This is a genomic window from Dysosmobacter welbionis (assembly GCF_005121165.3).
Taxonomy (GTDB): domain Bacteria; phylum Bacillota; class Clostridia; order Oscillospirales; family Oscillospiraceae; genus Oscillibacter; species Oscillibacter welbionis.
In genome coordinates this window covers 569845-683156 of the sequence record NZ_CP034413.3, presented here as the reverse complement: position 1 = coordinate 683156, position 113312 = coordinate 569845, and the positions used below count along the sequence as shown (strand labels likewise).

Below are 113312 nucleotides of genomic sequence, written 5' to 3'. Positions count from 1 at the left end.
GTGGGGCAGCGGGTGAAGCATATTCTGTTCGGCTCCGGTACGGTGCTGGATGTGGACATGGACAAGGGTGCTCATGTGGTACAGTTCGATGAGATGGAGACGCCCCGAAAGATATCCTTCCGGGCGAAGCTGGAACGGATTTGACAAATCCTGGGAGGGATGGACGGGGGCTCCTGCTGCAATGCCGATCATTGGGGGCCCGGGTGGAAGGAGCCCTGCCTCCAAAGCAAACCAGGCTCTCCGGAAAGGGAAACAGCTCCCGCTTTTCAAAGGAATGGCTTGAAAAGCGGGAGCTGTTCTTTTCGCTTCAGCACGGCGGAGTCTGATTTTCCATACTGTCCAAATCGCAGCCGCCCCCCTCTTCCTGGGATCACGAGGCCTTTTCAAACTGGCTGTTGTACAGGTCAGCGTAGAAGCCGCCTTTGGCCAGGAGTTCCTTGTGCGTGCCTTGCTCGATGATATCGCCGTCCTTCAGCACCAGAATCAGGTCGGCGTTTTTGATGGTGGACAGCCGGTGGGCGATGACAAAGCTGGTGCGGTGCTCCGTCAGCCGGTCCATGGCCTGCTGGGTGATGAGCTCTGTGCGGGTATCCACCGAGGAGGTGGCCTCGTCCAGAATCAGCATGGGATTGCCCTGAATCATGGCCCGGGCGATGGTGAGCAGCTGCTTCTGCCCGGAGGAAATGGCAATGCTGTCATCCAGCACGGTATCAAAGCCGTGGGGCAGGGTTTCGATGAAGTGATAGATGCCGCAGGCCCGGCAGGCCTCCTCCAGCTGCTGGTCCGTGACCCCGGTCTTGTTGTAGACCAGATTTTCCCGGACAGTCCCCTCAAACAGCCAGGTGTCCTGGAGTACCATGCTGAACAGGTCGTGGACGCCCTCCCGGGTCATTTCAGAGGTGGGCACGCCGTCGATTTTGATGTTTCCGCTGTTGATCTCAAAGAAGCGCATCAGCAGATTGACCATCGTGGTCTTGCCCGCTCCGGTGGGACCCACAATAGCCACCTTCTGCCCCGGCTGAATATGGGCAGAGAAGTCCTTGATGATGATCTTATCCGGATGATTCGGATAGCTGAATCGGACGTGTTCAAATTCGACTTCGCCCTGCACAGGAGAGAGTTCGCGGCGCTTGCCGGTCTCATCGGGCAGCTCTTTCTCGTGGAGAAAGTCGAAGACGTGGTCGCCGGCGGCTGCCGCCGTCTGCATCTGGGTCATGCCCTGGGCCAGGGTGCTCAGGGGAGAGGTGAACAGCCGCACATAGAGGATGAACGCAACAATGACGCCGAAGGAGATCTCTCCGCTCATGGCCAGGGCGGAACCCAGGACGCAGACCGCCACATAGCCCAGGTTGCCGATGATAGTCATCAGGGGCTGCATGATGCCGGAGAGGAACTGGCTGCGCCACTCTGCGTCGTACAGAACGGCATTCATCCCGCCGAAGGTCTCTTTTACCTGCTCGTTGGCCCGGGAGAGGCGCACCACGTCGTGGCCGGAGTACATCTCCTCAATATAGCCGTTCAGGGTGCTCAGGTTCTCCTGCCGGGCGGTGAAGTACTTCTGGGACCGGAGCATCACCGCAGCCATGATGAGGAAGCCCAGTGCCGTGACGGCAATGGCTGCCAGCGCCATACGCCACTCAGTGCCAAACATCATCACCAGACAGCCGAGGAATTGGGCCACTGCGCTGATCATGGAGGGCAGGCTGTTGGCCAGGGCCTGCTGCAGAGTACTTACGTCGTTGGTGATGCGGCTGAGGATGTCACCATAAGACACCTTGCTGAAGTAGCTCATGGGCACCCGGTTGATTTTTCGGGACAGGTCCTGCCGCATATCCCGGGACAGCTCCAGGGTGACCGTAGCCATGATGAAGTGCTCCACATAGGTAAAGACGGCACTGAAGCCGTAGATCACCAGCAGGATTACGCCGGTGCGGCCGATGGCGGCCAGATCGATCTCCCCGTCCAGGGCGTCGGAGATGAGGTCCGTGATCCGACTGAGCAGGCTGGGGCCGATGATGGTCAGCACTGCGCCGGCCACGGCGAAGCAAAAGGCCGCAACAGAGGGCGCTTTCAATTTGTTGGAATAGGTGAACAGTTCTCTGAGCACACCGCCGATGCCGCGCCTGCTCTTTCCCGGCGCGCACATTCTGTTCTGCATCATCTTTGGCATCTTGGTTTCCTCCTTAAGCCCCCAGCTCTTCCTGGGAGAGCTGGGACCGGGCGATCTCCTGGTAGATCGGGCAGGTTTGCATCAGTTCCTCGTGGGTACCCATCCCCACCATCCTCCCCTCGTCCAGAACGATGATCTTGTCCGCGTTCCGGATGGTGCCGATCCGTTGAGCCACGATCAGTCGAGTGGTATCCTTCAGCTCCCGGTCCAGGCCGGCACGGAGCCTGGTATCCGTCCGGTAGTCCAGGGCGGAGAAGGAGTCGTCGAACACCAGGATCTCCGGGCGCCTCGCCAGGGCCCGTGCGATGGAGAGCCGCTGCTTCTGGCCGCCGGATACGTTGGTGCCTCCCTCGGCGATGGGGGCATGGATGCCTCCGGGCATCCTGTCCACAAACTCGCTGGCCTGGGCCAGCTCCAGAGCCTTTTGAACGTCCGCATCGGAATCCTTGCCCCGGCTGGCGCCGAACAGCACGTTGCCGCGGACGTCTCCGGAGAACAGGATGGCCTTCTGAGTTACATAGCCGATGCGGTCATACAGGGCGTCGAAGGTGTAGTCCCGAACGTCCACCCCGTCCACCAGCACAGTGCCCTCCGTGGCATCATAGAACCGGGCGGCCAGGCTGACCAGAGTGGTCTTGCCGCTGCCGGTGGCGCCGATAAAGGCCACGGTCTCCCCCGCTTGGCCTGGAAGGTGATGTGCTCCAGGACATTCTTGTCCGAGGAGGGATAGTGGAAGGAGACGTCCCGGAACTCCACAGTACCGGTTTCCAGGGCATCGATGCGGGCGCCCTGAGTCAGGCTATTCCGGGTCTCCAACACCTCATTGATCCGCTGGGCGGACACCTGGGCCGCCGGGAGCATCATGATAATCATGACCATCATCATAATGGACATGATGACGTAGGTGGCGTAGGTGCCGAACACCACGATGTCGCTGAAGGCGGCCAGCCGTGCGGCGGTGTCCGCGGCAGGGACGGCGTTCACGATGGAGGCACCCACCCAGTAGATCACCAGAGACAATGCGTTCATGGCCAGGGTGACGCCGGGCATCAGGAAGGCAAAGGCCCGCTGGTTGAACAACTGCGTGCGCATCAGTTCCTCGTTGCCCTTCCAGAACTTGGCGTTCTGGTAGTCCTCAGCGTTGTAGGCGTGGACAACATTGATACCGTTCAAGTTCTCCCGGGCCACCAGGTTGATATGGTCGGTGAGCTTTTGCACCCGGCGGAACCGGGGCACCACCACGCCGATGATGACCGCCATCATCACCAGCAGGGCGGCCACAAATCCGGCGGTGATAGCGGAGAGGGTCCAACTCTTGCCCACGATTTTGATGATGGCCCACACTGCCATGACGGGGGACTTGATTAGGATCTGCAGGCCCATGGCCGTCAGCATCTGCACCTGGGTGATGTCGTTGGTGGTGCGGTTGATGAGGCTGGGGACGGAGAAGGTCATCATCTCCTGTTGGCCGAAGTCTGCGATCTTATGAAACACCGCCTCCCGGATGGAAAAGCTGAACCCGGCAGCCACCTTGGCGGTCAGATAGCCGCAGATGACGCACAGCACCGCGCTGGCCAGGGTGCAGCCCAGCATTTCCAGGCCGGTATGCAGGATGTCCGACAGGGTGCTCCCCGGCGTTTTAATCAGAACGGTCAGGCTGCTCATGTAGTCGGGCAGCGCCAGATCGAAATTAATCTGCCCCAGGATGAGCACTGCGCACACGGCGGCCATGGCCCACTCCTGCCGCCGTAGGTTACGAAGTAATTTCAGCATATAAATCCTCCTTGTGGTATCATCAATTGCTGTTTTGCCGCCAGAACCGGCCGGAGAAGCAGGCGCACAGGATCGAGGCCGCATCCTGAAAGATCAGCAGGCTCCCGCTGAGGATGCTGAGGTGCGGACAGCCCGGAGAGGGGCGCAGACCGGGAAAAATCCGCCCGCTGCCAATAGAAGAACCAAGGCGGTGCACCGGCCCCGGCCTAGTCCCTCCGGCCGCTTCAGATTAAAGGAGCTGACAAGTTTGCTGAAGCCCGGGTACAGCAGCCGCATTCCAAAGAGATAGGGGAGTGCCGCGGCAAAGATCACGTTATCCACCGAACCGGAGATCATGCCGGATCTGCGTGGCGAAGAATCCCAAATAGGACCATATTCAGCAGTTCGCCTGCGGTTTCCAGCATGGCATGGAAATCCTGCGCGGGATGTCCGCCCTGATAACTCACAATCATATTCTGGAAAAGAGACTCGATGGTTTCCAAATAGCGGGTCACCATTTCAGGCTTCAAATCCGGCCGCAGCGGCATTTTGTCTATGAGCCCCTCGATAAATTCCTGATTCAAGCGCCGCATCGGTGCGCGCAGGGCCTGAATTTGCGCGGCCAGATGTTTGGGCGGACGGAGCATGGCGCTTTCAAAAACGAGCTTTTGCTGGGGATGAAGCTGGAAAAAGCGCTCCCGGATCATGAAGAAATCTTTGACTGCGGCTGCCGTATCCTCCCCTGACAGATGGGCCATATCCCGTTCCACATGGGCCCTGAGCTCCTGGAAAGTGCGTTCGACGCACAGTAAAAACAACTCGTCCTTATTGGAGTAGTAGTGGTACATCATGCCCTTGGAGATCCCGTGGTTCCCACAGATCCGCTCCATGTTGACCTTGTCGTAGCCGTAGGTCCCGAACTCCTCTAGGGCGGCCTGATAAATCTCTTTTCTGCTGCGTTCCTGGCGCTCTTTCTGCGTCATGCTGCATATCCTCCTTCTGCCTGATCCAAAACCCCCGGCCCTGCCAAAACCCGGAACCAGGGAGACACCCGGGCGGGCAGCGGAAAAACGTCCGGACGGACAGGCCATTTTGACGTCCGACCAATTCCGCGCCGGTATGGGACCGGACACACGCCGTCAGGTTTGCAACCCGCGGCGGCTACTGCCTGAGGATTTTACAGACGATCTCGTCTATACTTTTGGAAGTATACTACTCCCGGATGGCCTCATCTATGTTTGCCTCGTGAACGGTTCATGAATTTTTTGAAAACGAGCCGGAGAGGCTGAGGCCGGGAGCAGCTGTCTGTCGCGGGCACGGCTCCCGGGCCCTTGACCGGCAGGGAGGCGCTCTGCTCCCGCGCACAAAGAAGCCGTGAGTCTGCGGAGAACCGCTCACAGCAGCGGTGCCAGCAGCCGCAGAAGCCCTTGAAACAGGCGGAACAGCGGTCAGCGACGGCAGATTGCGGCGGCTGTCTCCTGGCAGACGCCTTTTATTCCCCTTGCAGGACTCTGATTGAAAAAACATACGGGAAATTACCCAATTGAGCCCACGGCATTGGATATAACGAGAATGAAGTCAGCCGCTATTTAAAACCCCCAGGGACCGCTGCGCAGCAGTTCCTGGGGTTTTAAATCTTTGCGGCAAGATGCGTGCAAAAGGCGTTCCTGCACACGCTGTCGGCAATGTTTGGAGCCATCGCACCAACAGGGACACACGCCGATGCGGACAAACTGCCCTGTGGGAGGCGGCACGCCGTTTATCCGGAATAGCGCTTGTGCAGGCGGTCAGTCAGATAGCGAATGAAGTGCTTCTCTCTGGGGCGGAGCGTAAATGTCCGGGAATGCAGCAGGGCCACGGCCATGGGAGCGCCGTCCGCGATGGGACAGCAGACGCAGTTCATCCGCCGGGCATCCTCCTCCGGAATGCTGATGCCGATGGCGATGTAATTGCCTTTGCGGACCGCGTCGAAGATCGTGCCGCGGTCGCAGATGTACAGCAGGTCTGTGTGGCTCTGGAGTCCCAGCACGTCCAGCGTATCGTCCGGATCGATGTGCGCGTCGGCGATGAACGGATACCCTGTGAGATCCTTGAGCGAGACACGGGAAGAGTTGGCCAGTGGATGGGACTTGGACATCAGCGCGGTGACGGGAATGGAGCGCTGGAGGACCGTCATCTCCAGATTGTACTGGTCCGCCAGATCCATGTACTTGGGGATGACCTGCTCGAACAGCACCAGGATGCCCAGCCTGCAGTTCTGGGCCACGACGTTTTTCAGATTTTCCCGGAGGCCGGCCTCCAGAAATTTGTCGTGGGTCCTGTTCAGGTTGGGGAAGCAGTTTTTGTAATCAAAGAAACACTGGAGCACAAAGGCGGAGCGGGCGCAAATGATGGAGAGGCTGTCGCTCTCGGACATGGATTGCGGGATCTTCTGGATATTATTGCGCTCGGTGACGATCTTCTCAGCGTGGCTCATGAAAATCAGTCCCTCCGGCGTAGCGGTGATGCCGTTGGCCGTCCTGTGAAACAGGGGATAGCCGATCTCCTGTTCCACGTTCTTGATGATGGTGCTGAGATGGGACTGGGAGATATAGCAGTTTCGGGCGGCTTTGTTGACGGAGCCGCACTTGTACGCCTCCAGGATATAGACGAGGTGTTCTGTGTTCATGTCGCGCTCTCTTTCTCAAAACGGCGGAGGGACCTAATCCCAAATAGCGAAGGCTTAACAAAATCCCCTATAATCCGACAGCCAGGGGAGCATGTTATAATCGTAACAGGCAAAACAAAGGCGCCCGGTCAGAGGGGCGTTCAGATTTTATCAATCATTATAGCGCCAATTTTCAAAGAATACAAGATCCGCACCCGGCGGTGGAATGCGGATCAAAATGAGGGAAAGGAAGAGAGGCATGGAAGAGAAGAAGCGCGAAAAGTCCGTTGACGTGCTGGACCGGCTGTTCTGGACGGTGCAGCCACCTATGGGGCTGGTAAAGGGAGACTATTACCGGGCTGAGAATTGGTTTGCCCCGCATTTCCCGGGGGACAAGGGGTATCACGGCATTCTGGAAGTGGTCCGGCGGGACGGAACCCTGCAGATGGTGGAGTTTAACGAGATTAACAACCCCACCTATTACATCAGACGGTACCAGGGCGTTTCCAAGCGGCTGTCCGACTACGGCTTTCTGCAGGCCACCAAGGAGCGGACCGCCAAGTCCGGCGTGGTGCTGGTAAACGGCCTGACCCATCTGGAAGAGCAGATGGTGGCGGAGAACCGCCTCACAGGCGAGTTTGACCTGCTCACCGGCGCCTCCAACAGCATCAAGCGGTCTATGCTCCCACTGGCAGAGGAGATCGCGGGGCGGCTGGACAAGCCCTCCGGCCAGGTGTATTACGGCCTGTCCCAGGCGGTGGAGCCCGGCGTCACCGGGCGCTTGCAGATCGTGCTGGAGGCGGGAAAGATCATCTCCTGCGCCTACGACGAGATCTTTGCCGACCGGCAGGAGGAGATTGAGGACCCGGAGCTCAAGCCCTATTACCGGCAGTCCAAATATCACTGCCCGGACTACATCTCCACCATCGGGGCCGGGTTCAACAGCATCTTCGACCTGCTCAGCGCCCGGGTGCTGGAGACCCAGAGCCTCACCGACCTGACCGGGCTCCCCTTCACGGAGGAGCCCAAGCGAGCGAAGGAATGGGACAACTATCTGGAGCTGGCGAGGCGGATGGAGGATGCTCTGGCGGCCGACGGCCTGCGCTGAGCACACAATCAGGAATGTGACCGCCGGGGGCGGTTTCAGAAATATATCACCACCACGTCAGGAGGAGTACGATGAAGAAGAGAGTTTTCGCACTGTTCACCGCAATGTTCCTGCTCTGCGGGATGCTGGCCGGCTGTGGCCCCACCGGTTCCAGCTCGACGACCACGGACGGTTCCGACGATGGCGCCAAGGATACCCTGATCGTTGCTATCCCAGAGTCCCCCACCTACATGGATCCCATGGTGCAGGCCTCCATCGGGACCTATCGTGTCACCACCCAGATGTTTGACCGTCTGGTGATGATGGACAACGACATGAACCTAGTGCCGGGCCTGGCGGAGAGCTGGGAGGTTATCGACGATACCACCACCGTGTTCCATCTGCGCCAGGGCGTCAAGTTCCACAACGGGGAGGAGATGACCTCCGAGGATGTCAAGTACAGCCTGGAGCGCTGCATCGCAAACCCCGGCGTGAATTACAACTACCTCATCATCGAGAGCATCACCTGTGATGACGACTACACCGTCACCATCAAGACCTCCGCGCCCTTCAACGCGCTGCTGTACCGCCTGAGCCTGGACGCGGCCTCCATCATCTGCAAGAGCGCGGACACCAGCGCGGAGGAGTTCAACAAGAACCCCGTGGGCACCGGCCCCTTCAAGTTCGTCTCCTGGGAGCTGGGCGGCGACGTGGTCCTGGAGGCCTTTGAGGACTACTGGGGCGGCGCTCCGGCCGTCAAGCGCGTCATCTTCCGCACGATTCCCGAGGCGCTGAACCGCACCATTGGCCTGGAGACCGGCGAGGTGGACCTGGCCTATGACCTGGGCATCACCGACCTGGAGAGCCTGGCGGACAACGCGTCCGTCACCACCCTCACCTCCCCAGCACCACCGTGTGGTATGTGGGCATGAACGTGCAGAAGGCGCCCTTTGACAACGAGAAGGTCCGGCAGGCCGTCGCCTACGCGCTGGACCCCCAGGGCTACATCGACCTGGTGTTCAGCGGCGAGGCCACACCCGCCAACTACACCATGCTGCCCCCCAGTGTGGACGGCTACGTCTCCGACTGCTCCGACTACTCCTGCAACGTGGAGAAGGCCAAGGAGCTGCTGGCCGAGGCCGGCTATCCTGACGGCTTCTCCACCACTCTCTGGTGCTCCGATACCCAGGTGATGCGGGACTCCGCCGTGGTCATTCAGGAGCAGCTGCGCCAGGTGGGGATCAACGCCGAGGTCAAGACCCTGGAGAGCGGACAGTTCCAGTCTGAGACCGGCAACGGCGCCCATGATATGTTCATCATGTCCAAGACCTCCATTGACCCCGACTCCATGCTGCGGTCCATGTACCACACGGAGGCTCTGGGGCCCTCCGGCAACCGCTGCTTCTGGACCACGCCTGAGGTGGACGCCTTGATCGATGAGGCCAGCACCACCACCGACACCGAGCACGCCATGGAGCTGTATGCGGAGATCCAGAGCAAAGTGGCGGAGGCCGCGCCCCTGGTCCCCATGGCGGTGGAGCACCTGAACGCCGGTATGCAGTCCAATGTGAAGGGATTCGGCCTGTATCCGGGCAAGTCCCACTACATCAACGGCACCTATTTTGAATAAGCGCATTCAGGCATTCCAGTGAGCGGGCGGCGGCAAAAGCCGCCGTCCGCTTGCGCGAATTTGCGTTATGGAAAAGGAGAGTGACAGATGTACCGTTTTATTCTCAAACGGCTGCTCATGCTGATTCCGGTGCTGCTGGGTGTCAGCTTCATCGTTTATACGATCCTGAGCTTCACCCCCGGCGACCCGGTGCAGATGATGCTGGGCGACAACTACTCCGAGGAATCCTACGCCGCCATGCAGGAGGAGCTGGGCCTGGATGATCCCTTCCTGGTCCAGTACGGCCGGTTTATCATCAACGCGGTCCACGGTGACTTCGGTACCTCATACAGCACCGGCAACCCGGTGGCGGCGGAGATCGCCGCCCGGCTGCCCAATACCATCCTGCTGTCGGCCTGCGCCATGCTTTTTGCCATTCTGATCGGAATTCCCCTGGGCGTGATCTCCGCCACCCATCAGTATTCGGCGGTGGACAACATTTCCATGGTGGGCGCTCTGTTCGGCGTCTCCATGCCGAACTTCTGGCTGGGGCTGATGCTGATCGTGATCTTCGCAGCGGGGCTGGGGTGGTTCCCATCCTCCAACTTTGAGACCTGGGGCGCTCTGGTGCTGCCGGCCGTCACCCTCAGCGCCAACTCCCTGGCGATGATCACCCGCATGACCCGCTCCTCCATGCTGGAGACGATCCGGCAGGACTACATCCGCACCGCACGGGCAAAGGGCCTGAAAGAGAGCGTCATCACCATCCGCCACGCTCTGCGCAACGCCATGATTCCCATTGTCACCACAGTGGGACTGCAATTCGGCTTCTCTCTGGGCGGCGCAGTGCTGGTGGAGACGGTGTTCTCCTGGCCCGGCATCGGCCGGCTGCTGGTGGACTGCATCGGCCTGAAGGACACGCCCGTGGTGGTGGCCTGCGTATTGGTGCTGGCCACGATGTTCACCATCATCAATCTGTGCATTGATATCCTGTACGCATTCCTGGACCCTAGAATCCGGGCCCAGTACAAAACGGCAAAGAGGTGATGCGGATGACTGGGAAAGTGAAAAACAAGAACAAGAAAAAGTCCCAGGCCGCCGCAGTATGGCGCCGCCTGAAGAAAAACAAGATGGCCGTTCTGGGACTCATCATTCTGGCCGTCATCATCTTCTTCGCCGTCTTTGCCGATGTGTTTTTTGACTACGAGACGCTGGTGATTCAGCAGAACGCATCCCTGAAGCTCCAGCCCCCCTCCGTCGAGCACTGGCTGGGCACCGACGAGGTGGGCCGCGACATCCTGGCCCGGATCGTCCACGGCGCCCGGATCTCCCTGCCGGTGGCCTTTGCCACCATCGCCATTGCCACAGTGGTGGGCGGCCTGCTGGGGGCCATCGCCGGTTACGGCAGCCGCCGGGTAGACGATGTCATCATGCGTGTCATGGACATCTTCCTGGCGATCCCCAGCATCCTGCTGTCCATCGCCCTGGTGTCCGCCATGGGCACCAGCGTCACGAATATGATGCTGGCCATCAGCATCTCCAACATCCCGCCCTTTGCCCGGATCGTCCGCTCCGCCGTTCTGACCATCAAGAACGAGGAGTACATCGAGGCGGCCCGCGCCATCGGCGCCAGCGACAAGCGCATCATCCTCAAGCACATCCTGCCCAACTGCATGGCCCCCATCATTGTGCAGGCCACGCTGTCTATCGCCGGGTCCATCCTGGCTATCGCCAGCCTCAGCTTCATCGGCCTGGGCATCAGCCCGCCCACGCCGGAGTGGGGTTCTATGGTCAGCACCGGCCGGCAGTATTTCCGGGCGGCCTGGTGGGTGTGCGCGTTCCCGGGCTTTGCCATCATGTTGACCATCCTCTCCCTGAACCTGCTGGGAGACGGCCTGCGGGATGCCCTGGACCCCAAGCTGAAGAACTGAGGAGGGAGGACGCCACATGGAAGAGAACAAGCAGCACAAGACCGCTTTGCCAGAGACGGAGCCCATCCCCTCCGCGCAGGCCCCGGAGGCCCTGCTGGATATCCGCGGCCTGCGGGTGGAGTACCACACCGACGAGGACGTGGTCTACGCCGTCAACGGCCTGGACCTGACCATCGGAAAGGGCGAGAGCCTGGGTCTGGTGGGCGAGACCGGCGCCGGCAAGACCACCACGGCCCTGTCGGTCCTGCGGCTCATCGCGGACCCGCCGGGAAAGATCATGGGCGGCGAGATCTGGTTCGAGGGCGAGGATATGCTCCAGGCCAAGCCCGCCCGTCTGCGGGAGATCCGCGGCAGCAAGATCTCGGTGATTTTCCAGGACCCTATGACCAGCCTGAACCCGGTCTACTCCGTGGGCGATCAGATCGCGGAGGTCATCCACCAGCATGAAAAGTGCAGCAAGGAGGAGGGCCGGAGAAAGGCCGGCGATATGCTGGAGATGGTGGGCATCCCCCGGGCCCGCTATGACGAGTATCCCCACCAGTTTTCCGGCGGCATGAAGCAGCGGGTGGTCATCGCCATGAGCATCGCCTGCTCGCCGGAGCTGATTCTGGCGGACGAGCCCACCACCGCCCTGGACGTGACCATCCAGGCCCAGGTGCTGGAACTGATGAACGAGCTGAAGGAAAAGCTCCGTACCTCCCTGCTGCTGATTACCCACGACCTGGGCGTCGTGGCCCAGGTCTGCGACCGGGTGGCTATCATGTATGCCGGTGAGATCGTAGAGAGCGGCACCATCGCGGAGGTGTTTGACCACCCCCATCATCCCTACACCATCGGCCTCTTCGGCTCCATCCCGTCTCTGGATGAGACGGCGGAGAAGCTCAAGCCCATCCAGGGCCAGATGCCGGACCCCACGGAGCTGCCGGAGGGCTGCGCCTTTGCACCCCGGTGCCCCTACGCAACGGGGGCCTGCCGTACCCGCAAGCCGGAGATGACCGGCGTCGGCGGCACCCAGATGGTGCGCTGCCTGGCCCACCAGGGCGTTTTCGAATCCCCCGAACTGATGGAGGAGGTGCGACATGGCAGATAAGGATATCATCCTGGAAGTCCGGGACCTGAAGAAGTATTTCAAAAGCCCCACCGGCACCCTTCATGCGGTGGACGGCGTCAACTTTTCCATTCGGAGAGGCGAGACGCTGGGCCTGGTGGGGGAGTCCGGCTGCGGCAAGTCCACCATCGGACGGCTGATCTTGGGCCTGCACCAGTCCACCAGCGGCGAGATCTTGTTCAACGGACAGGACATCTGCAAGATGAATAAGAAGCAGCTTCACGACCTGCGCAAGGATCTGCAGATCATCTTCCAGGACCCGTTCTCCTCCCTGAACCCCCGGATGTCCATTGGGGAGATCATCGGGGAACCGCTGCGGATTCACGCAAAGGCCCAAAGCCGTGCGGAGCTGGATAAGGAGGTCTCCCGGCTGATGGACGTGGTGGGCCTCTCCGCCCGGCTGTTCAACGCCTATCCCCACGAGCTGGACGGCGGCCGCCGCCAGCGGGTGGGCATCGCCCGGGCGCTGTCCCTGCAGCCCCAGTTCATCGTCTGCGACGAGCCGGTGTCCTCGCTGGACGTGTCCATCCAGGCCCAGGTCCTGAACCTGCTGAAGGATCTGCAGGCGGAGTTCCACCTGACCTATCTCTTTATCACCCATGACTTGTCGGTGGTGAAGTTCTTCTCCGATAAGATCGCGGTGATGTACCTGGGCCAGTTGGTGGAGACAGCGGATTCCGCGGAGCTGTTCCGCCAGCCACTGCATCCCTATTCCCAGGCTCTGCTGTCTGCCATTCCCATCCCCAGCAGCCGGCAGAAAATGCAGCGGGTGAAGCTCATCGGCGAACTTCAAAGCCCTATTGACCCGGAGCCGGGCTGCCGCTTTGCCAAACGCTGCCTGTACGCCCGGGAGGGCTGCACCGGCCGGGACCTGGCGCTGCGGGACTTCGGCAGCGGCCACTTCTGCGCCTGCTGCCGGGCCGGCGCCCTGGAAGAGCAAACCCCGTCCAAGTGACGGACAGAATCATAAGGAGGAATTTGACATGATTGACAAGACGAGATGGCTGGGGCTGGGCCCCTGGCATGAGGACAACGAGAGCGAGCTGATCGACTGGACGGCGCAGCCCCAGTACAAGGGCCTGGTCAAGGGCGATTACTATCACGCCGAGCTGCGGTACAGCGGCCGCTGGGGCGACCCCGGCCACAAGGGCGAGCTGGACGTGGTGTTTGACGACGACGGCAAGATCGCCTTCGCCGAGTTCAACGAGACTACCATGGGCAACTACTATGTCCGCCACTTCCAGAATGTCAGCAAGCGCCGCACGGAGTTCCAGTTCTTCCAGGACTTCCATGACAAGCGCCGCAGCGTGGCCTATGGGCGGGTGCTGGCCAACGGCTTCAAATATGTGGAGGACCAGATCCTGGAAAAGCAGGACCTGGACGCTGACTATGACCTACTGACCGGTGCCTCCTTCTCCATGAAGAACATGATCGGCCTGAAGGACGACGTGTCCGCTCAGCGGAAGGACTCCAACCACAAGAAGCAGCGGTACTACGGCTACACCGAGGATTACGGCTACGGTATCACCGGCTGGCTCCAGGTGGTGGTGGAGGACGGCAAGATCGTTAGGTGCTTCTACGATGAGATCTTCGCCGACCACACCAAAGATATTGTTTACGACGACCTGAAGCAGTTCTACCGTCAGTCCAAGTATTTCTCCACTACCTATGAGGACCCGTTCCCCTCCGGCTGGGACCGCCACGCCTGGCTGGTGTGCTTCAAGGACCAGTCCGATGCCATCAACAAGAAGGTCTGCGAAACACAGGATATGTTCGATATCACCGGACTGCCCTGCGTGGAGGGCCCGGACATGGGCGTGGTGTGGGACAAGCCCCACAAGGACGATGTGGCACTCGTCTCCAACAGCGACGCCACCGCCCGTTCTGTCACCCGGCCCCGCTCTCCCGTGTGGAACAACTATCTGCGCCTGGCCAAGATCGTTCACGACGAGATGGTCAAGGACGGTGCCGTGAAGTAAGGAGGAACGAACATGGATAACGCAGGAAAGAAGCCCGTCTGGTCCGTCCAGCCCCCAAGGGGATGCTGAAGGGTGACTACTATCGGATCGAGGAACGGTTCCCGCCCTACTATCCCGGCGTAGAGGGGGAGTTTCCCGCCGATCCGGGTCACCTGGGCATTGTGGAGGCGGTGAAGGCCGACGGCAAGCTGATCTTTGTGGAGCTCAATGAGATCACGGCTCCCTCCTATTACAACCACCTGTACCAGGGCATCTCCAAGCGCCGCTCCAGCTACAGCTTCTGGCAGTACACGAAGCCCCGGATGCAGAAGGCCGGCTCCGTGCTGACCATGGGTATGCAGTACGTGGAGCAGCAGATGCTGGAGAAACAGAGCCTGAGCGGAGACTTCGATCTGGTGGCCAGCGCCTCCGGCAGCGTGAAGAAGCTGCTGACCTTCGCGGCCAAGCTGGACAAGGAGCTGGACGAGCCCTCCTCCAAGAAGCTGTACAGCTATTCCGAGGACTATGGCTACGGCCTCACCGGCTGGCTGAAGGTGGTGGTGGAGAACGGCAGGATCCGCTCCTGCCGCTTTGACGAGATCTTCGCAGACAACGAGGAGGACATCGTCCACCCCGAGCTGAAAAAGTACTACCGCCAGTCCAAATACGACTGCCCCGCCTATGAGGATCCGTTCCCCTCCGGCTGGGACCGCCACGCCTTCCTGGTGGGCTTCCGCACCCAGATGGACAACCTGAACCTGAAGGTCTGCGCCACCCAGAACATGCTGGATCTGACCGGCCTGCCCCACGCCGCCGGACGGGATATGGGCATGATCTGGGACAATCCCAACCCAGACCATGCGCATCTGGATATGGATCCCAAGAACCGGCCGATGTATCCTGCGTTCATCAACTACCTGCGGATGGCCAAGGTTGTCCTGGAGGAGATGCGCAAGGACGGCGTTTTCCAGTAAAGACAAGAACCGGAAAGGAAAACCGTTATGGAGCATACCCGCGCATTTTTGGCGTACGACACCCTCTGCCGCATCGCGGCGGAAATCCCGGAGGACGGGGAGCAGCTGCTGGAGCAGTGCGAGGAGGAGGCCCACGGGCTGGAGCGCACCCTCAGCATGTTCGATCCCGACTCAGAGCTTTCCAGGCTCTGCCGGGACATCCGGCCCGGCGAGGCTGTGCCGGTCTCTGAGACCCTGTACACCTTCCTGGAGCAGAACCTGGAGATCTGCCGCCTGTCCAGCGGAGCATTCGACCCCACGGTGGGGCCGGTGGTAAAGCTGTGGGATTTTCTGTCCCAGACGCCCCGGATCCCCTCTGCGGAGCGCATCCGGGCGGTGCTGGACCGGGTGGGCTATCAGCACGTCCGCCTGGACCGGAATACGCGGACCGTGACGTTTGATCTTTCTGGAATCGGTTTGGATCCGGGCGCAGCCGGGAAGGGCTTCGCCCTGGGTCTGACCGTGGACCGCCTGCGGCAGGGCGGCGTCCGGCAGGCCGTGCTGGACTACGGCGGGAACCTGTTTGTGATCGGCGCGCACCAGGACGCGCAGGGCGGGACCCGGCCGTGGAAGGTGGCGATCCGGGACCCGGACAACACCGGCTCGGTGTTTGGGACGGTGCAGCTCCAGGACGCGGGCATCGCCACATCCTCCTGGTATGAGCACAGCTTCCAGAAGAATGGGACCGTGTACCACCATCTGCTGGACCCGCGGACCGGGTACCCCATGCCGCTGACACTGAAGAGCGTCTCCATCCTGTCCTCGCGGCCTGTTTACACAGACCTGCTCTCCACTGCCTTTTTCATCCTGGGGGAAGAGGAGGGCGGCGTTCTGGTGGACCGGCTGCGCAGGGACAGCGGCGAGATGATCGAATATGTGGCCGTACGGGAGGATGGGACTGTGGCCGCGTCTCCGGGCGCGGCGTTCGCCCCTGCCTGATCGATCTTGATGCAAAAAGCGATCCCCCTCAGTGCACACACTGAGGGGGATCGCTTCGTCCTGCTTGTGCCCGGCCGCCGGATATGGCGGGCGGCTCAGATCTTTTCAAACTGCGTCACATCGGAGACGAACAGCGTGGCACCGCCTACGGTCACCTCCGTGGGATAGGCCGCAGAGGGCGTGGCCAGCTGCACGTTGGAGGAGATCTTCTCCGTCCGGCGGGAGCAGTTCTGGCGGATGATGGCGATGGCCTGGGGCACCCGGTCCTCCTCTGTGCCGATCAGCAGCGTGGAGTTGCCGCCGGTGAGAAAACCACCGGTGGAGGCCATGCGGGTGAAGTAAAAGCCGGCGTCTGTCAGGGCGGCGCAGACCTCGCTGGTGTCCCGTCTGTTGACGATGGCGGTGATGAGTTTCATGGCAGTCGCTCCTTTGCGTTCGGGTTTCAGGGCCGCGCCCTTGCAGCGGTCCCAGATGTGGATGCGGTGGAGATAGAAGCACAGGCCCAGCGTTCCGGTCACGACTTCCGCAATGGGAAAGGCCAGCCACGTGTAGGCCAGATCGATCCTGGAGAAGAGCCAGAATACGGGAATCAGGCAGAAGATCTGCCTGGTCAGGGAGAGCAGGACGCTGGGCAGCGCCGCCCCGATGGCCTGGAAAAAGACCGGCAGGATCAGGGAGGGCACGGCGGGCAGAAAGCTGATGCCGATGATGTGGAAGGCTTGGACGCCGATCTCCAGGACCGCGGGCTCCGCGGTGAAAATGCGCAGCAGCTGTTCCGGGATCAGCTCGAAGCAGGCGATCCCCACCAGCATGAAGGACATGGCCAGCAGGACGGAGTTCTTCACCACCCGGCGGCAGCGGCCGTAGGCACCCTTGGCGTATGTATAGCTCAGCAGGGGGACGATGCAGGTCTGGAGTCCGGAGAGGGGGATGAAGAAGAAGGACTGCACCTTGTAATACAGGCCCAGGACCGTCACGGCGTCATCGGAAAAGCCGGCCAGGATCATGTTCAGGGCCATGATATAGACCGTGAACAGAAGCTGCATGAAGATGGAGGGAAATCCCAACCGGTAGATCTTGGCCGCATAGGAGCGGAACACCCGGATGGGGGGCGGCTTCCGGAATCCGGAGACAACAATGAGCGCCGCCAGCACCTGGCCTGACACCGTAGCAAAGGCGGCACCGGCCACTCCCAGCGCCGGTGCCGGGCCAAGGCCGAAGATCAGAATCGGGTCCAGCACGATATTGGCCGCGGCGCCGGCGATCTGGGCCAACATGGGCAGGCGCATGTTGCCGCGGGCTTGGTGGACCTTGCTCCAGGTACTCTCCAGAAACACACCCGGACTGCCCACGCAGACGATGGTACCGTATGTCACGGCAAGGTCCGCCACGGAGGAGGACTCCGTGGAGATCGCGGCAAAGGGGCGCATCAGCAGGCCGCTCAATACGGCGAAGATCAGCCAACTGATCAGCGCCAGGACCGTCCCTGTTCCGGCGGTCCGGTCGGCTAGGTGGTGGTTCCCCTGGCCGTCGTACCGGGACATCAGGGTATTGACGCCCACGCCGGTGCCGACAGCGATGGCGGTGACGATCAGTTGAACAGGGTAGACGATGGAGAGGGCGGTGAGGCCGTCACTGGAGAACTGGCCCACAAAATAGCTGTCCACGATGTTGTACATGGCCTGGATCAGCTGGGCCAGCATGACCGGAGGCGCGATCCGCATCAGGATGGCCCAGACACTCTCTGTATCAAAGAGGCTGTATGCAGAGGATGCTCTCATGATATGGCGGTGCTCCTAACAGGTTCGGGATCTTCCAACCTCCCGCAGAGGGGCGGCCGGGACTTGCGGGGAAGATTATAGCCGGGCCGGAACTGTTTGTCAAGACGCGCAGGGGGCCGGAACAGGCAGAGGAGGCGCTTTTGGAAAAACCTCCAAAAGCGCCTCCGCTTTTTCTTGCGAGTCTGTGGGAGTAAGAGAGGGAACAACGGCGCGGCAACCGGGTCTCAGATGTTCTCCGGCGGGCGGTCCGGCAGGCGGCCCAGGGGACGGTACACGGTGAAATACATGGTGAGGCTGCAGGCCAGGCCGCCTACCAGCTGGGAGATGGCCTCGGCTGTGAATACGCCGGTGGTGCCCATCCAGATAGGCAGAACGACCGTCAGCGGCGCATTGATGATGGCTTTGCGCAGCAGAGAGAAGAAAACCGCCTGCTTGGAGCGCCCCAGGCTCACGAACACACCCTGCCCCGCCATTTGGAGGGACATGGGGATAAACAGGCAGAAGTAAATGCGCAGGGCGGGGATGCCGGCAGCCACCACCTCCGGCTCACTGTTGAAGACCCGGATCAAAAGCCCGGGGAACAACATGGCGGCGGCCCAGAAGACAGCGGCGTAACCAACCGTCACCGCCACGCTGAAGCGGATGGAGCTCCGGACGCGGCTGTATCGGCCGGCGCCGTAGTTGTACCCGGTGACCGGCTGGGCGCCGTTGGTGAGCCCCTGCACCGGCATGAAGAACACCTCCCGCAGGGAGTTGATGATGGTCATCACGCCTACGTACAGGTCGCCGCCGTATGCCTGGAGCGTGGCGTTGCACACCACCTGCACCAGACTGTTGGTGAGATTCATGAAGAAGCCGGACAGGCCCAGGGCCACGATGGATTTCACCCGCCCGGCGCCCAGCGCCAGATTCCGCAGGCGGAGCCGCAGGATGGCCTTCCGCCCGGTGAGGAATTTCAGTACCCACACGGCGGAGCAGCCCTGGGCGATTACGGTGGCCAGCGCCGCGCCCCGCACCCCCATGTCCAGGGCGAAGATGAAGACCGGATCCAGCACGATGTTGACCACCGCCCCCAGGCCCACGGTCATCATCCCGGTGCGGCCGAAGCCCTGAGACGTGATGAAGGGATTCATCCCCAGGCCGATCATGACAAAGACGGTCCCCAGCAGATAGATGGTCATGTACGCCTCGGCATAGGGATAGGTGGCGTCACTGGCGCCGAACAGGTAGAGCAGGGGATGCCGGAACAGCAGGAACACCCCTGTGACAGCGGCGCCGAAAATCAGCAGAAGGGTGAAGGCGTTGCCCATGATCCGCTCGGCCTCTTCCTCCTCGCCCTTGCCCCGGTAGATGGAGCACAGGGGGCGCCCCCCGTGCCGCACAGGTTGGCAAAGCCCATCACGATGGAGATGATGGGCAGCGTCAGCCCCAGGCCCGTCAGAGCCAGATGCCCGGGGAGCCGCCCCAGGTAGATGCGGTCCACCACGCTGTACAGCACGTTGATGAGCTGGGCAGCCGTCATGGGCAGCGCCAGCGAAATGATGTTGCGGGGAATGCTGCCGACGGAAAAATCGTGCTCCTTGCTTGCCACGGATTCGTTCTCCTCCTTACAGTTCCGTTTTGCTCACGCCGGTTTCAGGCCCCGGCTGGGGCCGTTCCGCCCGCCGCGCTCCCCCTTTGGATGGCCCGGTAAAACCACAGGGCTGCGGCCAGCGAGATGGCGTCCACGATGGGCTGCACCCACATACAGCCGTACAGGGGAAAGAGCGCGTCCATGAGATAGAGCAGCGGAATGTCCAGTACACCCTTGCGCAGGATCGAGCAGACCAGGGACTCCCTGGCCCTGCCCATGGCCTGGAACTGGATGATCATGGGATAGCACAGGGCCATCATGGGCATTGCCGTCACCATGCACCGCAGGAACACGGCCCCATAGCGGACTGTCGCAGCATCGGCAATGAACAGGGAGACCAGGGGGGTGGCAAACGCCTCATAGCAGACCAGACACAGCACGGCGAAGCCAAAGGACATCAGGCTCCCTATCCGGAAGGCCTGCGCACGCCGATGGTGATTCCCGGCAGCGTGGTTATAGGCCAGCAGCGGCAGAAGTCCGTTGGAGACACCGATGGAGAAATACAGGGGCAGCTGGTCCAGTTTTTTTACGATGCCCAGGGCCGCCACCGCCTCTGTGGGGTATTGGGATACAAAGTCGGCCTGGGCAGCGGTGGCCACCACTGTCAGCGCATACTGCAGGGCGGAGGGGAAGCCGATGGCCAGAATGGGGCGCAGGTACTGGGCGGCATACCGCAGATTCGCCGGCAGCAGGTTCAAATAGGTGGCGCCCCGGCGGCGGACCAGATAGACGGCAAAACAGGCCACCGCCGCCCCGTTGGAGAGGGCCGTGGCCATGCCCGCGCCCACCGCGCCCAGGCCCAGGAACTGGGGCAGGACGAACAGCGGGTCCAGCAGGATATTCAGGACGCCGCCGAAGGAGACCCCGAAGGCGGCGGCTCCGGCGCCGCCCTCCGCCCGGACCAGATTCGCCAGGAGGGTGTTGAGAATGGTGAAGGGGCCGCCCAGTATGACGACCCATTTGGCGTATCCGTAGGCAGCAGCATAGGTAGCCTCGGTGGCGCCGCACAGGTGCAGCACGGGATCGGCCAGCAGTCGGAACACCGCGGAGAAGAGCAGGGCGGACAGCAGGCCGCCGGCCAGAGAGACAGCGGCGATCCGCCGGGCGCCCTCCTCGTCCTGACGGCCCAGGGCCCGGGCGATGGCGCTGGCCCCGCCCACGCCGAAGAGGTTGGAAATGGCGGTCAGCATCAGAAAGGAGGGATAGGCCACAGTGACGGCCGCGGTTTCATGGGGGGCGTTCAACATCCCCACAAAGTAGGTGTCCGCCAGATTGTAGACCAGCGTGACCATCTGACTGGCCACGGCCGGGACTATCTGCAGCAGCACGGCCTTTCGGACGGGTGTCTTCGCAAAGACCTCCAGATTCTGTTTCCTGTTCATATCCACAGCACCTGCGATTCCTGAAATAGACCGCCTGCGAGGGTCAGCGGTCGGCCACAGCCTTGCGCATCCACTTTCCACTCTTGACCCGGAGCAGGGAGACCGCCGCGCCGATCAGCCAGCCGGCGGGGATGGACCACCAGATGGCGTTGGCCCCCAGCGGGGTGAGATACACCAGTGCGTAGGCGATGCCCACCCGGGAGAACAGGTTGGCCATGGAGCTGAAGGTGAAGGCTGCCATGTCACCCGCGCCCCGCAGCATCCCGTTGGGGACGAACAGCAGGCCCATCAGGATATAGAAGAGGGAGACTGTGTGCATATAGGCCAGACCGTAGCCCATGGCGCCCGAGGCGTCCCCCGGGTCCAGGAACAGGGATAGCAGCTGGTTTCCGAAGAGGAAGATGATGACGGTGATCAGCAGAGAGAATACCGCCACCATCAGCAGACAGGCCTTCAGGCCCTCCTTGACCCGCTCGTACTTGCCTGCACCGATGTTTTGGGCCGTGAAGCTGGACATGGCGTTGGAGATGTTCATGTTGGGCAGCATGGCCAGGGAGTCGATCTTCGTGGCAGCAGTGTATCCGGCCACCAGTACTTTGCCGAAGGAGTTGACCAGACCCTGCATCATCATCATGGAGAGGGACACCAGAGACTGCTGGAGCATGGAGGGCAGGCCGATCTGGGCGATACGCTTCACCGCCACCATGTGGAAGAGGGGCAGCTTCACGCCCTGTTTTTCCGGCTCGCAGGGCATCCGCCGCATCCGGCGGAGCAACACCAGCAGGGAGGCCACGGCGCAGAGGCCCTGGGCGATCAGCGTGGCCCACGCCACGCCAGCCACGCCCATGCCGAAGCGGATAACGAACAGCAGGTCCAGCACGATGTTTGTCAGGCTGGAGATCATCAGGAAGATCAGGGGCGTCTTGCTGTCCCCCTGGGCGTTATAGATGCCGTTGAGAGTGTTGTAGAGGAACAGGAAGACCGCGCCGCCGAAATAGATCTGCAGATACGTCCGGGAGTCGGCCATGATATCCGGGTCCGTGCCCAGCAGCTGCAGCAGGGGACCGGCCAGCAGCGTTCCCAGGCCCATGATGAGGAGCCCCAGGACGCCCAGAGAGATGATGGCGGTGGAGATGGTGGTCTTCATCTCATGGATGCGCCCGGCACCGAACAGCTGGGACACCACCACCGTACAGCCCATGGACAGTCCGGAGGCCACGGCCACCGACAAAAACACGATGGGGAAGGAGGAGCCCACGGCCGCCACTGCGTCTTCGCCCACAAATTTTCCCACCACCGCGGTGTCCACCATATTGTAGAGCTGCTGGAACAGATTGCCCGCCACCATGGGCAGGGCAAAGAAAAACAGCAGATTCAGCGGTCTGCCCTCCGTCAGATTCTTAACCATGTTCACTTCCCTCTCCTCGACAAAATTCGATCACATTCTCCGCAATGCGGGTCAGAAACGCCTCGTTCAGGGCGCGCTCCTCAGGGGTGAAGCCCTGGTATTTGACATGCCCCCACTCCTCCAGAATCCGCTGGACGCCCTGATATGCGCCCTCCCCCGCGGGAGTCAGAGAGACATGCTTCTCCCGGCGGCACCGGGCGCTCACCTGCCGCTCCACCAGGCCGCGCTTTTCCAGACGGGCCAGGCTCCGGGCCACAGCCCCCTTGTCCACCGCCAGCTGGACGGCCAGGTCCTCCTGCCGCATGTGGCCCTCCCGCCCCAGCAGGTGCAGGATCATGCCGTCCAGCTGCTGCAGGCCCAGGGTGCCAAGCCTGTCCCGAAAATACTGTCGCTCCAGGCGGCGAAACATCTCGATCCGATTCGGCATACCATTCTCCTATCGTTGCATTTTTCAACAATTGTATTTTACAAGAATCGCCATGGGAAATCCATATACAAAACACACAAAATAGGGAATTCTGTCCGTCAATGAAGGGCGGGGTGGAAAGGCCGTCGGAGAGTCCCTGCTGGCCGGGAGAAAAGAGGGGCGATGCGCCTTGAAAAAGCGAAATGACTATGTTAGAATAAAGATGTCTTCCAAAATTTGTTTATTTTGTCAAAAGAGGGGGCCGATATCACATGACAAGAGCTGAATTTGCGGCGCGCCTGAAAAACGCCTGCGCCGCTGTGACCGCCGCTGAGGCGGAGCTGACGGAGATCGATTCCAAATTTGGGGACGCGGATCACGGCCTGACCATGGCGAAGATTGCCGGGGCTATCTCCGAAGCAGTGGACGCCGCCGAGGGGGGATCCAGTCCATGCTGGATGACGCGGCCATGGCCGTTATGACCCTGAACGGCGGCAGCGCCGTCCCCCTGTGGAACACCTGGCTGGACGGCTTGCAGGAGGAGGCCCCAGAGGGGGAGGAGATCGACGTGGCGGGCCTCAAGGCCATCTTCGCCAAGGCCCTGGAGGAGCTGGAAGATATGTCCGGCGCCAAGGTGGGGGACAAGACTATGATGGATGCCCTGATCCCCGCCAGCGAAGCCGTCGCGGCCTATACAGGAGACAGCGCGGACGAGCTGTTCGATGCCGCGGCCCAGGCCGCCGCCCAGGGGGCGGAGGCTACGAAGCAGTATGTCTCCAAATTCGGCCGGGCCAAGAGTTACGGGACCAAGACCATCGGCACCCCGGACGCGGGCGCCGTATCCATGTCCTGGTTCTTCCAGGGGCTGGCCCGGGAATAACCTGTTGTTCCACCCGCAGGAGCGGGATTGGCAATGCACCACTTAAATATCACTGGAGGAATGCTGTATGAAAATGAAGAAGTTCATGAACGCGCCGGAGACGGTCACCGACGAAGAGCTGGTGGGCCTGGGTCTGGCCTATCCGGACATTCTGAATGTGGACGGCCACCTGGTCATCAGTAAGGATCTGGCCAATGCCGACCGGGTGACCATCGTCACCTACGGCGGCTCCGGCCATGAGCCCGCCCAGGCCGGTTTTGTGGGCAAGGGTATGCTGGACATCCAGGCGGTGGGTGATATCTTCGCCGCCCCCAACGGCCAGCTGGTGTTTGATGCCATGAAGATGGCGGACAAGGGCCACGGCGTGCTGCTGCTGACCCTGAACTACGCCGGCGACCAGCTGGCGGGCAAGCAGGCCATGAAGCTGGCCAGGAAGGCCGGCCTCAATGTGCGTCAGGTGGTCACCGGCGAGGAGATCCGGTACGACCCCAACGGCGAGGACAACAAGCGGGGGCTGGCCGGCGCGGTGGCGCTGTACCACATCGCCGCGGCCGCCGCACGGGAGGGCAAGACTCTGGAGGAGGTAGCGGAGATCGCTCAACATTACGCGGACAACATGGCCTCCATCACCGTCAAGTCCACCGATGCCACCCATCCCCAGAACGGCATGTCCTTCGGCGACCTGGGAGAGACCGACCTGATGGAGATCGGCGCCGGCCAACACGGCGAGGGCGGCGGCGTCCGGGTGCCCATGATGTCCTCCAAGGATACCGTGGCCACCGTGGCCGAGGCCCTGTGCAAGGCCCTGGACCTGAAGCCCGGGGACAAGACCTTTGTGATGATTAACGGCTGCGGCGCCACCACCATGATGGAGATGCTGGTGCTGTTCAAGGACACTGTGGAGTTCCTGAAGGCCAAGGGCATCGAGGTCGTGGCCAGCATGGTGGGTGAGATCCTCACCGTCCAGGAGGCCGCAGGCTTTCAGATGAACATCGCCAAGTGGGACGAGGAGATGCTCCGTCTGTGGAACACCCCCTGCCGCACCCCGGCGTTCAGTAAGGAGTAAGCGCTATGCCAGACGCAATCGGAAACAAGACCGCCCACGACTACCATCTGGACGTGCCTGCCCCGGAGCAGGGCTTCTTCGCCAAGGGCCTGGGCCACGGGGACTGGGGAGCCAAGAATCGGCTCTCCCACCTGTTCAATCCCAAGAGCGGCAACACGGTGATGCTGGCCTTTGACCACGGCTATATCATGGGGGCCACTGCGGGCCTGGAGCGCATGGACGTGACCATCGCCCCTCTGTGCCGGTACGCGGACGTGCTCATGGCCACCCGGGGGCCATCCGCTCCTGCATCCCCCCCACGGTCCACAATGCCATCTGCCTCCGGGCCACCCATGACGCCAGTGTGCTCATCGACGACATGAGCACCGGCAACGGCGTGGGTGCCGATATGGAGGCCGCCATCCGCATGAATGCCTCCGCCGTGGCCATCCAGTGCTTCATCGGCGGGGCGGGCGAGGCCCGGTCCCTGGAGACCCTGTGCCGCGCCGTGGACGCCGGGGAACGGTACGGCATCCCTGTTCTGGGCGTCACCGCCGTGGGCAAGGAGATGGCCCGCACCACCCAGTATTTCCTGCTGGCCGCCCGGATGCTGGCAGAGCTGGGGGCGTCCTTCGTCAAGACCTACTACTGCGATGACTTTGAGAAGGTAGTGGCCGCCTGTCCCGTGCCCATCGTCATCGCCGGCGGCAAGAAGCTGCCGGAGGACGAGGCCCTGACCATGGCCTACCGGGCCATCTCCGACGGCGCCCGGGGCGTGGACATGGGCCGCAACATCTTCCAGAGTGAGCATCCCGCCGCCATGTGCCGGGCGGTGGCCAAGATCGTGCACGAGAAATTTACTGACCGGGAGGCCTTCCAGTTCTATCAGGAGTTGGCCGCCCAGGATAACTGACAGGAGGTTTTCCATGGCAGCGGAGTATATGCATATCGGGATCCCCGTGCTGAACAAAAAGCCCAACATGGTCTACAACGAGTGGGGCGGCTTCTGGGTCAATGAGAGCGTGGATGCCTACGACTACAAGATTGAATACCTGAAATTTGAGGAGGGAACCCGGTTCCCGGAGATCCTTTCCAAACAGCCCCACGTGGCCTACAAGGTGGATAACATGGACCCCTATCTGAAGGAGGCCCAGCAGGTGATTTTCGGGCCGGAGACCCTCAGCGATACGGTCCGACTGGCGTTCATCACCCTGGATGACGCCATCATTGAGCTGTACGAGGAAACATAACGGCTTCAACACCGGCCTCCGCCAGTGTGCGGAGGCTGGTCCCTTGCCGCCACCCCGCAGGGAATGGAGGGTATCCGGCACAGACTTGGAAAAAACCAGAGCGGCGCCCCGGCGGAATATTCCGCCGGGGCGCCGCTTTTTTGCGGGACAGACATGGTGCATACTTTTCCCGCTTCTGCTCACGTTAAGGTTGCCAGCTGCTCCAGCAGATGCAGAACAACAGGCTTGACACGCGGCGCACAGGCGTTGAAAAGCCGCAGCACCTGCTCCTGACCGTAGTCGGGAGAGGTCGTCTGGACGCCGGTGAAGGCTCGGGCAAGGTCGTATTCCAGAACACAGCAGAGCCTGTCCAGCAGGTCCAGCGTCGGATGCACCCGTCCGTTTTCAATTTTGGACAGGTAGACCACAGTAATGCCGGCCCGTTCCGCCGCGTCCTCCTGTGTGATCCCCAGTTCCTTTCGCCGCGCCTGCAGCCGGCCACCAATCGCAGCATAATCCAAAGGCATGTAATCACCCTAAAACATCCTAGCAAAGATAATCTTTTCATTTAATGAATTGACATTTTAACTTAATCTGATAAAATAATATTTGCGAATTTTCTAAGGGTATACGCCGCAGCGCCAACACATGGGAGATGACAGACAGATGAAAAAAATTCGGGTGGGAATCCTGGGAGTGGCCGCCGCAGCGGCGCTCTGCTTCACGGCGGGAGCCGTCTATCTCTATGCCAGGGGAGTGTGGCAGATGCCCATTCCGGCGGACCGGGCCCTCCCGGTGCTGATGTACCACCATATCGTGGAGGACGGTGAGCCGTGCAACGATATGACCATCACCGTGAGCCGTATGGAACAGGACCTGCGCTGGCTGACGGAACATGGCTACCACACTGTGCTGCCGCGGGAGTTGGCAGGGGGAGAGCCGCTGCCGGAAAAACCCCTTCTCATCACCTTTGACGACGGATACCGGAGCAACTACGAGCTGCTCTTCCCGCTGCTTCAGGCATACCAGATGAAAGCCGTGGTCTCTATTATGGTGTATATGCAGGACGTGTCCGCTGACAACTTCCTCAGCTGGGATATGTGCCGGGAGATGGCAGACTCCGGCCTGGTAGAGATCGGGTCCCATGCCTATTCGCTCCACAATCTGGGAGATCTGGGCGGAAACTTTGACCCGGGCGGCATCAACGGCATCCAAAGGGATCCGGAGGAGTCGGACAGTGCCTTTGAGGCCAGGGTGCTGGGGGATATTCAGAAGAGCCATGACCGCATTGCCCAGGAGGTGGGCCAGCCCGTCACCTTCTTCGCCTATCCCTTCGGCATTACCGAGCCGGACGCGGAGGCATTTGTGCATGAGCTGTTCCCGGTCACTGCGGTCACCAGACACGGCACAGCCGACTTGGGGAAGGGACTGCATGAGCTGCCACGCATGACCGTGACGATGGACAGGGAACTGGAGGACATTCTGAAGGACTGATGGAGGGGCCGCTTTTCCGGAGCAGGAAAAAGGACTCCGCAGGCACAGCCTGCGGAGTCCTTTTGACCGGGGATGGAGTTGGCGGCGGGCCGCCCTCAGGGGCTCCGGGGCAGATCCACTGTGCGGACCGTCTCATTGCCGGCCAGGTCCACCGCGTAAAAGGTATAAGGTCCGCCATTGCGCACCAGCAAGGTGGCGGCCCCCCACGCATTCAAGGGGAGGGGCGTCCCCGCGGCGCCGCCCTGGAAATTCGCTGCCGTGTATGTCCCGGCGGCATAAGCGGCGGAGCGGAAGTCGCCGTCCGGATCCTGGACTTGAACGGTCAGATACTGCTGCCCCCTCCACTGGAAGAGAGACAGGGAGAGAATGGGCGGACTGTCGGTATAGGCCGCCAGGTCCGGCTCCGTCCAGGTCCGCCCCTTCTGGGCCGCGGCCCCGGATGCCATGGCGGCACCCAGGTCCAGCATCCCGCCGGTAGCCGTCAGGCCGGTGAGGCTGTCCAGCTTTTGGACGGAGGATAGCAGGATGTCCTTCACGTCGGCCAGCGTGGCATCCGGAAACTGGGAGTAGAGCATGGCCGCCGCAGCACTGACCATAGGCGCCGCCATGGAGGTTCCTGTCATGTAACTGTATGAATTCCCGGGGGTGGTGCTTAAAATATGGGTGCCGGGGGCGGCTAGGTCCACAGAGGAGGCGCCGTAGCTGGAGGTAGGATCCAGGTTACCGTCGTATCGGAGGTTCGCCACGGTAATGAGGTTATCCAAGTGGTAGCTGGCCGGGTAGCTGGGGGCAAGCTCCAGGTCGGCGCCGTCGTTGCCGGCTGCCACTACGAACAGCATATCCGACGCCGCGATGGTGCGGTACAGCGCGGGGTCGTTTCTGGAAGAGCCCAGGCTCAGGTTGCAGATCCGGGCTCCGTTGGCCTCCGCGTACTGAATGGCCCGGATGATGGACGCCGTGGAGCCGCTGCCGTCCCACCCGCCCAGAGCCTTGACTGCCATGACTTTGACGTGGTCGCTCCGGACGATGCCGGCGATCCCGATGCCGTTGTCCGCATGGGCGGCGATGGTGCCCGCGCCGTGGGTGCCGTGGCTGTCCTCACTGCCCGTATAGACCTGATTGCTGCCGGAGTAGAAATTCCAGCCGTAGACATCGTCGATATAGCCGTTTCCGTCGTCGTCTACCCCGTTGCCGGGGATCTCGTCTTCGTTCACCCAGATGCGGCCCTCCAGATCAGCGTGGGTGTAGTCGATGCCGGTGTCCACCAGGGCCACCACCACATCCCGGCTTCCGCCGTCGTACAGGGCCCAGGCATCCTCCGCGCCGATGTCCACGCCGGCCGCGGCCTGCACGGTTCCGGTGCTCCCGGCGGATGCATCGGACTGCATCCACCAGGGGGCAATCCACTGCCACGGGGCGGAGGGGAGTGCAAAGGGATCATTGAAGACCGGATAGGGGTTCTCCTGCTCCTCCAGTTGGAAGCTGCCGTCGTTATACAGGGCCCACTGCTCCGCCAGCAGCGGGTCTGTGGTGGAGAGAGCGGTGCTTGTGTATGTGTAGTTGGGCTGGACCAGCGCCACACCCTCCTGCCGGGCCAGCTGCGGCAGCCCCTCCTCCAGGGAGGCGGCGTCCTCGTAGACGACCACCTCGGTCCTGCCGTCCTCATACAGGACCAGAACCTCACTGTCGGGGTATGCGGCGGGCTCCAGAACGGATGTCCCCGCCGGGACGGAATCGGTGCCCACAGCGGCTGCGCCCAGGGTCATGCCCTGCGCCAGCAGAAGCAGGGAGAGCAGCAGGCACACCGACCGTTTTACATGGTGAGAGACCCTCATGGCGTTCCTCCTATTCCGGGATGGTTCTCTGATGATGGGACCATGGTACACCCAAAAGCTAAAATGAGCCTGAAATGAGGGGAAACGGAGCCATCCGGCAGCCTGTCCCCTGTGTCAAGCATAGCAGACTTGCTCCCTGCTGTCCAGAGCGGCAGCGATTTTCCGGATTTGTGAAAGGCCATCCGGTGGGAAAATGAATTTGACACCGGTGCGGGAATCCGGTATTCTGAACGCATGGATACTGATTCCGGACACAAGATGAGAAAGGATGGATTATGGAAGCATTATACGGACTCCTGCTCCCGTTCCTGGGCACCTCCCTGGGCGCGGCGAGCGTGTTCTTTATGAAAAAGGCGATGTCGGACGGCCTGCAGAAGGGGCTGACGGGCTTCGCGGCAGGGGTGATGACGGCGGCGTCGGTTTGGAGCCTGCTGATCCCGGCTATTGAGCGGTCGGAGGAGCTGGGAAAGTGGTCCTTTGCACCGGCCGCCGCAGGCCTCTGGCTCGGCTTTCTGTTCCTGCTGGCGCTGGACCATATCATTCCCCATCTGCATTGGGGCAGCGCGCAGCCGGAGGGCCCCTCCAGCCGGCTGCGCCGGACCACCATGATGGTGCTGGCGGTAACGCTCCACAACATTCCGGAGGGGATGGCGGTGGGCGTGGTCTGCGCCGGATATCTGGCAGGGGACACGGAGATCACTGCTATGGGCGTGCTGGCGCTTTCCCTGGGCATCGCTGTCCAGAATTTCCCGGAGGGAGCCATCGTCTCCATGCCCCTGCGGGCGGAGGGCGAGGGGAAGCTCCGGGCCTTCGCCGGAGGCGTGCTATCCGGCGTTGTGGAGCCCATCGGCGCCCTGGTGACGATCCTGGCGGCGGAGCTGCTGGTGCCCGCCCTGCCGTATCTGCTGGGCTTTGCCGCAGGGGCCATGCTTTATGTGGTGGTGGAGGAGATGATTCCGGAGATGTCCCAGGGACGCCACTCCCACATCGGTGTGCTGGCCTTTGCTGCGGGCTTCAGCGTGATGATGGTGCTGGACGTGGCCCTGGGATGACGGTCAGGACAATTTCTGTCCGGTGTCTTTCTCCAGCTGTCCGCTGAGGCGTTCGCTCTGCGTGCCGAAATAGAAGGCGATAACAACGGAGAAGACAGTCAGAAAATCGTGGCTGGAGATACGGCCGGTGACGGCTAGGTCGGCAAATACAACGGTGAGGATCAGCGTCACAATACTTTTGACGCAGAGAAGATTGCTCAGACGTTTAATCAGAGCGGCAGGCATGGGGACCCCTCCCTGTTTCGGATGATTTTGCTCCATGATATGCGCCCCGCTCCGAAAAGACCCCGGCGGGGGAACAGGACGGGCGCCCTTCCACTAAACTGGAAGGGGAGCCCTGTGTTCCCCGAGCCTGTACAGAGGGGGGAAACGCATTTGAGCGAACGAGAAAAGCACATCTGCCTGGATCCAGGGCATGACGCGGGCAATCTGGCCAACAAGAGTCCGGATGGGACCTATTATGAGCATGTATTCACCCTGGACCTGGGGAAGCGGCTGGAGAAGCTGCTCACAGACCGGGGCGTCTCCGTGACCATGACCCGTACTGGCGGCGGGGCAGTAAGCCTGGCCAGACGGTGTGAGATCGCCAACAGCATCCCGGACCTGGACCTGTTCGTCAGCCTTCACAGCAATGCCGCCGCTGGGGGCGGCTGGTCCTCTGCCAAAGGGTGGAGCGTCTATCTCTACGGCCCCGGCGGCGACCGGGAGCGGGCGGCTCAGGACATCCTGGAGCAGGTGCGGGCGGCGGGCATCGCCGTGCGATCCACGCCGATTGTGTACGATCCGGAGCTCTATGTGCTGAAGCACACAAAGGCCCCGGCCGTCCTGCTGGAAAACGGCTTCCACACCAACCGGGAGGAGGCTGCCCTGCTGGGGCAGGCCGACTACCGCCAGAAGCTGGCGGTGGCAGAGGCCAAGGGAATTCTGGAGTATTTGGGCATCCCCTGGGTGGAGACCGAAGAAGAGACGGACTACCAGGCAGAAGCCAGGGCCGCCGTGGACTGGCTGACGGAAAACGGCATCATGCAGGGAAATGCGGAGGGAGACCTGATGTTGGACCAGCCGCTGACCCGCCGACAGTTCGCCGTACTGGAGTACCGGATCGCCAAGCTGGAAGGATTTGTCTGAGCACAGGCCCCGTATGAATATGCGGGGCCTGTATTTTCTTTGGGTAAATCGACGAAATTCGACATTGTTCGGCAATTTTTTTCCAAAAGTGAATTTTTATTCGTGTTAAAAATTTGGAAGATAATGTAAAATCCTCCGTAGAAGGAGGGTTTGCTATGCAAAAATATCAAAAAAAAAAGACACATCCAGGAAAAGAGCCCCTTTTGGAGAGAGCGGAGACTGGCGGGACTTTCCCAGGAAAAGGCTGCGGAACGCCTGGGAATTTCCACACGGACACTGCAAAAGTATGAGCGGGGAAAAGCGCAGCCCAGGTTCGACATGGTTGTCCGCATGGCAGAGATTTACGGCTGTGACCTCTATGCGTTTCTCTGCTCCCGGAGGGCAGGCGGCATGACCGGCTACCGGTATGCGCCGGTGCGCGTCCGCAGCTTCCGACCAGACTGTTCTTGTGTGTATGGCATTCTGGTCCGGAAGCTGGAGGGGGAACGGACGGTGGCGCTGACCGTCATCCCCGGGCTGTCGCCGGACAAAGAGGCGGTCCACCGCTTTGCGGAGTGGTGCGGCCGGGAACAGTTGGACCCCGCCCATCTGCCGGAGGCCATCCGGGCCGCATTCCCGGACACCGTCAAGACTCCGTGAGAGCGAGCACCCCCGCCGGAGAGTTCCCGGCGGGGGCGCTTCTGTCTCAGATTTTACAGCCGGGACGCAAAGTCGGCCATGGCCTCGGAGATCTTCAGTTGCTGAGGACAGACCGCCTCGCAGCTGCGGCAGCCGATGCAGGCGCTGGGCCACTTGTCCTGCGGCAGAGCAGAGAGGGCCATGGGGGCCAGGAAGCCGCCGCCGGTGAAGGCATGCTCGTTGTACAGCGCCAGCAGGGAGGGGATATCCAGCCCCTGAGGACAGTGGCTGACGCAGTAGTGGCAGGCGGTGCAGGGAAGGGCGGTCTTGCTGACCATGCGCTGGGCCTGGGCCAGCAGGCGGTCCATCTCCCTGCTGCTGAGGGGAACCCCCATCTGGAAAGTGGCGATGTTGGCCTTCACCTGCTCCAGGTCGGACATGCCGGAGAGAATCATGGTGACGCTGGGAATGGACTGCAGAAACCGGAAGGCCCAGGCCGGGATGGGTTCCTCGGGGCGCATGGCCCTCAGGGGGGCGGCCTCCTCGTCGGAAAGGCGGGCCAGGCGGCCGCCCCGCAGGGGCTCCATGACCCAGACGGGAATGTGCCAGCTATCCAGCAGCTCCACCTTTTCGCGGCCGTTCTGGAAGGTCCAGTCGATGTAGTTCAGCTGCAGCTGACAGAACTCCATATCCTTGCCGTAGGCGTCCAGAAACCGCTTCAGCACAGGCAGGTTCCCGTGGCAGGAGAAGCCTAGGTGGCGGATACGGCCGCGCCGCTTCTGCTCCATCAGATAGTCGTGGATGCCGTACTGCGGGTCCAGATAGGCGTCGATGTTCATCTCACAGACGTTGTGGAAGAGATAGAAATCAAAATAGTCCACCCGGCACTTTTTCAGCTGCTCCTCAAAAATCTCCTGCACCTTGGGCATGTTGGATAGGTCGTAACCGGGGAACTTGTCGGCAATGTAAAATTTTTCCCGGGGATGTTTGGCCAGGGCCTTACCCAGGGCAATCTCTGAGTTGCCGTTGTGATACCCCCAGGCGGTGTCGTAGTAGTTGACGCCGTTGGCCATGGCGCAATCCACCATCTCCTCCGCGGCGGCCTCGTCCACCACGGCGTCGTTGCCGCCCACCACAGGCAGGCGCATACAGCCCATGCCCAGAGCGGACAGCTTCAGGTCCTGAAAGTCCTTGTAAATCATCACGATTTCTCCTTTTCAGATTTAGGAAGGGGATACTGCCTTCTCCGGGAGACGAGGTGCCTCCACAGTGGGAAGTCCCCGGCCCGCCCTTGGGCGGAATCCCTCTATGAAAAGGATAGCACTTGGAGCGCACTCCAAGTCAAGAGGGGAAATCCTGCTTTTAGAAAGTCTTTTGTCCGGCTAAAGAAAAAAGCCCGCCGCCCCGTTCCGGGGCGACGGACCGGAGTCACGCCGGCTGCAGGTAGCCGGTGACGATGCCTAGCAGGGCGGACAGCAGGATGATGACGATGGGATGGAGCTTCTTGTGGGTCAGGACCGCCATCAGGGCGAAGATGGCCAGAGAGCAGACCAGGGGATACGCCGTCACCGCCGCCAATCCCTCCGGCAGGAACACCGTCTGCCCCACCGAGACCACCGCGGCGCCGATCATGCCGATCACAGCCGGACGCAGTCCGCCCATGGCGCCGCTGACGATGGCGCTGGAGCGGAAGGCGGCGTAGAACCGGGCCACCAGCAGGATTATGAGGAAGGAGGGCAGCACCACCCCCAGCGTGGCGCAGAAGGCGCCGGGCAGGCCCGCCAGCTCCGCCCCCACATAGGTGGAGACGTTCACCGCAAAGGGGCCCGGCGTACTCTCGCTGACGGCGATGAAGTTCACCAATTCTTCCGCCGTCATCCAGCCCTTGGCCTGGACATCCGCCTGGATGAGCGGCAGCATGGCATAACCGCCGCCGATGGTGAACAGGCCGATCTTGAAGAAGGTCAAAAACAGCTCCAGATACAGCATCACACAGCCCTCCTTTTCGCCATGCGGGCGGAGAGCAGCCCCACCGTCGCGCTGGCCAGGATCACCAGCACCGCATCCACGCCGCAGAAGGCCGTCAGCACAAAGGCACCCGCCATGACGGCATAGGAAACAGCGCCCTTGGGGCTCTGCCGGTACATGGACAGCAGTGCCTTCAAAAGCAGGGCCAATACGCCGGCCCGGATGCCGTTGAAGGCGTATTGGACCACCGCCAGGTCCGAGAACTGCCGCAGCACAAAGGAGACGGCGTAGATCACCAGGAAGGAGGGCAGCACCACGCCCAGCGTGGCGCAGAAGGCGCCGAGGGTGCCGCATACCTGATATCCTACGAAGGTGGCGGTGTTGATGGCAATGGGGCCCGGTGTGGACTCGGCAATGGCGACAATGTCCAGAATGTCCCGGTCCTCCAGCCAGCGGCGGCGTTCCGTCACCTCACGCTGGATCAGGGGGATCATGGCGTAGCCTCCGCCAAAGGTGAAGGCGCCGATTTTGGAAAAAGTCCCGAACAGCTGACGGGCTTTGGTCAGATCTGTGGGCATGGAAACCGCTCCTTTCGCGCTCTTGGATTTCTCCCCCAGCGTACGCTTTTTCGTGACATTCATCAATCTATATGATAGGATAAAAAACATAATGAAATAATTATGAATAGGGGGGAGTGCCGTGACGCTGCGGCATCTCGAGATCTTTTCCGCCGTCTGCGCCCAGGAGAGCTTCACCCGGGCGGCGGAGCAGCTGAATATGGCACAGCCGGCGGTGAGCCTGGCCATCCGGGAGCTGGAGGTGTTTTACAACGTGCGGCTGTTCGAGCGGATGAACCGCCGGGTCTATCTGACAGAGGCAGGGCGTACGCTGCGGCAGTATGCGGACACCGTGCTGTCCCAGTTTCAGGAATCGGTGGAGGTCCTGCGGGAGAGCGGCGCCCAGGGGGCCTGCCGCTTCGGCGTCCACGTGACGCTGGGCGAGACCCGCCTTGCGGGTATCCTGGCGCATCTGGCAGAGGCGCTGCCTGAGATCACGGTCCGGGCCAGTATTCACAACTCCAGGGAGACAGAGCGGATGATCCTGCAGAACGAACTGGATTTTGCCGTAGTGGACAATGTCACCGTCTCGCCCCACTACCTGGTGGAGCCCCTGTGCGGTGAGGAGCTGGCGGCAGTGTGCGCCCCCGGCTATCTGGAGGGAAAGAACTCCCTGACTCTGGCGGAGCTGGCGGAAGAGCGGCTGCTGTTGCGGGAGCGGGGCAGCGGCACCCGGAACAGTGTGGATGCCGGCCTGCAGGGAGCAGGCGCCACGGCGCAGCCGGTAGTGGAGAGCGTCAGCACCGCTGCCCTGCTGGCCTGCGCCCGGGCGGGGCTTGGGATCACGCTGCTGCCCCGGTCTCTGGTGGTGGCGGACCTGGAGCGGGGGGACCTTCGGGAGCTGGCTGTGGAGGACGGCGGGTTTCACAGGAGCTATTTCCTGGTGCGCCACCGCAGCAAGTATCTGACGGACGGCATGAAGCGGGTGATCCGAGTGCTGCGGGAACACCTGGGCGGAGAGCAGCCGTGAGGTGGAAAGACCCTGCCGAAAGACACGGCGCCTCGGCGGAATCTGGGCGGTTCCACGCAGCGTTTGTTGTGGGAGCAGGCCGGATTTGATATACTGGCCCCAGGTGATGAAGTATGGATCGGACAAAGACCGGGGCGCTGATCGCAGCAGCCCGGAAAGAACAGAATATGACCCAGAAGGAGCTGGCCGCGGCCTTGCATGTGTCGGACCGGGCGGTCTCCAAATGGGAGCGGGGCGCCGGGTTCCCGGACATCTCCCTGCTGGAGCCTCTGGCGGATACTTTGGGGCTGGGCGTGCTGGATCTGCTGCGGGGGGAGCGGGGGACAGTGCCGGAGCCGGAGCCGACGATCCGGCAGGCCCTGGCCTTTCTGGCCCGGCAGGCAAAGGAGCGGACCCGGAGAAAGTGGAGTCAGGTGCTGGGCGGCACCTGTGCTTTGCTGATGGCGGGCTTTGTCCTCTTTGCAATTCTGGACCGGGCCGGGGTGTTCCTTCAGGAGATCTCTTTGGAAGTGCCGGCCACCGTATATAGTGCGGAAGGGGTGTCGGCCGGGGAGACGACAGTTGCCATAGATGGTTCGGTGAAAATTCTGGGAGACCGCTCTTTTGAGGGGCAGTTTGCTATCCACGAAGTGGAAACTACCTGCCGGGAGGGTGTCCATGCGAACATCCGGTGGGATGCCATGTGGACAGACGCCCAGGACATCCTGTTCTACCGGCCGGGGGATAACCTTTCTCTCGGTGTCGAGCGGATGCTGTATATCACGGAAAGCATGGAATCTTTTGGCCTTCGGCTGGAGGATGGGACCATCATTGCCACGGATGAGGCCTATGTGCCGCTGTTGATGTCCGGCTACTACTATTCCATCCGCCCGATTTTCTCCAATCAATTCTGAAACGGCCGCACAACCAATGATTTTGCAAAAGAGCAAAAAGAGCCCGGACGCTGAACAGACGTCCGGGCTTTTAGCAGTCCCCTTTTATCCCAATTTATCGGCCAACCGCTTGGCGATCTCGTCCAAAAATTCCTCACTGTCCACACCGCGGGCCTGGAAGCCGGGCTCTACCAGCCCCAGCAGATCTTTTGTCATCACGCCGTCTTTCAGCGTCTCCAGGGAGGCATCCTCCAGCGCTTGGCCGAACTGCACCAGCTCCGGCAGACCGTCCAACTCGCCCCGCCGCTTCAAACCGCCGGACCAGGCGAAGATGGTGGCGATGGGGTTGGTGGAGGTCTTCTCCCCCTTCAGGTACTTGTAGTAGTGCCGGGTGACGGTGCCGTGGGACGCCTCGAACTCCATGGTGCCGTCCGGAGATACCAGCACGGAGGTCATCATGGCAAGACTGCCGAAGGCGGTGGCCACCATGTCGCTCATCACGTCGCCGTCGTAGTTTTTCAGCGCCCAGATGAAGCCGCCCCTAGAGCGGATCACCCGCGCCACCGCGTCATCGATGAGCGTGTAGAAGTAGGTGAGGCCCAGCCTTTCAAACTCCACCTTGTAGGTGGTCTCATACTCCTCCTCGAAGATCCGTTTGAACTCTCCGTCGTAGACCTTGGAGATGGTGTCCTTGGTGGAGAACCACAAGTCCTGCCGCTGATTGATGGCGTACTGGAAGCAGCTGCGGGCAAAGGCACGGATGCTCTTCTCCGTGTTGTGCTGGCCCTGCCACACGGCGGGACCGCTGACCGTCTGAACGGTGAGGGTCTTCTCCGCGCCGCTCTCGCCCTTGAAGGTGAGGGTGGCGGTGCCCGGCTCCTCGGTCACCATGTCCACAGCCTTGTACATATCGCCGTAGGCGTGGCGGGCGATGGTGATGGGCGCCTCCCAGTTCTTCACAACCGGGTGGATCATGGGCAGGACAATGGGCGCCCGGAAGGCGGTGCCGTCCAAAATCGCCCGGATGGTGCCGTTGGGGCTCTTCCACATCTCCGTCAGCTGGGGGTACTCCTCCATCCGCTGGCGGTTGGGGGTGATGGTGGCGCACTTCACCGCCACGCCCAGGCGCTTGGTGGCGTTGGCGGCGTCGATGGTCACCTGGTCCCGCGTCTCGTTCCGATGGAGCAGGCCCAGGTCATAGTACTCCGTTTTCAGGTCCACGAAGGGCAGGATCAGCTTTTCCTTGATCCAGGCCCACAGAACCCGGGTCATCTCATCGCCGTCCATCTCCACCAGGGGGGTGGTCATCTTGATTTTATCCATGGTCTCAACCTCGCCAATCATTAGAAATTTCGGAGCCCGGCGCAGCCGGACCACTTTGAATCATTTTCGCCAGGGCACCCTCCAGAGGGGCCTCTCTCGCCCCTCCGGGGCAATTCCCCTTCTGTGCCTGCCGAAAATGCTTTGACCTAGCCGCCCTGGGCGGTGCCTCCAGTGACCGATGTCACTGGGAAACAGCCAAAACGCCGCCCGTGGCGGAAAAGTGAGGCTGTTTCGAGACAGCGGCACGATTGACGGCCCAGACAGGGCCGGGAATCATAATGCTGCAACGGCAGAGGCAAATGGGGGATCTGAAGAGGGGAGGAAGTCCCCTCTTTAATTACGCTTGGCGTAATAGTTCATCAGGCATCCGTCGAGAATGATTTCCTTCTCATCGTCCGTCAGGCCTTTCACATGGAGCATCAGGCCCTCTACGGCGCCGTCCGTCCTGATGACCCTAGCCGGGATATCCTCAATGCCGTTCTCAATGGCCTGGCGGATGCCGGGGACGAACACACAGTCGCCGGGGGCGTAGTCAAAGGACGTGCCCGCGTCCAGTGTGAAGGGCAGGATTCCCCAGTTGATGCAGTTGGAGCGATACCGCTTGGTGGCGAACTCATAGCAGATGTTGGCAAAGCCCCCCAGCACCTTCTGGCAAGAGGCCGCCTGTTCCCGGGCGGAGCCGTCGCCGGGCTTGTTGGCAAAGACACAGGAGCCGAACTGAGTGGTTTTCACCAGCGCGGAGCCGTCGCCCACCTTGTCCAGAATGGCGGTGAGCTTCTCCGGGGCGTCCCCCCCCAGCCGTTCCGCCTCAATCTCCGCCACGGCCTTGGCCCGGCCCACGTAGGCAGGCTCCCGGCGGGACAGGGTGAACTCCGCCAGCCGCAGGGGGTTGGACCGGTAGGAGGAGGTCTCGCCGGAGGGGATCAGCTCGTCGGTGGTAGTGACGGGATCGTGGAGCACCGCCGCCAGCTCCACCAGCAGATTTTCCGCCAGGGGCTGCATCTTCGGCCAGTCCGTGATGTTGGGGCCCATCACCAGCTCCACGCTGGGATCCGCCTTGCCGAAGCCGTAGTACAGCCGCCGGTCATAGACGCCCTTGTCGAAGTGGTAGTCGTGGTGGACGGAGGTGTAATCGATGTCTGTGGCGGCGGTGATCCGGCCGCCGTTGGCCGCCGTGGCGGCAATGGAGCGGGCGTCCATCAGGCACACGCCGGCGAACTGGCCCTCCGCGGGCTTGGATCCCTCCCGGTTGGGGAAGTTCCGGGTGGTGTGCCGCAGGCTCAAGCCGTTGTTGGCAGGCACGTCTCCCGCGCCGAAGCAGGGGCCGCAGAAACTGGGCTTGATGACGGCGCCGGTCTCCAGCAGGTCCGCCGTGGCACCGATCTTCGTCAGCTCCAGACTGACGGGGACACTGGTGGGGTATATGTCCAGAGTGAAGGCACCGTTGCCGGTGGAGCCGCCCCGGAGGATGTCCGCCGCCTCGGTAATGTTGTCGAAGAGGCCGCCGGCGCATCCGGCGATGACACCCTGATCCGCCCAGACGCCGCCGTCACGGATTTTGTCCGTGAGCTTCACATGGGCCTTAGGATACCGCTTCTGGGCGTCCGCCTCCACAGCCGCCAGGATGTCGGCGGCATTCTCCAGAAACTCATGGATGGTCCAGGCATTGGATGGGTGGAAGGGCAGGGCGATCATGGGCTCGACCTTGGAGAGGTCGATCTCGATGTACTTGTCGTAGTAGGCTCCGTCCGCCGGGTGCAGCTCCCGGTAATCCTCCGGCCGCTGGTGGGCGCGGTAGAAGCCCTCCGTCACGCCGTCCGTCTCCCAAATGGAGGAGAGGCAGGTGGTCTCGGTGGTCATCACGTCGATGCCATTGCGGTAGTCGATGGGGAGAGCTGCAATACCGGGGCCGCAGAACTCCAAAACGCAGTTATTGACGAAGCCGCTTGCAAAGGTGGCCTTCACCAGGGCAATGGCCACGTCGTGGGGCCCCACGCCCCGGCGGGGCGCGCCGGTGAGGTACACCAGCACCACCTTGGGATAGTTGATGTCCCAGGTGTTCTTCAGCAGTTGCTTGGCCAGCTCCGGGCCGCCCTCACCCACGGCCATGGTGCCGAGAGCCCCGTACCGGGTATGGGAATCGGAGCCCAGGATCATGGTGCCGCCCTTCGCCATCTGCTCTCTTGCATAGGAGTGGATGACGGACTGGTTGGCAGGCACGTAGATACCGCCGTACTTTTTCGCGGCAGAGAGGCCGAAGACATGGTCATCCTCATTGATAGTGCCGCCCACGGCACACAGGCTGTTGTGGCAGTTGGTAAGCGCATAGGGGATGGGAAACTCCTTCATGCCGGAGGCCCGGGCCTGCTGGATAATGCCCACATAGGTGATGTCGTGGGACACCATGGCGTCAAAGCGGATCTGCAGGTGCTCCGGATCGCCGGAGATGTTGTGGGCCTGGAGAATGGACCAGGCCATGGTCCGTTTCCGCCCCTCCTCCGGAGAGACCGGGCCGGCAGCAGCGGGGACGCCGCCCGCCAGGAACACGCCGTTGTTATGAAGTGTTATCATATCAAGAGACCTCCTGTGTGTCACGGGGGAGCCGTGTTTCTCCCACCCAATATACCATATCGCCGTCCGGATGAAAAGTCATTTTGCAGGAAAAAGCCCCGCTTCCTGCAAATTCGGAGGAGTCGCCAAGAAAACAGCCCTAGGAGAAGCGAAGCGGCGACATTTTGCAGAGCCATACGAACTCAACGGAGCGTTGCTTGCGTTCCAGCGGAATTTCGGGTATCCTGTGGGAGAGGTGAGAAGAGATGCATGACCAAGACACCGGGACGCTGCTCCGGCGCCTGCGCCTGGAGCGGGGGTGGACCCAGCGGCAGGCGGCGGAACTGCTGGGCGTCAGCGCTCAGGCCGTCAGCAAGTGGGAGCGGGGCCAGGGCTGCCCGGACGTGGGGATGCTGCCGCGCCTTGCGAAGATTTTTGGCGTCAGCGTGGAGGGAATTCTGGACGGAGACCTGCTTCCGGCGGCGCCGGATGGAGGAAATATGAAAAAAATACAGTTTTACGTGTGCCCGGACTGCGGCAACATTCTGACAGCTGCGGCGGGAGGGCAGCTTGCCTGCTGCGGCCGGCGGCTGGAGCCCCTGGAGGTCCGGTCCGCAGATCCGGATCACGCCGTAACGGTCCAGGAGGTGGAGGAGGACTGGTATGTCACCTTCCGCCACCCCATGGACAAGGGGCACTATATCCGCTTTACCGCTTGTGTGACACCGGACCGGCTGCTGCTGGCGCGGCTGTATCCGGAACAGGGCAGCGAGTTCCGCATCCCCCAGCTGCGGGGCGGGGCGAAGCTGTACCTTTGCTGCTCCTGCCACGGGCTGTTCCAGGCGAAGCTGCCGTGAGATGCAAAAGAGAGGACCGTCTTTGACGGTCCTCTCTTTTGACAGGTCACTTCGCTCAAATGGTGGATTTGGAGGAGCTGCGGCGGGCCATGAACCACACGAACACGGCCACAGCGGCGCAGATAAGGGCACGCCAGCCCCAGCTGCCCAGCCCCACCAGCAGGATCACCAGAATCAGCATGGGCAGGATGAACTGGAAGTAGATCTTGAACCTGGGGGACATCCCCAGGCCGGTGCCCTTGTTGGCTTCCGCCAGATACTTGTCAAAGCCCCAGCCCCACTTGCTGACGCAGAACAGCAGATAGATCAGGGAGCCGATGGGCAGCAGCAGATTGCTCACCAGGAAGTCCTCGATATCCAGGATCTGGCCGGTGGCGCCGCTGGGCAGGGACGCCTCGAAATACCAGAGATTGTAACCCAGCACACAGGGCATGCTGGCCAAGAGGATGAAGATTCCGCAGACGATGGTGGCTTTTTTCCGGGACCAGCCGAAGTTGTCCATGCAGCTGGCCATAATGTTCTCGAACACCGCCAGCACCGTGGTGAAGCTGGCGAAGGTCAGGAACAGGAAGAACAGGGCGCCCCACAGCCGGCCGCCGGTCATGCTGACGAACACCCGTGGCAGGGTCATAAAAATCAGGGATGGTCCCTGGCCGGGTTCCAGACCAAAGCTGAAGCAGGCGGGGAAGATGATCATGCCGGACATCAAGGCCACAAAGGTGTCCAGGCAGCAGATCCGCACGGCCTCGCCGGGCAGGCGGTTGGCGTCGGACATATAGCTGCCGAAGATTTCCATGGCGGCGATGCCCAGGCTCAGGGTAAAGAAGGACTGGTTCATGGCGGCCACGATCACATTGCCGATGCCGACCTCCGCGGCCCGCTCAAAGTCCGGCACCAGATAGAATTTCACGCCCTCCATAGCGCCGTCCAGGGTCAGGCTGTTGATGGCCAGAATGACGATCAGTGCCAGCAGGCAGATCATCATCCACTTGCTGATCCGCTCCAGCCCCTTCTGCAGACCGAAGCTGCACACGATGAAGCCCGCCAGCACGATGATTACCATATAGAGCGTCATCTCGCCGGGATTGGCCAGCATATCGGTCCAGACTGTGTCTACATCAGAGGGCTGCATGCCGCTGAAGGTGCCGGAGGCGAACTTGAAGCAGTAACCCAGCATCCAGCCGGAGACCGTGGTGTAGTACATCATCAGCAGGCAGCACCCGATTACGCACAGCCAGCCGTGGATGTGCCAGCGGCTGCCCTTGGGCTCCAGGGCCTTGTAGCCCAGCACGGCGCTCTTGCGGCTGGCACGGCCCACCGCCAGCTCCATGGTCAGAATGGGAACCCCCATGATGACCAGGGAGATGATGTAGAACAACACGAATACGCCGCCGCCGTTGACACCGGTGACGTAGGGGAATTTCCACACATTGCCGATGCCGATGGCGCAGCCGGCGCTTACCAGAATGAATCCCAGCCGGGATCGGAAATTTTCGCGACTCAAACTTCTCTCTCCTTCTCTTTTTCACATTCGCCGAAAAATTCGGCGGACAGACATTCCATATCTTAAACCGGATGAAAAGAGAAGTCAACATTCTTTTCCCCCGGGGAAGGTCTTGCGGCCCGGCGCGGCGTCTGCTATGATGATAAAAAGGAGGAGATCATAATGAACATCCTGATCGTTGTGGATATGCAGAACGACTTTGTGTCCGGCGCTCTGGGGACACCGGAGGCGCGGCGGATCGTGCCTGCTGCGGCGGAGCGGGTGGCCGCAGGCATCCGCCGGGGGGAGCGGATTTTCTTCACCCGGGACACCCATGGGGCGGACTATCTCCATACCCGGGAGGGGCGGAACCTGCCTGTACCCCACTGCATCCGGGGGACCGAGGGCTGGGAGATCGTCGAGCAGCTCCGGCCTGCCAGCGCAGGACAGGCCATTCTGGACAAGCCCTCCTTCGGCAGCGCGGAGCTGGGGCGTCTGCTGGCGGAGGAGAATGAAAAGGAACTCATTGAAAAGGTGACGCTGATCGGCCTCTGCACCGACATCTGCGTGATTTCCAACGCCTTGCTGGTGAAGGCGTTCCTGCCGGAGGCAGAGGTAGCGGTGGATGCCGCCTGCTGCGCAGGTGTCACCCCGGAGAGCCATCGGACCGCGCTTGCGGCCATGAAGAGCTGCCAGATCACCGTGGAACATGAGGCGTTGCCCTTGTAATGATTTCAACGGAATTTGTGGCTGTTTTGCGATGATTTCCCGGATTTTTTGCGGTTTGCTGAGAAAAAGGGGGGGGATCGTATGCGTAGATGCCGATTCGCCTGCGTCGGGGCGCTGCTACTGGCCCTGCTGCTGACCGGCTGCGGCAAGGCGGGAACGGCACCGGAGGACGGCGGGGCCGATTTTTCGGAGACGGAACAGGTGGAGACACCGGAGGCCGCCGACGCCCTGACGGTGAAGGAGATCGCCCAGGTGAACGAGGCCTTCGCGCCTTTTAAGGAGCGGGAGAACGTCTCATACGTCAATTCCGTCTGCAGCTTCTTCACCTCTTACTATGAGCGGCCGGAGGACCTGGACCTGGTGGAGTTTCTGCGCTACATGGGGATCGGGGGCACGGTGGAGGACGAGGCTGAGTTCCAGGCCCTGAAGGGGGCCGGGGGCTGGCCCTTCCAGGGGGTGGACTCCCTGGACCGGATGCCGGTGCCCATCCACCGGTACCGGCGGACGGAGCTGGACGCGTACCTGGAGGAGCACGCCGACATCACCACGGCAGACCTGACGAATGTGCCGGAGAGCTCCGGGGAGCTGGTGTACTTGCCGGAGACCGACGCCTTCTACAACTTCACCAGCGACGCCGGCCCCGGCATGTTCATCTGCGAGGCCGGCCGGTGGGAGGGGAAGCTACTAGTCCTCACTGGAGGAGGCAAAGAGCTGACACTGGAGGCGGCGGAGGACGGCCGGTATCTCTTCCGGTCCTTCCTGCCCTTGGAAGAGGCGGAGATATGACGGAAAAGGGACAGCAAAGGACCCGCGGCGTACACCGCGGGTCTTTTCCTGCTTTGATTTTAGTCAATGCTGATCTGCCGGCTGGAGGAAACCTCCACTGTCTTCTTGGGCAGCTTCAGTGTCAGCACACCGCTGTCGTAGGAGGCGGTAATACCCTCCGCCCGGATGCCGGAGACGTCGAAGCTCCGGCTGTACGCGCCGTAGGAACGCTCACAGCACACGTACTTCCCCTTTTTCTCCTGCTCTTCATGTTCGGAGTGACGTTGGGCCTGGATGGTGAGGGTGTCGCCGTCCAGCTGCAGCTGGATGTCCTCCTTCTTGAAGCCGGGCAGGTCGGCCTTCAGCTCGTAGTAGTCGCCTTCATCGGTGATGTCGGTTTTGAACTCCGCCAGACCGCGGCCGGAGAAGAAGTCGTTGTTGAAAAGGCGACGCTCCATCTCCTCCATCTCGGAGAAGGGATTCCAGGTGCTCATAGAATTTCTGCGGTAAGGTCTCATTTCAAACATAATCAATTCCTCCTATCAAATCCTGATGATCCGTAGTTGGGACCGACGGCAGATGGATCATGGAGGGTGATGCCGCCGGGCGGAACAGGTGCCTTTCAAAGACCTTCTGTTCTTCTTTTCAAGTATTATGATAGGATGGAAAATCGGATATTGTGTGTCATTTGTTTGAACGATCTGTGAATTTTAGCACTCTGGTATCGAGAGTGCTAATTTTGCGCATTCATAAAAGCACATAGAAGATCCCGCCCAGCATGATAAACAGGCTTAGCCCGGCGCCCAGACCGGGGAAATACTCGTTTCCATCGCCGGAGACAACTTTCTTGATGGCGTCGATCAGAAAGATCACAAAGGTGAAGGGGGCAAAAATGCACAGGAAAAAGCATGCCCCCAGAAGAAATTCCAGCATATTCGCTCTCCTCACACGTAGCTCTGCGTGGTGACATCGAACACGCCGCGGGTGGTGATCCGCAGGGAGGGGATTACCGGCAGGGCCATGAAGCTCAGGGTCATGAAGGGGTCAATGCCCGGATTGACGCCCAGCTCGTGGGCCTTTGCCTTGGCGAATTCCAGCTTTTCGTTGACAGATGTCAGGGACTCATCGCTCATGATGCCTGCGATGGCCAGAGGGACTTCTGCCACCGACTTGCCCTGGTCCCAGACTACGATGCCACCGTTCAGCTCCACCACCCGGTTGGCTGCGGCGGCGCAGTCGTCCTCGCTGGTGCCCACCACGATAATGTTGTGGGAGTCGTGGGAGACGGATGTGGCCACAGCGCCGGATTTCAGACCGTAGCCCTGGAGAAAGCCGATGCCGATATGATGGGTGTTCTTGTGGCGCTCCACCACGGCAATCTTCAGCACGTCATACTCCACGTCGATCCGGTCGGAGTAGCCGGCGTCCACCGTGGTGATCTCCCCGTTCACCATGCCGATGATGCCCCGGGGCCGGGCATCCGTAAAGTCCTCCGCCGTCAGGTGCTCCACATGGAAGGTGCTGTGGGCCCGTTCGGTGAGATAGGGGTCGATGGCCGGGGCGGGGAAGTCCTTCACCACGCCGTGGTCCACCATCAGCTCGCCCTTCTTGAAGACTCTCTCGATGTTGAAGTCCTGGAAGCTGTCGATGATGACGAAGTCCCCCAGGTAGCCCGGGGCGATGGCGCCCCGGTTGTTCAGCAGGAAGTACCGGGCGGCGTTGTGGCAGGCCACCTTCACGGCGGTGATGGGCTCCACCCCCAGGCCGATGGCCCGCTTGACGATGTAGTCGATATGGCCCTTCTCCAGCAGGTCGTTGGGGTGCTTGTCGTCGGTGCAGAACATGCATCGCTCGGAGTATTTGTCGCACAGCAGGGGGGCAAGGGCGTCCAGGTTCCGGGCGGCAGTGCCCTCCCGGATCATGATAAACTGCCCCCGCTCCAGCTTGGCGATGGCGTCGTTCAGGTCGTGGCACTCGTGGTCGGAATAGACGCCGGCGGCGATGTAGGCGTTCAGGTCGTTGCCCACCAGATCCGGCGCGTGGCCGTCGATCTTCTTGTGGTGGGCCTGGGCGGCCACGATCTTCTCCACCGGCTGGTCGTCCCCGGCGATGATGCCTACGAAATTCATCATCTCCGCCAGTCCCTGGACCCGGGGGTGGTCATAGAAGGAGTCGATGGCCCGGTAGTCCAGGGACGCGCCGGACTCGTCCAGGGGCGTGGCCGGCACACAGGAGGGCAGCATAAACCGCACGTCCACCGGCAGGCCCTCCGTGGCCTGGAGCATGTACTCGATGCCGTCGGTACCCATGACGTTTGCGATCTCATGGGGGTCGGTGATGACGGTGGTGGTGCCGTGGGGCAGCACGGCCTTCACGAACTCCTTGGGAGAGACCAGGGAGCTCTCCAGATGGATGTGGGCATCCAGAAAGCCGGGCAGGACGATTTTACCCGTGCAGTCCTCCTCTACCGTGCCGGAGTATTGGCCCATGCCCACGATCAGCCCCTCTGCCACGGCGATGTCCGCATGACAGAGCTCGTTGGAGAAGACGTTGACATAGGTGGCGTTCTTCAGCACCAGGTCCGACGGCTCCCGCCCGGCGGCGGCGTTGATGATGCGGCGCTTTTTCAGCAGCTTCCGGTTGATCTTGCCAGCGTAGCTCTCAGACATAGAACCACTCCTTTTATTTAGATTTTAAGCCATTATCCAGACTTATAGAAAATATAAATCAGGATAATGGCATCTGGTTAAGGAGAGTATACGCCCAAATCCGGTATTTGTCCACAGAAAACGGAAGAAAATTTTTGCGCGGCAGCAGTCGCGGATGCAACTGCATAAAATGGCGGCTTCTGGTAAACTTATTCCATCAAGAGAAACATGCGGGATGTCCGGCGGCGGATCCGCCAGAAAGGAAATCAATATGGACAACAAGGCATATCAGAAGATGGACTACGCCCTTTGTCTGCTCTCTGCGGCAGCGGACGGCAAGCGCCACGGCTGCATCGTCAACTCCTTCCACCAGGTGACCTCTTCCTTCCCGCCCAAGTTCACCGTGGCGGTGAACAAGGACCACGAGACCTGCAAGGCCATTCAGGCGGCGGGGAGCTTCTCCGTTACCCTGTTGGGTGCGGACGCGCCGGGGGAGATCATCGACCTGTTCGGCTACAAGTCCGGCCGGGTGACGGACAAGTTCGCCGGCCGGGCGGCGGAGACCGACAGCAACGGCAATCCATACCTGAAGGAGCACATGGTCTCCCGCATCGCATGCAAGGTGGTGGACCAGATGGAGATCGGCAGCTTCCTCCTTTTCGTGGGCCAGGCCACAGAGGCGGAGGTGTTGGGAGACGGGAGGGTGCTGACCCTCCAGGCCTATACGGACCGGGGCAAGGCCACGCCGCCCACTGCCACCGTGTACCGCACGGTAGAGATCAACGGCTACCGCTGCACTGTCTGCGGTTATGTCTATGAGGGAGAATCCCTGCCGCCGGATTTCCGCTGCCCCTTGTGTCACGCCCCGGCGGAGAAATTTGTGAAGATCGAGAAATAAAGGACAAGCCCCGCGCCGGGACGGTGCGGGGTTTGCTTTTTGGATAGGCTGTATGGTACAGTGGGAAAAAGGAGGCGGCGGATATGAAAATACTTGCCTGCGGGCTTCTTTCGGCCATGCTGCTGGCCGGTACAGCGGCGGCGCTGGAATCAATCAGCCAACCCATTGCCACCAGCGGATACACTTACTATGCCATCCGAGCGGACGGCGCCCTGCTGGCCTGGGGAGACAGCTTCCACGGCGCGGTGGGCCCCACGGACCAGGACCCGCTGCCCTGGGAGGAGGCCAATGTCCTGCTGGAGAATGCCCGGTATGTGGACGCGGGGTTTATCACGGCCGCCGCCATTGACGAGGATGGGACCCTCTGGGGCTGGGGCGGCCACGCGGGCCGGACCTTCGGCGAGGAGGAGCCGTACCGGCTGCTGGAGGACGTGGTGTCCGTGTCAGTCGGGGAGACGGAATGTTCTGCCCTGTGCGCTGACGGGACGGTGTGGACCTGGGGCGCCCGGTCCGGAGTGTCCCTGGAGGAACATCAGGATGATCCCTACTATCCGCCCACCCAGGTACTGGACCAGGTGGTTCAGCTGTTTGGGGATTTGGCGGTGAAGGAGGATGGGACGCTGGTGCGGGTCTGGTTTGACGGGGATACCTGTACCGCGGCACCTTTGATGGAACATGTGGCCGCTGTGGGCAGTCTGTACTGCGGAATTCAGGACCCTGCCATGCTAGTCCAGGGGTAGGATGGCAGTCTCTGGCGTGTGCCCTGGGAGAATAATCTGTCGGATACAGTCCAGTGGCAGTCCCTGGGCCAGCCGGAAAAACTGCTGGAGGATGTGGTGCAGTTCACCAGATGTACCGCTGTGACGGCGGACGGAACTCTCTGGGCCTGGGGCAGCGACCGCCCGGCCATGCTGCGGGACGGTCTGGTGGACCCGGAGGACCCCTATGACACGGAGGCCTGTGACGGCATTGTGCGGATCACGAACGGTGTGGTTTGTGCCGTCCCCTGCAGCGACCGGACCCTGGCGGTGTTGGCGGACGGCTCCCTGTGGCAGTTCCCCAGCGCCGGGTTTCTCCCGGAGTGGGAGACGTCACCGGACCGGAGCCCCGCTGCGCCGGAAAAGCTGCTGGACCAGGTCCGGATGCCCTCCCCGTCCCCGGCCTGGGCAGCGGATGCCCCGCCGCCTGCTGTGTTGAAATCGGCCTCCCTTGAAGCTTGGGAGGCACGGCAGGCCGATGCGGCTGATGCGGAGATGGGACCAGATTCGCTGCCCGTTCAGGAAGAGTCCCCTGCTGAACGCACAGGGGGTCAGGAGATCCTGGAGCTGGGAGTCCTCGCGGCCTCCCTCCCGGGGCTGCTTCTGGCGGCCTGGATACGGGGCCGGAAGAAGTGAACGATGCCAAAGACGCGCCTGTGGAACTTCCATAGGCGCGTCTTTGTGATTATCCCTCCAGAGGACGGATTTCCAGATAGTAGTGAGGCTCCGCCAGATCCAGCGATACCTGGGTAACACCGTTTTCCAGATCAAAGCCCAGGTTCTGCCGGACGATCTCAATGGTGTCCGTGTTCACCAGGGCGGCGGTCTGGCCGGTGAACTCCAGCGTGGATCCCAGGGCCGTCACCAGATCATAGCCCTGGAGGCCCACGTTCTCCGAACCAGAGCAGCCGTAGTCATAGCTGGGTGCCTTCCAAAAAGAAGCCGCCACAGTAACACTGCCGCCTGCCGGGACGGTGACGGGGAAGGACAGGTACAGCACCCGCTCCTGGGACAGGGCTTCCATCAGGATCTCATCCAGCCGGCCGTCGCTGTACCGGTCCTTGGGGGTGCCGGAGAAGAGGCCGTACTGCTCCAGCAGCTGCCACACCAATCCCTGGTACTGCGCCTGAGAGAGATACCGGAAGGGGCTTTCCTGCCCGCGGCCCAGGCTGAACTGCTCAAATTCCGCCTGATAAGCCCGGCACAGCAGGTCCAGCACATCGGCCAAGGTGGTCTCCCGGCGGGTGACGGTGCAGGACACCCCATCGATCTCCTGGTCACAGCCGCCGTCGGCATACCCCTGGAGGACATAATCGCCGATGTCATCACCCAGGACGATCAGAATTTTTGTTTCCGTCTCTCTCCGGACACCGTCGGGAACGAAATAGCTGTACTGGCACCAGCCCCGGTCCGCATCCCGACTCATGCCGTTGAAGCCGTAGGAGAGGACTGTGGTGGCCTCTGGGTCGGTAGTGAAGGTCACCGCCTGGGTAGCGGCGTTGTATTCCTCATGGGGCGCGGCGAAATCCGTGAACTGATATACAGTCACCGGGACCTCCGGGGCAGCAGTTTCCTCCATCGCCCGGGACAGGTATTCTCCGTCTGCCAGAAGTGCCTGATAATCGGCCCATTCGTCCGGCGGGGCCAGGTTCCAGGTGGAGCCGTCCGGCTCCCCGGCGTCCTGAAAGCCTCCGGCGTAGCCGCCGGAGAGCACAGAGAAACCGGTCCCCCCGCTATCCACGGTGACAGCAGCGTTCAGCTCGGGAAAGTCCAGCCAGCTGGTGGAGACGGGGTAGAGGGCGTTGACCGTCACACTGCCGTCAGCAGGATTGGTCAGCGTGTAGCTGTCTGTCACCTGGGCCCCCCACTGTCGGGGGGATCCATCCTCATAGGAGCCGGGGGCAAAATCCCAGGTGACGGTCCGCCCTGCGGTCAGGCGGGTGTTCGTTTCCGCCGTGGTCAGCGGAAAGACCGGCCCGGCGTAGGACAGGAAGGTAGTGCCCGGGCTGTGGCCGTCACCGCCGGATTCTCCACCGGCCAGCGCGGCATCTCCGGGGCTGCCGGTGCCCGCTCCCAGATTCGATTGCCACAGTCCCCACGCCCCGGCGCAGATCACCGCGAGACATGCGGCCGCGGCCAAAAGCCGAACCCATGAGGGCCGCCGCTGTACAGCGGCGGGGGAGGAGGCGGTGTCCGCCTCCTCTATGAGGCTTTCGTCCACCAGACCCAGGATTTGAAACAACCGCTCCGCTTTCACAAAAACACCTCCTCCTGTTCCAGATAGGTCCGCAGGGCCTTCCGGGTGCGGAAGAGAGAGGACTTGACCTTCCCCTCTCCGCAGTTCATTCCGGCGGCAATATCCGCCACGCTCTGCCCGTACCAGTACCGCCGCAGGAAGATGATGCGGCTCTCCGGACTCTGCCGCCGCAGAAACGCGCTGATGAGCGACGCGATTTCCTGGTCCTCCATCGTCTTCTCGGTTCCGTGGGGCTCCGGCACACAGTCATCCAGCTCCCCCAACAGCACCTCCATGCCGTCCCCGCCCCGTTTGGCGGTGCGGCTCTGCTTCCAGCGGTCCAGAGAGAGGTTGCGGACGATGCGCCCCAGCCAGGCCCGGAAGGCGGAGGGGCGGGCCGGAGGAATGGCGTTCCAGGTGCGCAGATACGTGTCGTTGACGCACTCCTCCGCGTCGCTGTGACTGCGGAGGATGTTCCAGGCAATCCCCGCCAGGAAGCCGCCGTATTTGCCGTGGGTCTCGTCAATAGCCCGCTGATCCCGCTGCCAGTACAGGTCGATGATCTCCGTGTCCTCCATGTTATCCTCCTCTCTCCCGCAGCAGCTCGTTGGCAAAGCGGTTCAGCGCCTCGCAGGGCGCATAGGCGGTGCGCCAGCCGGTGCCGTCGATAATCAGAAACGGGTTGTAGGCCGTGACGTTCGCAGCTGTGCCGTCAGCCATGGTCACCGTGAACAGGACGGTCTGTCCGGCATACTCCGAATAGGACTGGTCCGGCCGCGTGATGCGGACATCTGCCAGCAGATCCGCCAGGGTCTCGATCTCCCCGGCATCCAGCTCCAGTGTCACATCCGGGGGGGCCACCAGGACGGTGGCTGCGGCGATGTCCGCCGCCTCCAGACCCCGGAAGGGCCTCCGGCCCCAGAACAGCAGTCCTGCCGCCAGCGTCAGCAGGATGGCCAGCACGGCTCCGCCCATCAATAAGTACCGCTTTTGCAGATTCATGGGATCCTCCTCCTGTCTCCAGCCCACGGCTGGAGGTTCTCTCACCAACATAGACGAGAAAACGTGATGCCGGTTGCAAAGAAGTGGAAATTTTCCAAAGGAAACCGCTCTGGAGCGCGGACGCTCCAGAGCGGTTTTGAAAGAGAGCGGGGATCAGGCCTCCAGCAGCCCCAGGCTCACCAGGAACTCCCGGGCCACCTCATCCACAGTGCGGCCCTCCACGTCCACCTGGTAGGTCAGCTCCGCCATCTGCTCGGTGGGGATCTTGCCCGCCAGTTGGTTCAGAATGTCCGCCACCTCCGGGTACTTCTCCAGCAGATCGTCCCGCACCAGAAAGACGCCGTTGTAGTCGGGGAAGAAGCTCTGGTCGTCCTCCAGGACCTTCAGCCCGACCTTTTTGTTCAGGCCGTCGGTGGAGTAGACCACCGCCACATCGAAGCTGCCGTTTTCAATGGCGGAGTACTTCAGGCCCATATCCACAGAGACCGCGTCCTGGAAATTCAGACCGTAGAACTTCACAAAGGGGTCATACTTCATGCTGCCCTCCAGGGTGAAGAACTCCTGCTCCGCGCCGAAGGTCAGCTGGTCCGCAATGGGGATGAGGTCGCTGATGGTCTCCAGGCCGTACTCGTCCGCCAGGGCCTGGGGCACGCCGATGGCGTAGGTGTTTTCAAAGCCCAGCTGCTCCAGCTGGGTGAGGCCGTAGCTGTCCAGCTCGCCCTGGACGTAGTCGTAGATCGTCATGCCCTCCGGAACGTCCACCGTGTCCTGGCCCAGAAAGGTGGTGAGGATCGTGCCGTCGTAGGAGATCATCAGGTCGCAGGTGTGGCTGTCATCCTTCAGGGAGTTCCAGTTGTTCACCTGGGACATCTGATCCTGAATGGTGACGGTCAGGTCCGTCTGGTCCTCCACCAGCATCTTTACCATGTGGTGCATCAGCTGGGTTTCGGAGTAGTCGCCGTCATAGAGAAGAATGTCGCCGGTGCCGCCGCGGCCATAGGGCAGCAGCAGGATGAACGCCAGTACGATGGCCGCCACCGGGATCCACATTTTCTTGGAGCCGCCCCGGCTCTTGCGCATCTGCCCCTCGAACCAGCTCATGATGAGGTCCAGCACCACGGCGATGACCATAAGGACGCCGGTGGCCGCCAGAATCAGGGACATATCGGAGATCCGGATGGCCTGGGTGATGACGCCGCCCAGACCGCCGCCGCCCACGAAAGCTGCGAATACCGCAGTGCCGATGGCGTTTACCACCGCGATGCGGATGCCGGTGAACACCGTGGGGAAGGCCAGGGGGAACTCCACCATCAGCACCCGGTAGGGCTTGCTCATGCCCATGCCCCGGGCGGCTTCCTTCACACCCGGGTCCACCTCCTGGAGTCCCAAGCAGGTGTTCCGCACGATGGGCAGCAGGGAGTACAGCGTGATGCCGGTGATGACCGTCAGCTTGCCGGGGTCCAGCACCACCATGATGATGCCCAGAAGGGCCAGGGAGGGAATGGTCTGCAGCAGGTCCACAATCCGCAGGATGACGGGCCGGGCGGTCTTGGAGACGTATGCCCAGATGCCCAAGGGCAGTCCCACGGCGATGGACAGCAGGCTGGCCGCCAGAACGATGAAGAGATGTTGAAAAATCAGGTCCCAGCTCATTTGCCCGCCTCCTTTCGCAGGCCGCGGGGCGTGACCCTTTTCTGCAGCAGGTCAATGACCAGTCCGAAGAGAACGGCCAGTATGGCCGCCGGGATGGCCCCCAGGAGAATCAGCGTGTTGTTGTTGGAGCTGGTGCCCCGGTACACAAAGTCGCCCAGGCCGCCCAGGCCGATCATGGAGGCCAGCACCGCCCAGGAGACGGTGTAGATGGCGGCCATCCGCAGCCCCGAGATGATGACCGGCATGGCCAGGGGCAGCTCCACCCGCACCAGCGTCTGGAAGGAGGACATGCCACAGCCCTTGGCGGCCTCGATGTATTTCGGCTCTACCTCCAGAATGCCGGTGTAGGTGTTTTTCAGCACTGGGAACATGGCGTACACACTGAGGGCCACGATCACCGTGGGATAGATATTCCCCCACCAGATGAACAGCACGCCGATGAACACCAGGCCGGGAATGGTCTGGAAGATGGAGAGAATGGGGATGATGATGCCCGACAGCCACCGCGGGATTCGGGAGAGGAGGATGCCGAACACCAGTCCCGCCGCAAAGCCGATGACCACCGAGATCAGCACATATATCGTGTGCAGTCCGATGGCCCGCAGCAGGTCGGCGCCGTAGTCCTGGATCAGCGTCATCATTTGGAATCACCCCACAGATTCTCCGCCACGCTGCGGGCCACGCTGGTCTTGGTGACGATACCGGCGATGGTGTCGTCCGCATTCAGCACCACCACGTAGTTGGCACCGGAGTCCAGCAGGTAGTCGAAGCTCTCCTTGGCCTCGTCCCCCACCCGGACGGTCCGGGCAGTCTGGCGGATCAGAGGCTCGATGCTGGTGAGTTCCCGGCCCCAGTGGCGGATGTCGCCGATGGAGATGGTGCCTAAGTACCGGTTCTGCTCGTCTGTGACCAGCAGGGTGTCCACGCTGCCTCGGGCCATGCGCTCGGCGCACTCCAACACGCCGCGATCCTTCCGGACGCTGAACACATTGGTGCGCATGAAGCTCTCTACTTTGGAGGGGGCGGTGTCCGGCGTGTGCTTGCCCATAAAGGTGCGGACCAGATCGTTGGCGGGGTGCTCCAGCATCTCCTCGGGGGAGGCCATCTGGACGATTTCTCCGGCGGCCATGAAGATGATGATGTCCGCCAGCTTCAGCGCCTCGCTCATGTCGTGGCTGACGAAGACGATGGTCTTGTTCAGCTTCTGCTGCAGGTTCTTCACCTCATCCTGCAGGGACTCGCGAGTCAAGGGATCGAGAGCGGAGAAGGGCTCATCCATCAGCACGATGGGGGGAGAAGCTGCCAGGGCCCGCAGCACGCCGATGCGCTGCTGCTGGCCGCCGGAGAGCTCGGAAGGATACTTGTTGGCAGACTGCTCCATGTGGACCAGCTGCAGCATCTCCTGGACGATCTCATCGCACCGGGCCTTGTCGTACTTCAGCAGCTTGGGGACCACGCAGATGTTCTGGGCCACGGTCATGTTGGGGAACAGGCCGATCTGCTGGATCACATAGCCGATATGCCGCCGCAGCTCCACCTTGTCCTGGGAGTGGATATCCTGCCCGTCGATGCGGATGGTGCCGGAATCGGGCTCCAGCAGGCGGTTGATCATCTTCATGGTGGTGGTCTTGCCGCAGCCGGAAGGGCCGATCAGGACCACGAACTGTCCGTCTGGAATGGTGAAATTCAGGTCCTTGAGGACCGGGGTCTTGCCATAGCTCTTGGAGACGTGTTCAAACTGGATCATATCGCTGCCTTCACTCCTTTGTCGTTACTAGCCGGTGGGCGGCCTCTGCGGCGCTGGGGCTTCCCACCAGGATGATGACGTCGCCGCTGTACAGTTCGGCATAGGGACCGGGGGAGAGGATCACCGTCTGGCCCCGCCGGATGGCCACGATGGTGCCGCCGGTGGACTGCCAGAATTTCAGCTCCCCGATGCTCTTGCCGATGAGAGGAGAGTCCTTGGGGACAGGGACCTCATAGTTGGGGAGGGGCTGACCGGCCGCAGCAAATGTGTCCTGCCCTTTTACCAGGGCCGACACGGTGTCCGCCATGCGCCGGTTCACCTCGGCGGACTCCGCCAGCAGCGCCTTCAGCTGGAGGCGCAGGGAATGGATGTCCGCATCCTCGGAGAAGTTTTCGATGTACCGGCGGGCGCTGTCGGCGGAGAGGACTACGGCCCCGCTCTGGGGCTTCACATCCACCACCTTCATGTCCGCCAGCAGCCGTAGGGCCTTGCGGATCGTCTCCGGGGATACCCCGTACTCCGACGCCAGCACCGACCGACCGTAAATCCGGCTGCCCTCCGTCAACTCACCTTGGGCGATGCGGGTAGCCAGATCCAAAGCGATCTGCAGATACTGGGACGGGACAACTGCCTGCCTCAAGCCATCACCTTCTGTTCTGCGATTGTATGGCCCCTATTATACACTGCCAACTTTGAAAAGTAAATAGAGATGGCAGTTAAAAAATTATAAAAATATAGGAACAATTTACGGAAAAAGAAAAAATCGGAAAGACGGCACAGAAAAACGCCCCTCCCGTGAAAACGGGAGGGGCGTTTGACCGGGAATGCTGATCAGCCGAAGTTCTCTACAATGTCCACCAATTCCGCGCCGATGCGTTTCTGAGCTTCTTTGGTGCCTGCGCCGATGTGGGGCGTGCAGGAGACAGCCGGGTGGGAGGCCAGGGCCCAGTTGGGATCCTTCTCGCTCAGCCACACGTCCAGACCGGCGGCCTTGACCTTGCCGGAGTTCAGAGCGTCCAGCAGGGCGGCCTCGTTCACGTTGGCACCCCGGGAGACGTTGATGATCACCACGCCATCCTTCATCTTCGCAAGGGACTCCGCATCCACCAGGGGCTTGTCGCCACTGGGGGCACAGAGGACGACGATGTCGGACTGGGAGAGCAGCTCGTCCATAGTGACAAAGTGCATGGTCTCGCACTCGCAGCCCTCCGGCTTGTTGCGGTGGACCACGGACAGCACATTCATGCCCAGGGCTTGACCCTTGGCGCCCACCAGCTGGCCGATCCGGCCATAGCCGATGACGCCCATAGTCTTGCCGGAGAGCTCAAAGCCCTTGGAGTAGGCTTTCTTCTCCCACTTGTTCTCCCGCATGGTGTGGCCCGCGATGGAGATGTTCCGGGCACAGGAGAACAACAGGGCCAGAGCCAGCTCCGCCACCGCGTTGGAGGAGGCGCGGGGCGTGTTCTTCACCTGGATGCCGTGTTCCTCTGCGTATTTGACTGCGATGTTGTCTACACCGACGCCGGCCCGGATGATGAGCTTCAGGCGGCTGCCTGCGGCGGCGTCGATCTGCGGCTCCTTGATCTTGGTGGCGCTGCGGATGATAACCACGTCGAAGTCCCGCAGGGCTGCGCCCAGCTGATCGGGCTCATAGAACTGCTCGATGACTTCATATCCATCCTTGCGCAGCTGTTCCATTGCGCCAGCATCCATCCCATCGGTAACCAAAACTCTTAATGCCATATATAATACCCCTTTTCATACATTTCCGGCACACCCCAGGGGTGCCAATGTCGGAAACCCCAAACGCCCATTGGGGGACAGGCGCCTCCGTGAGAGTGGAGTTCAGAGATAGGAGCTGCGCGTACGGCAGTCTGCCTGACGCTCCGGACTCCATCGCAGGAAGGGGGAAGGCGAAGCCTCTCTGGCTTCACCGGAGTGAAGATGTGGAGCGTGAAGAGTGGAGATACGCCTGGCGTGTTCCACTCGCTCTCCCACCCGCACAAAAGGAAGGGGGCTGGTAGAAATCGTGGGGGCTACACCGTTGCGGCATTGCGATTCCCGGCCCTTTTGGGCCGCCAATCGCGCCGCGGTCTCGAAATCGGCTCGCTTTCGAGACCGCTGGCGGCGCTTCGCCGGTTTCCCCAGTTCTTTTGCCGGAGGCAAAAGAAGAATTTTTAATCCTTTTCCGCAGGGCGTGTACCTGCCGAAAATTCCCCGACTCAGACGCCTTGGGCGGCGTTCACCAGTCTGCAGACTGACGGGGGGCCTCCATGGGGGAGCAGGTCCCCCATGGAAAGCCGTTACGCGTGCTCTGCCTCGTACTTCTTCAGGAACTCCACCAGGGCCTCCACGCCCTCCTTGGGCATGGCATTATAGATGGACGCCCGCAGGCCGCCCACGCTCTTGTGGCCCTTCAGGTTGTCGAAGCCGGCGGCCTTGGAGGCGGCCACCACATCGGCATCCTGCTCCTTGCTGGGGGTGACGAAGGGCACGTTCATCAGGGAACGGTCCTCCTTGCGGACAGCACCGGTGAAGAACTTGCTCTGGTCCAGGAAATCGTACAGCACCGCGGCCTTTTCCTCGTTGCGCTTGTTCATGGCCTCCAGTCCGCCGTTTGCCAACAGGTACTTGAAGACCTTGCCGCAGCAGTAGATGGCCCAGCAGTTGGGAGTGTTGTACAGGGAGTCATTGTCCGCATGGGTCTTGTAACTCATGTAAGTGGGCACGAACTGGGGCAGGTCCTCCCGCAACAGGTCCTCCCGGATGATGACCACCGCCATGCCGGCGGGACCCACATTCTTCTGTACGCCCGCCCAGATCAGGCCGTACTTGGTGACATCGCAGGGACGGGAGAGGAACATGGAGGACTGATCCGACACAAGGATCTTGCCCTTGGTGTTGGGCAGATGGAAATAGGTGGTGCCGTTGATGGTCTCGTTCTCGCAGATATAGACGTAATCTGCGTTGTCGGGGATGTCCAGATCGGAGCAGTCGGGGATGTAGGAGAAGTTCTTGTCCGCGGAGGAGGCGACGATCTTCACCTCACCGTACTTCTGGGCCTCCTTGATGGCCTTCTTTGACCAGTTGCCGGTCTCCACATAGCAGGCCACGCCGTTCTTCATCAGATTCATGGGCACCATGGCGAACTGCACGGTGCCGCCGCCCTGAACGAACAGAACCTTGTAGTTGTCGGGAATGCCCATCAGCTGACGCAGGTCCGCCTCGGCCTCGTCCCGGATCTGCTGAAAGACCTTGGAGCGGTGGCTCATCTCCATGACGCACATGCCGCTGCCCCGGTAATTCATCATCTCGGCGGCGATCTCCTCCAAGACCTCCTCCGGCATCATGGCGGGTCCGGCGGAGAAATTATAGGTACGTCCGTATTTCATACTCATTTCCTCCAAACTTTTTTGTTCTGGGGTTTCGCATCGGCGCGCAGACATCTGTCTGTTTCCTCTTCCAGTATAGCACAGAATTGGAAAGAATCAACCGGAAAAGCGGGATGAGTCCGCCTGTGAGAGAGGACGGCGGACAGCCCGTAAAAAGTTTTAGGGGCACAAAAAAACTTGCAGAAAACTTGCTTTTTTGGCAGACTTCGGGTATTCTGAAAAAAATTGCCATTGGTATGACCTCTTGACGGGATCAAGAATTTTGGGAAGGGAGCGCCGCCGCACTGCGGCGGCAGGGAGATAGATGAATCGGACTTGGATTGAATTGGACAGGGAGGCCCTGGCCCACAACATCCGGCGCTACCAGAGCCTTCTGCCAGCGGGCTGCCGGATCATGGGCGTGGTGAAGGCGGACGCTTACGGACACGGGGCGCGGGCGGTGGCCGCCCAGCTGTGGGAGCTGGGCATCCGCCACTTTGCCACTGCCACGCTGGACGAGGCGGTCCAGCTGCGGGAGGCCGGCATCCAGGGGGAGATCCTGATCCTGGGATACAGCGCCCCTGCGTATTTCCACCTGCTGGCAGAGCACGGGCTGACCCAGACCGCCACCTGCCCGGACCACGCCGCCCAGCTGGAGACCTACTGCCGGGAGAACGGCGTGCGCCTCAAGGTACATATCGCAGTGGACACGGGTATGCACCGCATCGGATTCCTGCCGGAGGACCTGGACGCCATCCGGCGGGTGTATGAGAACGGCGTCCTGCAGGTCACCGGCATCTACTCCCACCTCTGCGTGGCGGACACGGACGAGGAGGAACATGTGGACTTTTCCCGCCGGCAGGCGGAGACCTTCAAAAGCGTGGTGGAGTCCCTCCAGGCCCGGGGCGTGGAGCTGGGGACGGTTCACCTTCTGAGCAGCTATGCGGCGGTGAACTACCCGGAGTACGCCTATGACTACGCCCGCCTGGGCATTTTGATGTTTGGCGTCAAGAGCAGCGCGGCGGACTACCTGCGGGAGGACCTGCAGCCCATGCCGGTCATGACCCTGAAGGCCCGGATCACCTCTGTGCGGGAGATCGGACCCGGGGAGACGGTGAGCTACGGCCGGATCTTCCGGGCGGAGCGGCCCACCAAGGTGGCCTCCGTCTCCATCGGCTACGCCGACGGCATCCCCCGCTGCCTCAGCGGCGGAAAGCTGCGGGCCATCGTCCGGGGACAGTACGCCCAGGGCATCGGCCGGATCTGTATGGACCAGCTGATGCTGGACGTCACCGGCATTGAAGATGTCCGGGTGGGGGACGAGGCGGTGTTCATCGGCCGCCAGGGGGACTGTGTCATCTACGCAGAGGAGCTGGCGGAGAACGCCGGCACCATTACCAACGAGCTGTTCAGCCGCCTGGGCGCCCGGGTGGAGGGGCGCTGCTTCCGGCAGGAGGCCTGAGTGAGATGTGAGGCCGCGGAGCGGCTTTGCATAGATCAGAAACCAAGCGGGGGCCGGCCAGCGGAACGGTGCCTGCGGAGAAAGGAGGAAGAGAGATGGAACGGTATGTGGAGTGCGAGAGCCGCGGCCTGACCCTACGGGGGATGCTGCATGTGCCAGACCAGCGGCCGGGGAAAGTACCCTTTGTGATCCTGTTCCACGGCTTCTGCGACGACCGGAACGAGATCAACTTCGTCCACACGGAGCTCTCCCGCAGGCTGTGTGAGCGGGGGATCGCCAGTGTCCGGTTCGACTTTGCCGGCAGCGGCGACAGCGACGGGCGGTTCGAGGACATGACTGTCTCCAGTGAGGTGGAAGACGGCCTTGCCATCTTGGACTATGTCAAGAGTCTGGACTTTGTGGACCAGAGCCGGATCGCGATCCACGGCCTGAGCATGGGGGGATGTGTGGCCTCCATGGTGGCGGGCCTGCGGGATGCGGACGTGTGCGCCCTGAGCCTGTGGTGCCCGGCGCCGGACGTGGTCTACAACATGAAGCACAAGATGCTCTGCGGCGTGGATGTGTCTGACATCGAGGAGAAGGGCTACGCAGACTACGAGGGCCTGCGGGTGGGCCTGGGCTTCTATCAGGATGCCTTGGAGCTGGATCCTTACGCCGTGGCGGCCAAATTCACCAAGCGCGTGAATCTGGTACACGGGGATGAGGACGTGACGGCCTCCATCCACTGTTCGGAGCGGTACAAGGAGATCTATGGAGACCGGGCGGAATTCCTGGTGGTCCATGGCGCGGAGCACCGATTCAAATCCTGTGCGTTTCGGGCCGCCCGGATGGACTCGGCTCTGGCATTCCTGACCCGGGAGCTGCTGGGCTGAACGGAGGACTCCTGCGGCGCCGCGGGCGCGGTCCCGCGCCGCCGTACAATCTAGAAGGGAGAAACGAGAATGGATAAGACAAAGACAGTCAAGACGCGGAAGACCCCAACTCCGGCTTTCGCCGTGATCTCCTTCCTGGTGATCGTGGCCGTGCTGGTGGCGCTCATCAACCTGGGCGTGGACACCACTATGTCCGTGTTCATCGCGGCCCTGATCGCCGTGGTAATCGCGCTCCTGCTGGATATCCCTTGGGCGGATGTGGAAAGGACGCTGTTGCGAGTGGTGTCCGACTGCATCCCGACATTTTTGATCGTCATCATGGTGGGCATGCTGGTGGGCATCTGGATGGCCGGCGGCACGGTCCCGGCCCTGATGTACTACGGCATGAAGCTGATCTCCCCGAAAATCCTGGTGCCCCTGGCCTTCGTCCTCAGCGGGCTGACGGCGGAGTTCACCGGAACCTCCTTCGGCAGCGTGGCGACCATGGGCATTGCCCTGGTGGGCGTGGCCTCCACTACTTCCATCCCGGTACCGCTGGTCATTGCTGCGGTGGTCTGCGGTGCCTGGTTCGGCGACAAGATGTCCCCTCTGTCCGACACCACGAACCTGGCCTCCGGTGTCAGCAGGGTTCCCCTGTATGACCACATCGGGTCCATGATGTACACCACTATTCCCGCTGCACTGGTGGCGCTGGTGCTGTTTACCGCCGCCGGCCTGATGCATAGCGGCGGCGAGATGGATACGACTCGCGCCAACCTGATCTGCGACACCCTGGCGGAGCACTTCAACCTCAATCCCATCCTGATCCTGCCCGCCATCCTGGTGCTGCTGGTGTCGGTGTTCAAGCTGCCGGCCCTGCTGGGTATGGGCCTCACTGTGGTGGTCAGCATCGTGTTCGCCATGGTATTTCAGGGAGTGAACTTTGTGGAGCTGATGAACTATGCGGCCAACGGCTTCACACTGTCTACCGGCGTGGACATTGTGGACCCGATGCTCAACCGCGGCGGCATTACCAGCATGACCGGTCTGCTGATCACCTTCATGGTAGCCAGCGTCATGGGCGGCATCATCACCGCCACCGGCATCCTGGACGTGCTGGCCAAGGACGTGCTGCTGAAGTTCATCAAGAGCCGCGGCGTCCTGGTGACCGTCACTCTGATCTACTGCTACATCGTCAACTTCCTCACGGCCGGCGGCCAGACCGTGGCCATCATCGTCACCGAGCAGACCTTCGAGGACGCCTTCGACCGCATGGGCATCCACCGCAGGGTCCTCTCCCGGACGCTGGAGGATGCGGGGACCCTGAGTGCACCCATCGTCCCCTGGGGCGTTGCCACGCTGTATGTGATGGAGGTACTGGGCTGCGGCACGGAGTATATCCCGTATTGCTGGTTCATCTTCATTGTACCCATCTTCTCCATCCTCTGCGCCTTCTCCGGCTTTGGTATATGGGACAAGGACGGCAACAAGATGTGGGGCAGGAAAAAGGCTGCTGCAAAGTGATTGAGTCTGCCTGACAATACGGGCCGGCCCGATTTTCGGACCGGCCCTTTTCGCGTGGCGCACCATGCCTGTTGCAAAGAACGGCGGCCTGCCGTATAATATTTCCATTGCAAGCACGGCCCGCCCTTCGGCGGCGGGGAAGGGAAGTGAACGGATTGGAAAAGGAGCATGGCCACACCCGCGTGGGCCTTTACGTCCAGGCCATGGCCAAGTGGCTGGCGGTGGCGCTGGTCACCGGCGTCTGCTGCGGCGTGGTGGGCTCCCTGTTCCACATCGGTGTGGAGCGGGCCACAGAGCTGCGGGAGCAACATCCCTGGCTGTTGTGGTGTCTGCCGGCGGCGGGACTGGTGATCGTGGCCTTCTACAAGCTGACAAAGACGGAGGGCCAGGGTACCAACGACATCATCGACGCGGTACACCACGGAAAGCCCCTGTCCATCTGGCTGCTGCCCGCCATCTTCCTGGGGACAATTCTCACCCACCTGTGCGGCGGCAGCGCCGGACGGGAGGGCGCGGCTCTCCAGATGGGCGGCACCATCGGCCGCCATGCGGGGAACCTTTTCAATCTGGATGACCGGGACCTGCGCACCGCCACCATGGCAGGCATGGCGGCGTTTTTCTCCGCCTTGTTCGGCACACCCCTTACCGCCACGGTGTTCGCCATCGTGGTCATCAGCATCGGCGTGGTGTACCACGTGGCGTTCATTCCATGTCTGACCGCCTCCCTGGTGGCCTACTGGATTTCTGTGGAGTTGGGGGTGGCGCCCACCCGCTTTTCTGTGGCGGCGCCGGAGCTGGAGAAGCTGATGCTGCTGCGGGTGGCGGTGCTGGGCGTAGGCTGCGCCCTGGTGTCCGTTCTGCTGTGCCGGACCCTGCACTTCGCGGAGCATCAGATGAAGAAGCGCCTGCCCAATGCCTGGCTCCGCGTCCTTGTCGGTGGCGGTGCGGTCATTGCCCTGACATACCTCTGCGGGACCCGGGATTACAACGGCGCGGGCATGGATCTCATTACCGCCGCCGTGGAGCAGGGCACTGCCCGGCCGGAGGCGTTTCTGCTGAAGATTCTGTTCACCGCGGTGACGCTCTCCGCAGGGTTCAAGGGCGGTGAGGTGGTGCCCTCCTTCTTCGTGGGGGCCACCTTCGGCTGTGTGGCGGGGCCGCTGCTGGGGATTCCGGCTGGCTTCGCCGCGGCGCTGGGGCTGGCCGCTGTGTTCTGCGGGGCCACCAACTGCCCGCTGGCCTCCATCTTCCTGTCCGTGGAGCTGTTCGGGGATGGTGGGCTGCTGTATTTTGCCCTGATCTGCGGCATCAGCTACATGCTCTCCGGCTACAATGGGCTGTACTCCAGCCAGACCATCGTCTACTCCAAGCTGAAGGCCCAGTATATCAATGTCCGCACCAACGCCTATCACGCCGGTGAGCCGGTGCCCCCCTTCCAGCAGGGAGGCGGGGAAGAGACGGAGAGGGATTGAGCACGTGCATTTTGGAAAAAGGGACGGCCGCTCACAGGGCGGCCGTCCCTTTCTAAAATGTGTTCACACCGGCGGAGCAGGATGAATGGCTCCGCTCAGGCATAGAATGAGAGCGGTGATGCGATGATGGAACTTTCCTGTGATCCGCTGGCCCTGACCACCGCTGTCAACACCCTGGCGGTCTCTCTGGCTGCCCGGCTGAACGACGAGGACCTGGAGCTGACAGCGGCGCTGCTGGTTCAGCTGGGAGAGACGCTGGAGACGATCTCCGTCCAGCGCCGCCGGACCCGCGGCGGGAGGTAGCGGCTTACTGTACCGGGCCTGTCAGCTCAGTGGGACAGGACTCGCCTGCGGCCATCTGACAGATGCCGCCGATGCCGCAGTCCACCATGCTGGACACGGCGGCATCGGTGTAAAAGGCCATGTGCTGGGTCATGATGACATTGCGGAACTGGTGGAGATAGAACCAGTTCCGATTGGGCAGAATGTCGACCCGGTGGTCGGCGTGGATGATGCCCTCGTCCCCCTCCACGGTGTCCATACCCAGGGCGCCGATTTTTCCCGTCTCGATCCCCTCAATCAGGGCCTCGATATCCGCCAGCTCGCCGCGGGAACAGTTGACGATTACCACGCCGTCCCGCATTTTGGCGATGGATTCCCGGTTGATGATGTGGCGGTTGGAGTCCAGCAGAGGCATGTGGAGGGTGATGACATCCGACTGGGCCAGAAGGGTGTCGAAGTCCACATAGGTGACCTGGGGTTCCACTGCCGGATTGCGCCGCAGGTCATAGGCCAGAATCCGGCAGCCGAAGCCGGAGAGATTTCGGGCAACCTGGGCGCCGATCCGGCCGGTGCCGATGATGCCGATGGTCAGATCCTTCATCTCGCGGCCCTGGAGGCCGGTGAGAGAGAAGTCGTTGACCTGCCCCCGCCACAGAGCCTGCTTGTAATGCCGCAGGCACATGAGGATCATCATGACGGTGAAGTCGGCCACGCCGTTGGGGGCATAGCTGGCGCTGCACACCCGCAGGCCGATGGATCGGGCGTGGTCCAGGTCAATGTGGTCATATCCGATGGTGCGGGTGGAGAGATACCGGATGCCGAGGGCGTGATAGGCATCCAGCAGGGCCGCGTCGATGCACCCCTGGCCCAGGATGGACACGCCGATGCAGCCGGCGGCCAGAGAGGCGTTCTCCAGTGTGGGCACCGCGTCTGTGACAGACAGCTCCACTCCGTGGAGCGCCGCCTGCTTCTCCAGGTCCGCCCGTTCGTCCGGGCGGGCCTCATAGACCATAATTTTCATAGATTCCTCCAACAGGTGGCCCCGTCAACCCTTCAGCAGGCGGCGGGCCACCTCCACATTCTTCTGCTCCATGGCCTGCAGGTTCCGCACGGCGGCGGCCTGGGCCTCCGGGTGGGCCGCCTGGGCTACGCACTGGTCCATCATGGCGCAGAGATTCTGCCCGGTCAGCTCTGCCAGATCCACGAACTGCTCCTGTCCGATATACCGCAGGAAGGCGGAGACCTTGGGGTCGTAGACAACGCCCGCCAGGGGGATCCCCTGCCCGGCGGCGAAGATCAGCGCGTGGAGCCGCATGGACACCACCGCCTGCATCCGGCTGAGGGCGCCGATGATGGTCCCGGCGCCGCCGGCATCGTCCAGGAAATAGTGGGGGATCGTCAGCCCGCGGGCGGCCAGCTGGCCCGCACCGGGGTCCAGATGCTTTTCCACCGCCACGAACACCGGCGTCAGACCATAGGTGCGGTAGGCGTATTCCGCCGCCGCGCCGAAGAGGGGGGCCTTCTCTTCAAACCCCTTCCACCGCCGCAGGGCAAAGCAGAGGTAATTGCCGTGGGGCGGGATACCGGCGCGCAGCAGCACGCTGTCGGTCTCGTCGTCCGGGGCCTTCTGCAGGATCAGCGCCGGGTCCGCAGTCAACAGGACCTCCGGCTCCGTCACCCCCATGGCCCGCAGTTCTTCCAAAGAGTCCGGCTCCCGCAGGGTGATGACATCCACATATTTGTTGATGATCTTCGCGGCCAGACTCCGGTGGCTCTCCCGGGTGACGGGGCCGATGCCGCAGCCGTACATCTGTACCCGGTTGCCTGCCCGCTTTGCCGCCCGGATATTGGCCAGATAGAACCACAGGGAGCGGCGGGAGGTCACGTCCTGGATCAGGCTGCCGCCGCCGTTGATGTACAGGCGGCTGTTCCACATGGCGGCGTGCCAGGCCAGGAAGTTGGAACGGTGCACCGCCCGCACCCGGTAGGTGAGCCGGGTGCTCCTGGGATCCTTGCTGAGCACGGTGATGGGCATGTCCGGGTCGATGGAGCGCATCTCCTGGAGGATGGCCTCCAGAATGGCGTCATCACCTGCGTTGCCCCGGCCGTAGGCGCCGCAGATCACCACGCCGTCCCGGGCGGAGGAGCGCCGCCGGTGGCGGCGGAGGATGGAGGCGTATATCTGCAGCTGGGTGGACACGGTCTTCTGAATAGAGAACTGGGTGGACGCCTTTTCATAGAGCTTTTCCCCCAAGCGGCGGCGCAATTCATCGTCATTGCCCAGGGCGGCCAGATCGTTGCCCAGGGCTTGCCAGTCGCCGGGCTGGAAGAGATAGCCGTTCACGTCCTGGTCGATGAGATAGGGGATGCCTCCCACGGCGGTGGAGACGGTAGCCAGATGGAACCGGGCCCCCTCCGTCAGGGCATAGGGGAAGGTCTCGGACAGGCTGGTGAGGGCGTTGATGTCCAGGGCGCTGTAAAACCGGTCCATGCCGCCGGAGATCCATCCGGCGAAGCACACCTGCCGCTCTACGCCCAGCTCTGCCGCCAAGGCGGTGAGCTTGTCCTTCTCCGGCCCGTCGCCGGCGATCAGCAGCCGCAGTCGGGGGCACTTGGCGTGGCCCGCGGCGAAGCCCCGCACCAGAGTGGCCATGTCCTTCACCGGATTCATCCGGGCGGCGATGCCTACCACCACAGAGTTCTCGTCCACATCTGCGCCCAGGCTCCTCAGGTACTCCAGCCGGTCCCCCTGGGTGGGCGGGGGCGTGAAGTCGATGCCGTTATAGATGGTGTAGAACCGGTCCGCCGGGAAGCCCCGGGAGATCAGCAGGTCCACCATGGCGTCGGACACGCCGATCCGGTAATCCAGCCGCCGCAGGGCCAGGGCGTTGATGGTGCCGAAGGTCAGATGGCTGAGGGGGCGGCCCATGTAGTCCAGGCGGTAGTCGCTGTGGACGGTGGTCACCACCGGCAGTCCCGTGACCTTGCGGAGCATGGCGCCGATCATGTTGGCCCGGGAGCCATGGCAGTGGATGATCTCGTAGCCGCCCTCCCGGATATAGGCCGCCAGCTTCCGCCGGGTGCGGAAGACGTTGTTGCCCCCGCAGATCATGGTGGGAATGCCCATCTGGCGGGCCTCCTCGGCAAAGGGGCCGTCCCGGAAGCACACCAGCTGGGCGGTGATGGTTTGATTCAGATGTTGCAGCAGGCTCAGCACATGGGTTTTTGCGCCGCCGGAGTCTCCGCCGCTGATGAGATGAATGACCTTCATGGAATGCCTTTCTTTCCGCTTTCCGCAAATAGGGGTTGTGAAATCGCGAGAAATATTATACAATACGAACCAGATATTGTCCAGACGACAAACGCCAAATACAGGCGCGTCCGCGCCTTTTACGGAGGAGACCATGGAACAGAAAGCAAAACGCGTTGGAAAGTTCAACATCATCGACATCATCGCCGTGATTTTGATCGTGGCGGTGGTGGCTTTTGGAGCCTGGAAGCTGCTGGGCAGCAGCGGCGGCACCGCCGCCGAGGACGGCGGCATGGTGAAGGTGACCTATGTGGTTAAGTGCGAGGGTGTGCCCACGGAGCTGTACGAGACCTGCCAGGCCCATCTGCCCTCTCCGCTGATGGCCTCCGGCGCTCTGGTGGGCGGCCAGATTGAGAGCGTGGAGATGGAGCCCTACTACGTGCTGGGCCCCGATGGGCAGTGGATCGAGGATCCGGAGCATGTGACGCTGCTCTTCACCGCCACCACGGAGACGCCTGCCGGCGAGGTCATGACCACCAAGGTGGGAGACCAGGAGGTCCGGATCGGCAAGACGGATTATATTTTGAAGAGTGAGTACATTGAGTTCTCCGGCGGCACCATCGTGGATGTCCAGTGGGAGGGACTGGCAGAAGAGTAACAGAAACGCATGAAAAGCAGAACAGGCGTCCGCCTCATTCCAAATGAGGCAGACGCCTGTTTTTCAGTTGAACGCACAGCTCTTTTACGTCTATGGGCTGTCCACCTGCAGAAGGGGCTTATCTCCACGCCTTCCAGGTGTCCCGGTTCAGCATGTTGGCGGGCATTTCTCCGCTCCGTGCCTGCCGGATGCTACTGGGAAAAAGGAATCCTGTTTTTCGTGCAGTTTCACGCCGCCAGGATCCCCTGCTGTGTACGGCGCGAGGATTACGTTGAGGAGCGCCCTCAGCCAGCTTGCTTGGGAAAATGGCTCTGCCTCAAAGACATCCGGGCAAGCGCCGGCGATCTGATGGTCGCTTAAAGCCTCGATCAGGACCTCTTCGTGAACGATCCCTCTTGGCCATGTTGACCAGAAAAGCAGACGGCTCTATCTTCGCCATACCCGGCCCCGGTTTGAATCATCCGCAGCTTCAGAGCCTTGTCCCCAAAAGAGGGAATCGGGATGTGTTCCGGGATGAGCGCATCCGCACTCTGCAAAAAGGGGCCGGACAGATCCGATTCGGTGATAAAAACCTCCCGGTCAGCGGGAAGGAATGCCCTGATCTGCGTGTCTGTGGCCGCAGGGAAGCGCCCGATGATGACGAGATTCATGGACGAATGCTCACAGGGAGTTCTTGCCCCGGGCCATATACTTGCCCGCCGGCGCCTCCACCAGGACCTTTCCGTTTTCCACGGAGAGCTGCCCCCGCAGCCACACCTGCCGGATGCCGCCGGCGGTGACGAAGCCTTCATAGGGGTTGTAGTCCACATTGGCCACGCAGTCCTCCGCTCGGATCACATGGCTGGCGCCGGGGTCGTAGACCACGATGTCCGCGTCGCTGCCGGGCCGCAGCACGCCCTTCCGGGGATAGAGACCATACAGCCGGGCGGGATTCTCGCTGAGCACCCGGCACATCTGGGCGGCGCTGATCTTCCGCTTGGCCACGCCGTAGGAGTACAGCAGCTCGCCCCGGGTCTCCACGCCGGGCAGGCCGCCTGGGATTTTGGTGAAGTCCTCCCGGCCCATGTCCTTCTGGGCCAGGGTGAAGGAGCAGTGGTCTGTGGACACGGTCTGGATAGCGCCCCGCCGCAGGCCCTTCCACAGGTGCTCCTGCTCGGCCTTGTCCCGCAGGGGCGGCGCGCACACATACCGGGCAGCGGCGGAGTAGTCCTCGTTGAAATACACGCTCTCGTCCAGCAGCAGGTACTGGGGACAGGTCTCCACATACACGGTCTGGCCCCGCTTCCGGGCGTGGTCCACCTCCAGCAGGGCCTCCCGGTTGGTGAGGTGGACGATGACCACCGGCGCGTCCGCTGCCTGGGCGATCCGCAGCAGGCGGCTCACTGCCTCAGCCTCCAGATAGGGCGGTCGGGTGCGGGGGTGGGAGGCGGGGGAGAGCTCTCCGGCGGCCTTCCGCTCGGCGATCATGCCGTCAATGACACCGGCGTTCTCGCAGTGGAAGCCGGCGATGCCCCCCAGCCGCTTCAGCTCCTTCAGTGCCCAGTAGATGTCCCGGTCGCCGATCATCATGGCGGGATAGGTGAGATACATCTTGAAAGAAGAGATGCCCTGGGCGAACATGTCCGGCAGCTCTGCCCGGATGGACTCGTTCCAGTCGTCGATGGTCATGTGGAAGCCGTAGTCGCAGAAAGTCCTGCCGTCCGCCTTCTGATGCCACAGGTCCAGGCCGTGGTGCAGGGACTCGCCCTTGTTGGGGCAGGCGAAGTCGATGACCGTAGTAGTGCCGCCCCGCAGGGCCGCCCGGGAGCCGGTGCAGAAATCATCCGCCGTGGTGGTGTTCGCCACATCCAGGTCAAAGTGGGTGTGGGCGTCGATAAAGCCGGGGAAGAGGAAACAGCCGGAGACATCCACCTCCCGGTCTGCGGCTTGAGGTCCCCGGCCCACCCAGGCGATCTTCTCCCCGTCCAGCAGCAGGTCGGCCCGCCGCTGTCCGGCACCGGTGATGATGGTCCCGCCCCTGAGCAATGTGGTCATAAATATACCTCCTTGTGTGTCTGCGGCACGATGCGGCCGCCCGGCGGCAGGCTGCCGGGAAGCTCCGGCAGACGCTTTTTTTCAGTATAACACCCGCCGCAAGGGAATGCCAGAAGTGCGGGTAGAAAAAAATTGCGCTTCTTCTACAAAAAACGTGGGATATTTCTGGTGGTTTTTTTCGAAAAATCCGCGAAGTCCCCTCTGTCCATTTTTTCCAGATGTGCTATACTATATCCATACCACGGGAGGTCATCTCCCGCGCTTTCAGAGGAGGTAACAGAATGAAAAAGAAAGTCTTGTCCCTGCTGCTGGCGGTGGTCATGACGTTCTCCCTGGCCGTCACCGCCAATGCGGCGGAAGAGACGGCACAGGATCTGGACGGCGACATCGTCATCCTGCACACCAATGATGTGCATGGCGCCATCAGCGGCTATGCCAAAGTGGCCGCGCTGAAGGACGCCTACGAGGCCCGCGGCGCCTACGTCCTGCTGATGGACGCCGGTGACTTCATCCAGGGCGATCCCACCGTCAGCACGTCTGAGGGCGCCACCGCCGTGGAGCTGATGAACCTGGCCGGCTACGACGTGGCCAGCATGGGCAACCATGAGTTCGACTACGGCTACCAGAACCTCAAGGATCTGGAGGCGGACGCCGACTTCACCATCGTGGACGCCAATGTCCTGTACAACGGCCAGGTGGCCTTTGAGGACAACGTGGTCTTCACCGCGCCCGACGGCACCAAGATCGGCGTGTTCGGCCTGGACACCCCGGAGACCGCAACCAAGGCCCACCCCGCCAAGATCCAGGGCGTGACCTTCCTGGCCGGCGATAAGATGTTCGACTGCGCGCAGGATCAGGTGGACGCACTGGAGGCAGAGGGCTGCGAGTACATCATCTGCCTGGGCCACCTGGGCATCGATGCCGAGTCCACCGGCAACCGCTCCATCGACCTGCTGGAGAAGGTGGAGGGCATCGACGTGTTCATCGACGGCCACTCTCACTCCACCCTTGAGGACGTGAAGGCCGCCGCTGGCGGTACCGGGAAGGTGGGCGACACTCTGGTGACCTCTACCGGCACCAAGCTGGAGAGCGTGGGCGTGGTCACCATCGATGCCGACGGCACCATCACCACCGCCACTACCCCCGTTGCCGACCTGACCGCCACGGACGCTGATGTGGCTGCCCGCGCCGCCAAGATCCAGGCGGAGATCGACAAGGAATACGGCACGGTGTTTGCAAAGACCGAAGTGGCCCTGAACGGCGAGAAGGAGCCCGGTAACCGTACCGAGGAGACCAACCTGGGCGACCTGATCTGCGACGCTCTGGTCTGGGGCGCCGAGCGTGAGGGCACTGAGGTGGACGCGGCTGTCACCAACGGCGGCGGCATCCGCGCCTCCATCGCCGCCGGCGACATCACCAAGAAGGATATCAACACTGTGCTGCCCTTCGGCAACACCCTCTCCATCGTGAAAGTCACCGGCGCCGAGCTGCTGGAGGCTCTGGAGGCTTCCACCTACTGCACGCCCACCTCTATCGGCGGCTTCCCCCAGGTGAGCGGCATCGAGTTCACCGTGGACACCACCAAGGCCTATGACCAGGGCGAGCAGTATCCCGGCTCCACCTACTACGGCCCCAAGAGCATCCAGCGCGTCACCATCGAGACTGTGGGCGGCGAGCCCTTTGATGCCAACGCCACCTACACCATCGCCACCAACGACTTCATGGCCGCCGGCGGCGACACCTACTATGCGTTCGCGGCTGCCTCCGTCAACTATGACCTGGGCCTCTCCATGGATGAGGTGGTCATGGACTACATCACCGACGAGCTAAAGGGCACCGTCACCGAAGAGGCCTACGGTCAGCCCGCTGGCCGCATCACTGTTGACCAGGGCCTGGCCTTCACCGACGTGGCGGCGACCTCTCCCTACTATGACGGCATTGAGTGGGCCGTGGACGAGGGCATCACCAACGGCACCACCGCCACCACCTTCTCTCCCTACCAGAACTGCACCCGTGCCCAGATCATCACCTATCTGTGGCGCGCCGCCGGTTCTCCGGAGCCTGCTAGCACGGAACCCGCCTATACCGATGTGACGGACACCAGCCTGTACTTCTTCAAGGCCGTCCAGTGGGTCAGTGAGCAGGGCTTGGTGGAAGGCGAGACCTTTGATCCCTATGCGGGCTGCACCCGCGCCATGGCGGTGTACTTCATGTGGGTTGCCGCCGACAGCCCCGAGGCTGCTGCCGCTTCCTTCACCGACGTGGCCGCTGACGCGGACTACGCCGCCGCGGTGAACTGGGCCGTGGCCCAGGGCGTCACCCTCGGCACCGGTGACGGCAGCACGTTCTCTCCCGACACCGTCTGCCAGCGGGGCCAGATTGTGACCTTCCTGTACCGGGCCGCCAACGCTGCTGCCTGAGCGACAGAAGTCAGATCTTCTCAAATCACAAAACAACAGCCGCAGGGAACGCTCCCTGCGGCTGTTGTCTATCTGCCTTACCGGCCCCGCCGGCTGTACTCCAGAATAGGGATGCCGTCTGAGACCGTGCAGCGGTCCAGATGGAGTTCCACCGGCGGAATCCCCTCCTGAAACAGCCGCCGGCCCTTGCCCCGGATCACCGGCAGGATGCCGACGATATACCGGTCTACGGCGTCGGCGCGAATGAAGTCGGAGGCCAGCTCTCCACCGCCGAACAGCCAGATGTGCTTGCCGGGCCGGTCCTTCAGCGCCAGAACTTCCGCCACCACATCGGCGGAGAGAAAGACAACCCTGCCCTCCGGCGCCCGAGGTGTCCGGGAGGCCACCAGGAATCGCTTTTCCGCCGCTTCGGGCAGAGAACTAAGGCAGTCCTCATAAGCCTTTCGACCCATAACGATGGTGTCGCAGGATGCCAGGAAGCCGTCGAAGTCGAAGTGGTCCGCCGTGTCGGCCCGGACATCTCCCTGGCCGCTGATCCATGCGAAGCCGCCGTCCTCATCGCAAATGAAGCCATCCAGGCTGATTGCCAGATTCAAGATGATGTCCCGTGCCATACATGTCCTCCTGTCAAAAAGATGGGAGAACGATCATACCACATCTCGCCGTCTGCTGGCAAGTCCCGCAGGCGGACAAAAAATGCCGTGGCCGGAGGCAGCTGCCTCCGGCCACGGACCGTTCACTTCATCTCCGCACTCTTCTCATAGGCGGCGATGACCGCCTCCATCACTGCGCTGCGGAACCCGCCGGCCTCCAGCGCCCGGACGCCCTGGATGGTGGCGCCGCCGGGGGAACAGACCGCATCCTTCAGCGCACCGGGATGGCGGCCCGTCTCCAGCATCAGCCGCGCGGCGCCGATCAGCGTCTGGGCGGCGCACTCCATCGCCATGGGACGGGTGAGGCCGCAGGCCACGCCGCCGTCCGCCATGGCCTCGATGAAGAGGTCCACAAAGGCCGGTCCGCAGCCGGCCACGGCGCTGCCGGCGTCCATCAGATGGTCGTCCAGGGGCAGCAGCCGCCCGGCGCCTGCCATGTTCTCCAGGAACGCCGCTTCCTCCTCCGCCGTGACGCCGTCGCAGGTGTAGAAGATCACGCCCTCCCCGATGGCAGAGGGGGTATTGGGCATGATGCGGATCAGGGGCCAGTCCCCGCAGCCCCGCTCCCGCAGGTCGGGGATGGTGAGGGCCGCCGCCATGGACACCAGCACGAACCGGTCCTTCCGCGCCGCCAGCACGGGGCCGATCTTCTCCATCAGCCCTGCCACCATATAGGGCTTCACGCCCAGGAAGATGTAATCTGCCCCAGCGGCCACCGCCGCATTGTCCACAGCCCGGCAGTCCAGCTCCTGGGCCAGGGCCTCCGCTTTGGTGGCGGAGCGGTTCGCCAACAGGATCTCTCCGCCGGACAGCCGCTTGCGGGCCGCCCGGGCCAGGGCGCCGCCCATATTTCCGGTGCCGATAAAACCAAATGTCGCCATTGTGCATCAACCTCTTTTTTCAAATCAGAATCAGATGTTCAGCTTCGCTTTTTTCCGCAGCACCATCCTGTCGGACCCAGGGCCGCGCCGCCCAGGATCACCAGTCCGTAAACAGCGCAGGGAAGGTACAGCTGCACCAGTGCTATTCCGGTACCAGGCCCGCCGGAGACAGTGCGCATCTGCAGGTACAGCCCCATCGCCGCAGCGGAACAGACCGCCGACGGGATGCCCAGCGCCTGCTTCAGGTGTCCGGCGGGGATGAGCAGCACGGTCGACAGAAGCGCTGCAGCCAGCAGGGAGAGAATGATCGCCGCCATAGAGACCATCCCCTCTTGGCGTTTTAACTTCCGGCAGGCGCTTACCGCACCTGTCCTTCACCGTAAATGACGTACTTGCAGCTGGTCAGCTCCTCCAGTCCCATGGGGCCCCGGGCGTGCATCTTCTGGGTGGAAATGCCGATCTCCGCCCCCAGACCGAACTCGCCGCCGTCTGTGAACCGGGTGGAGGCGTTGACGTACACCGCCGCCGCATCCACGTGGTCCAGGAAGTGCTGGGCCTTGAAGTAGTTCTTCGTGATGATGGCCTCGGAGTGCTGGGTGCCGTGGGCATTGATGAAATCGATGGCCTCATCCATGCCGCCTGCCGTCTTGACAGCCAGGATGTAGTCGTCGTACTCGGCGTCCCAGTCGCTGTCTTCTGCCGGTACCGCCCGGGTGCCCAGGATCTCCAGGGCCTCCGGGTCCGCCCGCAGCTCCACGCCCTTCTCATCCAGAAGGGGAAGGGCCTTTTTCCAGAAGTCCGCCGCCACGTCCCGGTGGACCAGCACGCACTCCACGGCGTTGCACACAGAGGGACGGGAGCACTTGGCATTGAAGAGGATGCTGGCACCCATGTCCAGGTCTGCCTCATCGTCGATATAGATGTGGCACACGCCCTCGCCGGTGCGGATCACTGGTACGCTGGCCTCCTTGGCCACGGCCCGGATCAGCCCGGCGCCACCCCGGGGGATCAGCACGTCCACATAGCCGTCCAGGTGCATCAGCTCATTGGCGGTCTCGTGGCTGGTGTCCTGTACCAGGGAGATGCAGTCCTCCGGCAGACCTACGGACCGCAGGGCCTGACGCATCAGCTCCGCCACACAGCGGTTGGAGCGGATGGCCTCCTTGCCGCCTCGGAGGATACACACATTGCCGGACTTCAGGCACAGCGCCGCAGCGTCTACGGTGACGTTGGGCCGGGCCTCAAAGATGATGGCGATGACCCCCAGGGGCACCCGCCGCCGGCCGATGATAAGGCCGTTGGGCCGGGTTTCCATCTTGTCCACTCTGCCGATGGGATCCGGAAGGGCAGCCACCTGCCGCACGCCGTCCACGATGCCTGCCACCCGTTCCGGCGTCAGGGTCAGCCGGTCCAGCATGGCGGGGCGCATCCCCGCCTCCTTCGCGGCGGCCACGTCCTCTGCGTTGGCGGAGAGCCACTCTGTCTGCCGCTCTGTCAGAACGTCCGCAATGGCATTCAGCGCCGCGTTTTTCCTGGCCGTCCCGGCGGTGGCCAGAACGTAGGTGGCGGCCTTTGCCGCCTGTCCCTGCTGCTGTAATGCTGTCATATCGTCACACCTTTCTTGAAAGAGGAATTAGGAGTTGGAAATTTAGGGGTCCGGCGGATCCGGACGAATTTCAAATCATTCCGCTGGGGGTGCAATCCATCAATTCCTAGTTTTCCCCGATACAAATCGCGTTCCAATGTCCTTTCCCTCCGCGATGCCATACAGGTCTTCCATCCGTCTGCCGTTGGTGATGACCATATCGCACCCGGCCTCCATGGCAATGCGGGCAGCGGAGAGCTTGGTGGCCATGCCGCCGGTGCCCCGCCAGCTGCCGGCGCCGCCGGCCATCTCCAGGATCTCCGGCGTCAGCTCCGTCACCTGGTGTAGGAGCTTTGCCTCCGGGTGAGTCTTGGGGTCCGCGTCGTACAGCCCATCGATGTCGCTGAGCAGTACCAGCAGATCCGCCCGGCACAGCTCCGCCACGATGGCAGAGAGGGTGTCGTTATCGCCCAGGACCTTATGGCGTCCGGTCTCGATCTCGGCGGAGGAGACGGAGTCATTCTCGTTCACCACAGGGATGACCCCCATCTCCAGCAGGGCGGAGAAGGTGTTGGACAGGTGCTCCGCCCGCTCCGGGTCCTCCACATCATCTCCTGTCAGCAGGATCTGGGCCATGGAGCGGTTGTACTCGGAGAAGAATTTGTCGTAAATGTGCATCATCCGGCACTGGCCCACCGCAGCGGCTGCCTGCTTCATCCGCAGCTCCTTCGGCCGCTCGGACAGCCCCAGCTTGGCGGTGCCCACAGCGATGGCACCGGAGGACACCAGGATCACCTCATGCCCCATGCCCTGGAGATCCGCCAGGGTCCGCACCAGATGTTCCATGCTCCAAAGGTCCAACGCGCCGGAGTTATGGGTGAGGGTGGAGGTGCCCACCTTCACCACAATACGCTGTTTGTTCTGTTCCAAAGTTATGTTCCTCCTTGGGTGGTAATTGGTATCATATCGCTGATCCCCAGCAGTTCCAAGGCGTCCTGGTAGTCCCCGGAGGTGACGTTTTCCTCCAGCTGGGCCATGATCTCCTTGTAGGAAAGTCCAGTTTCAATATCCCACAGGGAACGGCAGATAGTCAGTATCTGAGAAAGTGCCTCCAGATCCAGATAATTGCTCTCCAATAGCGTTTCCTCTAGTGCCAAGAGATAGAGATACACGTGGGGATGCGGGGAAGTCTCTCTCCCGGCGTTGGAGACATAGTCCTGTTTGAGGGCAACAGAGGTCCGCCGCACCCGGACTAGGTTTTCCTGAATGCGATCATCCTCCAAGGGAGCCTCCAGGGCAAGAATATCCGGATCACCCAGATCCTCAGATAGGGCACAAAGGTACTGGTCCAGCATTTGCAGGCTCCGTCGGAAGGCTTCCCGTTGCCCCACCGCTTCTTGCTCCACCTGAACAGAGGTCCCCATTCCAAAAGCCATAACTAGAGCGGCGCAAACAATCAGGATCTGAGCCCAGGGGATTTGAAAATGCTGTTTCATAGGAATCTCCTTATTGAGAAGGGCCAGAGTAGAAGATTAGATACTTTAGATATTTTATCATATCACAGTAACCGGCAAAAAGAAAGTCCAGCGCGTACTTTTCATAAAATTGCAGAGAATACCGGGGAAAAGGAGGGTTTACCATGACAGAACGCACCAAACCTGCGGACACCACAGAGGAAAATGACGAGAGCGGAAAGGACGGCGCCCAGCAGATCGTGGACTTCGGCTCCGCCCTGACCAAAACGCCCCACGGCTCCGTGTACTGCATGACCATCATCGGCCAGATCGAGGGCCACAACACCGCCGCCAGCGGTGCCAAGACCACCAAGTACGAGCATGTGCTGCCCCTGCTGGCCAAGCTGGAGGAGAGCGACGAGGTGAACGGCGTCCTCTTCCTGCTGAATACCGTGGGCGGCGACGTGGAGGCGGGCCTTGCCATCGCGGAGCTGATCGCCGGCATGACAAAGCCTACGGTCTCCATCGTCCTGGGAGGAAGCCATTCCATCGGCGTGCCTTTGGCAGTGGCTGCCCGACGGAGCTTTGCCGTCCCCAGCGCCGCCATGACCATCCACCCGGTCCGCATGAGCGGCACGGTCATCGCCGCCCCCCAGACCTACAACTACTTCCAGCGGCTTCAGGATCGGATCGTGGCCTTCGTCTCCAGCCACAGCCAGATCACGGCTCAGAAGTTCCAGGCCCTGATGCTGAAAAAGGACGATATGGCCGCCGACGTTGGCAGTGTGGTCTATGGAGAGGAGGCAGTGTCCCTGGGCATCATCGACCAGGTGGGCGGCCTCTCTGACGGACTCCAGTGCCTCTACCGCCAGATCGAGGAGGCCAAAGGAAAGCGGGAGACATCCTGACCTCAAACCGCGGGACAGGAAAAACGGCAGGCGGGGAGCCTACGGGCTCCCCGCCTGTCTTTTATTTCGTCAGGGTCAGTTTCCAGTCCGGTCCGTCCGCCGTCTTGCTGACCTGATAGCCCTGGGAGTGGGCGAAGCGGGTGATGTTCTCCACCGCTGCGCCGGCCTCCGCCAGGACTTCCACCATGGCGGGCCGATCCTTCAAGGCCTTCTGCACCATCAGCACCGGGGTGGGGCAAATGTATCCGCGGGTATCTACCATATCAAATTCCCCTTTCGCCGCGATATGCGGCACAGATTCAAGGATTTTCCCTGTGCAAAATGGGAAAATTTTCCGCCATCGCCGGTTGCCTGTCAGGACAGGGCGATAGACGATTTTCATACATTGTGTGCTCAATCACGCGATACAGCCTCCGTTTTCGGCAAATGGGTCACCGTGATGGCCAGCAGTACCGCGAATCCGATGGCCACCGCCGCCATGCCGGCAGTGCCGATGCCGCCGACCACATAGGTGCCGTCCTCCGCCACGGAATCCGCCGCGCCGGCCAGACCGAAGTTGTGGGAGACGGCGGCGCCCACGATCATGCCCAGGACGGTCACGGCGGAGTCGCCGTTGCCCTCACCGGCCAGAATCAACTGTCGCAGGGGGCAGCCTCCCAGCAGGATGGAACCCCAGCCCGCCAGGGCCATGCCCAGGGCGGACCAGAGGTACTGGCTGTGGGCGATGGGCTGGGACAGTGCGGACAGGCTGTAGGATCCCAGGACCAGATTGCCAATGGTGACCGTGCCCCAGATGGCCAGGAAGCCGGAGAGGAGCTTGAAGTCCCGCAGCATCACAGCGTCCCGTATGCCGCCGGCCATGCACAGCCGGCTCCGCTGGGCCAGCACGCCCACAACCAGACCGGCCGCCAGGGAGATCCCCCAGAAGGCCCGCATGGAGCCGGGGCCCGCCTCAGAGAACTTCAGCAGGGTGGGCACCAACAGCAGCAGCCCCAACAGCGCCATCAGGATCCCAGACAGGACGAACCCCTCGCCCATGCGGACGGGATAGGCCCGGCCCAGGGAGAAACCCTTCTTTAAACATACCACGCCCACCAGGATCCCGGCGATGAAGCCCACCAGCCCGGCAACGGCAGTCAGGTCGCCGCCGCCCAGCCGGATGACCATCCGCAGGGGGCAGCCCAGAAACACCAGAGCACCGATCATCACGAACATCCCCAGCACAAACCGGCAGGCGGGAGAGGCCCCGGCCTTTGCCCGGAACTCCCTGGCAGCCAGAGCTGCCGCCGCGGCCCCCACCACGATGCCGATGATCTCCGGCCGGATGTACTGCACATTGGCGGCGCTGTGGAGCCCCAGGGCGCCGGCGATGTCCCGCAGGAAGCAGGCGATGCAGAAGCCCATGTTCTTGGGGTTGCCGGAGGCGGTAAGGATCAGGGCGGCAATGCCCACGGCCACGCCCGCCGCCAAGATCAATCCGTATTCCCGAAACCAACTCTTTTCTCTCATAAATACACTCCTCACTCTCTTCGGCGCTGGGATGAAAATCGTCACAGGGGCAGCTCATAGAAACCGGCTGTCTCGATCCCGGCCTCCTGCAGCCGGGTCTCCAGGTGCTCCCGCAGCTCCGGCGGCGCGGACCAGGCCATGCCGCAGTCGGATGTGATGCACCGGGGAACGGAGATCAGTTTGCCCTCCAGCCCCAGGCGGCGGCAGAGCTGCTCTGTGGCGATGGCCCCGGCAGTGGTGTGAAACGTCACGATCAGCCGGGGGCTTTTTTCTCGCACGGACTCCCTCCTCTACTCGTTATTTTTTCAAAAGAATAACATGAAAAAATGGAAAAAGCGAGATCTGTTTCGAGGATAACGGCCCAGCTCCGGCTGGAGCCGCCGAACCTGGAGATTTTTCCTTGAAATAGGGGAGTGGCTTTGCTATACTATACTAGTTATAGTATGTGATCTGGCTGAGAGGCCGAATGAGGTGAGAGTTTGTATCTGCGCGCATTGGAAATCCAGGGGTTTAAGTCCTTTCCAGACAAGACGGTCCTGAATTTCGGCGAGGACATCACCGCCATCGTGGGTCCCAACGGCTCCGGCAAGTCCAACATCTCCGACGCTATCCGGTGGGTGATGGGGGAACAGAGCGTCAAGGGCCTCCGTGGCGCCAAGATGGAGGACGTGATTTTCGGCGGCACGGAGAAGCGCAGCCAGGTGGGCTTTGCCCAGGTGACGCTGGTGCTGGACAACACGGAGCACATCTTCCCCACCATGGAGGAGAGCGAAGTGTCCGTCACCCGCCGCTATTACCGCAGCGGCGAAAGCGAATACTACATCAACCGCCAGTCTGTCCGGCTGAAGGACTTGACGGAGCTGTTCCTGGACACCGGCATGGGCCGGGAGGGCTACTCCATCATCGGCCAGGGCAAGATTGATGAGATCCTCTCCGCCAAGAGCGGGGAGCGGCGGGAGATCTTCGAGGAGGCCGCCGGCATTTCCAAATTCCGCCACCGGAAGGAGGAGGCGGAGCGGAAGCTGGAGCGGACGGAGGAGAATCTGGTCCGCATCAATGACAAGATCGCCGAGCTGGAGCTTCAGGTGGAGCCCCTGCGGGAGCAGGCGGAGAAGGCCAGGAAGTATCTGGTGCTCCGGGATGAGCTGCGCCTTCTGGAGATCTCCGTCTGGCTGGAGAACCTGGACACCCTGAAGGCGGGCGCCCGGAAGCTGGAGGCGGACTTTCACGCCGCAGAGTCCCAGCGGGACGAGGCCCGCGCCGCTCTGGACGCCCTCTATGCCGAGGGGGAGCGGTACAGCGAGCGGATGCGGGAGAAGGACATGGAGGCTGAGCGTGTCCGGACAGAGTCCGCCGTTCTGGAGGAGCAGATCAAGGAGAAGGAGTCCGCCGCCGCCGTGCTGGAGAGCACCGTCACCCACAACCGGGAGAACATCCAGCGGGCGGAGGCGGAGCTGGCAGAGGCGGAGAGCCGTTCCGGCGGCCTTGCGAAGCAGGCGGAGGAGCAGGAAGCCCGGGTGGCGGAGATCGACCGCCGGATCGGGGAGCTGAACGGTGCGCTGGCCGCCCTGCTGGAGACCGCCCAGACCATGGCGGAACAGGCCGGCGGCGCCCAGAACGAGGCGGAGCGCCTGCGGGCACAGGAGGCCCTCGCCATGGCCGCCGCCGCGGACGCGCGGGCGGAACTGGCCGCCGCCGCCGCGGAGAAGAAGCAGATCCAGGAGCGGCGGGAGGCCGCAGAGCGAGACAGGGCCGCCGCGGAGGAGCAGCTTCAGTCCGCCCGGCAGGAGGCGCGGGAGAACCGCCGCGCCCTGGAGGATGCCAGGGACGAGGCGGAGGCCGCCGCCAACATCATCGCCGGCCACAGCCTGCGGATGGAGGAACGGAAGAAGAAGGCCGCTGCCGCCGCGGAGCGGCGGGTCCAGCTGACCATGGACACGGGGGCGCTGGAAAACCGCCGCCGCCTGCTGACAGAGATGGAGAAGGAGTACGAGGGCTTCTCCAAGGCGGTCAAGTTCGTGTGCCGCGCACAGAGCGGCCTGCAGGGCATCCATGGCCCGGTGGCCAATCTGGTGAAGACCGATGGCAGGTACTCCTTGGCCATCGAGATCGCCCTGGGGGCGGGACTGCAGAACATTGTGGTGGACCGGGAGGAGGATGCCAAGGCCGCCATCAGCTACCTGAAGCAGCGGGACGCCGGACGGGCCACGTTCCTGCCCCTCACCGCCATCCGGGGTGACGAGCTCCATGAAAAAGGCGTGGAGAAGGAATTTGGTTTTGTGGGCCTGGGGTCCCGGCTGGTGACATTTGACCCGGCGTACCGGAATATTGTTTACAACCTGCTGGGCCGCACTGTGGTGGTGGAGGACCTGGACTGCGGCATCGCCATGGCCCGGAAGTACCGCAACGCCTTCCGGATCGTGACGCTGGACGGCCAAGTCATTAACCGGGGCGGCTCCATGACCGGCGGCAGCACCAGCCGGTCCGCCGGTGTACTGAGCCGGTCCGCGGAGTTGGAGCAGCTCACCGCCCGGACCGCTGCCATGCAGGCAAAGCTGGCGGAGGCAAAGCAGGCGGAGGAGGATACCGCCCGGGAACTGGCCGCCGCCCAATACGAGCTGGAGACCGCGGAGGCCCAGCGCCGCCACGCAGAGGACGAGGTCCTGCGGCTGGAGGGCATCAGGGGACAATATGATCTCCTGCTGCGCTCCCTGGAGGAGAGCGTGGAGAACCTCGTCGGCGAGCTGGAGAGTCTGGCCGGACGGCTGACGGACAACGACGCCCGGTCTGCCGCCGCCCAGGTGGAGATCAACCGACAGGAATCCGCCGCCGCGGACGCGCGGGCCCAGGCGGAGGCGGCTCTTTCCGGCCAATCGGAGCTGCTGGAGAAATCCGGTGCCCTGGCCGAGGAGATCAGCGGCAGAAAGAGCGATCTGGCTGCCCTGGCGGCCGAGCGGGAGGCCACAGTCCGCAGCGCCGCGGACCTGCGGGCGCTGTGCGCGGATCTCTCTGGTGACCGGGAGCAGAAGGAACAGATGGCGGAGACCTACCGCCGAAACATCGCCGCCGCGGAGGAAGAGATCGCCGGATTGCAGACGGCGCTGGAGGAGCTGGCGGGCCGGGGCGCGGCCTTCCGGCAGCGGCTGGCCGCCATCACAGAGGAGAAGAACGCCCTGGAGGCGGAGCGGACTGCCAAGAACCGGGCGGGCCAGGAGATGAACGAGAACCTGCTGAACCTGGAGCGGGCGGTGGCCAAGCTGGACCAGAAGCGGGCCACCTCCGCCATGGAGGAAAAGCAGATCCTGGACCGGCTGTGGGAACACTACGAACTCTCCCACTCCGACGCCCAGGCACAGCGGATCGAGCTGGAGAGCGTGCCCAAGGCCAACCGGCGGATCGGGGAGCTGAAGCGGGACATCACCGCCCTGGGCACCCCAAACATCGGGGCCATCGACGAGTTCCAGCGGGTGAACACCCGCTACACCTACCTGACGGACCAGCGCAACGATGTGGAGAAGGCCAAGGGCGAGCTGCAGAACATCATCGGCGAGATCACGGAGGAGATGACCAAGATTTTCGCCGAGCAGTTCAAGCTGCTGTCCGAGAGCTTCCAGACCACCTTCCAGGAGCTCTTCGGGGGAGGGACGGCCAGATTGGAACTGGAGGACGAGGAGGACATCCTGGGCTGCGGCATCGAGATCAAGGCCCAGCCGCCGGGAAAGACCCTCAAGACCATCTCCCTGCTGTCCGGCGGCGAGAAGGCCTTTGTGGCCATCGCGCTGTATTTCTCCATTCTGAAAGTCCATCCAACGCCCTTCTGCGTGATGGACGAGATCGAGGCGGCTCTGGATGACGCCAACGTCACCCGCTACGCCCGCTATATGCGGACGCTGGCAGGCCGGACTCAGTTCATCGTCATCACCCACCGCCGGGGAACCATGGAGGAGGCCGACGTCCTCTATGGCGTCACCATGCAGGAGCAGGGCGTGAGCAAGATCCTGACCATCAATCTGAATGACATGGCGAAAGAGCTGAAGATCAAATAAGGAGCGGAATCCATGAAGCGCAAGCATAAACAGATACTGATCATCTGGGTGGGCCTGCTGGCAGGCCTCCTTATCTTCCGGGGCGGATGGATGACCTATGCAGGGCTGCTGATTTTCCTTTTGGATCTGGGGCTAGTGTGGTGGCTGCTGCGCTGCCCCCACTGCGGAAAGTCCGTTCGGGAGCTCCGACCGGATAAGACCTGCCCATACTGCGGCAAGAAAGTGGAGTGAACGGCGACCCGGCGCAAGAGGATTTGAAGCGATTGGGAGGACGATCTCATGACACTGCGCAGATGGACGATCCTGAGCGTTATCCTGCTAGTCCCGGGATTTGTTCTGCAGTTCCTCAGCAGGACCGTATTTGTACCGGAGGCGGGCGTGATCGGGGGACTGCTGCTGGCGGCGGGCCTTGCGATCCAGTTGTTCGTGATCCGCTGCCCGGAGTGCGGGGCACATCTGCCGCTTTTTCCCGGCGAATACTGCAAATACTGCGGAAACAGGTTGGACTGGGATAAACCTCTCCGGCGCTGATTTCCGATTTGGGAGGATACCATGGGCTTTTTTGACAAGCTGAAAAAGATCACCACAAATCTCTTCTCCGGCTTCTCCGAGGCGGACGAGGCCTTTTTCGAGGAGTTGGAGGAGACGCTGATCCTGGCGGACCTGGGCATGGACACGGCGCTGGACGCCGTGGAAAAACTCCGCACGAGGGTCCGGAAGGAGAAGCTCCAGGACCAGGAGGCGGTCAAGGCCGCCCTCCGGGACATTCTGGCGGAGGAGATGGACGTGGGCGGCACGGAGCTGGATCTCTCGACCCGGCCTGCTGTGGTGCTGTTCATCGGCGTCAACGGCGTAGGCAAGACCACGTCCATCGGCAAACTGGGCTATCAGCTGAAAAGCGAGGGCAAGCGGGTCCTCTTCTGCGCGGCGGACACCTTCCGGGCCGCAGCGGCGGACCAACTGCAGATCTGGGCGGAGCGGGCCGGCTGCGAACTTGTGCGCCAGCACGAGGGGGCTGACCCCGGCGCGGTGCTGTTCGACGCCCTGCAGGCTGCCAAGGCAAGAGGGGTGGATGTGGTGCTGTGCGACACTGCCGGCCGCCTCCACAACAAGGCTAACCTGATGGCGGAGCTCGCCAAGCTCTCCAAGATCATCGACCGGGAATGCCCCGGCGCCGCACGGGAGACGCTGCTGGTGCTGGATGCCACCACCGGACAAAACGGCCTGATCCAGGCCCGCCAGTTCAAGGAGGCCGCAGGACTCACCGGCATCGTGCTGACGAAGCTGGATGGCACGGCCAAGGGCGGCATCGTCATCGCCATCGCCAAGGAGCTGGGCGTACCGGTGAAGCTGGCCGGTGTGGGCGAGGGGGTGGACGACCTGAAGCCCTTCGACGCGAAGGAATATGTGGAGGCCATTATTTGAGCGGCAGCAGAGAGACAAGGATCACCATTTGGAATCGGAGAAAACTGATCTCTGTGTCGTCGCAGCAGATGTACTTTCTGATCCGCGGGGCGCTTTCAGATGCCGGGCTCTCCAGCGGCACCAGGACCCGGGGCCTATACGCCGCGGCTGCCCGCCGCAGCAGGGGGCCGCTCCGACTGCTGTACAGGACAGCGTCCTGACCTACACCATCTATGTTCACAGGGATGACTATGACCGTGCGTTCGCGGCGATCCAGTCCTCTCTGCGGGGAAAATGAAAAGGAGCGCATACCATGACCAGACAAGACGGACGGGCGTTTGACGAGCTGCGCCCGATCAAAATCACCCCTGATTTCGTAAAATTCGCGGAGGGCAGCTGTCTCATCCAGTGCGGCAACACCATGGTTCTCTGCTGCGCCAGCGTGGAGGACCGGGTGCCGCCCCATGTGCCGGAGGGCACCGGCTGGGTGACAGCGGAGTACTCCATGCTGCCCCGGGCCAACCGGGAGCGCAGCAAGCGGGACATCGCCAAGCTGAAGCTCTCGCCCCGCAGCGCAGAGATCCAGCGGCTGGTGGGCCGTTCCCTCCGGGCCGCCGTGGACCTGGCGAAGCTGGGGGAGCATACCATCACCATCGACTGCGACGTGCTCCAGGGCGACGGCGGAACCCGCACCGCATCCGTCACCGGCGGCTTTGTGGCGCTGGCCCTGGCCTGCCGGAAGCTGGTGGAGGAGGGCGTGCTGGCCTCCAATCCCATCCGGCATTTCGTCACCGGGGTGTCTGCGGGAATCGTCGGGGAGACCCTTATGCTGGATTTGCAGTACAGCGAGGACAGTCGTGCCCAGGTGGACCTGAACTGTGTGATGAATGAGCTGGGGGAGATCATCGAGCTCCAGGGCACCGGCGAGGGCCGGGCCTTCACACCCCAGGAGCAACAGGAGCTGGTGCGCTTGTGCGCCAAGGGCAACCGGGAGCTGCTGAAGCTCCAGCGGGAGATTTTGAAGCGATAAAACCACAAATTGAAAGAAGGAGATGGTTTCCGTGGCGCAGGTATTCGAGATGATTATGCTGATCTGCTTCGGCCTGTCCTAGCCCTTCAACATCACAAAGTCCGTGCGCTCCCGTACTGCAAAGGGCAAGAGCCTATGGTTTGAGGTGTGCATCATCGTGGGCTATCTCTGCGGCTTGGCGGGGAAGTTCATCAGTGGAAATGTCACCTATGTGGCGGCTTTTTACATCCTGGATATCACCATGGTCACCATCGACCTGGTGCTGACCATCCGGAACAAGCGTCTGGACCGTGCGGCGGAAAAGGAGGAGACGGTATGAAATTCGTGTTGGCGACCCATAACCCCGGCAAGCTGAAGGAGATGGCGGATATCCTCTCCGGACTGGGGGTGGAAGTGGTGAGCCCCGCAGACGTGGGAATCTCCGTAGACGTGGAGGAGACCGGCACCACCTTTGTGGAAAACGCCATGCTGAAGGCCAAGGCCATCTGCGCGGCCAGCGGGCTGCCCGCCATCGCGGACGACTCCGGTCTCTGTGTGGACGCCCTGAACGGAGGACCCGGCGTGTATTCCGCCCGTTACGGCGGGGAGGAGCTGGACGACCGGGGGCGGTATACCCTGTTGCTGCAGAACATGCGGGGACAGACTACCCGGGCGGCCCACTTCGCCTGCGCCATCGCCTGCGCCTTTCCCGGCGGGGACGAGCTGACGGCGGAGGGCCGGTGCGACGGTGCCATCGCCTTTGCCCCCATGGGGACGGCGGGATTTGGCTACGACCCGGTGTTCCTGGTGCCGGAGAAGGGCAGGACCTTCGGCCAGCTGACGGCAGAGGAGAAGGGCGCCATCTCCCATAGAGGAAAAGCTCTGCGGGCATTTTCGGAGAAACTGGCAACTTATTTGAAAAAATAACCGTCTACCTTTGATGAGGAGGGAACTGCGGTGAAAACGACCGGACGCTGCCCCAAATGCGGCAGCGCGGACCTGCTGGCAGTGGAGCCGGGGCTGTACAATTCTTTTCCCATCGGTTTTTTGTAAATGCAAAAATTCAGAGGTATGTCTGCCGCAGCTGCGGCTATACAGAAGAGTGGATTGCCTAGGAGTCTATGGAGAAGCTGCGGCAGTCTACCTGGCATGACGAAAAATAAAAAAGACCGGGGCCATTTCCCGGAATAAAGGAGTATACATGGAACTGACAAGCAAACAGCGGGCCCAGCTGCGGGGCCTGGCAAACAGCATCGACACGATCCTGCAGGTGGGCAAGGACGGTATCGGGGCAAACCTCATCAAGCAGGCGGATGACGCACTGGAGGCCCGGGAGCTTATCAAGGGCCGGGTGCTGGACAACAATATCGACTACGACGCCCGCACCGCCGCGGAGGAGCTGGCCAAGGCCACCCGCAGCGAGGTGGTGCAGGTCATCGGCACGAAGTTCGTGCTGTACCGGGAGAGCCACTCCAAGCCCAGGGAGAAGCGCATCCAGCTGGTGAAGCCGGCAAAGAAGCGCCCCCAGTGACCCGGGAAGGCGCCCGATGGAACTGACGTTCCGCACTGCCGGGATCGGGGATCTGGAGCTCTTGACGGAGAGCCGCCTCCGGGCCATCCGGACCTACCGGCACCTTTCGGAGACGGCGGCGCTGCCGCATGGCCTGCCGGATGCGGTCCGGGATTACTACCGCCAGGCCCTGGCGTCCGGCAGCCACATTGCGCTTCTGGCGCTGGCGGGAGAGCGGCTGGCCGCCACCGGCGGCCTGGACCTCCGCCGGGAGATGCCCTCCTATCACAATCCCGCGGGTCTGTCCGGCCATATTATGAACATCTGGACGGATCCTGCCTTCCGAGGCCGGGGGATCGCATGGCGGATGCTGGATCTCCTCACGGCAGCGGCCTGTGAGCGGGGCTGTTTGACGGTTTCTCTCCACACCACCGCCATGGGCCGCCCGCTGTATCAGCGGTATGGCTTCACCGCCACGGATGACGAGATGGAGTTGGAGCTTCCGGCGGAAAAATCTGAACCATAAAGAGGAATCGCGTATGAAGATCGGCGTTTACGGCGGGACGTTCAACCCGCCCCACCTGGGCCATGTGACCGCGGCCCGGGCGGTATTCGAGCTGCTGAAGCTGGACCTGCTGCTGCTGGTCCCGGACCGGGAGCCACCCCACAAGGCGCTGCCAGCGGGCAGCCCCACTCCGGAACAGCGGCTTGAGATGACCCGCCTGGCGGGGGAGCAGCTGGGCCTGGGGGACCGGGTCCAGGTACTGGATCTGGAGCTGAAGCGGACGGGGCGGAGCTATACCTCCGACACCCTGGCCCAGCTGAAGGAGCGGTACCCGGAGGACGAGCTGTGGCTGCTGATGGGCACGGACATGTTCCTCACCATCCAGACCTGGCACGAAGCGGAGAAGATTCTGTCCCTGGCGGGGATCGCCACCTTCGGCCGAACGGAGGCGGACACGGAGGAGCTGTTCTCCGTTCAGCGGGACTATCTGTACCGGACATATCCCCAGGCCCGGATCTTCACCCTCACCATCCCCGGCGTGGTGGATGTGTCCTCCACAGACCTGCGAACCATGCTGGCGAAGGGAGAGGGCGTGAATCTCCTGCCTCCGGCGGTGTACGGCTATATCCTGCGGGAGGGACTGTACGGCACCCGGGCGGATTTGAAGCGCCTGCCCCTGCGGGAGCTGCGGCCGATAGCTCTGAGTTATTTGAAAAACAAGCGCATCCCCCACGTGCTGGGCACGGAGCAGGAGGCCATCCGTCTGGCGGAGCGGTACGGCGCCGATGTGGAGAAGGCCCGGGTAGCGGCACTGCTGCACGACTGCACAAAAAAGCTGAACATGGAGGAGCAGCTGGAACTGTGCGGCCGGTACGGCATCCAGCTGGACGAGCTGGAGCAGAAGGCCCTGAAGCTTCTCCACGCCAAGACCGGCGCGGCCATCGCCCGGGACGTGTTCGGTGTGGACGATGAAATCTACAACGCCATCTGGTGGCACACCACGGGCCATGCCCACATGACCCTGCTGGAAAAAGTGATCTATCTGGCGGATTATATCGAGCCCTCCCGGAATTTTCCGGGGGTAGACAAACTCCGCGCTGTGTGTTATAAAGACCTGGACGAGGGCCTGCTGATGGGCCTGGAGATGACCATCGAAGAGATGACCGAAATGGGAAACCCTGTGCACCACGCCACCATTGAGGCGCGGGACGCATTGAAAGGATAGAGAGACAGTGGATAGAGAAAACGGAAAGCATCCGGCGGGCGGGACGCCGAAAAAGAGCAGACCCAAGAAGCCGAAGAAACCGAGCCGCCTGACGCGGCAGCAGAAGCTGCTGATCGCGGTAGCCGTGGTACTGGCCATCGTGCTGATCGCGGTGGTGGCCTGCCAGAGCCTGTTCGTTCGCCCGGATCTGCCGGAGAAGAACGCGGATGCGGACAGCGGGACCCAGGAAGAGGAGATCGACTGGGGCGAAGGGACCCGCCCCCGCAGCGACGGGGAACGGAAGAGTCAGGACTATTACACGGTCCTGATCCTGGGCCGGGACACGGGGGGCGGCGGCAACACGGACACGATGCTGCTGGCCAGCTACGACGTGACCAACCAGAAGGCCACGGTGATGTCTATTCCCCGGGATACCATGGTGAATGTCTCCTGGGATATCAAGCGCATCAACTCCGTGTATAACTACTATGGCGGCGGAGACCGGGGGATCCAGTATCTCTACAAGGAAATCGCCCAGCTGGTGGGCTTTGAGCCGGACTATCAGGTGGTTGTGGAGTGGGACGCCGTGGGCCAGATCGTGGACGCCATGGGCGGCGTCTGGTTCGACGTGCCACGGAACATGAACTACGACGATCCTTATCAGGACCTTCACATCCACCAGGAGAAGGGCTACCGCCTGCTCACGGGGGACGACGCCATGCAGGTGCTCCGCTACCGCCACGACAACGACATGCGCTACGGCTATCCGGACGGCGATCTGGGCCGCATCAAGACCCAGCAGGCGTTTCTGACCGCCATGGTGGACCAGCTGCTGCAGATCAAGAACGTCACAAAGATCAACCAGTTCATCCAGGTGTTCCAGAACAATGTGGAGACAGACCTGAGCTTCCAGAATATCCTATGGTTTGCCCAGCAGGCGATTCTGGGTGGGCTGAGCATGGAGAACGTGGAGTTTGTCACCATGCCCAACCGGACCGCATCCTGCTGGAGCCGCACCTATCACAACTATCAATCCTACGTGGTGCCCAGCGCGAATGAGCTGCTGGAGCTGGTGAACACCAAGCTGAGTCCTTATACGGAGGTATTCACCCTCAGCGACTTGGACATTATGTCCGTCAACTCTGACGGCAGCATCAGCTCGTCCACCGGCCATGTGGAAGACAGCCGGGCGGCCCGGCCGCCGGTGAAGCCTACCACGCCCAGCAAGCCGGAGGAGGAGACGCCCACGGTGGATGAGAACGGTAATCCCATCGATCCGGACACCGGCCTGCCGGTGACGCCGGATGGCGGAACCACGGACCCGGGGACGGGCGGGACCACAGACCCGGGCTCTGGCACGACGGATCCCGGAACAGGGACAACGCCCGACGGCGGGACAGATCCCGGCACCGGCGGCGGGACCACAGGACCTGACACCGGAGAAGGAACCACCGGCACCGGCACCGACGGGACCACCGATCCGGGTACGGGCACAAGCGGGACTCCGGACGGCGGCACGCCTGACGCAGGCGGAGGAACGACCGATTCGGGCACTGGAGACAGCCAGACCTCCGGCACCGGAGATGGAGGCGGCGATGCTGCCGCAGAAGAGGCTCCGGATGACGGCTTTATCATCGTGAGCTGAATGACGGAAAAGGGGTGGCACCATGGCGGACCAGATGGATGGAAAAGGACGTCCCCCAAAGAGACGGTCCGGACTGACCAGGGGGCAGAAGGGGCTGATTGCCGCAGCCGCAGTTCTGGCTGTGGCCCTGGCGGGAGTTCTGGCCTGGCAGAGCCTGTTCGTCCGGCCGGACCTCAACACCGGCAAGACAGAGCCCCAGGAGACGGAAGAACCCACCGATCCGGTGGAGGAGATCGACTGGGGCGAGGGGACCCGCCCCCGCAGCGACGGGGAGCGGAAGAGTCAGGACTACTACACAGTTCTGATCCTGGGCCGGGACACGGGGGGCGGCGGCAATACGGACACGATGCTGCTGGCCAGCTACGACGTGACCAACCAGAAGGCCACGGTGATGTCCATTCCCCGGGACACTATGGTGAATGTCTCCTGGGATATCAAGAAGATCAACTCTGTCTATAATACCTATGGCGGCGGAGACCGGGGTATCCAGGCCCTGTATAAGGAGATCTCCCAGCTGGTGGGCTTTGAGCCGGATTATCAGGTGATTGTGGAGTGGGAGGCCGTGGGTGAAATCGTGGACGCCATGGGCGGCGTCTGGTTCGATGTGCCCCGGAATATGAACTATGATGATCCTCTTCAAAACCTCCATATCCATCAGGAGAAAGGCTATCGCCTGCTCACGGGCGAGGACGCCATGGAAGTCCTCCGTTACCGCCATGACAACCGCAAGAACGGCGTGACGCTGGGATACCCGGAGGGAGACGTGGGCCGCATCAAGACCCAGCAGGCGTTTTTGAAGGCGATGGTCGAGCAACTGCTGAAAGTGGAAAATGTGCCGAAAGTCCGGCAGTTCATTCAGGTATTTCAGGACAATGTGGAGACAAACCTGACGTTTCAAAACATCCTCTGGTTTGCGCAGGCCGCATTTTTAGGTGGCCTGAAGGCGGAGAACGTGGAATTCGTCACCATGCCGGGTAACAGCAGTGCTTATGCTTACAGCGCGTCTATCAGCAAGGCGAACGGCGAATACTCGGAGGCCTCTTATGTGACCCCCTATCCCAATGAACTGCTGGAGCTGGTGAACACCAAATTGAGCCCCTACGCCGAGGTATTTACCCGCAGCGATCTGGATATGATGACCGTGAACAGCGACGGCTCCGTCAGCTCCTCCACCGGTCATGTGGAAGACAGCAACGCCACCCATCCCCGGTCCTACTGGCAGGCCCAGTGGACGCCCCAGGAGCCGGAGGAGGAGACGCCCCCGGAGGGGGAGACCGGCACAGGGACCGGCCCTGATGCCGGAGCGCCGGAGACCGGCGGGGCGGCCGGGACGCCCGGCGACGGAGAGACCACGGATCCCGGCGGAGCCACGGAGCCCGGTACGGGGAGCATCGATCCGGACACGGGAGACCTGATCGACCCGGAGACCGGCGGCATCATCGATCCCGGCACCGGGCAGATCCTGGACCCCGGTACAGGACAGGTGATCGGCCAGCTCCCGGGCGGCAGCGGAGACCCGGCGGCAGGTGAGAGCGGCGGAACCGCCCCGGAGTCGCCGGATTCCCAGCCGTCTGATGGTGAGACGGCGCCTCCTGTAGACCCCGGTACGTCCGACGGCGGAACCGCGGCCCCGGATGACGGGTTTATTATTGTAACCTGAGCGGCAGGTGTGCCGCAGATTCAAACGATCAGAAAGGATGAGTCCATGACACCCAAAGAGATGGCCCTGACTGCGGCCAAAGCCCTGGACGAGAAAAAGGGCGGCGACATCGCCGCCATCGAGATCACGGAGCAGACCACCCTGGCGGACTATTTCGTCATTGCCACCGGCAATTCCAACACCCAGATCAACGCCCTGTGCGGCGCAGTGGAGAAGGCCATGAAGGAGCAGGCGGGGGAGGATCCTCTCCGCCGGGAGGGCTACCGGGACGGCACCTGGGTCCTGCTGGACTACGGCTGTGTGGTGGTCCACGTGTTCTCCGCCGAGGCCCGGGAGTTCTATTCGCTGGAGCGGCTTTGGCACGACGGCAAGCCGGTGGATCTCTCCGGTGTGCTGACGGAGAATTGATCGCCCTTCGCGCCAAGTGGCGTGTCCAAGCGTTTTGCCGCAGGCAAAAATATGAAATGGGCAGGCTCTGCCTGCCCATTTGAGTCCAATGTGGTGCCACGCAAAACGAAGATTTTGTGGGGCGCCGTGTCCGGTGAAAAGGGGAAACATCAGCTCCGACGGCGCTGACCGCCGGAGCTTTTTTCTGCTTATCAACCCAGAGTTGCGCGATAGCTGGTGGACGCAACCGCCCGCCCCGGGTATGCTGAGACCACCAAAACAAAAGGAGGCAACTGCAATGGCATTCAGTTCCATTATCATGCTCCCGCTGCTGCTCCTGTTTCTGGCCATCTGGGCAGGGCTCATTTATCTGCTGATCCTGCTGATCCGGGCCCTGCGGAAGTACCTGCGGGGCGGGGAGGCCCGCAGGGAAAAAGCGGAGACCCGCCGCACCTTGGGAGAGGTCCTCAAGGCCCACCGGATGCGCTGCCAGATGACCCAGGAGTTCGTGGCGGAGGCCCTGGGGGTCAGCCGGCAGGCGGTCAGCAAATGGGAGACCGGCACGGCGGACCCCAGCACCTCCAACCTGCTGGCCCTGGCGAAGCTCTTCGGTGTGCCAGCGGAGGAGCTGCTGCATCAGGCGACCGGCGGGGGAGTATGAAACAATCGGAATCAAGGGGCAGCGATATAAGTCAGGGGGCGAAAAGCCTTCCCTGCGAAGTGTGAGGGCGCATTGGGCGCGCCTGTATGAAAATGGGCCTGCTTCCTGTGAGGCAGGTCCATGCACCAAGCACTTCGGTTTTAACAAGTCCGGCTGCCTCGGCGCCCAACTTTTCTCCAATATCCATCTGTTCACACGTTCGGTTCTATAAAATGGGCAGCAGATTGGTCCCAATATTTTTTGTAAACCCGATCTGTATTCCCATCAAGATTCAGTTGGTACATCCGAAATGTAACCAGAAAATTCTTGGGCTGCCACTGTTCTTCGTAAGAATATTGGTACTTCATTCCAACGTTCCGCATAACGCCGCCGCTTCTTGGGTTGTTTCGGTCATGCGTTGCTGTGATATAAGGCAGGCCGTCCTTTTTCACTTGGGCGATCACCGCTTTGCCCGCTTCTGTGACAAGTCCCTGATGCCAGAATTCCCTGCGAAGCCCATATCCGAAATCGTGATGTTCCTCCATATCCACTTTTATGTAGCCGATGGGATGATCGTCCGTTTTCAAGCAGATCGCGTAAGCGTATGCCTGCGGCTGGACATATTTTGAAGCGTATCTTTCTTCATAGAATTTCTTGGCTTCTTCTATGCTGTCTATCGGATACCAGGGCAGGAATTGATTGACTTCCTTGTCATGGAGAATCAGAAACAGCCATTCCAGATCGCGCTCTGTGAATTTCCTCAAGATCAAACGCCCGGTTTCCAATGTGGGCGTGTTTATCAGGGTGCCCTTCACGGTTTCGCCTCCCCCCAAAATTGCCAGAGTTTTTTCTGCTGCCATACGTTGGATTTTCCCCATTATACAGAGCAGGACGGGCAAAAACAAGATGTCGACTGGATTGTAAAGCGCTTTTCCCGCTTACCTCTTGACAAAACGCGCAAAGCCACATAAAATAGACCCGTTAACGACATTGATGGGAAGAAAGGCGAAATGTCCCGCCTTCAGAGAGCCGGCGGTTGCTGCGAGCCGGTGGGGGACCTTCGCGGATGACTGTTCCCGGAGTCTCCCGCCTGAACGGACATAGTAGGGTGGGACGGCAGGCCCCGTTACTGGCCGAGGCCCTCCGGGCCGTTGAGCGCCATCCGGCAACGGCTGGCGAAACCAGGGTGGTACCGCGTAGCTTTTACGCCCCTGACCGTAAGGTCGGGGGCGCTTTTACAGCTTAAAGAGGGGATTGACATCTCCTTGCCCGCAGGGGCACACCGCATCCGTCAGGCGGCAGAGCCGCCAACGGCTGCGCAGCAGAGTGCCTTCACCAGCGGCATCAGTCACTGGCGACACAACCCAAGGCGGTTGGGTCAAAGTATTTTTGCCACGTACAGAAGGTGAATTGCCCCGTAGAAGCAAGAGAGGCCGCCCGGGGGCGCGCCGCGGCAAAAATAAATCGAACAGAGAAATCCATTCACAGGAATGAGGAGAAGGATATGAAATACGATTTTGCCAGCATTGAGAAAAAGTGGCAGCAGAAGTGGCTGGAGGAGAAGCCCTTCACCGCCGTCACGGGGGACAAGACTCGGGAGAAGTTCTTCGGCCTGATCGAGTTCCCCTATCCCTCCGGCCAGGGGCTCCACGTGGGCCACGCACGGCCCTTCACCGCCATGGACATCATCTGCCGGAAGAAGCGGATGCAGGGCTACAACGTCCTGTTCCCCATCGGCTATGACGCCTTCGGCCTGCCCACAGAGAACTACGCCGTTCAGCACCACATCCACCCCGCCAAGGTGACCCACGACAACATCGAGAACTTCCGCAAGCAGCTCCACATGCTGGGCTACTCCTTCGACTGGGACCGGGAGGTGAACACCACCGACCCCAGCTACTACAAGTGGACCCAGTGGATCTTCCTGCAGATGTTCAAGAAGGGGCTGGCCTACAAGGCTTCCATGCCCGTCAACTGGTGCACCAGCTGCAAGATCGTCCTGGCCAATGAGGAGGTCGTGGACGGTGTGTGCGAACGCTGCGGCGGCCAGGTCATCCGCAAGGAGAAGAGCCAGTGGATGCTGGCCATCACCAAGTACGCCGACCGGCTCATCGACGACCTGGACGACCTGGACTTCATCGAGCGGGTGAAGATCCAGCAGAAGAATTGGATCGGCCGGTCCGAGGGCACGGAGGTGGACTTCACCGCCACCAACGGCGACAAGCTGACGGTCTACACTACCCGGTGCGACACGCTGTTCGGCGTGACCTATATGGTCATCTCCCCGGAGCATCCCTATCTCCAGCAGTGGAAGGACCAGATCCAGAACTGGGATGCTGTGGCCGCCTATATCGAGGAGGCCGCCCGCAAGTCCGACTTTGAGCGGGGCGAGCTGAACAAGGAGAAGACCGGCGTCCGGCTGGAGGGCATCGAGGCCGTCAACCCCGCCAGCGGCAAGCACGTGCCCCTGTTCGTCTCCGACTACGTGCTGATGGGCTACGGCACCGGCATCGTCATGGGCGTGCCGGGCCACGACCAGCGTGACTGGGAGTTCGCCACCAAGTTCGGCCTGCCCATCGTGGAGGTGGTCCAGGGCGGAGACATCACCAAGGAGGCCTTCACCCTGAAGGACGACACCGGCATCATGGTGAACTCCGGCTTCCTGGACGGCCTCACCGTGAAAGAGGCAATTCCCACCATGAAGAAGTGGGTGACGGAGCAGGGCATCGGCCGTCCCAAGACCAACTTCAAGCTCCGGGACTGGGTGTTCAGCCGCCAGCGTTATTGGGGCGAGCCCATCCCCCTGGTGAACTGCCCCAAGTGCGGCTGGGTCCCCCTGCCGGAGGAGCAGCTGCCCCTGCTGCTGCCGGAGGTGGACTCCTATGAGGTCACCGACACCGGCGAGAGCCCCCTCAGCAAGATGACTGACTGGGTGAACACCACCTGCCCCAAGTGCGGCGGCCCCGCCCAGCGGGAGACCGACACCATGCCCCAGTGGGCTGGCTCCAGCTGGTACTTCCTGCGGTATATGGATCCCCACAACGACAAGGCATTCGCCTCCAAGGAGGCCTTGGACTACTGGTCTCCCGTGGACTGGTACAACGGCGGCATGGAGCACACCACCCTGCATCTGCTGTACTCCCGGTTCTGGCACAAGTTCCTGTATGACATCGGCGCCGTGCCCACCAAGGAGCCCTATGCCAAGCGCACAAGCCACGGCATGATCCTGGGCGAGGGCGGCGAGAAGATGTCCAAGTCCCGGGGCAACGTGGTGAACCCCAACGACATCGTGGACCAGTACGGCGCCGACACCATGCGCCTCTATATCATGTTCATCGGCGACTTTGAGAAGGCCGCAACCTGGTCCAACGACGCGGTGAAGGGCTCCAAGCGGTTCCTGGACCGGGTGTGGAATCTGGCGGAGAGCGCCTCCGACAGCTATGATGTGACCCCCGCCAACGAGGCCGTCATCCACAAGACCATCAAGAAGGTCACAGAGGATGTGGACAGTCTGAAGATGAACACCGCCATCGCCGCCATGATGACCATGGTGAACGAGCTGAACGCCAACGGCTGCACCCGGGGCGACCTGAAGTATCTGCTCCTGCTGCTGAACCCCTTCGCCCCCCACATCACCGAGGAGCTGTGGGAGAACCTGGGCTTCGCCGCCCAGACGGGCAAGATGTGCTGCCAGGCGGAGTGGCCCGTGGCGGATGAGAGCAAGACCGTGGCCTCCACAGTGGAGCTGGCCGTCCAGGTAAACGGCAAGCTGAAGGGCACCATCTCCATGCCAACCGACAGTGAGGAGAAGGCCGTGGTGGATGCCGCCCTGGCGGTGGAGAAGGTCCGGAAGGCCACCGAAGGGATGCAGATCATCAAGACCATCCTGGTGAAGAACCGGCTGGTGAACCTGATCGTCAAGCCCGCGAAATAAGACTGCGCCCAGCGGTGCGTACAAGCGTTTTTGCCGGAGGCAACAACCTTGGGGCGGACGGCCTGTGCCTGTCCGGCTGCATTCCGATGCGGGAGCCCCGCTGGACCGGGAACCGGCCGATGCATCTGGTGGGAGCATCCCAGTTCATCCCAATCACACCAAAAGGCCGGACGGGAAATCCCGTCCGGCCTGCGCTTCAGGCCCTGCCTGAGAAAGGAGAACCTATGAGCCGTCTGGATGAATTCCTGCGCCTGCTGTGCGGCAGGTTTGACAATACCCGGCAGCTGGAGGAGCTGCGGCGGAGCGGCAGCCCCGCCCTGCCGCTGGCAGAGCATGTCAACACCGTGTGCAACGACAAGATTGACGGCCTCCCCGCGGATTTTGCGGGAGCATTTGTGCTGGAGGAGAGCTACTACACCACGGAGGGAAAGACCCACGCCTCACCCCATCTGTTCCTCTTTACGGAGGAGGGGGAGGCGGTGAAGCTGACATCCTATCAGCTGCCCAAGGCGGCGGACGGCGGCGCGGCCACCTATGAGACGCTGCCGCCCCTGAAATGGGAGGATCTGGAGATCTCCGAGAAATTCACGCCTGCCCTCTATACGCTGCACGACGGCGTGTGGGAGGGGGGCAGCGTCAGCATGTTCTCCCCGGTGCTGAAGTTCACCCTGTATGAGCGATTCTCTCAGGAGTCCCTGGAGGTGGCGGAGACCATGGAGGTGAACGGAAAGCGGACGTTCGGGTACGATGTGCCCATCGTGTACCGGAGAGCGGCGGACTGATCTCCCGGGAGAAATGCTGATTTTCCGGAAAATCTCTTGACAACGGCCCGGAAGGTTTGTATAATACTTATGTTAAAGCCATAGATTATGGCCCTTAAAGTATCCTGGATTAAGCCGGATACCTCGGAGGGAGGGAAATATAGATGTCTGAGATCCATGTGAAGGACGGCGAGTCCATCGACAGCGCGCTGAAGCGTTTCAAGCGCAGCTGCGCCAAGGCCGGCGTCATCGCGGAAGTGCGGAAGAGAGAGCATTATGAGAGCCCCAGCGTCAAGCGCCGCAAGAAGTCTGAGGCCGCTCGCAAGAACAAGAAGCGCTATTATTGATCTGTCAAGGAAAAGTGCTGTGCCGAAAGGTACAGCACTTTTTATGTCCTCCGCCCGGGAAACAGCTTGGGCAGCAGATCCTGCACCTCCGGATACATCAGGAAGGCGGCGGCGAAGCCCATGTTCCCGCCGGTCCGCAGCTTCTGGGAAAGGGTGTCCGCGTCGTCGAAGAGGACGAAATGCGTCTCGCCGTCCCGGGCATAGGTGAAATACCGGGCGCACAGGTCCTGGGAGAAGAAAACGGAGGGGGACTCCCGGTCCAGCAGGTCCTGGAGTTCCCGGCCGCTGAGAGGGCGGCCTTCGCCGCTTTGAGCCGGGAGGGTGAAGTCCATCCGCAGCCGCTGGACATCCAGGGCCAGACCGCCTGCCCTGTCCCGTCCGGCAGCGGCCTCCTGCAGGCGCTGGACAAAGTTCCCGCCGGAGATGGCGGTGCAGATCAGGGGAATGGCGCCTGACGCCGCGGCGTAGGACTCCGGCACATAAACGGGGCGGGGCGACAGGCGCCGGGCCAGCGTCTCCGCAAAGGCCAGCCGGTCCGGCGCAGGAGGCTGCTCGAAATCCAGCAGTACGCCGCCGTAGCTCCGCCGCCCGCACTCCCGCAGCGCGGCGGCCGACAGCCGCTCCGGGCTGGCGATAAAGGGCGCGCCCCGGTCTGTGACGGACAATAGCCCGCCCCGGGTCTGGAGCAGCAGGTTCTGCCGCAGGAGCGTGGAGTCCGGCCCGATACAGTAGGCCACATGGGCCAGGGAACAGCGGAAGCGGGAGGCCTCCTGGGCCTCGGCCGGCGTCACGGCCAGATAGATCTGCAAAATGAACTCCCCCTTGTGGAATCCCGTTGGGACTGGTATACTAAAAGGAGACTATGCAGAGAAGGAGCCGCTTATGCCGTTTTCCCTGACGCCCCGCTGGGTGTTCCAGTATTACAGCGAGATCACGCCGGACTGGCTGCGGCAGCAGGGGATCACCCTGCTGCTCAGCGACCTGGACTTCACCCTGGCCGCCAAGAAGACCCGTCGGCCGGATCAGTCCCTGCGGGACTGGATCGCCGCCCTCCGCAATGCGGGGATCGGTTTCATGATCGTCTCCAACAACCGCTCCGGCAGCCGGGTGACGGAGTTCTGCGCGGACCTGGGGGTGCCTTATCAGGGCCGTGCAGGAAAGCCCAGTCCCAGGGGCCTGGAGGCCGCCATGGCACGGGCTGGGGCGGACCGGGTCTGCACCGCCATGCTGGGGGACAAGCTGCTGACGGATATGCTGGCCGCCAACCGGGCCGGAGTCCTGCCTCTGATGGTGGAGCCGGTGGGCGGCGCCGTGACGGCATGGCAGAAGGTGCTCCACGCTCTCCAGGCCCCGTTTAAGGCTATCTGCCGCCGCAAAATGGAAAAAAAGTCCTGAAAAATACTTGCATTACCGGACAACATAGGATAAAATAGCAGAGGAATTTTTGTAGAGATAGAGAGGCGGCCGGCTGGTCAGCTTTTCTTGAGATTTCAGAGGAGGATCATTTATGCCAACGATTACTGCCGGCGATTTCCGCAATGGTGTCACTTTTGAGAAGGACGGGAGCGTTTGCACCGTGGTGGAGTTCCAGCACGTGAAGCCCGGCAAGGGCGCGGCTTTCGTGCGCACCAAGTACAAGAACGTGATGACCGGCGCCATCCGCGAGGAGTCCTTCAACCCCACCGCCAAGTTCGAGCAGGCCACTGTGGAGCGCAAGGATGCCGAGTATAGCTACAACGACGGCGACCTGTACTACTTTATGGATCCCGAGACCTACGACATGGTCCCGCTGAACCGGGACGTGCTGGGCGACGCCTTCCGCTTCGTGAAGGAGAACACCGTCTGCAAGCTGGTGAGCTACAAGGGCAGCGTGTTCACCGTGGAAGTGCCCAACTTCATGGACCTGGAGGTCACGGAGACCGAGCCCGGCCTGCGGGGCGACACCGCCACCAACGTGACCAAGCCCGCGACGCTGGAGACCGGTGCTGAGGTGAAGGTGCCTCTGTTCATCAACACGGGCGACAAGATCCAGATCGACACCCGCACCGGCGAGTATATCGGCCGCAGCAAGGAGTAAGTGAGGCAAAGGGGGGAAGCGTATTCCCCCTTTTGTTCCTGAGAATGACTGCAACGCTGTTTGTAAAGGAAAGGAGCTGCTGTTATGGAGATTACGGAGAAGGTCGCGTATCTGAAGGGCCTGGCTGAAGGCATGGAACTGGACACCGAGAAGAAGGAGGGCAAGCTGCTTGCCGCCATCATCGACGTGCTGGACGACATCGCCCTGGAGATCGCGGATATGAAGGCGGACCAGGAGGAGCTGTACGACGGCCTGGACGCTGTCAGCGATGACCTGGAGGATGTGGAGGACGCCGTCTTCGGCGAGGATGACGAGGACGAAGAGGATGTATACGAGTATGAGGAGCCGGAGGAGGACGAGGACTGCTACGCCACCACCTGCCCCACCTGCGAGGAGACCATCTACTTCGACGAGTCCGTCTTGGAGGACGGCGAGGTCATCTGCCCCAACTGCGGCGAGAAGCTGGAGTTCGATCTGAACGGCCTGGAGGACGAGGACAAGCCCCAGGACGAGGAATAATCCCTATATGTGAGCGCAGGAGCCCGGTGCACAGCACCGGGCTCCTGTTTGCATTTTCCGCTGCTACTCCACTGTAACGGCGAACCGGCAGCAGGTCCCGCCGCCCAGCACCGTCTCCACGGTCCGGACCGTGATGTGTCTTTCGGGCAGCAGCTGTTCCAGAATATACAGCACACTCTGCCGGGAACATTCGCAGTGGGCGGCGTCGGCCGTCTCTCCCCCAGCACCTCAGGGCAGACGCATTTGGGATAACCCACCTCATAGAGGCGCCCGGGCTGGAGAACCTTGGCAAAAAAGCTCTCCGTGTCCCCGTATTTTCGGTACTGGGCGTCCAGGTCGCAGCCGCACGCCCGGAACTGCGCCGCCTGGACAGGCAGGACGGTCTCCCGCACACACCGGACGGCTTTTTCTCTGTAATCCATGTCTCTTTCTCCCAATCTTTCAATCATTCTCTCCGGCGGTTTCCTCCGGAACACCGATCCAGCAGGCAAAGTCCGTGGCCAGGAAGGCCTCCTGGGCCTGCCGCACCCCGGCGTCCAAGCGAGAGACGCGGCCAAGGCCTGCCACCAGCGGATCAATGTACCGCAGCTTGGCGGGAATCCGGAACCAGAGTCCGTTCTCCGGCCTTTCCGCGCTCCGCTCCACCCGGCAGAAGCGCCGGAACCGGCGCCACCGGCGGGCGCTGGCCGGATCTGCCTCCAGCTTTTGGATGACAAAAGACTCCGTCCGATACAGGTCATCCTCTGTCAAGACCTGCCGGTTCACGGCATCGCGCAGCAGGTCCGCCAGGGCCTGCATGGCGAAGCGGTCCTCGTCCGCCACATAGACCTGGGCGGTCTGGAGCGATGCCTCTGTGAAGGCGCAGGCGGTCTCCCGCGTGCGGAAGGCCAGCTCCGGCCGGCCGGACTCGTCCCGCCAGACGGTGAGATCTTCGTAGAATACACGGAGGGCGTCCGCCCCGGCGAAGCCGTAGCACCGCAGGTCCCCCAGCGTGTACTCCAGACGGTCGGCGGAGAGCTGAGGGGAGTCATTGTCCGCGATGGGATAGCGGTGGTAATCCGCCACGTCTTCCGTGGTGAGGCCGTATTCTTTCAGCAGCGCCTGAAGCTCCGGCGAGGTCTCGATGAGTTCCGCCGTCCGTGCCTCGGTGGACTCCTGATGCAGGTGGTCCCCGTGGAGAAAATCCACCACATGGGCAAAGGCGGGTGTGGCCGCATCGTGGAGCAGTCCCGCCGCGCTTTGGCGGAGATCGCCGGTGAAGTGCCACACGATCAGCCCCACGCCCACGCTGTGGTCAAACCGGGAGTAGGGGGCCCACCCGGCAAAGTGGGGGAAGGACGTGTACTCGCACCCGCAGTTCATGCCCACCTGCCGCAGCCGGGCCATGGGCGGCGTCTCTGCCAGACGGCGGAGAAATTCCGGGATCTCCGGATGATACAGGGACCAATTTTCCGTCATGGCACAATCAGGCCTCCGGCTTTTTCTGCAGGCTGTACAGTCCCGCGCCGATGGCGGTGGCAAACGTGGCGTTTTCGGGAATGATATAGTGGATGCCGTACAGCTTTTCAAACAGCTGGAAATTCGTGACCGCCTGGGGCAGGGTGGTCATGGACCCGGTCAGCACCACAGTCTTGGAGTCACAGCACTGGCAGGCCAGCACCGTCATGGTGCCGATGGCCTGGAGCACCAGATTGACCACGCCGGCCGCCAGGTCCGCAGGAGTGGCGTCCTCCGCCAGATCGCCGAAGTTGGCGGCAGTCATATCCGGGTCCAGAGTGGGAGCGGAGTGGACCGTGATGTCCTTCATGGTCAGGTCTACATGGTCCAGATTGCCGCTCTCCGCCAGCTTTTTGATCTGGCCGAAGCGCTCCATTCCCACCAGCTTGTGGCAGAGCCCGCCCAGAGTGCCGCCGCCGATGCCGCTGCCGCACAGGTGGCGGATGCCGTCGGGGGACGCCCAGAGGAAAGCGGTGCCGGTGCCCATGCTGACCACCACGGCGGAGGACTGGCCCGACAGGGCCAGGGCTCCGGTGCCGCTGGCGGAGAACTCGCCCACTTTACAGGTGGGCAGACCGTAGATGTCGCCCTCCACATAAGAGGCGCCCACGCCGGTGAGCACTACCCGCCGCACATCCCGCAGGGAGAGCCGGTTGCTGGTGAGATAGTTGCCAAGGGCGCCATACAGGCTGGTCACCTGATCCTCCGCCCGGACCCGCAGCATGGAGATCACACTGCCGTCCGTCCGCAGACCCACGATTTTGGTGGTGGAGCCGCCGATGTCAATGCCTAAGATCACATCCATTGTGATGACTTCCTTTCAGCGGCAGACGGCCGCTTGGTTTTCGGTGGGGGCGCTTACTGGATGGCGCCTCCGCTGAGGTCAAACGACTTGGTGATATCCCGCCCCTGGCTGTCATAAAAGACAATCTCCTCTATGCTGATAGGACCTGTGGAGACGGTATCATCCACTGAGGTGCTCACCAGAAAGACGGGAGAGGCCGGAATGTCCAGCGCATAAGGCCCACCGCCCTCCAGTGAAAAGACCGCCCGGGCGATGCGGCCGTCGCCGTTCCGCCCCTCGAAGAGCAGCATCTGCTCCCCGTCGGACTCCACCACTCCGTTGCGGAAGGAGCCGGTCCCGCGACCGGAGTGGTCGAATTTATACCGCCCGGTGAATCCTCTCGAGAGACACAGGTATCCCAACCGTCCATCCAGAACCAGAGGATAATAGGTGAGACGCCCCACGGTCACAGGCTGGTACAGCTCCAACTGGTCCGCCTCGCAGGGAACGGACCTGCCCCGGTTGAACCATTGGAGCGCAGCCGGTTCCAGCCCATTGAGGTCCGCGTCCAGAGGAAATGAGCGGTGGTATGCAGTGAGGCCGGTCAGGATGCACAGAACGGCCGCCGCGGAGAAGAAGAGAGCAAACTTTTTCACGAGAAAACCCTCCAGTCCGCTGTGTACCGGAAAATGTGCGGTTCAATCTTTCCCCATCATAGGGGAGGGCGGAGTTGTTGTCAAGACGATTGATAAAAGATTGACAACAAATTCGGAAAAAGCATTGCTTTTCCTGGGGGAACCGCTTATAATTCAAGGGAATAACAACCCCGGACAGACCGCCTCCAGCGGTGTGGGGGCCTGAAACTTCATGGAAGGATCTGTGCCGGCGGCACAGGGGAAACGGTTATGAAAACGGAAGAGAAACTCAATCTGACGATGCTCTGCGATTTTTATGAGCTGACTATGGGCAACGGCTATTTCCGGGCAGGGCTCCAGGATCGGATCACCTATTTCGATGTGTTTTTCCGCAACGTGCCGGACAACGGCGGGTTCGCGGTCTGCGCGGGTCTGGAACAGTTGGTCCAGTATATTCAGAACCTGCACTTCGACGAGGAGGACATCGCCTTCCTGCGGGACAAGCACCTGTTCTCCGAGGATTTCTTGAGCTACCTGCGGGACTTCCGTTTCACAGGCGACATCTGGGCGGTGCCGGAGGGGACGCCTATCTTCCCCCGGGAGCCGGTGGTGACGGTCCGGGCGCCGGCCATCCAGGCCCAGCTGATCGAGACCTTCACCCTGCTGACCATCAACCACCAGAGCCTGATCGCCACCAAGGCCAACCGGATCGTCCGGGCGGCCCAGGGGCGAACGGTGCTGGAGTTCGGCTCCCGCCGGGCCCAGGGCACGGACGGCGCCATCTCCGGAGCCCGGGCGGCTTATATCGGCGGCTGCGCAGGCACCGCCTGCACGATCTCCGACCAGCTGTACGGCGTACCTGCCGGCGGCACCATGGCCCATTCCTGGGTCCAGATGTTCGACAGCCAGTATGAGGCATTCAAGACCTACTGCCAGATCTATCCCCACAATGCCACGCTGTTGGTGGATACCTACAATGTGCTCAAGTCCGGCGTGCCGGATGCCATCCGGGCCTTTGATGAGGTGCTGAAGCCCCTGGGCATCCGCAAGTGCGGCATCCGTCTGGACTCCGGCGACATGGCCTATCTGACCCAGGAGGCCCGCCGCAAGCTGGACGCCGCCGGCTGGACCGAGTGCCAGATCTCCGCCTCCAACTCCCTGGACGAGTATATTATTCAGGACCTGCTGCTGCAGGGCGCCAAGATCGATGTGTTCGGTGTGGGTGAGCGGATGATCACTGCCCGCAGCGAGCCGGTGTTCGGCGGTGTGTACAAGCTGGCGGCTGTGGAAGATGGAGACGGGAAGATCATCCCCAAGATCAAGGTCAGCGAAAACCTGGACAAGATCACCATTCCCCACTTCAAGAAGACCTATCGGATCTTTGACAACGCCACCGGCAAGGCGGAGGCGGACTACATCACCGTCTGGGACGAGACGGTGGACGAGAGCGCCCCACTGGAGCTCTTCGATCCCAGGGCCACCTGGAAGCGCAAGACCTATACGAACTTTACCGCAAAGCCCCTTCAGGTCCCGGTCTTTCAGGGAGGAGAGCTGGTCTATCAGCTGCCCGCCCTGCCGGAGATCCAGGCCTACTGCCGTGCCCAGGTGGATACCCTGTGGGACACGGTGAAGCGGTTCGAGAACCCTCACACCTACTATGTGGATCTGAGTCAGAAGCTGTTCGACATCAAGCAGGATCTGCTCTGCCGGAGCAGATGACCCAACAGCCCCGCCCTCCGGCGGGGCTGTTTGTTCACAGAATATTGGTTGCGGAGTACTGGGTATTTCGGTATAATAATAAGATAAGCGGTCGAAGCTGAGAGAGAAGGAGGTGGACCGCACCATGCGAAAAAGAAGTCTGCCCCAGCCGGAAGAGCGGACGGAACGGCGGATCTCCGCCGCCGCCAGCCTGTCCATCTGCGCACTGACGGTGATTGCCCAGATCGTGCTGACGCTGGCGCTGACCCAGTTGCTGGCGGAAAAGATCAGCTACGTCTATTTCATTCTGGAGCTGGCTGGCGCAGTGGTGGCGATCTGGGTGTATCTGCGCCCCGGCAGCCCCTCCTATAAGCTGGTGTGGATGTGCCTGCTGCTGGCCCTGCCGGTGGCCGGTATGATTCTTTTCCTTCTGTGGGGCGGGAGCCATCAGGCCAAAAGCCTGAGTCTGCGGAAGGTCGCCCCTCCGGTGGAGCGGGAGAGCGCCCGCCAGGCCAGCGCCGCCAATGTGGCCCACCTGAGCCGCCGCTCCCCGGCCTGGGGACGGCTGGCCTCCTATTTGCAGTCGCGGGACTTCCTGCTGTACGGCGGCTCACAGGCCCGGTATTTCGCGGAGGGAGCCGATTTCTTCGATGACCTGGTGCTCCACCTCCAGAGAGCGGAGATCTACATCTTCCTGGAGTATTACATCCTGGCGGAGGGCCAGATCTGGGACCGGATCTTCCATGTGCTGCGGGAGCGGGCCGCCGCCGGTGTGGAGGTGCGGATCATCTTCGACGACTTCGGCAACCTCACCCGCTTTTCCGACGCCTCCCTCCAGGCCCTGCAGGACGCTGGCGTGGAGGTGGAGGTCTTCAATCCAGTCCACCGCTACGTGAATCGGATTTACTTCAACTACCGGGACCACCGGAAGATCGCCGTCATTGACGGGGTGCACGCCTACACCGGAGGCATCAATATTGCCGATGAATACGCCAACCTCTTTGTCCGGTTCGGCCACTGGAAGGATACCGGCGTCCGGATCGACGGTGCCGGGGCCTGGGGCTTTGCCTCCCAGTTCATTCAGATGTGGAAGATGATCGGCCGCTCCCTGCCCAATGAGGACGACTACTACCGTCCCCGGGTGGAGATCGAGGGCACCGGCTGGTGCCAGCCCTTCACGGACGGTCCGCTGAACAATCCGGACAATCCCATCGAGGACACCTACCTCCAGCTGATCGCCTCCGCCCAGAAGATGCTGTATATCACCACGCCCTATTACGCGGTGGAGGAGTCCATGCAGAAGGCCCTGTGCATCGCAGCCGACGCAGGGGTGGACGTGCGGCTGGTGGTACCCGCCATCCCGGATAAGAAATATGTCTACATGGTGGCGGAGACCTACTGGGGTGAGCTGCTGGCCCACGGCGTCAAGATTTACCGCTATACCCCCGGCTTCGTCCACGCCAAGAGCGTCATGGTAGACCGGGAGGTGGCCCTGGTGGGCAGCACCAACATGGACTACCGGACGTTCCAGCTGCACTACGAATGCGCCGTGCTCCTCTATCACATGCCCGCGGTGGAAGACCTGCTGGAGGATATGGACCGGATGGTGGCCCAGAGCGCGCCCTATACGCTGGCGGAGTGGAATCAGCGGTCTTGGCTGCGCAAAATGTGCGCCTCTCTGCTGCGGCTGGTGGCTATCTGGTTCTGACGCGGCCGCTCCCATTTTGCTTTAGGAGGTCCCCATGTCCCGCGAATTGACACCACAGGAGGCTGCGGAGCGCAGCCTCATCAAAAAATACCGCAAGGAGCTCTGGAACCCCTTCATTGCCGCCGTCAAGAGGTATGAGCTGATCGCTCCCGGAGACCGGATCGCCGTCTGTATCTCCGGGGGAAAGGACTCCATGGTGCTGGCCAAGCTGATGCAGGAGCTCCAGCGCCACACAGAACAGCCCTTTGAGCTGGTTTTTCTGGTGATGGATCCGGGCTACGCCCCGGCCAACCGGGCGCTGATCGAGGAGAACGCTGCCCGCCTGGGCATCCCCATCACCGTGTTCCGGAGCGATATTTTCGACGTTGCCTATCAGGTGGAGAAGAACCCCTGCTACTTATGCGCCCGGATGCGCCGGGGCTTTCTGTACAGCAAGGCTCAGGAGCTGGGCTGCAACAAGATCGCCCTGGGGCACCATCTCTCCGACGTGCTGGAGACCACGCTGCTGGGCCTGTTTTACGGTGCCCAGCTCCAGACCATGCCCCCCAAGCTCCGCAGCAGAAATTTCCCAGGCATGGAATTGATCCGTCCGCTGTATTGTGTCCATGAGGACGCCATCATTGCCTGGAAGAACTACAATGGGTTGCGGTTTCTCCAGTGCGCCTGCCGCTTCACAGAGGAGCGGGACGGTGCGGCCGACGGTGTGGGCGAGAGCAAGCGGCAGGAGATGAAGCTCCTGCTGCGGGAGCTGAAAAAGACCAATCCCAATATTGAGAAGAGCATGTTCCGGGCCATTCACGGCGTCCAGCTGGACACGTTCCCGGGCTTCAAATTCCGGGGCAGGGCGTTCGCGTTTCCGGAGGCCTACAACCTGCGGGGCGCCTCCTCTGCGGAGGATGAAGCGGCGCTTTGATACAGAGGAGGTGCGCAGATGAATTACTATCGCTGTGAGAACCCGGACTGCGGGTTTCTGGCAGAGGAGGAACCGGATGTCTGCCCCCAGTGCGGGGGCACCTTTTTCCTCTCTGTGGACGAAGAGGAGCTGACGGGGCCCGACTGGGTGCAGCTGGGCAACCGGGCCGTGGATGAGGAGCGGCCGACGGACGCGCTGGCCTGCTACCAACAGGCGGCGGCCCTGGATGATATGCTGGGTGTGACGAACCTGGGGTGGTGCCTGGAGGCGGGGATCGGCGTGCCTGCAGACCCCCGGCAGGCGGTGGTGCTGTACGCCCAGGCCGCCGCCCGGGACTATATGCCCGCCCTGACGAACCTGGGATACTGCTATGCCCATGGCATCGGTGTGGCGCGGGATGATTCCAAAGCGGTGGAGTGCTTCCGAAAGGGGGCGGAAAACGGCTTTCCCAGGGCCCAGTTCCTGCTGGGGGAGGCATATTCCCGCGGCCTGGGAGTGGAGCAGAGCTGGGAGGAGGCGGTGCGGTGGTACCGTGCCGCCGCGGAACAGGGCCTGCCCCGTGCCCAGTGCAATCTGGCATGGTGCTATGAATACGGCAAGGGCGTCCCCCAGGATTTGGGAGAGAGCTACCGTCTGTACCGGAAAGCGGCCGAGCAGGGGGATGCCAGAGGACTTTTCTGCGTGGCCCGCTGCTTTGACTATGGCCGCGGTGTGACGCAGAACAGCACGGAGGCAGTGGCCTGGTATCAAAAAGCGGCGGACGCGGGCTCCGCGGCGGCCATGTGCGACCTGGGCGTGTGCTATGAACGCGGTGAGGGCGTGGAGCGGGACCTGAGCAGGGCTGTGAGCCTGTATCGCCAGGCAGCCGAGGCGGGCAATGCCGCCGGGCAGTGCAATCTGGGATTCCTGTATGAGAGCGGCGAGGGCGTGGAGCAGAGCTGGGAGGAGGCGGTGCGGTGGTACCGCGCTGCTGCGGAGCAGGGGATGCCCCGTGCCCAGTGCAACCTGGCCTGGTGCTATGAGTACGGCAAGGGCGTGGAGCAGAACTGGAAGCGGGCTGTCCACTGGTACCGACAGGCGGCGGACCAGGAGGACCCCCGGGGGATGTTCTGCATGGGCATCTGCTGCAAATACGGCCGCGGCGTGGAACAGAACTGGGAAGAGGCGGTCCACTGGTATCGCAGGGCGGTGGATGCCGGTTCCGCGGCGGCCATGTGCAACCTGGGCGTGTGCTACGAGCGGGGCGAAGGCGTGGAGCGGGATGCCGCGGAGGCAGCCCGGCTGTACCGACAGGCGGCGGAGCGGGAGGACGCGGCCGCCCAGTGCAACCTGGGATATCTGTATGAGACCGGAGAGGGTGTAGAACAGAACTGGCAAGAGGCTGTCCGCTGGTATCAGGCGGCGGCGGAGCAGGGCTACCCCCGTGCCCAGTGCAACCTGGGCGTCTGCTGGGAGTTCGGCCACGGCGTGGCGAAGGACCCGGCCAAGGCAGCCGATTTGTACCGGCAGGCTGCAGAGGGCGGCGACCGGGTGGCCGCCTGCAACCTGGGATATCTGTACGAGACCGGTGTCGGCGTGGCCCAGAGCTGGGCAGATGCGGTGAAGTGGTACCGCCAGGCAGTGGAGGAGTCCGAGCCCCGTGCCCAGTATAATCTGGCCTGGTGCTATGAGCACGGCAAAGGCGTGCCCCGGGATCTGAGGCAGGCGAGAGAACTCTATCAGGCCGCAGCGAAGCAAGGGTATGCGGGCGCCCAGGAGGCAGCGGACCGTATGGAGAAAGATGGGAGCAGGCGACGGGGCGGCGGATTCCTCCGGGGCTTTCTGGACGGCCTGCGGGGCCAGTGAACGGTCTTACATAGTGGCGGGCGCGGGATCGGGATTCCGCGCCCGCTTGAAAAAACATGTGGAAAAAAATAAAAAAGGGGGTTGACAAAATCACGCTTTTCTGTATAATAATATCTGTTCGCTGCGGAGTGAACACAACTTCATAGCGGGTTTGTGTAAGGGTAGCACAGCAGACTCTGACTCTGTATGTGAGGGTTCGAATCCTTCACCCGCTGCCAGATGAGAAAACCTCGGAACTGCAATGGTTCCGAGGTTTTCTTTGCTCTCTCAGCGTGTTTGCTGAATTTTAAGACATCTGTTTTGGGCGCCTATGAATGCTTTTCGCGCTGTGCGCAATGAAAGAACAAGGAAACTGTACCCACGCTGCCGCACATAAAGCCGCTCCTGCGGAAGGTCAGCCTTACTCCGCTGTGTTTTCAGCATCCGGAGATACCGAACCAGGTGTTTCGTCCGATTTTATGCTGCATATCGGCCTGTTGAGGCTGGTATGCGGCATTTCCTTTTATCAGGTCGATTAGCCTACGCTCCCGGAAGGAATGTCATGGAACGGGCTCCCGACATATAGAATGCCGAGGGGACGTTCCTCCAGAAGAAGATCGTCCTACAAAGGTGGCCAATATGGATCACATCGGCTGCGGCGGTTCCCTGAAGATTACGCTGGCCCTGACAGCCGCTCGGCAGCATGGTGGGGGCGATGTGCAACCAGCGCAATTTCAGGGCCCGCTTTATTACCCACAATATTGACACTGATTAGCGATGCTGTGAGTTCGCTGTGACGCCCTGAGCTCTCTGACCGCCGCTCACCTGGGCGGCAGTGCATAGCCGCAACCTGAAGCGGATCGCCCCAGGCGGCTGATACTGCGATGAATATGACGGCACAAGGCTTTCAACCGCGGAGGACTGAATTACAGCCCTTTTACAGGTAAAGATCTGGAAGTTATTGTACCACAGGCTTTTTGGTTTTCCGCTTCGTTGCCGCTGCCTCGGGCACCCGGGAAGAGAGATGTGGTATTTTCCGCCACGGCTGGCTACAGATAGTTCTGGTTTATACAGGAAACGTTTATGGAAAATATTGTAAAATACTAATGAGTGAATAAAGAAAAATGTACTTTTTACACAATAGGGCTTCCCAAGAATATGTTTTTTTGCTACAATCAAACTGGAAAGATCGCATGGGGCGGAACGGCCATCGAAAGATGCCGTCCGCCGGATACAGCGAAAGCGAGATTGCTGCGGAGGCCGGCAGAGGGCCGGCGGAGAGGGGGAGAAAAAAACGCAGCGGAACGTGAACGGCTGTTAGAGGTGGTATGAGGACAGACGCGGGAGCGGAGAGGTATTTCCGTTCCTGTCTGGTGATATGAACGGGCCTGTGTGCCCACGGCTTTCAAAATTTTGATTGGAGGAAAAAGCCATGAACGCATATCTCACCAGCGTGATCGAGAACGTGAAGAAGAAGCACAGCAACGAGCCGGAATTCGTGCAGACGGTGGAGGAGGTGTTCTCCTCTCTGGAGCCGGTGATTGAGAAGCACCCGGAGTATGAGAAGGTGGACCTGCTGAACCGGATGGTGGAGCCGGAGCGGATGTTCACCTTCCGGGTGTCCTGGGAGGATGACCGGGGCCAGTGGCACACGAACATCGGCTACCGGTGCCAGTTCAACGGCGCGCTGGGGCCCTACAAGGGCGGCCTGCGGTTCCAGGCCAACGTGTATCCCGGCATCATCAAATTCCTGGGCTTTGAGCAGATCTTCAAGAACTCCCTGACGGGCCTGCCCATCGGCGGCGGCAAGGGCGGCGCGGACTTCGACCCGGCGGGGAAGTCGGACGCGGAGATCATGCGGTTCTGCCAGGCGTACATGCAGGCGCTGTACCGGTACATCGGGCCGGATGTGGACGTGCCCGCCGGGGACATGGGCGTGGGCGGCCGGGAGATCGGGTATCTCTTCGGCGAGTACCGGCGGCTGAAGGGGGCCTGGGAGAACGGTGTGCTGACGGGCAAGGGGTTCTCTTACGGCGGCAGCCTGATCCGGCCGGAGGCCACGGGCTACGGCGCGGTATACTATCTCCAGAACGTGCTGGAGCACGAGGGAGAGCGGATCGCGGGCAAGACCATCGCCTGCGCGGGCTTCGGCAACGTGACCTGGGGCATCTGTAAGAAGGCCACGCAGCTGGGGGCCAAGGTGGTGACATTGTCCGGCCCGGACGGATATATCTATGATCCGGACGGCGTAGCCACGGAGGAGAAGATCGCGTATCTGGTGGAGATGCGCTCCAGCGGCCGCAACCGGGTACAGGACTATGCGGAGAAGTTCGGCGTGGAATTCTTCCCCGGTGAGAAGCCCTGGGGCGTGAAGGCGGATGTGGTGATGCCCTCGGCCATGCAGAACGACGTGCACATGGAGCAGGCGAAGCAGATCGCGGCCAACGGCGTGAAGTACTACATTGAGGTGGCGAACATGCCCACCACCAACGACGCGCTGCGGTTCTTGATGGAGCAGCCCGGGATGATCGTGGCGCCCAGCAAGGCGGTGAACGCAGGCGGCGTGGCCACCAGCGCACTGGAGATGGCGCAGAACAGTGAGCGGCTGGTGTGGACGGCGGAAGAGGTGGACGCGCAGCTGCACCGGATCATGAACACCATCTACCAGATGAGCGTGGACGCGGCCGCGGAGTACGGCTTGGGCTACAACCTGGTGGCAGGCGCCAACATCGCCGGCTTCAAGCGGGTGGCTGAGGCCATGATGGAGCAGGGCGTATTCTGATACAGACGCATAAGCACATATCGGAAACAGAGCACACAAGCGCGGGATCCGCCGGCAAGTGCGGATCCCGCGTGTTTTTTATCATCCGAATCAATGAGGGGAGAATTTATGGAGCAGAATCTGGACCGGGCGGAGGCGATCATCGACGCCTACGGCTGCGATCAGTCGAACCTGATCGCGATCATGCAGGAGATCCAAGGGGAGTATAAGTACCTGAGCGAGGGAGCGCTGACCCTGATCGCGGAAAAGCTGGGCATCAGCACGGCAAAGGTGTACAGCGTGGCCACTTTCTATGAGAATTTCTCGTTGGAGGCCAAGGGCCGGCACA

At 62.0% G+C, this 113312-nt stretch carries 113 protein-coding genes, 1 tRNA gene, 2 pseudogenes and 1 other annotated feature (2 of these 117 only partly in view); of the genes and pseudogenes, 65 read left to right on the top strand and 51 right to left on the bottom strand.

Annotated features, from left to right (window positions below):
* A protein-coding gene (locus EIO64_RS03575; protein WP_249390786.1) for a 3'-5' exonuclease crosses the window boundary here: on the top strand, positions 1-144 show its final stretch. 525 nt of this gene lie to the left of the window's left edge; 144 of the gene's 669 nt are visible here — the last part of the coding sequence; its start codon lies off the left edge, out of view; the stop codon is at positions 142-144.
* A gap of 226 nt (positions 145-370) precedes the next feature.
* Here the strand turns inward: EIO64_RS03575 and EIO64_RS03570 are convergent, their stop codons facing one another.
* The 5 genes from EIO64_RS03570 to EIO64_RS03555 form a co-directional block, all read right to left on the bottom strand.
* Positions 371-2170, bottom strand: a complete 1800-nt coding sequence (locus EIO64_RS03570) for an ABC transporter ATP-binding protein (RefSeq protein WP_249390785.1) — start codon at positions 2168-2170, stop codon at positions 371-373.
* 13 nt (positions 2171-2183) lie between these two features.
* Positions 2184-2798: an ATP-binding cassette domain-containing protein gene (locus EIO64_RS18970; protein ID WP_346730093.1), complete on the bottom strand. Its 615-nt coding sequence runs from the start codon at positions 2796-2798 to the stop codon at positions 2184-2186.
* Positions 2684-3943 carry an ABC transporter permease gene (locus EIO64_RS03565; RefSeq protein ID WP_346730071.1) on the bottom strand — a complete coding sequence of 420 codons (1260 nt, stop codon included), beginning with the start codon at positions 3941-3943 and terminating at the stop codon, positions 2684-2686. Before EIO64_RS03565 ends, EIO64_RS18970 begins: the two co-directional genes overlap by 115 nt.
* Positions 3944-4275: 332 nt before the next feature.
* Entirely contained in the window at positions 4276-4905 is a 630-nt protein-coding gene (locus tag EIO64_RS03560; RefSeq protein WP_158629686.1) for a TetR/AcrR family transcriptional regulator, read from the bottom strand.
* 776 nt (positions 4906-5681) lie between these two features.
* Entirely contained in the window at positions 5682-6590 is a 909-nt protein-coding gene (locus tag EIO64_RS03555; protein ID WP_025544191.1) for a LysR family transcriptional regulator, read from the bottom strand.
* A gap of 238 nt (positions 6591-6828) precedes the next feature.
* On the opposite strand from EIO64_RS03555, the gene EIO64_RS03550 reads away from it, so the two are divergent.
* From EIO64_RS03550 to EIO64_RS03505, 9 genes and pseudogenes are all read left to right on the top strand, one after another.
* Positions 6829-7677, top strand: a complete 849-nt coding sequence (locus EIO64_RS03550) for an FMN-binding protein (protein WP_136890785.1) — start codon at positions 6829-6831, stop codon at positions 7675-7677.
* Positions 7678-7748: 71 nt separating this feature from the next.
* A pseudogene (locus EIO64_RS19165) lies at positions 7749-9286 on the top strand (ABC transporter substrate-binding protein).
* Positions 9287-9373: 87 nt separating this feature from the next.
* Positions 9374-10312: a nickel ABC transporter permease gene (gene nikB, locus EIO64_RS03535; protein WP_021751501.1), complete on the top strand. Its 939-nt coding sequence runs from the start codon at positions 9374-9376 to the stop codon at positions 10310-10312.
* Between the two features lie 5 nt (positions 10313-10317).
* Entirely contained in the window at positions 10318-11196 is an 879-nt protein-coding gene (locus tag EIO64_RS03530) for an ABC transporter permease (RefSeq protein ID WP_036631401.1), read from the top strand.
* Positions 11197-11212: 16 nt separating this feature from the next.
* Positions 11213-12286: an ABC transporter ATP-binding protein gene (locus tag EIO64_RS03525; RefSeq protein WP_021751499.1), complete on the top strand. Its 1074-nt coding sequence runs from the start codon at positions 11213-11215 to the stop codon at positions 12284-12286.
* Positions 12276-13259 (top strand): ABC transporter ATP-binding protein, encoded by a 984-nt coding sequence (locus EIO64_RS03520; protein WP_025544187.1) that lies wholly within the window; start codon positions 12276-12278, stop codon positions 13257-13259. The genes EIO64_RS03525 and EIO64_RS03520 overlap by 11 nt, the downstream gene beginning before the upstream one ends.
* 28 nt (positions 13260-13287) lie before the next feature.
* Entirely contained in the window at positions 13288-14283 is a 996-nt protein-coding gene (locus tag EIO64_RS03515) for a hypothetical protein (RefSeq protein ID WP_021751497.1), read from the top strand.
* Positions 14284-14345: 62 nt separating this feature from the next.
* The gene (locus EIO64_RS03510; RefSeq protein ID WP_136890782.1) at positions 14346-15236 is read left to right on the top strand and encodes an FMN-binding protein; all 891 of its coding nucleotides are present in this window, start codon (positions 14346-14348) and stop codon (positions 15234-15236) included.
* A 27-nt stretch (positions 15237-15263) separates the two neighbouring features.
* Positions 15264-16214: an FAD:protein FMN transferase gene (locus EIO64_RS03505; protein WP_119311353.1), complete on the top strand. Its 951-nt coding sequence runs from the start codon at positions 15264-15266 to the stop codon at positions 16212-16214.
* Between the two features lie 95 nt (positions 16215-16309).
* On the opposite strand, the gene EIO64_RS03500 is transcribed toward EIO64_RS03505, so the two are convergent.
* The 5 genes and pseudogenes from EIO64_RS03500 to EIO64_RS03480 all read right to left on the bottom strand — a co-directional run bounded on the left by EIO64_RS03500 (position 16310) and on the right by EIO64_RS03480 (position 22845).
* On the bottom strand, positions 16310-17995 hold the full coding sequence (locus tag EIO64_RS03500; protein ID WP_083491022.1) for a cyclic-di-AMP receptor: 1686 nt from the start codon (positions 17993-17995) through the stop codon (positions 16310-16312).
* A gap of 224 nt (positions 17996-18219) precedes the next feature.
* A pseudogene (locus tag EIO64_RS03495) lies at positions 18220-19517 on the bottom strand (MATE family efflux transporter).
* Between the two features lie 113 nt (positions 19518-19630).
* Entirely contained in the window at positions 19631-21010 is a 1380-nt protein-coding gene (locus tag EIO64_RS03490) for an MATE family efflux transporter (RefSeq protein ID WP_119311930.1), read from the bottom strand.
* A 43-nt stretch (positions 21011-21053) separates the two neighbouring features.
* Entirely contained in the window at positions 21054-22418 is a 1365-nt protein-coding gene (locus EIO64_RS03485) for an MATE family efflux transporter (protein WP_025544515.1), read from the bottom strand.
* A complete protein-coding gene (locus EIO64_RS03480) occupies positions 22411-22845 on the bottom strand; it encodes a MarR family winged helix-turn-helix transcriptional regulator (protein ID WP_021751489.1) in 435 nt (144 codons plus the stop codon). The genes EIO64_RS03485 and EIO64_RS03480 overlap by 8 nt, the downstream gene beginning before the upstream one ends.
* A 251-nt stretch (positions 22846-23096) precedes the next feature.
* On the opposite strand from EIO64_RS03480, the gene EIO64_RS03475 reads away from it, so the two are divergent.
* From EIO64_RS03475 to EIO64_RS03455, 6 genes are all read left to right on the top strand, one after another.
* Complete coding sequence (locus EIO64_RS03475; protein WP_203005777.1) at positions 23097-23306, top strand: hypothetical protein; 210 nt, start codon at positions 23097-23099, stop codon at positions 23304-23306.
* Complete coding sequence (locus EIO64_RS03470) at positions 23276-23704, top strand: DAK2 domain-containing protein (RefSeq protein ID WP_203005775.1); 429 nt, start codon at positions 23276-23278, stop codon at positions 23702-23704. The genes EIO64_RS03475 and EIO64_RS03470 overlap by 31 nt, the downstream gene beginning before the upstream one ends.
* Positions 23705-23771: 67 nt before the next feature.
* Complete coding sequence (locus EIO64_RS03465; RefSeq protein WP_021751487.1) at positions 23772-24770, top strand: dihydroxyacetone kinase subunit DhaK; 999 nt, start codon at positions 23772-23774, stop codon at positions 24768-24770.
* 5 nt (positions 24771-24775) lie between these two features.
* Complete coding sequence (locus EIO64_RS18965) at positions 24776-25132, top strand: beta/alpha barrel domain-containing protein (protein WP_346730070.1); 357 nt, start codon at positions 24776-24778, stop codon at positions 25130-25132.
* Positions 25114-25662 (top strand): beta/alpha barrel domain-containing protein, encoded by a 549-nt coding sequence (locus EIO64_RS18960; protein WP_346730069.1) that lies wholly within the window; start codon positions 25114-25116, stop codon positions 25660-25662. The genes EIO64_RS18965 and EIO64_RS18960 overlap by 19 nt, the downstream gene beginning before the upstream one ends.
* Positions 25663-25675: 13 nt before the next feature.
* Complete coding sequence (locus EIO64_RS03455; RefSeq protein ID WP_021751485.1) at positions 25676-25999, top strand: hypothetical protein; 324 nt, start codon at positions 25676-25678, stop codon at positions 25997-25999.
* A gap of 179 nt (positions 26000-26178) precedes the next feature.
* Here EIO64_RS03455 and EIO64_RS03450 read toward each other — a convergent pair whose 3' ends face one another.
* Positions 26179-26505, bottom strand: a complete 327-nt coding sequence (locus tag EIO64_RS03450) for a helix-turn-helix domain-containing protein (protein WP_119311351.1) — start codon at positions 26503-26505, stop codon at positions 26179-26181.
* Positions 26506-26626: 121 nt separating this feature from the next.
* Here EIO64_RS03450 and EIO64_RS03445 point away from each other — a divergent pair, with 121 nt between their 5' ends.
* Positions 26627-27472, top strand: a complete 846-nt coding sequence (locus tag EIO64_RS03445; RefSeq protein ID WP_021751546.1) for a polysaccharide deacetylase family protein — start codon at positions 26627-26629, stop codon at positions 27470-27472.
* A 95-nt stretch (positions 27473-27567) separates the two neighbouring features.
* On the opposite strand, the gene EIO64_RS03440 is transcribed toward EIO64_RS03445, so the two are convergent.
* On the bottom strand, positions 27568-29307 hold the full coding sequence (locus tag EIO64_RS03440) for a S8 family serine peptidase (protein ID WP_249390784.1): 1740 nt from the start codon (positions 29305-29307) through the stop codon (positions 27568-27570).
* 275 nt (positions 29308-29582) lie between these two features.
* Between EIO64_RS03440 and EIO64_RS03435 the strand changes: the two genes are divergently transcribed.
* Positions 29583-30359: a ZIP family metal transporter gene (locus EIO64_RS03435; RefSeq protein WP_021751549.1), complete on the top strand. Its 777-nt coding sequence runs from the start codon at positions 29583-29585 to the stop codon at positions 30357-30359.
* A 3-nt stretch (positions 30360-30362) separates the two neighbouring features.
* Here the strand turns inward: EIO64_RS03435 and EIO64_RS03430 are convergent, their stop codons facing one another.
* Positions 30363-30584 (bottom strand): hypothetical protein, encoded by a 222-nt coding sequence (locus EIO64_RS03430; RefSeq protein WP_136890781.1) that lies wholly within the window; start codon positions 30582-30584, stop codon positions 30363-30365.
* 150 nt (positions 30585-30734) lie between these two features.
* On the opposite strand from EIO64_RS03430, the gene EIO64_RS03425 reads away from it, so the two are divergent.
* The 3 genes from EIO64_RS03425 to EIO64_RS03420 all read left to right on the top strand — a co-directional run bounded on the left by EIO64_RS03425 (position 30735) and on the right by EIO64_RS03420 (position 32126).
* Positions 30735-31487 carry an N-acetylmuramoyl-L-alanine amidase family protein gene (locus EIO64_RS03425; protein WP_158629685.1) on the top strand — a complete coding sequence of 251 codons (753 nt, stop codon included), beginning with the start codon at positions 30735-30737 and terminating at the stop codon, positions 31485-31487.
* A gap of 155 nt (positions 31488-31642) precedes the next feature.
* A complete protein-coding gene (locus EIO64_RS18745; protein ID WP_256264218.1) occupies positions 31643-31777 on the top strand; it encodes a hypothetical protein in 135 nt (44 codons plus the stop codon).
* Positions 31743-32126: a helix-turn-helix domain-containing protein gene (locus EIO64_RS03420; protein WP_367646048.1), complete on the top strand. Its 384-nt coding sequence runs from the start codon at positions 31743-31745 to the stop codon at positions 32124-32126. Before EIO64_RS18745 ends, EIO64_RS03420 begins: the two co-directional genes overlap by 35 nt.
* Positions 32127-32179: 53 nt before the next feature.
* On the opposite strand, the gene EIO64_RS03415 is transcribed toward EIO64_RS03420, so the two are convergent.
* The 3 genes from EIO64_RS03415 to EIO64_RS03405 all read right to left on the bottom strand — a co-directional run bounded on the left by EIO64_RS03415 (position 32180) and on the right by EIO64_RS03405 (position 34651).
* The gene (locus tag EIO64_RS03415) at positions 32180-33307 is read right to left on the bottom strand and encodes an aldo/keto reductase (protein WP_119311347.1); all 1128 of its coding nucleotides are present in this window, start codon (positions 33305-33307) and stop codon (positions 32180-32182) included.
* Positions 33308-33533: 226 nt separating this feature from the next.
* Positions 33534-34094 (bottom strand): chromate transporter, encoded by a 561-nt coding sequence (locus EIO64_RS03410; protein ID WP_119311346.1) that lies wholly within the window; start codon positions 34092-34094, stop codon positions 33534-33536.
* Entirely contained in the window at positions 34094-34651 is a 558-nt protein-coding gene (locus tag EIO64_RS03405) for a chromate transporter (RefSeq protein WP_051319926.1), read from the bottom strand. Before EIO64_RS03405 ends, EIO64_RS03410 begins: the two co-directional genes overlap by 1 nt.
* A 121-nt stretch (positions 34652-34772) precedes the next feature.
* Here EIO64_RS03405 and EIO64_RS03400 point away from each other — a divergent pair, with 121 nt between their 5' ends.
* Positions 34773-35660, top strand: coding sequence for a LysR family transcriptional regulator (locus EIO64_RS03400; RefSeq protein WP_119311345.1), 888 nt, complete (start codon positions 34773-34775; stop codon positions 35658-35660).
* 113 nt (positions 35661-35773) lie between these two features.
* Positions 35774-36553 (top strand): helix-turn-helix domain-containing protein, encoded by a 780-nt coding sequence (locus EIO64_RS03395; RefSeq protein WP_119311344.1) that lies wholly within the window; start codon positions 35774-35776, stop codon positions 36551-36553.
* 84 nt (positions 36554-36637) lie between these two features.
* On the opposite strand, the gene EIO64_RS03390 is transcribed toward EIO64_RS03395, so the two are convergent.
* Both EIO64_RS03390 and EIO64_RS03385 read right to left on the bottom strand, forming a co-directional pair.
* A complete protein-coding gene (locus EIO64_RS03390) occupies positions 36638-37855 on the bottom strand; it encodes an NADP-dependent isocitrate dehydrogenase (RefSeq protein ID WP_119311929.1) in 1218 nt (405 codons plus the stop codon).
* A gap of 333 nt (positions 37856-38188) precedes the next feature.
* Positions 38189-40426: a hydratase gene (locus EIO64_RS03385; protein WP_119311343.1), complete on the bottom strand. Its 2238-nt coding sequence runs from the start codon at positions 40424-40426 to the stop codon at positions 38189-38191.
* A gap of 245 nt (positions 40427-40671) precedes the next feature.
* On the opposite strand from EIO64_RS03385, the gene EIO64_RS03380 reads away from it, so the two are divergent.
* Entirely contained in the window at positions 40672-41262 is a 591-nt protein-coding gene (locus tag EIO64_RS03380) for a helix-turn-helix domain-containing protein (protein WP_021751565.1), read from the top strand.
* A gap of 55 nt (positions 41263-41317) precedes the next feature.
* On the opposite strand, the gene EIO64_RS03375 is transcribed toward EIO64_RS03380, so the two are convergent.
* Positions 41318-42766 carry a sodium-dependent transporter gene (locus tag EIO64_RS03375; RefSeq protein WP_021751566.1) on the bottom strand — a complete coding sequence of 483 codons (1449 nt, stop codon included), beginning with the start codon at positions 42764-42766 and terminating at the stop codon, positions 41318-41320.
* A gap of 162 nt (positions 42767-42928) precedes the next feature.
* Between EIO64_RS03375 and EIO64_RS03370 the strand changes: the two genes are divergently transcribed.
* Together EIO64_RS03370 and EIO64_RS03365 are read left to right on the top strand one after the other, a co-directional pair.
* A complete protein-coding gene (locus tag EIO64_RS03370; protein WP_174233000.1) occupies positions 42929-43474 on the top strand; it encodes a cysteine hydrolase family protein in 546 nt (181 codons plus the stop codon).
* Between the two features lie 81 nt (positions 43475-43555).
* Positions 43556-44260 (top strand): hypothetical protein, encoded by a 705-nt coding sequence (locus EIO64_RS03365; protein WP_158629684.1) that lies wholly within the window; start codon positions 43556-43558, stop codon positions 44258-44260.
* A 59-nt stretch (positions 44261-44319) separates the two neighbouring features.
* Here EIO64_RS03365 and EIO64_RS03360 read toward each other — a convergent pair whose 3' ends face one another.
* The 3 genes from EIO64_RS03360 to ade all read right to left on the bottom strand — a co-directional run bounded on the left by EIO64_RS03360 (position 44320) and on the right by ade (position 46908).
* Positions 44320-44766 carry an Hsp20/alpha crystallin family protein gene (locus EIO64_RS03360; RefSeq protein ID WP_051319925.1) on the bottom strand — a complete coding sequence of 149 codons (447 nt, stop codon included), beginning with the start codon at positions 44764-44766 and terminating at the stop codon, positions 44320-44322.
* A 220-nt stretch (positions 44767-44986) separates the two neighbouring features.
* A complete protein-coding gene (locus tag EIO64_RS03355; protein ID WP_119311339.1) occupies positions 44987-45172 on the bottom strand; it encodes a hypothetical protein in 186 nt (61 codons plus the stop codon).
* A gap of 11 nt (positions 45173-45183) precedes the next feature.
* Complete coding sequence (gene ade, locus EIO64_RS03350; protein ID WP_136890778.1) at positions 45184-46908, bottom strand: adenine deaminase; 1725 nt, start codon at positions 46906-46908, stop codon at positions 45184-45186.
* 250 nt (positions 46909-47158) lie between these two features.
* On the opposite strand from ade, the gene EIO64_RS03345 reads away from it, so the two are divergent.
* The 3 genes from EIO64_RS03345 to EIO64_RS03335 all read left to right on the top strand — a co-directional run bounded on the left by EIO64_RS03345 (position 47159) and on the right by EIO64_RS03335 (position 49179).
* Positions 47159-47785 (top strand): flavin reductase, encoded by a 627-nt coding sequence (locus EIO64_RS03345; RefSeq protein WP_025544273.1) that lies wholly within the window; start codon positions 47159-47161, stop codon positions 47783-47785.
* Positions 47786-47868: 83 nt separating this feature from the next.
* Entirely contained in the window at positions 47869-48525 is a 657-nt protein-coding gene (locus EIO64_RS03340; RefSeq protein ID WP_136890777.1) for an RCC1 domain-containing protein, read from the top strand.
* 18 nt (positions 48526-48543) lie between these two features.
* A complete protein-coding gene (locus EIO64_RS03335) occupies positions 48544-49179 on the top strand; it encodes a hypothetical protein (protein WP_136890776.1) in 636 nt (211 codons plus the stop codon).
* A 49-nt stretch (positions 49180-49228) separates the two neighbouring features.
* Here EIO64_RS03335 and EIO64_RS03330 read toward each other — a convergent pair whose 3' ends face one another.
* From EIO64_RS03330 to serC, 9 genes are all read right to left on the bottom strand, one after another.
* The gene (locus EIO64_RS03330; RefSeq protein ID WP_025544275.1) at positions 49229-50800 is read right to left on the bottom strand and encodes a hypothetical protein; all 1572 of its coding nucleotides are present in this window, start codon (positions 50798-50800) and stop codon (positions 49229-49231) included.
* Positions 50797-51357 (bottom strand): RNA polymerase sigma factor, encoded by a 561-nt coding sequence (locus EIO64_RS03325; protein WP_119311336.1) that lies wholly within the window; start codon positions 51355-51357, stop codon positions 50797-50799. The genes EIO64_RS03330 and EIO64_RS03325 overlap by 4 nt, the downstream gene beginning before the upstream one ends.
* A 1-nt stretch (position 51358) precedes the next feature.
* The gene (locus tag EIO64_RS03320) at positions 51359-51781 is read right to left on the bottom strand and encodes a hypothetical protein (protein WP_249390782.1); all 423 of its coding nucleotides are present in this window, start codon (positions 51779-51781) and stop codon (positions 51359-51361) included.
* Between the two features lie 153 nt (positions 51782-51934).
* Positions 51935-53434, bottom strand: coding sequence for a glycine betaine ABC transporter substrate-binding protein (locus tag EIO64_RS03315; protein WP_021748232.1), 1500 nt, complete (start codon positions 53432-53434; stop codon positions 51935-51937).
* On the bottom strand, positions 53431-54075 hold the full coding sequence (locus EIO64_RS03310; RefSeq protein ID WP_021748231.1) for an ABC transporter permease: 645 nt from the start codon (positions 54073-54075) through the stop codon (positions 53431-53433). The genes EIO64_RS03315 and EIO64_RS03310 overlap by 4 nt, the downstream gene beginning before the upstream one ends.
* Complete coding sequence (locus EIO64_RS03305; RefSeq protein WP_021748230.1) at positions 54072-55181, bottom strand: betaine/proline/choline family ABC transporter ATP-binding protein; 1110 nt, start codon at positions 55179-55181, stop codon at positions 54072-54074. Before EIO64_RS03305 ends, EIO64_RS03310 begins: the two co-directional genes overlap by 4 nt.
* Before the next feature lie 10 nt (positions 55182-55191).
* Positions 55192-55821 (bottom strand): GntR family transcriptional regulator, encoded by a 630-nt coding sequence (locus EIO64_RS03300; protein ID WP_021748229.1) that lies wholly within the window; start codon positions 55819-55821, stop codon positions 55192-55194.
* Between the two features lie 191 nt (positions 55822-56012).
* The gene (locus EIO64_RS03295) at positions 56013-56924 is read right to left on the bottom strand and encodes an NAD(P)-dependent oxidoreductase (RefSeq protein ID WP_021748228.1); all 912 of its coding nucleotides are present in this window, start codon (positions 56922-56924) and stop codon (positions 56013-56015) included.
* 560 nt (positions 56925-57484) lie between these two features.
* Complete coding sequence (gene serC / locus EIO64_RS03290) at positions 57485-58573, bottom strand: 3-phosphoserine/phosphohydroxythreonine transaminase (RefSeq protein ID WP_036629710.1); 1089 nt, start codon at positions 58571-58573, stop codon at positions 57485-57487.
* Positions 58574-58877: 304 nt separating this feature from the next.
* Between serC and vanT the strand changes: the two genes are divergently transcribed.
* The 5 genes from vanT to EIO64_RS03265 all read left to right on the top strand — a co-directional run bounded on the left by vanT (position 58878) and on the right by EIO64_RS03265 (position 64164).
* Positions 58878-60014, top strand: a complete 1137-nt coding sequence (gene vanT, locus EIO64_RS03285; RefSeq protein ID WP_136890775.1) for a serine racemase VanT catalytic subunit — start codon at positions 58878-58880, stop codon at positions 60012-60014.
* Positions 60015-60109: 95 nt separating this feature from the next.
* Positions 60110-60886, top strand: coding sequence for an alpha/beta hydrolase (locus tag EIO64_RS03280; RefSeq protein ID WP_021748224.1), 777 nt, complete (start codon positions 60110-60112; stop codon positions 60884-60886).
* Positions 60887-60955: 69 nt separating this feature from the next.
* Positions 60956-62389 (top strand): Na+/H+ antiporter NhaC, encoded by a 1434-nt coding sequence (nhaC, locus tag EIO64_RS03275; protein ID WP_021748223.1) that lies wholly within the window; start codon positions 60956-60958, stop codon positions 62387-62389.
* 203 nt (positions 62390-62592) lie between these two features.
* Positions 62593-63861, top strand: coding sequence for a chloride channel protein (locus EIO64_RS03270; RefSeq protein WP_051319955.1), 1269 nt, complete (start codon positions 62593-62595; stop codon positions 63859-63861).
* Between the two features lie 123 nt (positions 63862-63984).
* The gene (locus EIO64_RS03265; protein WP_021748221.1) at positions 63985-64164 is read left to right on the top strand and encodes a DUF6774 domain-containing protein; all 180 of its coding nucleotides are present in this window, start codon (positions 63985-63987) and stop codon (positions 64162-64164) included.
* 4 nt (positions 64165-64168) lie between these two features.
* On the opposite strand, the gene EIO64_RS03260 is transcribed toward EIO64_RS03265, so the two are convergent.
* Together EIO64_RS03260 and csaB are read right to left on the bottom strand one after the other, a co-directional pair.
* Positions 64169-65164: a D-isomer specific 2-hydroxyacid dehydrogenase family protein gene (locus EIO64_RS03260; RefSeq protein ID WP_021748220.1), complete on the bottom strand. Its 996-nt coding sequence runs from the start codon at positions 65162-65164 to the stop codon at positions 64169-64171.
* 24 nt (positions 65165-65188) lie between these two features.
* Positions 65189-67414, bottom strand: a complete 2226-nt coding sequence (gene csaB, locus EIO64_RS03255; protein WP_119311334.1) for a polysaccharide pyruvyl transferase CsaB — start codon at positions 67412-67414, stop codon at positions 65189-65191.
* Positions 67415-67547: 133 nt separating this feature from the next.
* Between csaB and EIO64_RS03250 the strand changes: the two genes are divergently transcribed.
* Complete coding sequence (locus tag EIO64_RS03250; protein WP_036629708.1) at positions 67548-68051, top strand: DUF4330 domain-containing protein; 504 nt, start codon at positions 67548-67550, stop codon at positions 68049-68051.
* Positions 68052-68198: 147 nt separating this feature from the next.
* Here the strand turns inward: EIO64_RS03250 and EIO64_RS19160 are convergent, their stop codons facing one another.
* The 3 genes from EIO64_RS19160 to hydA are packed head-to-tail and all read right to left on the bottom strand — an operon-like array spanning position 68199 to position 70085.
* Positions 68199-68396 (bottom strand): hypothetical protein, encoded by a 198-nt coding sequence (locus EIO64_RS19160; protein WP_353955521.1) that lies wholly within the window; start codon positions 68394-68396, stop codon positions 68199-68201.
* A gap of 23 nt (positions 68397-68419) precedes the next feature.
* A complete protein-coding gene (locus EIO64_RS03245; protein WP_119311333.1) occupies positions 68420-68701 on the bottom strand; it encodes a hypothetical protein in 282 nt (93 codons plus the stop codon).
* A 10-nt stretch (positions 68702-68711) separates the two neighbouring features.
* Positions 68712-70085 (bottom strand): dihydropyrimidinase, encoded by a 1374-nt coding sequence (gene hydA, locus EIO64_RS03240; RefSeq protein WP_021748215.1) that lies wholly within the window; start codon positions 70083-70085, stop codon positions 68712-68714.
* Positions 70086-70366: 281 nt separating this feature from the next.
* Between hydA and EIO64_RS03235 the strand changes: the two genes are divergently transcribed.
* The gene (locus tag EIO64_RS03235) at positions 70367-72505 is read left to right on the top strand and encodes a 5'-nucleotidase C-terminal domain-containing protein (protein WP_249390781.1); all 2139 of its coding nucleotides are present in this window, start codon (positions 70367-70369) and stop codon (positions 72503-72505) included.
* Positions 72506-72582: 77 nt separating this feature from the next.
* Here EIO64_RS03235 and EIO64_RS03230 read toward each other — a convergent pair whose 3' ends face one another.
* The 6 genes from EIO64_RS03230 to EIO64_RS03205 all read right to left on the bottom strand — a co-directional run bounded on the left by EIO64_RS03230 (position 72583) and on the right by EIO64_RS03205 (position 77120).
* On the bottom strand, positions 72583-73119 hold the full coding sequence (locus tag EIO64_RS03230) for a dihydrofolate reductase family protein (protein ID WP_021748212.1): 537 nt from the start codon (positions 73117-73119) through the stop codon (positions 72583-72585).
* Positions 73120-73241: 122 nt separating this feature from the next.
* Positions 73242-74039 (bottom strand): pyrroline-5-carboxylate reductase, encoded by a 798-nt coding sequence (proC, locus tag EIO64_RS03225; RefSeq protein ID WP_119311331.1) that lies wholly within the window; start codon positions 74037-74039, stop codon positions 73242-73244.
* Positions 74040-74077: 38 nt separating this feature from the next.
* Positions 74078-74356 (bottom strand): hypothetical protein, encoded by a 279-nt coding sequence (locus tag EIO64_RS03220; RefSeq protein WP_025545159.1) that lies wholly within the window; start codon positions 74354-74356, stop codon positions 74078-74080.
* A 41-nt stretch (positions 74357-74397) separates the two neighbouring features.
* Positions 74398-75645 carry a glutamate-5-semialdehyde dehydrogenase gene (locus tag EIO64_RS03215; protein ID WP_021748208.1) on the bottom strand — a complete coding sequence of 416 codons (1248 nt, stop codon included), beginning with the start codon at positions 75643-75645 and terminating at the stop codon, positions 74398-74400.
* 99 nt (positions 75646-75744) lie between these two features.
* Positions 75745-76560: a glutamate 5-kinase gene (gene proB / locus EIO64_RS03210; protein WP_119311330.1), complete on the bottom strand. Its 816-nt coding sequence runs from the start codon at positions 76558-76560 to the stop codon at positions 75745-75747.
* Positions 76557-77120 (bottom strand): hypothetical protein, encoded by a 564-nt coding sequence (locus tag EIO64_RS03205; protein ID WP_119311329.1) that lies wholly within the window; start codon positions 77118-77120, stop codon positions 76557-76559. Before EIO64_RS03205 ends, proB begins: the two co-directional genes overlap by 4 nt.
* Positions 77121-77263: 143 nt before the next feature.
* On the opposite strand from EIO64_RS03205, the gene EIO64_RS03200 reads away from it, so the two are divergent.
* Positions 77264-77986: a ClpP family protease gene (locus tag EIO64_RS03200; protein ID WP_036628435.1), complete on the top strand. Its 723-nt coding sequence runs from the start codon at positions 77264-77266 to the stop codon at positions 77984-77986.
* Positions 77987-78047: 61 nt separating this feature from the next.
* On the opposite strand, the gene EIO64_RS03195 is transcribed toward EIO64_RS03200, so the two are convergent.
* The 3 genes from EIO64_RS03195 to EIO64_RS03185 all read right to left on the bottom strand — a co-directional run bounded on the left by EIO64_RS03195 (position 78048) and on the right by EIO64_RS03185 (position 79773).
* Complete coding sequence (locus tag EIO64_RS03195; protein ID WP_136890773.1) at positions 78048-78248, bottom strand: sulfurtransferase TusA family protein; 201 nt, start codon at positions 78246-78248, stop codon at positions 78048-78050.
* Positions 78249-78379: 131 nt separating this feature from the next.
* Positions 78380-79495 carry a YedE family putative selenium transporter gene (gene yedE, locus EIO64_RS03190; protein WP_036629706.1) on the bottom strand — a complete coding sequence of 372 codons (1116 nt, stop codon included), beginning with the start codon at positions 79493-79495 and terminating at the stop codon, positions 78380-78382.
* Positions 79496-79536: 41 nt separating this feature from the next.
* Complete coding sequence (locus EIO64_RS03185; RefSeq protein WP_021748201.1) at positions 79537-79773, bottom strand: putative Se/S carrier protein; 237 nt, start codon at positions 79771-79773, stop codon at positions 79537-79539.
* 201 nt (positions 79774-79974) lie between these two features.
* On the opposite strand from EIO64_RS03185, the gene smc reads away from it, so the two are divergent.
* Genes smc through ftsY form a run of 4 tightly spaced genes read left to right on the top strand, consistent with a single transcriptional unit; the run spans position 79975 to position 84966 of the window.
* Complete coding sequence (gene smc / locus EIO64_RS03180; RefSeq protein WP_136890772.1) at positions 79975-83541, top strand: chromosome segregation protein SMC; 3567 nt, start codon at positions 79975-79977, stop codon at positions 83539-83541.
* 12 nt (positions 83542-83553) lie between these two features.
* Entirely contained in the window at positions 83554-83772 is a 219-nt protein-coding gene (locus tag EIO64_RS03175; protein ID WP_025545177.1) for a zinc ribbon domain-containing protein, read from the top strand.
* A 48-nt stretch (positions 83773-83820) separates the two neighbouring features.
* Positions 83821-84072 (top strand): hypothetical protein, encoded by a 252-nt coding sequence (locus EIO64_RS03170; RefSeq protein ID WP_021750964.1) that lies wholly within the window; start codon positions 83821-83823, stop codon positions 84070-84072.
* Between the two features lie 21 nt (positions 84073-84093).
* On the top strand, positions 84094-84966 hold the full coding sequence (gene ftsY, locus EIO64_RS03165) for a signal recognition particle-docking protein FtsY (RefSeq protein ID WP_021750963.1): 873 nt from the start codon (positions 84094-84096) through the stop codon (positions 84964-84966).
* Here the strand turns inward: ftsY and EIO64_RS03160 are convergent.
* The gene (locus EIO64_RS03160; RefSeq protein WP_025545179.1) at positions 84959-85186 is read right to left on the bottom strand and encodes a hypothetical protein; all 228 of its coding nucleotides are present in this window, start codon (positions 85184-85186) and stop codon (positions 84959-84961) included. The genes ftsY and EIO64_RS03160 overlap by 8 nt on opposite strands.
* Before the next feature lie 72 nt (positions 85187-85258).
* Between EIO64_RS03160 and rph the strand changes: the two genes are divergently transcribed.
* The 10 genes from rph to EIO64_RS03110 all read left to right on the top strand — a co-directional run bounded on the left by rph (position 85259) and on the right by EIO64_RS03110 (position 93526).
* A complete protein-coding gene (rph, locus tag EIO64_RS03155; RefSeq protein WP_021750961.1) occupies positions 85259-85975 on the top strand; it encodes a ribonuclease PH in 717 nt (238 codons plus the stop codon).
* A gap of 103 nt (positions 85976-86078) precedes the next feature.
* Positions 86079-86294: a hypothetical protein gene (locus EIO64_RS03150; RefSeq protein ID WP_249390780.1), complete on the top strand. Its 216-nt coding sequence runs from the start codon at positions 86079-86081 to the stop codon at positions 86292-86294.
* Complete coding sequence (locus EIO64_RS03145; protein ID WP_021750959.1) at positions 86291-86881, top strand: XTP/dITP diphosphatase; 591 nt, start codon at positions 86291-86293, stop codon at positions 86879-86881. The genes EIO64_RS03150 and EIO64_RS03145 overlap by 4 nt, the downstream gene beginning before the upstream one ends.
* Before the next feature lie 274 nt (positions 86882-87155).
* Positions 87156-87485: a ribosome assembly RNA-binding protein YhbY gene (yhbY, locus tag EIO64_RS03140; protein WP_021750956.1), complete on the top strand. Its 330-nt coding sequence runs from the start codon at positions 87156-87158 to the stop codon at positions 87483-87485.
* Between the two features lie 16 nt (positions 87486-87501).
* Positions 87502-87990 (top strand): GNAT family N-acetyltransferase, encoded by a 489-nt coding sequence (locus tag EIO64_RS03135; RefSeq protein ID WP_119311325.1) that lies wholly within the window; start codon positions 87502-87504, stop codon positions 87988-87990.
* A 13-nt stretch (positions 87991-88003) separates the two neighbouring features.
* The gene (yqeK, locus tag EIO64_RS03130) at positions 88004-89194 is read left to right on the top strand and encodes a bis(5'-nucleosyl)-tetraphosphatase (symmetrical) YqeK (protein WP_021752101.1); all 1191 of its coding nucleotides are present in this window, start codon (positions 88004-88006) and stop codon (positions 89192-89194) included.
* A gap of 7 nt (positions 89195-89201) precedes the next feature.
* Positions 89202-90818, top strand: a complete 1617-nt coding sequence (locus EIO64_RS03125; RefSeq protein ID WP_136890771.1) for an LCP family protein — start codon at positions 89202-89204, stop codon at positions 90816-90818.
* Between the two features lie 22 nt (positions 90819-90840).
* Positions 90841-92478, top strand: coding sequence for an LCP family protein (locus EIO64_RS03120; protein ID WP_158629683.1), 1638 nt, complete (start codon positions 90841-90843; stop codon positions 92476-92478).
* 45 nt (positions 92479-92523) lie between these two features.
* Entirely contained in the window at positions 92524-92886 is a 363-nt protein-coding gene (rsfS, locus tag EIO64_RS03115; protein WP_025544856.1) for a ribosome silencing factor, read from the top strand.
* A gap of 277 nt (positions 92887-93163) precedes the next feature.
* Complete coding sequence (locus EIO64_RS03110) at positions 93164-93526, top strand: helix-turn-helix transcriptional regulator (protein WP_025544857.1); 363 nt, start codon at positions 93164-93166, stop codon at positions 93524-93526.
* Between the two features lie 191 nt (positions 93527-93717).
* On the opposite strand, the gene EIO64_RS03105 is transcribed toward EIO64_RS03110, so the two are convergent.
* Positions 93718-94305: a GNAT family N-acetyltransferase gene (locus EIO64_RS03105; protein ID WP_119311926.1), complete on the bottom strand. Its 588-nt coding sequence runs from the start codon at positions 94303-94305 to the stop codon at positions 93718-93720.
* Between the two features lie 181 nt (positions 94306-94486).
* Positions 94487-94721 (top strand) — a binding site (T-box leader).
* A 288-nt stretch (positions 94722-95009) separates the two neighbouring features.
* Here EIO64_RS03105 and leuS point away from each other — a divergent pair.
* The 3 genes from leuS to rpsU all read left to right on the top strand — a co-directional run bounded on the left by leuS (position 95010) and on the right by rpsU (position 98547).
* Positions 95010-97439 carry a leucine--tRNA ligase gene (leuS, locus tag EIO64_RS03100; protein WP_025544859.1) on the top strand — a complete coding sequence of 810 codons (2430 nt, stop codon included), beginning with the start codon at positions 95010-95012 and terminating at the stop codon, positions 97437-97439.
* A gap of 224 nt (positions 97440-97663) precedes the next feature.
* Positions 97664-98221, top strand: coding sequence for a hypothetical protein (locus EIO64_RS03095; RefSeq protein ID WP_119311322.1), 558 nt, complete (start codon positions 97664-97666; stop codon positions 98219-98221).
* A 143-nt stretch (positions 98222-98364) separates the two neighbouring features.
* Entirely contained in the window at positions 98365-98547 is a 183-nt protein-coding gene (rpsU, locus tag EIO64_RS03090) for a 30S ribosomal protein S21 (protein WP_021750944.1), read from the top strand.
* A gap of 41 nt (positions 98548-98588) precedes the next feature.
* On the opposite strand, the gene EIO64_RS03085 is transcribed toward rpsU, so the two are convergent.
* Positions 98589-99356 carry a hypothetical protein gene (locus tag EIO64_RS03085; protein ID WP_021750943.1) on the bottom strand — a complete coding sequence of 256 codons (768 nt, stop codon included), beginning with the start codon at positions 99354-99356 and terminating at the stop codon, positions 98589-98591.
* Positions 99357-99429: 73 nt separating this feature from the next.
* Between EIO64_RS03085 and EIO64_RS03080 the strand changes: the two genes are divergently transcribed.
* The 3 genes from EIO64_RS03080 (at position 99430) to EIO64_RS03070 (ending at position 101143) form a co-directional block, all read left to right on the top strand.
* Positions 99430-99942 carry a YqeG family HAD IIIA-type phosphatase gene (locus EIO64_RS03080; RefSeq protein ID WP_136890770.1) on the top strand — a complete coding sequence of 171 codons (513 nt, stop codon included), beginning with the start codon at positions 99430-99432 and terminating at the stop codon, positions 99940-99942.
* Between the two features lie 112 nt (positions 99943-100054).
* On the top strand, positions 100055-100624 hold the full coding sequence (gene efp / locus EIO64_RS03075) for an elongation factor P (RefSeq protein WP_021750941.1): 570 nt from the start codon (positions 100055-100057) through the stop codon (positions 100622-100624).
* 84 nt (positions 100625-100708) lie between these two features.
* Positions 100709-101143, top strand: a complete 435-nt coding sequence (locus tag EIO64_RS03070) for a CD1247 N-terminal domain-containing protein (RefSeq protein ID WP_021750940.1) — start codon at positions 100709-100711, stop codon at positions 101141-101143.
* A 441-nt stretch (positions 101144-101584) separates the two neighbouring features.
* Here EIO64_RS03070 and EIO64_RS03065 read toward each other — a convergent pair whose 3' ends face one another.
* The 3 genes from EIO64_RS03065 to EIO64_RS03055 are packed head-to-tail and all read right to left on the bottom strand — an operon-like array spanning position 101585 to position 104080.
* Complete coding sequence (locus EIO64_RS03065; RefSeq protein ID WP_119311319.1) at positions 101585-102601, bottom strand: hypothetical protein; 1017 nt, start codon at positions 102599-102601, stop codon at positions 101585-101587.
* Between the two features lie 7 nt (positions 102602-102608).
* Positions 102609-103445 carry a BadF/BadG/BcrA/BcrD ATPase family protein gene (locus EIO64_RS03060; RefSeq protein ID WP_119311318.1) on the bottom strand — a complete coding sequence of 279 codons (837 nt, stop codon included), beginning with the start codon at positions 103443-103445 and terminating at the stop codon, positions 102609-102611.
* 53 nt (positions 103446-103498) lie between these two features.
* Positions 103499-104080, bottom strand: coding sequence for a hypothetical protein (locus EIO64_RS03055; protein WP_119311317.1), 582 nt, complete (start codon positions 104078-104080; stop codon positions 103499-103501).
* Between the two features lie 249 nt (positions 104081-104329).
* On the opposite strand from EIO64_RS03055, the gene EIO64_RS03050 reads away from it, so the two are divergent.
* From EIO64_RS03050 to EIO64_RS03015, 8 genes are all read left to right on the top strand, one after another.
* Positions 104330-105778, top strand: coding sequence for a nicotinate phosphoribosyltransferase (locus tag EIO64_RS03050; protein ID WP_021750935.1), 1449 nt, complete (start codon positions 104330-104332; stop codon positions 105776-105778).
* Between the two features lie 124 nt (positions 105779-105902).
* Positions 105903-107465: a cardiolipin synthase gene (gene cls, locus EIO64_RS03045; protein WP_136890769.1), complete on the top strand. Its 1563-nt coding sequence runs from the start codon at positions 105903-105905 to the stop codon at positions 107463-107465.
* Between the two features lie 34 nt (positions 107466-107499).
* A complete protein-coding gene (locus tag EIO64_RS03040; RefSeq protein WP_021750933.1) occupies positions 107500-108378 on the top strand; it encodes a tRNA lysidine(34) synthetase in 879 nt (292 codons plus the stop codon).
* A gap of 18 nt (positions 108379-108396) precedes the next feature.
* Positions 108397-110223, top strand: coding sequence for an SEL1-like repeat protein (locus EIO64_RS03035; RefSeq protein ID WP_136890768.1), 1827 nt, complete (start codon positions 108397-108399; stop codon positions 110221-110223).
* Between the two features lie 144 nt (positions 110224-110367).
* Positions 110368-110441 (top strand) — tRNA-Gln (locus tag EIO64_RS03030).
* Positions 110442-110537: 96 nt separating this feature from the next.
* The gene (locus EIO64_RS03025; protein ID WP_207754065.1) at positions 110538-110741 is read left to right on the top strand and encodes a hypothetical protein; all 204 of its coding nucleotides are present in this window, start codon (positions 110538-110540) and stop codon (positions 110739-110741) included.
* 893 nt (positions 110742-111634) lie between these two features.
* A complete protein-coding gene (gene gdhA / locus EIO64_RS03020) occupies positions 111635-112984 on the top strand; it encodes an NADP-specific glutamate dehydrogenase (RefSeq protein ID WP_119311314.1) in 1350 nt (449 codons plus the stop codon).
* A 108-nt stretch (positions 112985-113092) separates the two neighbouring features.
* Positions 113093-113312: the 5' end (the start) of an NADH-quinone oxidoreductase subunit NuoE family protein gene (locus tag EIO64_RS03015; RefSeq protein ID WP_025545751.1), read on the top strand. Its footprint extends 263 nt past the window's final position; 220 of the gene's 483 nt are visible here — the first part of the coding sequence; its start codon is at positions 113093-113095; its stop codon lies beyond the right edge, outside the window.

Coding starts and splice junctions, on each gene's coding strand:
- EIO64_RS03570 (WP_249390785.1), bottom strand. CDS start 2,170: ATGCCAAAGATGATGCAGAACAGAATGTGCGCGCCGGGAAAGAGCAGG.
- EIO64_RS03565 (WP_346730071.1), bottom strand. CDS start 3,943: ATGCTGAAATTACTTCGTAACCTACGGCGGCAGGAGTGGGCCATGGCC.
- EIO64_RS03560 (WP_158629686.1), bottom strand. CDS start 4,905: ATGACGCAGAAAGAGCGCCAGGAACGCAGCAGAAAAGAGATTTATCAG.
- EIO64_RS03555 (WP_025544191.1), bottom strand. CDS start 6,590: ATGAACACAGAACACCTCGTCTATATCCTGGAGGCGTACAAGTGCGGC.
- EIO64_RS03550 (WP_136890785.1), top strand. CDS start 6,829: ATGGAAGAGAAGAAGCGCGAAAAGTCCGTTGACGTGCTGGACCGGCTG.
- nikB (WP_021751501.1), top strand. CDS start 9,374: ATGTACCGTTTTATTCTCAAACGGCTGCTCATGCTGATTCCGGTGCTG.
- EIO64_RS03530 (WP_036631401.1), top strand. CDS start 10,318: ATGACTGGGAAAGTGAAAAACAAGAACAAGAAAAAGTCCCAGGCCGCC.
- EIO64_RS03525 (WP_021751499.1), top strand. CDS start 11,213: ATGGAAGAGAACAAGCAGCACAAGACCGCTTTGCCAGAGACGGAGCCC.
- EIO64_RS03520 (WP_025544187.1), top strand. CDS start 12,276: ATGGCAGATAAGGATATCATCCTGGAAGTCCGGGACCTGAAGAAGTAT.
- EIO64_RS03515 (WP_021751497.1), top strand. CDS start 13,288: ATGATTGACAAGACGAGATGGCTGGGGCTGGGCCCCTGGCATGAGGAC.
- EIO64_RS03510 (WP_136890782.1), top strand. CDS start 14,346: ATGCTGAAGGGTGACTACTATCGGATCGAGGAACGGTTCCCGCCCTAC.
- EIO64_RS03505 (WP_119311353.1), top strand. CDS start 15,264: ATGGAGCATACCCGCGCATTTTTGGCGTACGACACCCTCTGCCGCATC.
- EIO64_RS03500 (WP_083491022.1), bottom strand. CDS start 17,995: ATGAGAGCATCCTCTGCATACAGCCTCTTTGATACAGAGAGTGTCTGG.
- EIO64_RS03490 (WP_119311930.1), bottom strand. CDS start 21,010: ATGAACAGGAAACAGAATCTGGAGGTCTTTGCGAAGACACCCGTCCGA.
- EIO64_RS03485 (WP_025544515.1), bottom strand. CDS start 22,418: ATGGTTAAGAATCTGACGGAGGGCAGACCGCTGAATCTGCTGTTTTTC.
- EIO64_RS03480 (WP_021751489.1), bottom strand. CDS start 22,845: ATGCCGAATCGGATCGAGATGTTTCGCCGCCTGGAGCGACAGTATTTT.
- EIO64_RS03475 (WP_203005777.1), top strand. CDS start 23,097: ATGACAAGAGCTGAATTTGCGGCGCGCCTGAAAAACGCCTGCGCCGCT.
- EIO64_RS03470 (WP_203005775.1), top strand. CDS start 23,276: ATGCTGGATGACGCGGCCATGGCCGTTATGACCCTGAACGGCGGCAGC.
- EIO64_RS03465 (WP_021751487.1), top strand. CDS start 23,772: ATGAAAATGAAGAAGTTCATGAACGCGCCGGAGACGGTCACCGACGAA.
- EIO64_RS18965 (WP_346730070.1), top strand. CDS start 24,776: ATGCCAGACGCAATCGGAAACAAGACCGCCCACGACTACCATCTGGAC.
- EIO64_RS03455 (WP_021751485.1), top strand. CDS start 25,676: ATGGCAGCGGAGTATATGCATATCGGGATCCCCGTGCTGAACAAAAAG.
- EIO64_RS03450 (WP_119311351.1), bottom strand. CDS start 26,505: ATGCCTTTGGATTATGCTGCGATTGGTGGCCGGCTGCAGGCGCGGCGA.
- EIO64_RS03445 (WP_021751546.1), top strand. CDS start 26,627: ATGGGAGATGACAGACAGATGAAAAAAATTCGGGTGGGAATCCTGGGA.
- EIO64_RS03440 (WP_249390784.1), bottom strand. CDS start 29,307: ATGAGGGTCTCTCACCATGTAAAACGGTCGGTGTGCCTGCTGCTCTCC.
- EIO64_RS03435 (WP_021751549.1), top strand. CDS start 29,583: ATGGAAGCATTATACGGACTCCTGCTCCCGTTCCTGGGCACCTCCCTG.
- EIO64_RS03430 (WP_136890781.1), bottom strand. CDS start 30,584: ATGCCTGCCGCTCTGATTAAACGTCTGAGCAATCTTCTCTGCGTCAAA.
- EIO64_RS18745 (WP_256264218.1), top strand. CDS start 31,643: ATGCAAAAATATCAAAAAAAAAAGACACATCCAGGAAAAGAGCCCCTT.
- EIO64_RS03415 (WP_119311347.1), bottom strand. CDS start 33,307: ATGATTTACAAGGACTTTCAGGACCTGAAGCTGTCCGCTCTGGGCATG.
- EIO64_RS03410 (WP_119311346.1), bottom strand. CDS start 34,094: ATGCTGTATCTGGAGCTGTTTTTGACCTTCTTCAAGATCGGCCTGTTC.
- EIO64_RS03405 (WP_051319926.1), bottom strand. CDS start 34,651: ATGCCCACAGATCTGACCAAAGCCCGTCAGCTGTTCGGGACTTTTTCC.
- EIO64_RS03395 (WP_119311344.1), top strand. CDS start 35,774: ATGGATCGGACAAAGACCGGGGCGCTGATCGCAGCAGCCCGGAAAGAA.
- EIO64_RS03390 (WP_119311929.1), bottom strand. CDS start 37,855: ATGGATAAAATCAAGATGACCACCCCCCTGGTGGAGATGGACGGCGAT.
- EIO64_RS03385 (WP_119311343.1), bottom strand. CDS start 40,426: ATGATAACACTTCATAACAACGGCGTGTTCCTGGCGGGCGGCGTCCCC.
- EIO64_RS03380 (WP_021751565.1), top strand. CDS start 40,672: ATGCATGACCAAGACACCGGGACGCTGCTCCGGCGCCTGCGCCTGGAG.
- EIO64_RS03370 (WP_174233000.1), top strand. CDS start 42,929: ATGAACATCCTGATCGTTGTGGATATGCAGAACGACTTTGTGTCCGGC.
- EIO64_RS03365 (WP_158629684.1), top strand. CDS start 43,556: ATGCGTAGATGCCGATTCGCCTGCGTCGGGGCGCTGCTACTGGCCCTG.
- EIO64_RS03360 (WP_051319925.1), bottom strand. CDS start 44,766: ATGTTTGAAATGAGACCTTACCGCAGAAATTCTATGAGCACCTGGAAT.
- EIO64_RS03355 (WP_119311339.1), bottom strand. CDS start 45,172: ATGCTGGAATTTCTTCTGGGGGCATGCTTTTTCCTGTGCATTTTTGCC.
- ade (WP_136890778.1), bottom strand. CDS start 46,908: ATGTCTGAGAGCTACGCTGGCAAGATCAACCGGAAGCTGCTGAAAAAG.
- EIO64_RS03345 (WP_025544273.1), top strand. CDS start 47,159: ATGGACAACAAGGCATATCAGAAGATGGACTACGCCCTTTGTCTGCTC.
- EIO64_RS03340 (WP_136890777.1), top strand. CDS start 47,869: ATGAAAATACTTGCCTGCGGGCTTCTTTCGGCCATGCTGCTGGCCGGT.
- EIO64_RS03325 (WP_119311336.1), bottom strand. CDS start 51,357: ATGGAGGACACGGAGATCATCGACCTGTACTGGCAGCGGGATCAGCGG.
- EIO64_RS03320 (WP_249390782.1), bottom strand. CDS start 51,781: ATGAATCTGCAAAAGCGGTACTTATTGATGGGCGGAGCCGTGCTGGCC.
- EIO64_RS03315 (WP_021748232.1), bottom strand. CDS start 53,434: ATGAGCTGGGACCTGATTTTTCAACATCTCTTCATCGTTCTGGCGGCC.
- EIO64_RS03310 (WP_021748231.1), bottom strand. CDS start 54,075: ATGATGACGCTGATCCAGGACTACGGCGCCGACCTGCTGCGGGCCATC.
- EIO64_RS03305 (WP_021748230.1), bottom strand. CDS start 55,181: ATGATCCAGTTTGAACACGTCTCCAAGAGCTATGGCAAGACCCCGGTC.
- EIO64_RS03295 (WP_021748228.1), bottom strand. CDS start 56,924: ATGGCATTAAGAGTTTTGGTTACCGATGGGATGGATGCTGGCGCAATG.
- serC (WP_036629710.1), bottom strand. CDS start 58,573: ATGAAATACGGACGTACCTATAATTTCTCCGCCGGACCCGCCATGATG.
- vanT (WP_136890775.1), top strand. CDS start 58,878: ATGAATCGGACTTGGATTGAATTGGACAGGGAGGCCCTGGCCCACAAC.
- EIO64_RS03280 (WP_021748224.1), top strand. CDS start 60,110: ATGGAACGGTATGTGGAGTGCGAGAGCCGCGGCCTGACCCTACGGGGG.
- nhaC (WP_021748223.1), top strand. CDS start 60,956: ATGGATAAGACAAAGACAGTCAAGACGCGGAAGACCCCAACTCCGGCT.
- EIO64_RS03270 (WP_051319955.1), top strand. CDS start 62,593: ATGGCCAAGTGGCTGGCGGTGGCGCTGGTCACCGGCGTCTGCTGCGGC.
- EIO64_RS03265 (WP_021748221.1), top strand. CDS start 63,985: ATGATGGAACTTTCCTGTGATCCGCTGGCCCTGACCACCGCTGTCAAC.
- EIO64_RS03260 (WP_021748220.1), bottom strand. CDS start 65,164: ATGAAAATTATGGTCTATGAGGCCCGCCCGGACGAACGGGCGGACCTG.
- csaB (WP_119311334.1), bottom strand. CDS start 67,414: ATGAAGGTCATTCATCTCATCAGCGGCGGAGACTCCGGCGGCGCAAAA.
- EIO64_RS03250 (WP_036629708.1), top strand. CDS start 67,548: ATGGAACAGAAAGCAAAACGCGTTGGAAAGTTCAACATCATCGACATC.
- EIO64_RS03245 (WP_119311333.1), bottom strand. CDS start 68,701: ATGAATCTCGTCATCATCGGGCGCTTCCCTGCGGCCACAGACACGCAG.
- hydA (WP_021748215.1), bottom strand. CDS start 70,085: ATGACCACATTGCTCAGGGGCGGGACCATCATCACCGGTGCCGGACAG.
- EIO64_RS03235 (WP_249390781.1), top strand. CDS start 70,367: ATGAAAAAGAAAGTCTTGTCCCTGCTGCTGGCGGTGGTCATGACGTTC.
- EIO64_RS03230 (WP_021748212.1), bottom strand. CDS start 73,119: ATGGCACGGGACATCATCTTGAATCTGGCAATCAGCCTGGATGGCTTC.
- proC (WP_119311331.1), bottom strand. CDS start 74,039: ATGGCGACATTTGGTTTTATCGGCACCGGAAATATGGGCGGCGCCCTG.
- EIO64_RS03220 (WP_025545159.1), bottom strand. CDS start 74,356: ATGGCGGCGATCATTCTCTCCCTGCTGGCTGCAGCGCTTCTGTCGACC.
- EIO64_RS03215 (WP_021748208.1), bottom strand. CDS start 75,645: ATGACAGCATTACAGCAGCAGGGACAGGCGGCAAAGGCCGCCACCTAC.
- EIO64_RS03205 (WP_119311329.1), bottom strand. CDS start 77,120: ATGAAACAGCATTTTCAAATCCCCTGGGCTCAGATCCTGATTGTTTGC.
- EIO64_RS03200 (WP_036628435.1), top strand. CDS start 77,264: ATGACAGAACGCACCAAACCTGCGGACACCACAGAGGAAAATGACGAG.
- EIO64_RS03195 (WP_136890773.1), bottom strand. CDS start 78,248: ATGGTAGATACCCGCGGATACATTTGCCCCACCCCGGTGCTGATGGTG.
- yedE (WP_036629706.1), bottom strand. CDS start 79,495: ATGAGAGAAAAGAGTTGGTTTCGGGAATACGGATTGATCTTGGCGGCG.
- EIO64_RS03175 (WP_025545177.1), top strand. CDS start 83,554: ATGAAGCGCAAGCATAAACAGATACTGATCATCTGGGTGGGCCTGCTG.
- EIO64_RS03170 (WP_021750964.1), top strand. CDS start 83,821: ATGACACTGCGCAGATGGACGATCCTGAGCGTTATCCTGCTAGTCCCG.
- ftsY (WP_021750963.1), top strand. CDS start 84,094: ATGGGCTTTTTTGACAAGCTGAAAAAGATCACCACAAATCTCTTCTCC.
- rph (WP_021750961.1), top strand. CDS start 85,259: ATGACCAGACAAGACGGACGGGCGTTTGACGAGCTGCGCCCGATCAAA.
- EIO64_RS03145 (WP_021750959.1), top strand. CDS start 86,291: ATGAAATTCGTGTTGGCGACCCATAACCCCGGCAAGCTGAAGGAGATG.
- yhbY (WP_021750956.1), top strand. CDS start 87,156: ATGGAACTGACAAGCAAACAGCGGGCCCAGCTGCGGGGCCTGGCAAAC.
- EIO64_RS03135 (WP_119311325.1), top strand. CDS start 87,502: ATGGAACTGACGTTCCGCACTGCCGGGATCGGGGATCTGGAGCTCTTG.
- yqeK (WP_021752101.1), top strand. CDS start 88,004: ATGAAGATCGGCGTTTACGGCGGGACGTTCAACCCGCCCCACCTGGGC.
- EIO64_RS03120 (WP_158629683.1), top strand. CDS start 90,841: ATGGCGGACCAGATGGATGGAAAAGGACGTCCCCCAAAGAGACGGTCC.
- rsfS (WP_025544856.1), top strand. CDS start 92,524: ATGACACCCAAAGAGATGGCCCTGACTGCGGCCAAAGCCCTGGACGAG.
- EIO64_RS03110 (WP_025544857.1), top strand. CDS start 93,164: ATGGCATTCAGTTCCATTATCATGCTCCCGCTGCTGCTCCTGTTTCTG.
- leuS (WP_025544859.1), top strand. CDS start 95,010: ATGAAATACGATTTTGCCAGCATTGAGAAAAAGTGGCAGCAGAAGTGG.
- EIO64_RS03095 (WP_119311322.1), top strand. CDS start 97,664: ATGAGCCGTCTGGATGAATTCCTGCGCCTGCTGTGCGGCAGGTTTGAC.
- rpsU (WP_021750944.1), top strand. CDS start 98,365: ATGTCTGAGATCCATGTGAAGGACGGCGAGTCCATCGACAGCGCGCTG.
- EIO64_RS03080 (WP_136890770.1), top strand. CDS start 99,430: ATGCCGTTTTCCCTGACGCCCCGCTGGGTGTTCCAGTATTACAGCGAG.
- efp (WP_021750941.1), top strand. CDS start 100,055: ATGCCAACGATTACTGCCGGCGATTTCCGCAATGGTGTCACTTTTGAG.
- EIO64_RS03070 (WP_021750940.1), top strand. CDS start 100,709: ATGGAGATTACGGAGAAGGTCGCGTATCTGAAGGGCCTGGCTGAAGGC.
- EIO64_RS03065 (WP_119311319.1), bottom strand. CDS start 102,601: ATGACGGAAAATTGGTCCCTGTATCATCCGGAGATCCCGGAATTTCTC.
- EIO64_RS03060 (WP_119311318.1), bottom strand. CDS start 103,445: ATGGATGTGATCTTAGGCATTGACATCGGCGGCTCCACCACCAAAATC.
- EIO64_RS03050 (WP_021750935.1), top strand. CDS start 104,330: ATGAAAACGGAAGAGAAACTCAATCTGACGATGCTCTGCGATTTTTAT.
- cls (WP_136890769.1), top strand. CDS start 105,903: ATGCGAAAAAGAAGTCTGCCCCAGCCGGAAGAGCGGACGGAACGGCGG.
- EIO64_RS03040 (WP_021750933.1), top strand. CDS start 107,500: ATGTCCCGCGAATTGACACCACAGGAGGCTGCGGAGCGCAGCCTCATC.
- EIO64_RS03035 (WP_136890768.1), top strand. CDS start 108,397: ATGAATTACTATCGCTGTGAGAACCCGGACTGCGGGTTTCTGGCAGAG.
- EIO64_RS03025 (WP_207754065.1), top strand. CDS start 110,538: ATGCTTTTCGCGCTGTGCGCAATGAAAGAACAAGGAAACTGTACCCAC.
- gdhA (WP_119311314.1), top strand. CDS start 111,635: ATGAACGCATATCTCACCAGCGTGATCGAGAACGTGAAGAAGAAGCAC.